This window comes from Gordonia hongkongensis (assembly GCF_023078355.1).
In the GTDB taxonomy this organism is placed as follows: Bacteria; Actinomycetota; Actinomycetes; order Mycobacteriales; family Mycobacteriaceae; genus Gordonia; species Gordonia hongkongensis.
On sequence record NZ_CP095552.1, the window covers coordinates 3,739,550 to 3,854,892 of the forward strand.

Here is a 115,343-nt window from a genome sequence, read left to right on the forward strand (position 1 = left end):
GGCAACATCGTGTCGAGTTGACGCCCCGACAGCAGCGGCGCCGGGATCTGGAAGTGAAGATTCTGGCGCACTGGCAGGCCTCGCGACGCATCTACGGTTCACCGCGCATTACCGCCGATCTGCACGCTGAGGGGGTGGCGGTCTCGGAGAACACCGTCGCCAAGATCATGGCCGAGATGGGCATCGAGGGCATCAGTCCGCGCACGTTCAAGGTCAGGACCACCCAGGTCGATCCGGCCGCGTCGTTCCCGCCGGACCGGGTCGGCCGCGATTTCGATCGCGGCGGCATCAACCTGGTCTGGACCTCCGATATCACCTATCTGACCTGCGGCGAAGGGGACGCCTACCTGTGCGCGATCCGAGACGAGCACTCGCGTCGAGTGCTGGGCTGGTCGCTGGCAGATCACATGCGCACCGAGCTCGTCGAGGACGCGGTGGATGCTGCAGTGCTCACTCGTGGCGGTTCGGTGGCCGGCACCATTCTGCACAGCGACCGAGGCGGTCAGTACACCAGCTACGACATGGCTTCAGCGTGCCGTCGACATGGTTTGCAACGCTCGATGGGCGCGACCGGCATCTGCTGGGACAACGCCGGCGCCGAGTCGTTGTGGTCAACGGTCAAACACGAGAACTACAAGCGCCACGCGTACGGCAGCTACGCGAATCTTGCTGCCGGACTTGACAATTACATCCGATTCTACAACCATGACAGAAGGCATAGCTCGCTAGGGATGGTCTCACCTATCGACTTCGAAATCAGATCACACACAAGTCAGCAAACAAGCTAACCGTGTCCACTTTTTCAGGGGAACCTCACGGAGCCCAACACCTCATCACCGATATCGAGGGCCGCCGCTACACCGTGTTCGCCACCAACACCCGCGGCCGCGGCTGGACCCTACCGACCCTGGAACTACGACACCGTCAACGCGCCCGCGCCGAGGACCGTATCCGCTGCCTCAAAGACACCGGCATGGCCAACCTGCCCTTCGAGGAATTCGCCAAAAACCAACTGTGGCTCGACATTGTCGCCCTAGCCTCCGACCTACTCGCCTGGACTCAAACCCTCGGCTACACCCGCCACGACCCCATCCGCCGCTGGGAACCCAAACGCCTACGCCACCGCCTACTCACCGTCGCCGGCAAAATCATCACCCACGCCCGCACCACCACCCTGCGACTACCCACCGACTGGCCCTACAACCACCACATACACCACGGCTGGCAACGCCTCACCGCCTAACCAGCCCCCTGTCACACGCACCCGGTCACCGCAGCCCCCACCCCCACCAGGAACTGAGAACAACCAGCGAACCGAACGCTGGCGACCCACCCTGCCCACACACCAACACCAACCCCACACCGACCGTTGATCGACGAAAACCCAGCCACCCATGAAAGATTCAGGCTGAAGAGAGAGCGTCAGAACATGACCCACTTCGTGTACAAACTGGTTCCGCCGCGTCCCACCTTCGGTCCCGGCGACATGTCCGACGACGAGGCCGCCATCATGGGCCGCCACGGCACGTACTGGTCGGGGCTCCTCGCCGACGGCACCGCGCTGATCTTCGGTCCCGTCGTCGACCCGACCGGCAACTGGGGCCTGGGCGTGGTGCGCGCCGACTCCGAGGACGATGTCCGGGCCATCAGCGCCGCCGACCCGGCCGTCACCTCGGGCCTCGCCCGCGTCGAGATCCTCCCCATGCCCGTGGGCATCGGGCGCGACTGACCGGACCGGCCAGCGACGAAGCCCGTCCCGACATCGGTCGGAACGGGCTTCGTTCGGTGGAGCCAAGGGGACTCGAACCCCTGACCCCCACACTGCCAATACAGCCACCAAAGGATTGCGGATATTTCGATTAGTCGGCAAACTTGTCAGATGAGCCCGACTACCGCACCGCGCAGAACAGGAACGTTCTTCCCCCCGACCGACGCCACCGACCTCGACGCCCTCATGGATTTGTCGCGGTTCCTCGATCACCACCACGAGCCCGCCGCGCTCGTCGGGCCCGACGGTGAAGAAGCCCCTCTCCCACTCGAGGTCTATCGGACGCTGACACAGATCGTGGATGCGATGCGCGCGCACCGCGCGGTCGTTGTCGCTCCGGTCGACCAGAAACTCTCGACGCAGGAGTCGGCCGACTACCTCGGCATCAGCCGCCCTACTCTCATCAAACTGCTGGAGAGCGGCAGAATCCCCTTCGAGACCGTAGAAGGCAGCCGACACCGGCGCGTGAAGTTGGACGATCTACTCGAGTATCAGTCACAGCGCGCAATCGAGCGGCGCGGGGCGCTGCAAGCTCTCGTCGATGACGCCGAAGACAGCGGCCTGTACGACGTGCCCGCCGAGGACTACCGGGAAGCCATGCGCACATCTCGCCGCGAGATTGCCGAGGAGCGCAAGCGGTAGTGGCGGGGTTTCGCGTGATGCTCGACGCGTGTGTCCTGGTGCCGATCCACAAGGCCGATCTGCTGCTCACCTTCGCCGAGCACCGGGCGTTCTACCCTCTGTGGAGCAACCGCATCATGGACGAGACGGTGCGCGGTATCAATCGGGCGACAAAAGGACGAGTCTCAGAGGCGACCGCACGCCTGCGGGTCGACGCATGAACGATGCCTTCGAGGACGCGTGCGTTGAAGGCTGGGAACCACTTGAAGAGGCAATCTCAGGAATGCCCGATCCTGACGACCGACACGTTGTCGCAGCCGCCGTGAGAGGCCACGCGGCCGCGATCGTCACCGACAACACCCAGCATTTTCCCAATGCAGTTGTGGAGCCGCTGGGGCTGCACATACGCAGCTCCGACCAATTCCTGCTGGACCTACTCCACCGCAATCCGGCGCGTGCGGTGGCCTCTGTAGCCCAAACCGCCGACAAGCGTCGTCGCCCACCGGTGACCACCGAACAGTTCCTCGATGCTCTCGCAGCCTCTGGCACAACCGATTTCGTCAGGGATATCGCACCCTACTTCGAATCCGGTAGCTAGAACACGTCGCCGCCTCCGTAGAGCGCCTAGCTGTCACTACGCAACTCGGTTCGACAGGCTCTATCCCACCAACGACGAAGCCCGTTCCGACATCAGTCGGAACGGGCTTCGTTCGGTGGAGCTAAGGGGACTCGAACCCCTGACCCCCACACTGCCAGTGTGGTGCGCTACCAGCTGCGCCATAGCCCCGTATTTTGTTGTTCCGCCCTGTTCAAGGGCACTGGCGAAGTTACACCATCTCGGCGATACCAGCCAAATCGCCAGGACGCCGACCCGATCGGTGTCGAGTCGGCGTCACGCGACTCAGGAGTTGCCACCACCCAGGATGCTGTCGAGCCAACCGGTGCCCTCGAGGACGCCGTTGACGGGCTCGCCGTCGTGCAGCACGGTCGGGGTGCCGACCTGGCCGCCGGTCGCCTTCGACAGTTCGTCGGTCGACTTCTGCGCGTTCTCCTCGGCCTGGGCGACCTTCGCGTTGTCGGTGATGCACGTGGCGGTGGCCGGCGTCGCGCCCTGCTCGGTGGCGAGACGCGCGAGCTCGGGGCTGGTGATGTTGCCGGTGCCGTCTTCGGGCGGCTGGGCGGCGAACAGCGCGCTGTGGAACCGCAGGAACAGATCGGTGTTCTGCTCGTCGGCCACGCAGGTCAGCGCACCGGCAGCGCGCGAGCTGTAGTCACCGGTCGCCGACCGCGAGTTCAGGAAGTGCAGTGTGTGGTAGCGCACGCGGAGTTTGCCCTCGGTGACGGCCTTGGTGATGGCCGGTCCGGACTGCTGCTCGAACACCTTGCACACCGGACACATCGGGTCTTCGAAGACGTCGATGAGCGGAGCGGTCTCGGGACCGACGATCATCGTCGAACTCGACGCCAGCGCGGCTTGATCGGTGTCACCCTGATCGCGTCCGCTCCACCAGATCCCGCCGATCACGAGGCCCGCGATCACCAGGACCGCGATGCCGCCGAGCACGTAGGTCATCGTGTTCGACGGCGCGCTCGGCTGATACTTCGAGTTGGTGGTGCGGGGCACCGATGCTCCCGGCTTGCGCTTCTTGCTCACATTCCGACAATAACGGCGTCGCGCTGAAAATTGTCTGAGGGAACGTCCGGCCGGAACGGGGCGGTGACCGCCACCGCCGGCCCGCTACTCGCTCACGCCCCCAGCGCCGCGTCGACGACCTGCTGCGCCTCGCTCTGCACCTGCGCGAGATGGTCTGCGCCCTTGAATGATTCGGCGTAGATCTTGTAGACGTCCTCGGTGCCCGAGGGGCGAGCCGCGAACCAGGCGTTCTCCGTCGTGACCTTCAGGCCGCCGATCGGGGCGCCGTTGCCCGGTGCGGTCGTCATGATCGCCGAGATGGGTTCGCCCGCCAGTTCCGTGGCCGTCACCTGCTCCGGTGACAACTTCGACAGCACCGCCTTCTGCTCCCGACTGGCCGGCGCGTCGATCCGCGCGTACGCCGTCGTCCCGTACTCCTCGGCGAGTTCGGCGTAGCGCTGCGACGGCGACTTGCCCGTCACCGCGAGGATCTCCGACGCCAGCAGCGCCATGATGATGCCGTCCTTGTCGGTCGACCACGGGCTGCCGTCGAAGGTCAGGAACGACGCCCCGGCGCTCTCCTCGCCACCGAAGGCGACGCGACCGTTCAACAGGCCGTCGACGAACCACTTGAAGCCGACGGGAACCTCGAGCAGCGGTCGTCCGATCCCGGCGACCACCCGGTCGATCAGCGACGACGACACGAGCGTCTTGCCGACGGCCGCCGACTCGGACCACTGCGGCCGGTGCGTGAACAGGTAGTCGATCGCGACGGCCAGGTAGTGGTTGGGGTTCATCAGACCGGCGTCGGGCGTGACGATGCCGTGCCGATCCGAGTCGGCGTCGTTGCCGGTCGCGATGTCGTAGGAATCACGGGAGGAGATGAGTGAGGCCATCGCGTTGGCCGACGAACAGTCCATCCGGATCTTGCCGTCGGTGTCGAGCGTCATGAACGAGAACGTCGGGTCCACCGTCGGATTCACGACCGTCAGGTGCTCGAGGTTGTATCGGAGGCCCAGCAGCGCCCAGTAGCCGACGGACGCGCCGCCGAGCGGGTCGGCGCCGATGTGGATGCCGGCGTCGCGGATCGCCCGCATGTCGACCACATCGCCGAGTCCGTCGATGTAGTTGAGGAGGAACGAGTAGTCGTGCACGAACTCGCTGCCGCGCGCACGCTCGAACGGGATGCGCGCGACACCGTCGAGCTTCTGCTCGAGCAGTTCGTTCGCCCGCGCCGCGACGACCGAGGTGATCGAGGTATCCGCGGGACCACCGGTCGGCGGGTTGTACTTGAATCCGCCGTCCCGCGGCGGATTGTGTGACGGCGTCACGACGATGCCGTCGGACAGCACCCCCGGGTTGTCCTGGTTGAACATGAGGATGGCGCGGCTGACCGCCGGCGTGGGTGTGAACGAGTCGCTCTCGGCGGTGTAGACGGTGATCTCGTTGGCCGCGAGCACCTCGAGTGCGGTGCGCCAGGCGGGGACCGAGAGAGCGTGGGTGTCGAACCCGATGAACAGCGGACCGGAGATCCCGGCGGAGCGGCGGTAGTCGACGATCGCCTGCGTCGTCGCGAGGATGTGGGCTTCGTTGAACGCGTTGTCGAAGCTCGATCCGCGATGCCCCGACGTCCCGAACACGACCTGCTGCAACGGGTCCGACGGGTCGGGTGTGTTGTCGTAATAGGCACGCACCAGGGCGTCCACGTCGACGAGGTCTTCGGGCAGGGCCAAGGTACCAGCGCGAGGATGTGCCATGACCGCGATTGTGCCACTCCACACGCCGTTCGCCCGGTCGACGAACCGATCCGTCCGGACCCGGAGACCGAATCGCTACGGTGAGACGATCGTCGACGTCGCATCGAAGGGGCCTGCACACATGCTGATCGCCGGATTGTCGGGACTGCTGTCCCCCGGACGCCGATCCCCCGGCCTGCTCGTGCTCGTCCTGCCCGGCGGCACGGACAACAGCCACAAACCATTCAGTCCCTGGCAGCCGTCCGCCCTGCGCATGTACCCGTTCACCTGGTCGCTGCGACTGCGATTCGGCCGGTCGGTGCGCGTCCACCAGGTCGGCTACCGCGTGTACGGCTGGAACGGAGACGACAACTCGCCTCTGCTCCCCGCCCGTGCGGCACTCGACGAGATCTGCCGACGGCACCCGGGCGTGCCGGTGGTCGCGATCGGACACTCGATGGGCGGACGCGTGGCCGCCCATCTCGCCGCCGACCGCCGGGTCATCGGCGTCCTCGGGCTGGCGCCGTGGTGGCAGTTCGCCGACTGGCGACACATCCAGCCCGGCGCGCGGGTTGTCGCGGTGCATGGCGACGCCGACACCCGCACGCTCGCGAAGCGGACCCGTAAGGGCATCGACGAGCTGTCGGCACTGGGCGTCGATGCCGAGTTCGTCCCGGTTCCCGGTGGCGGTCACGCCATGCTCGATCACATCGGGCTCTGGCAGCGCAGCGCGCTCGACTTCGTCGGCGAGCGCCTGTCCGCGCTGCGCGGCGCCTGACCTCAGCGCGTCGGCCGGCCGGCCAACTCCTCGACGAACTCCGGATAGTACTCGACGTATTTCTCCCCGACGAGCACGTAGAGCGGATCGTCGCCGGTCTGCCCGTAGGCCTGCTTGCGGAGTTCGGTGCGCATGTTCTTGAACGTCGAGGTGTGTTCCAGCGCCTCGACGATCCGGACGAACAGCGGCACGGCGTACGCGGGCAGACCGTCGCGAACGTGTCGGGCGAGACCGTCGGCGTCGAAGGTCTCGCTGTCGCGCAGGCTCACCGCCGCCATGCCGGCCTTGCCGTCGACCCCCGGAACGGGCACACCGAACACGACCGCCTCCTCGACGGCGGGGTGCGCGTCGAGCACCGCCTCGACCTCGGTGGTGGCCACGTTCTCGCCCTTCCAGCGGAAGGTGTCGCCGATGCGGTCGACGAAGCCGATGTGCGAGAAGCCCTGATCGCGGACGACGTCGCCGCTGTTGAACCACTTGTCGCCCTTGCGCTTCGCGTCGCGGACGATCTTGCGTTCGGTCGCGGCCGGGTCGGTGTAACCGTCGAACGGCACCCGTGAATTGATCTGCGCGAGAAGCAATCCGGTGCCACCCTTCCCGACCGGCCGCACCCGCCCGTCTGGACCGCGCAGCGGCTCGCCGGTCTCCTCGTCGTATTCGACGATCGTGTACGGCAACGGCGAGAACCCGGCCGTCTTGGACAAGCCGAAGACGTTGATGAAACCGATGTTCGCCTCGCTCGCCGCATACAACTCGACGACGCGGTCGATACCGAACCGCTCGGTGAAGGCATCCCAGATGTCCGGGCGCAGACCGTTGCCGACGGCCAGCCGGAGGCGGTGCGCGCGATCGGTCGGCTTCGGCGGCTGCGCGAGCAGATAGCGGCACAGCTCACCGATGTAGGCGAACGCGGTGGCGTTGTTCTCGATGATCTCGTCGATGAACTTCGACGCCGAGAACTGCTTGCCGATGGCAAGGCAGGCGCCCGACGCGAGGACCGACGAGACCGAGATCGTGAGAGCGTTGTTGTGGTAGAAGGGCAACGCCGTGTACATGACGTCGTCGCCGCGCAGACGGATTCCCAGCCCGCCGATGCCGTTCATCGCCACCAGCCAGCGGTAATGACTCATCTTGCTCGCCTTCGGGTAACCCGTTGTGCCCGAGGTGAAGATGTAGATCGCGGTCGACCCGACCTCGATCGAGTCGGTGACCGGCCGGTCGAGCGGTGAGCAGCGCGCAGTCAGTGTGGCGAGTTCGGCGAAGGTGAACTCCTTCTCCGGCCGGCATCCGGTCGGCACCGATTCCAGCGCCTCCAGCAGATCATGCTGATAGAGAACCACTTTCGGCTCGATGAGTCCGAGACTGTGTTCCAGCACCGCGCCGCGCTGGTTGAAGTTGAGCATTCCGCAGATCGCCCCGATCTTGACGATCGCGAACATCGCGATGACGACATCGGGGTGGTTTCGCGAGAGCACCGCGACCACGTCACCGCGCCCGACACCCTCGCGAGTGAGGAAATCCGCGAGCCGGTTGGCCCGAGCATTGGCCTCGCGGTAGGTGATCGACGCACCCTCGAACCGGAGGAAGTCCCGGTCGGGGTACTTCTGCGCACTCTGCTGGAACCGCTTGCCGATGGACATCTTCGTGGTCGGCGGTGTGGGCAGCATCGCCGGTAGGGTCCGCAGGATCGTGCCAGCGTCACGACGCAACGACGCGACTCCCGACACCATGTCGGCCAGCCGGATGTCCGGCAGCAGTCCCGTGCCCGACGCGTGATCAACCATGTTCCCCAGCCCTTCGGTGTGTTCGACGACACACACCCTAGCGTCGGCTCGTCCCCATTGACACATCGGGGGTGTTTTGTTTCAAACGTTCCGAATGCGTCGAGCCAGCAGGCGAGACCGCACCGCGATCCACCGGCCACCCGGGCCGACCCTTGGCGCGCGCCGGGTGACCGGCCACACTGTCTGGATGACCGACACCTCGCCGAGACCGACGAGCGACCGTCCCGCCGGCCCGCTCGACGGCGTCACCGTCCTCGAACTGGGCACGCTCATCGCCGGACCGCACGCGGCACGGCTGTTGGGTGACATGGGCGCGGACGTCATCAAGATCGAACCGCCCGGCAAGCCCGATCCGATCCGCACCTGGGGACAGGCGGAGGTCGACGGTCACCGCTTCTATTGGACGGTGCACGGCCGCAACAAGAAAGCGGTGACCCTCGATCTGCGGGCGGACCGAGGGCGCGAGCTGTTCCTCGATCTCGTCGAACGGGCCGACATCATCGTCGAGAATTTCCGTCCCGGGACGCTCGAGCGGCTCGGTATCGGCCCGGATGTACTGTCCGCTCGCAACCCGGGCATCGTCGTGGTGCGCGTCTCGGGCTACGGCCAGACCGGCCCGGATTCGACACGAGCCGGGTACGCCTCCGTCGCCGAGGCTGCCAGCGGTCTGCGGTATCTCAACGGCTACCCCGGACAGCTCCCGCCCCGGCTGGCGCTGTCACTCGGCGACACCCTGGCCGGCATGTTCGCCGCGCAGGGCGCCCTCGCGGCACTGTACCGGCGTGCGGTGACCGGCAAGGGGCAGGTCGTCGACACCTCGCTCATCGAATCGTGTGTCGCCGTGCAGGAATCGGCCATCGCGGACTACGACGCAGGTGGCGTCGTCCGCGGCCCGTCGGGCACCCGGCTCGACGGCATCGCTCCGTCGAACCTCTACCCGACCAGTGCGGGCACGCACGTCATCATCGCCGCCAACCAGGATTCGGTGTTCGCCCGGCTGTGCGCGGCGATGGGACAACCCGAGCTCGCGACCGACGACCGCTTCGTCGATCACGCCGCGCGCGGACGCAACCAGGACGAGCTCGACGAATTGATCGGCGAATGGTCGCGGCAGTACACACCGGAGAAGCTGACCGAGGTACTCGGTGCCGCGGGAGTCGTTGTCGGACCGGTGAACTCGGTCGCCGAGGTGGTCGCCGATCCGCACCTGCAGGCACGGGGGATGATCGCCGAACACTACGACGAACGTGCGCACCGCACCGTCCTCGGTCCCGGCGTCGTGCCACAGTTCAGCGACACCCCCGGTGGCATCCGCAACGCCGGTCCCCCCGCCCCCGGTTGCGACAACGAGGCCGTCTACGGCGGATTGCTCGGGCTGCCCGAAGACGAGATCGCGGCGTTGCGGGAGGCCGGGGTCATCTGACACTCGGCTACGGTCGAGCCATGTCACTGGCCGCGACCGGGCTCTCGCGCACCTTCGGCCGGCACACAGCCGTCGCCGATGCGAGCCTCGAACTCAAATCCGGCAGGATCACCGGGCTCGTCGGCCCCAACGGGGCGGGCAAGACCACCCTTCTCCTGCTTCTCGCGGGCCTACTCGCCCCCGATACCGGCGCGATCCTGGTCGACGACGCGCCGGTGAAGCCGGCGGACATGCGTCGACTGACGGGGTGGATGCCGGACATCTTCGGCACCTGGGAGAGCCTCACGGCGCACGAGATCCTGACGACGTTCGCCAAGCTCTATGGGATGCCCACCACCCAGGCCCGGCAACGCGCCGCTCAACTGCTCGAGTCGGTCCATCTGACCGACTTCGCGACACGGCCGGCGCACGAGCTGTCGCGCGGCCAGAAACAGCGCCTCGGCTTCGCCCGAGCCCTGGTGCACCGACCCCGGATTCTGCTGCTCGACGAGCCGGCATCCGGAATGGACCCGCGGTCACGGATGGAGTTGCGCGGCCACTTGCGCCGCCTCGCCGACGACGGGTGCGCCATCCTGGTGTCCTCGCACATCCTCTCCGAACTGGAAGAGATGGTCGACGACGTCGTGCTGATGACCGAGGGCCGGACCCGCACACCGCAAGGCGCGGCCGGCGGGGTGTGGCGGATCCGGCTCGTCGGCCAGCCGCCCGGGCAGGCGCGGGAAGTTCGCTTCGACGACGAGTCCGCTGCCGCGCGGCACCTCGCGCAGGTGGTGTCCTCCGGTGCGGCGGTCAGCGAATTCGCTCCCGTGTCCTCCGGCATCGAAGATGCCTACCTCGCACTCGACCCGGAGCGCCGATGACCACCGAGACGCACGAAGCAGATGTCTCGCCGCGAGCCGGATTCTCGTCGTGGTGGCGGATGGTCGGGGTCATCGTCGAACTCGAACTCCGCCAACGGCTACGGACGACGAGATGGAAGGCCACGCTCGTCGCCGCGTTCGTCGTGACCTCCCTCGCCGTCTTCGGATCGATGTACCTGGCCGTCGGAGCATTCGGCGGCACCTACGCCGGGTGGGCGTCGAATCTGTACGGGCTCCTGATCGGATTCCTGTTGCTACTCGGGATCATCGTGGCCCCGACCCTGGCGGCGACCACGATCAACGGTGACCGCAAGGACGCGACCCTGGCCGTGGTGCAGGACACCGCGATCAGCAATTGGCAACTCGCACTCGGCAAGCTCATCGGCAGTTGGGTGGCGGGGATGGCCTTGGTCGCCGTCGCCGCACCGTACGTGATCTGGGGACTGATCGAAGCGCCCCAGTCGATCTGGCGCGGAGTGCTCGGCGCGGTCGTCCTTGCGCTCGTCTTCGCGTGCTACGCGGGGATCGGACTCGGGTTCTCCGCGGTGACGGCGCGACCGGCAGGGTCCGCGGTGCTGACGCAAGCCGCCGTCTTCTTCCTCCTGCTCGGCCTACCGGTGGTGTTCGGCCTGCTGTATCCGACAGTCGCGCAGACGCATTCGGTGGTACGCACCGACACGACGGCGACCGACCCATCGAGCCCGACGCCCATCTGGACGTGTCGCGAGGTCACCCGAGGAGAGGAATTCCACCACCACGACCGCATCTGGTGGCTCCTCGCCCCGAATCCGTTCTTCATCGTGGCCGACGCCGTCTCCTCGCCGCCGCAGCACCCGATGAGGACCTCCGACAGCACGGCAGCCCAGGAGATCGCACGGACCCTGTCGGCAGTCCGGGCGGGTCCGTACATCGGCCCGCGGACATGTGCCGACATCTCCTACGGTTACAGCGACGGGAGCGACCCCACCGGCCATCGCGCCCGTGAAGCAGCACATGAGACGTCCGAGATGGGCCACTCGTGGTACGTCGGCCTGGGGATCTATCTGGCGCTCGGCGGACTCGGATACGTTGCCGCGGCACGTCGTCTGCGGATCCCTGCGGGAAAGCTGCCGCGCGGAGTCCGGATCGCATGAGTGCCGGCGACGACTCTGCCGGGTACCAGCCCGGTTACGACGCCCTCGCCGACCTGTACGCCGCGACATTCCCCTCGCCGTTCTCGAACGCGCTGCAGCGCCGCGTGATCGAGTCCTTCGTCGACCACGTTCGCGGGAGCGGGATCCCCGGGACCGTGCTGGACGTGGGTTGCGGACCGGGCGGTGTGACGGCGGAATTGGCCTCCGCCGGTCTCGATGTCCTCGGCGTCGACCCGAGCGCCGAGATGCTGCGGATCGCGAGATCGTCGCATGCCGACCTTCGCTTCGTTCTCGACGACGCACATTTGACCTCGACGGAGCTCGACGACATGGACGTCGCTGCAATCGTGGCGCGCTTCAGCCTGATCCATGTGGCACCCGCATCCGTTCCCGGCATTCTCGACGGCTGGGCCGCTCGGATGCCCACCGGCGGCGTCGTGCTGGTCGCCGGGCAGACGATCGACACCGACGAGATCGTCGAATTCGATCATCGGGTGGCGCCCGCCTGGCGTTGGCACCCGGATCGGATGGCGGCGGTCCTGGCCGACGCTGGTTTCGACGAGGAGTGGCGCACGGTGAAGCGTGCCGACGACACCCACCGCTTCGCCGAGTTCCATCTCCTCGCGATACGCCGATGACGCCGCTCCCGGGCACATTAGCCCCCGAACTAGAAAGTTCGGTGAACCGAAACTATAGTGTCGGCATGCCCAAGCTCGTGCGTCGCCGGTTCGTCACCGTCGGGGCACTGCTTGCTGCCGTGTGCACGATCCTCGCAGGATGCACGCTGTCGAGTCGGCTGCCCGACGAGAAGGTCGTGCTCACCACGTTCACCGTGCTCGCCGACATCGCCTCGGAGGTCGCCGGCGACCGTCTGCAGGTGGAGTCGATCACCAAGCCGGGAGCCGAGATCCACGGCTACGAGCCGACTCCCGGCGACATCCGCCGGGCCGCGACCGCGTCGCTCGTCCTCGACAACGGTCTCAACCTCGAGGCCTGGTTCGCACAGTTCGTCGACGGCCTAGATGTCCGGCACGTCGTCGTCAGCGAGGGTGTCGAACCGATCGACATCGCGTCGGATGCCTATGCGGGCAAGCCGAATCCGCATGCGTGGATGAGTCCGGTGAATGTGCAGATCTATGTCGACAACATGGTGCGCGCGTTCACCGAGCTCGACCCCGACGGCGCCGCCACCTTCGAATCGAACGCGACCGCGTACAAGCGGCAGCTCCAGCAGGTACAGACCGATCTCACCTCCGCACTCGCCGGACTACCCGCCAACGAGCGGGCCCTCGTCACCTGCGAGGGCGCGTTCTCGTATCTCGCCCGCGACGCCGGACTCGTCGAGCGCTACATCTGGCCGGTCAACGCCGAGCAGCAGGCGACGCCGCAACAGGTCGCCGAGACGATCGACTTCGTCCGGGCGAACCGTGTCCCGGGCGTGTTCTGCGAGTCCACGGTCTCCGACGCCCCGATGCGACAAGTCGTGAACGCGACCGACGCCCGGTTCGGCGGCACCCTGTACGTCGACTCGCTCTCCGAGGCCGACGGCCCCGTACCCACCTATCTCGACCTCATCCGCCACGACGTCGCGACCATCTTGTCGGGCCTGACCGGGAGCAACACGTGAACGTCTCAGCGACAAGCGGCTCCGCCATCGAGGTGACGGACGTGACCGTACGGTACGGCGACATCCTCGCCCTCGACCACGCGTCGGTACGAGTGCCGTCCGGCCAGGTGTGCGGCCTCGTCGGCATGAACGGATCGGGCAAGTCGACGCTGTTCAAGACGATCGTCGGGTCGGTGACGCCGACGACCGGCACGGTCCGGCTCGGCGGCCGGACCCCCACCGCGGCGCGTCGAGCCGGCGCGCTCGGTTACGTACCGCAATCCGAGGACATCGACTGGAGCTTCCCGGTGTCGGTCCGTGACGTCGTGATGACGGGTCGCTACGGGCACCTCGGATTCACGCGCCGCCCGAAACGGGCCGACCACGACGCCGTCGACGAAGCCCTCGCACGCGTCGAGCTCACCGACTTCGCCGACCGCCAGATCGGCCAGTTGTCCGGCGGGCAGCGCAAGCGGGCCTTCGTGGCCCGCGGGATCGCGCAGGAGGCCGAGATCCTGCTGCTCGACGAACCGTTCGCCGGCGTCGACAAACGCACCGAGGGGACCATCACCGCGCTGCTGCGCGAACTCGCCGACGCCGGGACGACGATCCTGGTGTCCACGCACGACCTGCAGGTGCTACCCGAGCTGGCCGACGAGGCGATCCTGCTGATGCGCCGCGTGATCGCGCAGGGCGCGCCGGCCGAGGTGATCACCACCGACAACCTCGTCCGCGCGTTCGGCCTCGACCCGCTCGCCCGACCGACCTCCGAACGCCTCGAGTCCGAACGCCTCACCACCGATCGCCACGAGGAGGTCTCGTGAACATCGTCGACATCCTCCTCGACCCGTTCGCCTACGCGTTCATGACGCGCGCGCTGTGGACGACGCTGATCGCCTCGGTCGTGTGTGCGCTGTTGTCGTGCTGGCTCGTGCTGATCGGCTGGTCGCTGATGGGTGACGCGGTCTCGCACGCGGTGCTGCCGGGCGTGGTCCTCGCCTACATCGTCGGCGTGCCGTTCGCCATCGGCGCGGTGATCTTCGGCTTCCTGGCGGTGGCACTGATCGGCGCTGTCCGCGACGGCGGCCGGGTGAAGGAGGACGCCGCCATCGGCATCGTCTTCACCACCCTCTTCGCCTTCGGCCTGGTGCTGATCTCGGTGACGCCGAGCCAGACCGACCTGAACCACATCATCTTCGGCAATCTACTGGGCGTCTCGACCACGGACCTCGTGCAGATCGCGATCCTGGGCGCGATCGTGGCGACGCTGCTGCTCCTCAAACGACGCGATTTCACCCTCTACGCCTTCGACCGCACGCACGCCTTCGCGATCGGACTCAGCCCGAAACTGCTCGGCGCGGCCCTACTCGCGCTGCTCGCCCTCACCGCGGTCACCGCGCTGCAGGTGGTCGGCATCGTACTCGTGGTCGCGATGCTCATCATCCCCGGCGCGACGGCCCGACTGCTCACCGATCGTTTCGGCCGGATGCTGGTCATCGCGCCCGCGATCTCGGCGATCTGCGGGGTCATCGGCCTCTACGTCTCCTACTACCAGGACACCTCACCCGGCGGGATGGTCGTCCTCGTCCAAGGCATCGCGTTCTTCGGTGTCTACCTGTTCAGCCCGACCCACGGCGTCGTCACCAGGCGACGCAAACATCGCGAGAGCGCGACGCTCGACGCGCTGAGTACCGGGTAGCCGGCCGGCGCGAAACAAAAGGCGCCCCACCGAATCCGGTGGGGCGCCTTTGTGGAGCTGCCGGGAATTGAACCCGGGTCCTCCGTCGTGTTGTTAGGGCTTCTCCGTGTGCAGTCCGCTATGTCTCTACTCGGATCTCTCGGTCACGCGAACAAGCCGAGATGACGATCCCAGTCGCTGTTTGGTGTTCCGACCTCACCCGCGACCGGCGAGGACGGTGAGCTCCCATGGATGATGCCGGCAACCGGGTCTGGGAGCATAACCCGGGCCGACAGACTAGCCGGCGCTACTTAGGCAGCGAGGGCGTAGTCGCGCTGATTGGAATCGGCGCTTAATTGGTTGCTGCGACGCTCACGGTGGTCTCCAGCCTGCACCGACACGCTTCCCCTATCTCGACGCACGAAGTCGAAACCGATCAGCCCCGAGTAGGTTGCCGCCGACGGATGTCAGCGAGCACTTCAGTCTAACAACTCGTTCCGCAGAGTTCATTCCCGTTTCCCCGAAGCCGTCTGACGGCGGTCACTGTCCGCCGCGAAGACCATGGGTGAGAAGGCACTGACAGTTCGGTCCTCCCAGTCGTCGGCGACAAGTCCGGTGCGGGCGCGCTCGGCGACAAGCGCCCCGACGATGCCGTCGACCAGCGTGTCCGGCTCCATCGACGCCGCGAACTGACCTTGCCGCTTCCCCGCGTCGAGGACCTCCCGGAGTTCTGCACGGTGCCGCGCCAGGACCTGCCGGAAGAGCACGCCGAACTCGGGATCGGAATCGGTCAGCAAAGCCGCCATGCCACCGAAACCGATTCCGTCGAGCACCATCGACGCCGCATGGCTCACCACCCAGCGCAGCCGGGCCTCTGCGGGAAGGTCCGCATCAGGCGGCTCGACGACGGCGACGTCGAGCAGGGCTGCGCCGAGCATCTCGTTCCGGTTGCGGTAGCGGCGATAGATCGTCGTACGCGCCACCCCGGAATGCGCTGCCACGCTCTCGATCGTGACCCCGGCCGGTCCGCGGATCCGGAGCAGCTCCAGGGTCGAACGGACGATCTTCGGGCCGCTGCCGCCTGCCACGTCGTGGTCACCTCACGTTTCCCTCGCCGATCCCGATTCCGACCGTTGGCAGGAATACTACCGCGCCACGAAACGCTACACGTAGCGTAGCGATACACTGACTGTAGCGATCTGGGTCGGGACCACCCAGCGAAAGGACTCTTCTATGCGAAACACAACTCGATCGACATCTGTGGCTTTCACCGGATATCTGATCCTGCTTCTCGGATTTCTGTTCCTCGGGTTGTTCGTGATGGCACTGGCCGGCGGCATCGCCGCGCCCGCATGGCCGTTCGGCGCCGCCATGGCCGTCTTCCTGATCACGTCTGTCGCGTGCTTCCGGCATCAATCAAAGCTCAGCCGCCGGTCGCGGATCTCCGGCGGCGACATCGTGTCCGCCGATCCACTGACACCACTCCTCCGACGAACCGACATCGAGCGCTACGAGCACACCTATCGACCCAGAGCCGACGTGTCGACCATGCACCGGACGGAGTGGACCGGTTCAGATCGCGCCGCGTGACCCCGACGACCCGCGCGAACGGCGGAGTCGCCGAGCTGCCAGCTCATTCACAGCCCACCGCCAGGCCTGGCCAAGACACCGCCGGGATCGTGGAGACCTCGTGAGCCGAGGACGGACTCGGCCGACCGACGAGAGCGAGACCGCATGACGCCCCCGACCCCTGGCGGACACGACCCCGACCGCACCTCCCCGGCCCCGCCGGCACCCACGACATCCGACGACGCCGCGACCACGCCCATCGGCCCGGCGCCGACCCCGGGAGCGAACTCCCACGAGTCCATCGGCGCGGGCAACTCACCCGATTCACGCGGCCCGGTCGGCGAACCGAGCCCGGTGGCCCCGAAGACCGCACCGGCCCGGTCGGCCCTGATCGCCGGTGCAGCCGGGCTGGCCATCGTCGCGGGCGCACTCGGCTTCGGCGCCGGCTACATCACCGGGGACAACACGACGCCCGAGCGGCCGTCGCCGGCAGCGGTCTGGCAGCAGAGCGGCAACGGGCCCGGAATGGGCGGTGGTCCTCAGATGGGTGGACCGCAGATGGGTGGGCCCGGGATGGGCGGCCTGCCGGGCCGACAGAACCAGGACGGCGAGAGCGGCTCCGAGTCCGACAACCAAAACGGACCGAACACGTCGCCGGGAACGCCGACTGAGCAACAGGGTCAGGCCGACACCGGCGCGTGAGTCAGCCCATGCCCTTCACGCGGCGGCCGACCTCACGTTCGACCTCACGCTGGGCGGTCCGCTTGGCGATGTCCTGGCGCTTGTCGTGCGCCTGCTTGCCGCGGGCCAGCGCGAGCTCGACCTTCACCTTGCCGTCGTTGAAGTACATCGACAGCGGCACCAGCGTGAGGTTGCCGTCGCGGATCTTGCCGACGAGGTTGTCGATCTCGCGTCGGTGCATCAGCAGTTTGCGCTTGCGGCGGACCGAGTGGTTGGTCCAGGAGCCGTTGCCGTACTCGGCGATGTGCAGGGCATGAAGCCACACCTCGCCGTCGTCGATCGTCGCGAACGCGTCGACCAGCGAGGCCTTGCCCGCCCGCAGGCTTTTCACCTCGGTTCCGACCAGGACGACGCCGGCCTCGTAGACGTCGAGGATGGCGTAGTTGTGCCGCGCCTTGCGGTTGGACGCGATCACATTGCGTCCCTTTTCCTTCGGCATGCACTCACCTCCTCGTAGTGTGGTCGATCGCCCTGTTGGTGACCGACCGGTTGCTGATCGCCGACAATCCGAACCGCCCGGACGGACCGATCATTCCCGGACATAGACACGAAGCGTGACATACGCGGTCGCACCCGCCAACACAATTCCGCCGAGCACCAGCCACGGTGCGACGAACAGTACGTCGGTCAGCTCGATCCGGGCGAAGAAGCTGACCCCGTACAACTCGCGTAACGCGTTGTCGAAGAAGAACTTCTTGGCCAGCAGCAGACCGCCGATGGCCAGCATCGAGCCGACAAAGGCCGACACCACCGCCTCGAGTAGGAACGGTAACTGGGTGTACCAGCGGGTCGCGCCGACGAGGCGCATGATCGACACCTCGGTCCGTCTGGTGAACGCCGCGACCTGAACCGTGTTGATGATCAACAGGATGGCGGCGATCGCCAGGACCGAAGCGATGGCGAAGGTCGCGTTGCGGACGCCGTCGAGGACGCTGAAGATCCGCTGCACGAGCTTACGGTCGTCCTTGAAGGCGTCCACCCCCAGATCTTTCCGCGTCGCGTACTTGGTGAGCACCGCGTCGAACTGGCCGGGATCGGACACCCGCACACGCAGCGAGGCCGGCAACGTGCCCTCGACGATGTTCTCGGCGAGATCGGGGTTGTTCGCGAAGATCTCCTTCGCGCGTTTGAAGGCCTCGTCCTTGTCGAGGTAGGTCACCGAGGTGACGCCGGGTTCGTTATCGAGCCCGCGGCGAAGTTGGGCGCACGGGTCGGACTCGCACTGCGGATCACGTTCGGTCACCTCGGGATTGAGATAGAACTCCATCTCCACCCGGTCGAGGAAGATCTGCTGACTCTTGTCCGCCATCTGGATCACCAGGAGCCCACCGCCGAACATTCCCAGCGTGATCGCGGTGGTGATGATCATCGCGATGGTCATGGTCGCGTTGCGGCGGAGTCCGTGGAGAACCTCGCTGATGATGAAATTCGCTCGCATGTCTGCTCAGACAGTCCTTGGGTCTCGGGGAAGTGTGTCGGGTCGGGCTGCGCGTCAGCCGATTCCGTACACACCCTGCGGGTCGTTGCGGACGAGTTGGCCGCTGTCGAACTCGAGAACCCGTCGTCGCATTGCGTCGACGATGTGGCGGTCGTGGGTGGCCATCACCACCGTGGTGCCGCGGCGGTTGACCCGGTCGAGGACGTCGACGATCTCCTCGCTGGTCTCGGGATCGAGGTTGCCGGTGGGCTCGTCGGCCAGGAGCACCAGCGGACGGTTCACGATGGCGCGGGCGATGGCCACGCGCTGCATCTCGCCGCCGGACAACTCGTTCGGCATGCGATCGTGCTTGCCTTCGAGGCCGACGTACTCGAGCACCTCCGGCACCACCCGCTGGATGGTGGAGCGAGGCCGGCCGATCACCTCGAGCGCGAACGCGACATTCTCGGCCACCGTCTTCTTCTGGAGCAGACGAAAGTCCTGGAACACACACCCGATCGACTGCCGCAGCTTCGGCACGCTGCGCGCCTTCAGTCGGTTGACGTGGAACTCCCCGAGGTACACCTCGCCGCTCGTCGGGCGGTCCTCCTTGAGGAGCAGACGGAAGAACGTCGACTTACCCGATCCCGACGGACCGATCAGGAACGCGAACTCCCCCTTGTCGACCTCGAAGCTCAGATCTCGCAGAGCGGGTCGACTGGACGCCTTGTACTGCATCGTGACGTTCTCCAGCTTGATCACGATGTGCCAGTGTAACGACGACTCCTGAGAGTGCGTTCAGGCGCGACGCCCCAGCTCAGCCACCCGCCTGACCAGGGAGTTCCCCGCCGGGTCAGCGTGTCGGGACCGTGGTGGTCGGCGTCTGTCCGCCGAAATTCGGGAACGGGAGGCCCGGCAGTCCCGGGATGGTGTCGCGGCTGGTGCTCGGGGTCTGCGTCTGTGTCCCGTCCGTCGACGAGCCCTCGGTTCCGTCGACGCCACCGGTGGTGTCGGTGGTCGACGATTCGGTGGTGGTCGTCGTCGACGACGTGGACGGCGGCGCCTCGTACGTCGGCTCCACCGTCTGCGATGTCGTCGGGGCGGGCCGAGCTGGTGCCGGTGCGACGACGCCGTAGCGCTGCGAGGTGTACCCGTAGAGCACGCAGCACGCCAGGAACACGGCGACGAGAATCGCGGTGCTGGTCCGGATCCGGGTCCGCGCCACGTGCCCCCAGTCGAACCGCCGCCGCCTGTCGTCGGAGCGGTCCGGCGACTCCTGCGGTGGCGGGTCCTGCGGGGGGATGCTCTGGGTGGGATCACCCTGAATGGGGTCGCTCTGCGTGGGAGCCCCCTGCGTGGGAGCCCCCTGCGCGGGAATCCCCTGCGTCGGGATGATCTGTGTCGGGTCGTCCGCGCCGGGGACGGGTCGGCCGGAGTGTTTGCCGGGCCCGTCGCGGCCAGGCGTGTTGTGTCCCGGGATGTTCGAGTCCGCCATCAGTCTCCCCCGTCCCGATTGCCCTGGTCGGCGTGCGTGGCGGGTGGTCCGCCCGCGGAACGGACCTCGCGGGCGGGCACGTTGATCCCCTCCCGCGCCAACGCCCGGATGATGTGGACGCGCAGCGCACGCCCGACCTCGAACTGCTTGCCCGGCAGTGTCCGGGTCACCATGCGCACCGTGATCGCGTCGAGCTCGAGGCTGATGACCCCGAGCGACGACGGCGCGTCAAGCAGCAGATCTTGCCATCGCGGCAGCGCGCGTAGAACTCCCGGCCGACCCGGTCGAGGGTGTCGTTGACGAGCCCGATGTCGGCCTCGGACGGGACCGGCACGTCGACGACGGCGCGTGCCCAGTCCTTCGACAGGTTGGTCGCCTTGACGATCTGACCGTTCGGGACGGTGATGACCTCACCTTCCGCGGTACGCAGCTTGGTCACCCGCAGGGTCACGTCTTCCACGGTCCCCTCGGCCGGCGCATTGCCCGTGACGGTCAGGTTGACCACGTCGCCGTAGCCGTACTGCTTCTCGGCGACCACGAAGAACCCGGCGAGGATGTCCTGCACGATGCGCTGCGCGCCGAAGCCGAGGGCAGCCCCGATCACGGCGGTCGGACCGGTCAACCCGCTCAACGGGATTCCGAACACCGACAGCGTGTGGATGATCACGATGATCGCGATCACCACGATCAGCGTCCAGGCGACGACGTCGACCAGCGCCCGACGATGCTTGGCGTCTTCGGTCTGCACGATGAGATCGCTGGTCGAGAACCGCGAATCGACGCGCGAGGCGTACTTGTCGGCGAACCAGCGGATCAGGCGGGCCAGCAGGACCGCGCCCAGAATCCAGATTACGATCTCCAGCCCACTGGTGACCAGCCAGACGTAGACCCGACCGAGGAGCAGCTCGGTCGGGCTCGGCTCAGCGGCCAGCACGAAGGCGGCGGGTGAGGCGATCACGCTTCGGCGGTCGCCATCCGCCAGCGGATCCCGGCCTCGATGAACTTGTCCAGCTCCCCGTCGAGCACCGACGTCGGATTGTTGTCCTCGACGCCGGTCCGCAGGTCCTTCACCATCTGATACGGGTGCAGCACGTAGGAGCGCATCTGGTTGCCCCAGCTCGAACCACCGTCACCCTTCAGTGCGTCGAGTTCGGCGCGCTCCTCCTGCCGCTTGCGGTCGAGCAGCTTGGCCTGCAGCACGCGCATGGCCGACGCCTTGTTCTGCAGCTGACTCTTCTCGTTCTGACAGGTCACGACGATGCCGGTGGGGATGTGGGTCAGCCGGACCGCGGAGTCGGTCGTGTTGACCGACTGCCCGCCGGGGCCCGACGAGCGGTACACGTCGACCTTGATGTCGTTCTCATCGACGTCGATGTGGTCGGTGGTCTCCACCACGGGCAGCACCTCGACCTCGGCGAACGATGTCTGACGGCGGCTCTGGTTGTCGAACGGGCTGATACGCACGAGCCGGTGGGTGCCCTGCTCGACCGACAGCGTGCCGTACATGTACGGGGCCTTCACCGCGAAGGTCGCGCTCTTGAGGCCCGCTTCTTCGGCGTAGGAGGTGTCGTAGACCTCGACGCCGTAGCCCTTCTGCTCGGCCCAGCGAATGTACATGCGCATCAGCATCTGCGCCCAGTCCGCCGCGTCGACGCCGCCCGCGCCGGAGCGGATGTTCACGACGGCGTCGCGCGAGTCGTACTCGCCGGCGAGCATCGTCTTGACCTCCATCGCCTCGATGTCGGTCCGCAGGCTCTCACGTTCGGCGTCGGCGTCGGCCAGCGCAGCCGTCTTGTCGTCACCCTCTTCGGCCTCGGCGAGCTCGTAGAGCACGGGTAGATCCTCGAGGCGCTGGCGCAACTCGGAGACCTTGCGGAACTCCGACTGCGCGTGCGAGAGCTCGCTGGTCACCTTCTGGGCGTGGTCCTGGTCGTTCCACAGGTCCGGGTCCGACGCCTGCATCTCGAGTTCGTCTATACGACGACGCAGCTCCTCGAGATCGAGCACCTTCTCCACGGTGGTCAAGGTGGCGTCGAGGGAGTCGAGGTCTGCGGTCACGTCGGGATGCACGGTTATCCAGAGTACCGACAGTCGGGCGCGTCAGCGGCCGGCGGATCTACAGAGGGCCGGGACCGGCTTCGGGCATCACCCCGAACCGCCACGACGTCGCGGCCTTCTGCGGTTTGTAGAGGACCGGCAGATCGTCGCCGACCTGGGGCCAGGGGTCGCCCGCGCCCAGTACGAGCGTCCCGTACACCTCGGTCGGACTGGTCTCGGGACCGACGATCGTCCCGGAGATGGTGCAGAACCGGTTTCCGTCCTTGTCGGCCGCGCTCTTGGTCGGCTCGTCGTCGCGGTCGGAGACCCCGACGACCGTGAACGTGCCCTGCACGAACTGGGAGGCCTTGGCCGCCGACATCGGCTGCGGGTTGCGGCCGCGCTGCCACTGCACCACCAGCACCACCACGAGAGCCGCGATCAACAGGGTGAACGTCACGGTCAGCAACATGACAGCTACCCTACCGGGCATGTCCGTCCCTCCCGGTCCGACGACGTTCAGCGATGACCTCGAGCTCGCGCTCTCCCTCGCCGACTCCGCCGACGCGCTCACCATGGACCGCTTCGGCGCCGTGGATCTGAAGGTGGACGACAAGCCGGATCTCACACCGGTGTCCGATGCCGACCTGGCGTGCGAAACCCTGATCCGCGAACGCCTTTCGGCCCGTCGCCCTGCCGACACCGTGCTCGGTGAGGAGTTCGGCGGCGACGCCGTGCTCTCCGGGCGGCAGTGGGTCGTCGATCCCATCGACGGGACCAAGAACTTCGTCCGCGGCGTCCCGGTATGGGCCACGCTGATCGCACTCCTCATCGACGGCGTACCCACGGTCGGGGTTGTCTCGGCACCGGCACTTCGCCGACGCTGGTGGGCGGCAACAGGTCTCGGTGCGCACGTGCGTTTCGACGACGAGGACGTCCGACGCCTGTCGGTGTCCGGGGTGGCCGATCTAGGGTCGGCGAGCCTCGCGTTCTCGAGCCTGTCCGGCTGGGCCGATCGCGGCATCCGCGGGAAGTTCATCGACCTCACCGACCGGGTGTGGCGCGTACGCGGCTACGGCGACTTCTTCAACTACTGTCTCGTCGCCGAAGGTGCGGTCGACGTGACCGCCGAACCCGAGGTCTCGCTGTGGGACCTGGCGCCGCTCGACATCCTGGTCCGCGAGGCAGGCGGACGCTTCACCGCCCTCGACGGCACGCCCGGACCCGCCGGCGGCAGTGCGATCGCCAGCAACGGACTGCTGCACGACGAGGTGCTGGGGGCGCTGCGCGTCGACCCTTCGTGACGCTCGCGAGCTCGCTCCTCAGGGACCGGAGGGAGCCAGCTCGCAAGCCCCCCGCTGGTTGAGCCGGTGAGGAGCGCAGCGACGAACCGAGTCGAAGCCACCTCCCGGCCACTCACACTTGTGTGGCGCTCTCCTTCTCCAGCACCGTGAACTCGGTCGCGTTGTCCTTCATGTCCGCGAGTCGCCCGTAGTGGATACCGCTGCCGGCATCGGACAGGACCGCCTGGTGGATGGGGACGGCGACGCGGGGCGCCATCGCCCGCAGGTAGTCGACCGATTCGCTGAGTTTCATCCACGGCGCGGCCGACGGCAGCGCGAGGACATCGACATGCTCGAACGGGATGTAGAACGAGTCCCCCGGATGCATGAATTGCCCCGGCTGGTCGGCGGTCCCGAGGACATAGGCGACGTTGTCGATGACCGGGATCTCGGGATGGATGACGGCATGCCGGCCGCCGGTGAAACGCGCGGTGAGCGAACCGATCTCGATCTGGTCCCCGCTGCGGGCGGCCGTCCACGCGCCGGCCACGTCGTCGTCGTTGAGCTGCTTGGTCGTCTGGGGATCGGCGTAGAGGATCGCGCCGGGGTTCGCGGCGACGAGGTCGGGCAGCTTCGCGACGTCGCAGTGGTCGGGATGCTGGTGGGTGACCAGAATCGCGTCGAGATCGTCGATGCCGTCGAACCCGTGGGAGAAGTTTCCCGGGTCGAACAGCACCTTGGTCCCGTCGATCTCGACGAGCAGACAGGAATGGCCGAAGTGGGTGATCTGCATGACTCCACTCTGCCCGTTCACACGACGACCGGGAAGAACCCCCACCCGAATGCGGCGTCGAGGATGCGCACGAAGCCGTAGGTCAGCCACACGCCCAGCAGTACGGCACCGACGGGTCCGAGCACGCGGTCGCGCCAGCCGGCGAGCGGTGCCCCGCGCCGGCGCACGAGGGTGGCCGCTGCCACGACGACGGTCACCGCGGTCAGCACCAGGAACACCGGTCCGAAGGCGTTGAACGTGAACGCGGACCCGACGTCGCCGTGCATGAACGCAACCCAGCTCCGGGTGAGTCCGCAGCCGGGACACGGAAGGCCGGTCATCACCGCGAACGGACACAGCGGCGGTCCGCTCTCCACACCAGCCGGACTGAACACACACGCGGCGCCGAGCGCGGCGGCACCGACCACCGCGACGGTCGTCGCCCCCACCACCTGGGTGCCCGATAAGCCCTGTTCGCGGCGGTGATCGAGGGTCATGCGGCCAGCGTAGCGGGTGTGCGGAACGGTGGTGTCGGGCAAGTGCGTGACAAACTTCTTACTCCGAAGTAAGGTATGGACTTACTACCGAGTAAGATAGGTCGCATCGACCCTCCACCCACACGTGGATCCACGCACAGACCCCCACCAGGGCGACTGGAAAGAAACGGCTGGTGATCATGACAACCCACACCGAACCGCGCGACACCTCCGCAGTCGGCCGCAACCCGCACCCGCGCAACTTCATCGGCACCGCGATGCGCGTCCTGACCACGGTGACGGGCTCCGAGTTCGCCGAGAAGTACAAGATCCGCGAACCGATCAACCGCATCGCCTACCAGGGCACCAAGACCGGATTCCAGACCCTCGGGGCGGCGAACCGCGCGTTCAAGGCCGCTCAGGGCGGCGGCTCCGGCCAGGCCAAGCGTCTCACCAGCACGCCCAAGGACTACTTCAACCTCACCCCCGACGACGAACAGCAGATGATCGCCGAGACGGTGAAGGAGTTCGCCACCGAGCTCCTGCGTCCGGCCGCACACGACGCCGACGCCGCCGCGGCGGCCCCCGAAGACCTGGTCAAGCGGTCTGCCGAGCTCGGCATCACCATGATCAACGTCCCCGAGGAGTTCGAGGGCGCCGCCTCCGAGCGCGGGGTCGTCACCAACGCGCTCGTCGCCGAGGCGATGGCCTACGGCGACATGGGCCTGGCGCTTCCGCTCCTCGCGCCGAGTGGCGTGGCCACCACCCTGACCAACTTCGGTACCGACGAGCAGCAGCGCACCTACCTGCCCGACTTCGCCGGGGAGAACGTGCCCCAGTCCGCGGTCGTCATCGCCGAGCCGCGTCCGCTGTTCGACGCCTTCTCGTTGAGCACCAAGGCAACTCGCGTGCCGAGCGGGTTCCGTCTCAATGGTGTCAAGTCCTTCGTCCCGGCCGCCGGCTCGTCGGAACTGTTCATCGTCGGCGCCCAGCTCGACGGCAAGCCGGCCCTCTTCATCGTCGAATCCGACACGAAGGGTCTGATCGTCGAGGCCGACCCGGGCATGGGCGTGCGCGCCGCGGGCATGGGTCGTCTGCTGCTGCAGGACGTCGCCGTCCCGGCGACCGCCATCATCGGCGGCGAGGCCGACGCCGCGACGTCGGCGTACCGCGACGTCGTTCGCCTGTCCCGGCTGGGCTGGTCGGCGCTGGCCGCGGGCACCGCACGCGCCGTCCTCGACTACGTCATCCCCTATGTGAACGAGCGCGAGGCGTTCGGCGAGCCGATCTCCAACCGTCAGGCGGTGGCCTTCATGGTCGCCACGATGGCGACCGAGGTCGACTCGATCCGCCTCGTCACGCTGCGCGGTGCCGCGCGCGCCGAGCAGGGTCTGTCCTTTGCCCGCGAAGCCGCACTGGCGCGCAAGCTGACCATCGACAAGGGGCTGCAGATCGGCCTCGACGGCGTCCAGCTGCTCGGCGGCCACGGCTTCACCAAGGAACACCCCGTCGAGCGCTGGTACCGCGATCTCCGCGGTGCCGGCATCGGCGAAGGCATCGTCGTCCTCTGACCGCGTTTTGCGAACGTAGCGAAAGAACCTCTCATGAGCATCAATCTCGAACTCCCGAAGAAGCTGCGCGTCACCGTCGACCAGGCCCATCAGGCGGCCGCGGAGATCTTCCGGCCCATCTCGCGCAAGTACGACCTGCGCGAGCACGACTACCCCGTCGAGCTCGACACCCTCGCCAGCCTGTACGACGGTCTGTCCGAGACCGGACAGGCCGGTGCGGGCGCCGACGGCGGACGTAGCCAACAGAAGAAAGACAAGCCCAAGGCCGAGGGCGCCGTGGTCAACGGCGGCAACATGCAGTCCGTCGTCAACGTGATGGAGACCTCCTGGGGCGATGTCGGCCTCATGCTCTCGATTCCCTATCAGGGACTGGGGAACTCGGCGATCGCCGCGGTGGCGACCGATGAGCAGCTCGAGCGCTTCGGCAAGGTGTGGGCGGCCATGGCCATCACCGAGCCCGGCTTCGGCTCCGATTCGGCCGCCGTGTCGACCACCGCCACCCTCGACGGTGACGAATACGTCATCAACGGCGAGAAGATCTACGTGACAGCGGGATCGCGCGCCACCCACATCGTCGTCTGGGCGACCGTCGACAAGAGCGCCGGCCGCGCCGCCATCAAGAGCTTCGTGGTGCCCCGTACCCATCCGGGTGTCACCGTCGAACGCCTCGAGCACAAGCTCGGTATCAAGGTTTCCGACACCGCGGCGATCCGCTTCGAGAACTGCCGGATCCCGAAGGAGAACCTGCTCGGCTCACCCGAGGTCGACACCAAGAAGGGCTTCGGCGGGGTCATGCAGACCTTCGACAACACCCGCCCGCTGGTGGCCGGCATGGCCGTCGGCGTGACCCGTGCCGCGCTCGAGGAACTGCGCGCGATTCTCGACGAGGCCGGCATCGAGGTCGACTACGATCGGCCTGCCGCCGACCAGCACGCCGCCGCTGCCGAATTCCTGCGCATGGAGGCTGATTTCGAGGCCGCGTACCTGCACACCATGCGGGCCGCCTGGATGGCCGACAACAAACAGCCGAACTCGACCGAGGCGTCGATGTCCAAGGCGAAGGCGGGCCGCACCGCCACCGACGTCACCAACAAGGTCGTCGAACTCACCGGCACCCTCGGCTACTCGGAGCGGTTGCTGGTGGAAAAGTGGGCGCGCGACTCCAAGATCCTCGACATCTTCGAGGGGACGCAGCAGATCCAGAATCTGATCATCGCCCGGCGGGTGCTGAACAAGAGCAGCGCCGAACTCAAGTGATCATCTGACACAACGCCTCTCGGCCCCGCGACGGAGCTTCCGTCGCGGGGCCGAGTCGTTCGTGGGCCGGCGATCAGACGAGCCACACGACCCACACGGCGGCCGCACACGCGAACACCGACGCGACCAGCGTTCCGACGGCGTACGCGGCGGACCGCCACCTGTCCTTCTGCTGCCCCAGCCGCACCGTCTCGAACGCAGCCGTGCTGAAAGTCGTGTAGCCACCGCAGAATCCGGTCCCGAAGACCAGTTGCCAGTCGTGCGGCGCCCCGTGGAAGACGACGAGACCGGCGAGCACACCCAACAGTGCCGACCCGCTGACGTTGATCGCGAAGGTGCCCCAGGGCGTCGTCGACGGCCATCGGCGTCGAATCGCTCCGTCGACGACGAACCGGGTGACGGCACCGAGCGCTCCCGCCACCATCACGGCGAACGCGATCACGACCGTTCCCTCCGCCCGGCGATCGTCGATGCGACTCCGATCCCGCAACCCGCCGCGAGAACCCCCAGCACCACGCTCAGCACCGCATACATGGTTGCGGTCACGACCGCCGAAGCCCGTGTCAGTTCGGTGATCTCCAGCGCGAAGGTGCTGTAGGTGGTCAGCGCCCCACAGATGCCGGTGCCGCCGAAGAGACGGATGCGCTGGCGCCATCCGTCGTCGGGTCCCGAACGCATCAGCAACTCGAGCAACGCTCCCAGCACGAACGCGCCGGCGACGTTCACCCCGAAAGTGGCCCAGGGCCACTGCCCTTCGACGGCCGGGAACGAGTTCTCGGCCCACAGCCGGAGCCCGGTGCCGAGAATCCCGCCGGCGAACACCCAGGCGACGGCCTGCACACGCAGGTGCACAGGGCGTTCGTCCGGATCGACCGGGAGTTCGCGGTGCTCGTCTCGGTGCACGCGCCAAGTCTCCGCTACGTGACCGACACGTACAACACGATCAGGTAGATCGGTACCAGCACGTCGAAGAAGAAGATGGGACCGGCGTTGCCCGCCTTGAAATTACGCCGGGTCACCATCTCCCGTACGTGCCCGACCGCGGCGCCCAGGTAGAACACCGAGAACGCGATGATGGTGGCAAGGGTGAACTCGTCACCGAAACCCGATGCGATCACGCCCAAGACACCCGTCGCCAGGCTGGCGAGCCCGACCTCCCATTGCCACGGCGTCTTCGGGGGCCACCCGATCGACTCGGCGATCGGCTCGCCGAAGAACATGTGGCCGCACCCGGTCATCCATCCCTGGACACCGATCATCCACAACACGGAGTTCTCGAGCAGATCCCGGCCCAGGTCACCACCCGGGGTCGACACGTCGACGATCGTGGTGATGATCGCGCCGACCAGCCCGACGAACGGCACCAGCCGGATCGCGGTGCGAAGCACACCATCGAGCATCGACTCAGCCCTCGAGTTGTGCGGCCAGCGCGGTCAGGACATCGGGGTCCTCGATGGTGGAGGGCACGGTGTACTCCTCGTGGTCGGCGATCTGTCGCATGGTCTTTCGGAGGATCTTGCCCGACCGTGTCTTCGGCAGCGCCGGCACCACCGTCACGTCGCGGAACGTCGCGACGGCCCCGATCTCGTCGCGCACCATGGCCACGAGTTCGGTGCGCAGAGTCTCGGCGTCGATGTCGACGCCGGACTTGAGCACCACGTACCCGCTGGGACGCTGGCCCTTCAGTTCGTCGTGGATGCCGATGACCGCGCACTCGGCCACCGCCGGGTGCGACGCCACCACCGCCTCGATACTGCCCGTCGAGAGCCGGTGTCCGGCAACGTTGATCACGTCGTCGGACCGGCCGAGAACGAACACGTAACCGTCGGCATCGACGTAGCCGGAGTCACCGGTCAGGTAGAAGCCGTCGAACGCCGACAGATACGACTTGCGGTACCGCTCCTCGTCGCGCCACAACCCGGCGAGGGTTCCGGGCGGCAGCGGCAGACCGATGACGATGTTGCCCTCCTCGCCCGGGTCCAGCGAATTGCCCTCGGCGTCGACGACGCCCACGCGGTAGCCGGGAACGGGGACCGTCGGCGAGCCCGCCTTGATCGGCATCGGCTCCAGCCCACGGAGATTCGCCGCGATCGCCCAACCGGTCTCGGTCTGCCACCAGTGGTCCACGACCGGGACACCGAGCACCTCCGAGGCCCACGTGAAAGTGTCCGGGTCGAGTCGCTCGCCCGCCGCGAACAACGTCTCGAGCGAGGACACGTCGTACCTGCTCAGTTCGGTGGCGTCCGGGTCCGCCTTGCGGATGGCGCGGATCGCGGTGGGTGCGGTGAACAACGCCTTCACCCCGTGTTCACCGATGACACGCCAGAACGCGCCCGCGTCCGGGGTACCGACCGGCTTTCCCTCGTACATCACCGATGTCGCTCCGACGAGGAGGGGCCCGTACACGATGTAGGAGTGTCCGACGACCCACCCCACATCCGAGGCGGTCCACCACACGTCGCCGGCAGAGATGTCGTAGATGTTCGCCATCGACCATGTCAGGGCCACCGCATGCCCGCCGTTGTCGCGGACGACGCCCTTGGGCTTCCCGGTGGTCCCCGAGGTGTAGAGGATGTACAGCGGGTCCGTGGCCTCGACCGGAACCGGCTCGACCGGATCGGCACCGGCGAGCACGTCGTCCCAGTCGAGCCAACCCTCGTGATCCGCTGCGACACCGCCGATCTCGGGACGGTCCTTGACGATGACGACGCGCGGGGGCGTCGCCGACAACTCGATGGCCTTGGCCACCATCGGCAGATACTCGACGACCCGGCCCGGTTCCAGACCGCCTGAGGCGGTGAGGACGGCGACGGGCTCGGCGTCGTCGATACGGGTCGCGAGCTCACGAGCGGCGAAACCGCCGAAGACCACCGAGTGCACCGCGCCGATCCGCGCGCACGCCAGCATCGCGACGGCCGCCTCGGGGATCATCGGCATGTAGATCACCACGCGATCGCCGTAACCGATCCCCTGCTCGGTGAGGACACCGGCGAATCGTGAGACCTCGTCGAGCAGTTCGGCGTAGGAGTACCGACGGACCTCGCCCACCATCGCCGAGTCCCAGATCAGCGCGGTCCGGTCGCCGTGTCCCGCCGACACATGGCGATCAAGGGCGTTGGCGCAGGTGTTCAGCGTCGCGTCCGGGAACCAGCGGTAGAGCGGGGCGGCCGAGTCGTCGAGTGCGGAGGTGGGTGGGGTGATCCATTCGACGCCGGTGGCGGCGTCGAGCCAGAACGCCTCCCGATCGTCGGCTGCTCGTGTGAACGCTTCGATGTACCGGCCCATGGCCATCCCTTCGCCGTCGTCGGTGAGGGCACCGGTGTCGTCGGTGCCGCATCGCCCTTCGAGGGTATCGGTGTGACCGTCACCACGAAAATGAGATGCCCGGTCTCGGTCAGCGGCTGCGAGCGTCGGCCACCGCAGTCGTGACCCGATCGAGGAAGGTGCGGATGGCGGCAAGTTCATCGTCGGAGAATCCGTCGGCCACGGCGATGACCTGCTCGATGAGCGGTCCGAAGAACGACCACCCCATCTGCTGAGCCGCGTCGGTGACGTGCAGCGCCACCTTCCGACGGTCGGTGCCGTCCCGCGAGCGCGAAACCAGGCCCTTCGTCTCCAGGCGATCTATCAGGGCCGTCGTCGATGCGCTGTTGAGGCCGAGATGACCGGCCAGCCAACCCGGCGACGCGACGTCGCCTGACCGCTGCCGGTCCAACAGCGCGACGAGGGCTCGGAGATCGGTGGCGTGCAATTCGTTTCGGGCGGCGAAAGCGGAGCCGAACACATCGAGCTCCAAGGTCAACGATCGCAACCGGTGCACGAGGTCGTCGTTGTTCACACGGTTACTGTACTCGTCACCACTCGACAGTCTAGTATCTCGATGATCGAGTAATTTGCCGGAGGGAGTCCGATGTTCGCCAAGGTCCGCCCGACGATCGACACCTTTGCCGCCACGCCCGACGGCGCCACGTTCTTCGCCCACTACGACGCCCTCGTGCAGAGGTCGTCCGCCACACCACTCGACATCGGCAGTCGGTTCGGCACCACGCGAGTCAACAGTTTCGGACCGGCCGGGACCAGACCGGTGATTTTGCTGCCAGGCGGCGGGGCGACCTCGATGGCCTGGGTGAACGTCGCCGGCTCCCTCGCACGAACACGCCGGGTACACGCAGTCGACCTCATCAACGACGTCGGCCGTTCCCACGTGACCCGGCCCCCGGACACCGCAGGCGACCTACTCGACTGGCTGTCGTCCGTCCTCGACGGGCTCGGCGCCGCACGCGTCGACCTCGCCGGCCACTCCTACGGTGCCATGGTCGCGCTGGCCTACGCGGTCGGTCCCGGCAAGGACCGGGTGGACCGGCTCGCGCTCGTCGACCCCACCTCGTCCTTCACCGGCCTGCGCACGACCTATCTCCTGCGGGCTCTGCCAGTCTTGTTGTCTCCCAACCCCGGGCGGCTCCGGCGTTTCCTCCGATGGGAGACCGGTGGGGCCGCGTTGAACCCCGACTGGCGTGACATGTACTGCGCCGGAGCCCGGTTCCCCACCGCGCCGACCGTGGTTCCGAAACGGCCCACCGATGAAGCACTCTCGGCACTGGGAGACGGCGGGTCGGTGACCGTGATAGTCGCCCCCGACAGCCGGGCGCACGATCCGAGGGTCGTCTCACGGCGTGTACGGGCATTGTTGCCCTCGGCGCGGGTGACGATGCTGCACAGCGGCAGTCATCACACTGTTCCCCTCGAACCCGCGGACGAGATCGCTGATGCACTCGTCGGCGCTTTCGACGACACCTCGGCGTAGCTCGCCGCCCTCAGTAGAGGTAGGGACGGAAGCTGTCCTCGGTGAACCGTTCGTTGCCCGCTTCGGGCATCACGCGCCGGGTGATCTCCGCGACCGACGGCAGCGCGTCGGGTCGCCATGAGTCCGGCTTCCACAGGTCTGACCGGAGAAACGCCTTGGGACAGTGATAGAACACCTCGTCGACGGTGATCTCCACCGCGAGGATCGGCCGCTTACCGCTGACCGTGAGGTCGTCGAAGTAGTCGGCGTCGTCGACGATGCGGGCGCGGCCGTTGATCCGCAGCGTGTCCCCGCGACCGGGTACGACGAAGATGGTGCCCGCATTGGGGTTTCGGAGTATGTTCACGTAGCCGTCGACACGACGGTTGCCCGGCCGCTCGGGTATCGCGATGTGCCGGTCGTCGATGACGTGGACGACCTTGCCGGCCGGGTCGCCCTTGAGCGACACGTCGATCCGTCCGAGTTCGTCGGCGGTCGCCAGGAACACCATCGGCGACTCCGCGAGCCATTCCCGGTCGACGTCGGCGAGTGAGTTCCGCGCCTTGTCGCGGATGAGCTCCATCGGATGGCCGACGATCTCCCGCAGCCTCGACTCGTCGGTGATGTGCATCTGCACATCGTGTCACGCGGTCGTCGCTACGCGGGTCGCGGTGCGGGCGCCGGCCAGGGGAAGGTCCAACTGGTGTCGCGGACTTCGTCGACCCGCGCCGCCCGTCGGCGCAGATGGACCGACCCGTCGGTGACGATCAGGGTGACGTCGGCGTCGAGGCGTCCGGCGAGACGTCGGGCGGTCCAGCCCGGTCGTGTCCCACCGGTTCCGAGGACGACGGCGCCGGCTCCCACCCGTCGGGCTGCCCGGTGCAGGACCGACGTCGGGTCGCCGACCTCGCTCATGGTCGACACCGTCCGTGCACCGTGCCACCTCGCGAGTTCGGCGGCGGTCCGCAGGGTCTCGTCGACTCCCGCCTGACCGGAGAGCAGATAGGACTCGTCCTTGAGGGCGTCGTGCAGCGTGGTGCTCGCTTCTTTCCGACGACGCCGCGTGGCGCAGATCAGGATCAGGTCGCCGGAATCGCCGAGCAGTCGAACGGCGACCTTCACCGCACGCAGTGAGGCGTCACTCCCGTCGACTCCGACGACGACCGGACGGCCGAACCCCGCGTGGCTCGGCACCGGTACGCCGCGCACCGCATCGGTCGGCGCGGTCAGGGCGGGATCTGTCGGCCCTGGTCGGGTCTCGAGGCGCTCCCAGCGCCGGGGTCGTGTCCGCAGCGTGCTCATGATGTCCTCCTCGGTCGGCGATTTCGCTGCTCACAACGTTATGGAGGCCATCGTCCCGAGTCGCCATCCCGCGGGTTGACCGGTTCTCCACCCCAGGGTGGACAGCGGAATCCACCGTGAGGCGGACGTTCGGCAGTTCTGCGGAACTATCCTGGAACGGTGACGGTCTTCACAGCGGAGATGGGCGCGGGGCTGCGCCGGCGGATCGAACGGGCGGGCGGCGACTACCCGCCGCTGTACCCCGCGGTGATCCTGTCGTCGAGCGTCGTGGTCACCCTGGTGTCGACGGCACAACGTTTCCCGTTCGATCAGATCGGGTGGGTGATCGCGGCTCTGGTCCTCGCCGTGCTCTCGCTGGTGCTCGACCTGACCCTGCCGCCGACCGCGTACCCGTGCTCTGCGGTGATCACCAGTACGGTCTGCTTCCTCATGGTCCCGACGCCCACCGACGCCGCCCCACTCCAACTCGTCCTGGTGGCGGCGATCGCCGCCGCGATGTATCCCCTTCCCGGCGGACTGATCGTGACGGCGGCCTGCCTCGCCGTCATCGTGTGGTTCGGCGCCGTCGGCGGTCTCGAGTCACCGGCCATCTACGCGCTCGGCGTCGCGTGCGGTTGGCTGATCGGCTACATGATGCTGATCCAGAAGCGTCTGGCCGACAACCGGGCCCGGGTGCTCGCCGAGCGTGCCGACCGCGCCGCGAGCGACGAACGACAGCGGATCGCCCGCGAGATCCACGATGTCATCGCGCATTCCCTGTCGATCACCATGCTCAACGTCACCGGCGCCCGTCGCGTGCTCGAACAGGATCGTGACATCGAGGAGGCACTGGAGGCACTCTCCGACGCCGAACGCCAAGGCCGACAGGCGATGACCGAGATCCGCACCATCGTCCACGTACTGGGGACGACCGAGCCGACGGGAACGACGGCCCCGTCACCGGGCGCCGGAGACCTCGTCCGGCTCGTCGAGGACTACCGCAAGGCCGGCGTCGACATCGACTTCAGCCTCGTCGGCGACCTCACCGAGCTGCCACGTCCGGTCGGTGCGGCGCTGTATCGGATCACCCAGGAGTCCCTGGCCAACGTCGTCAAACACTCGGTGGCCAAGCAGGCCTCGGTCTCGGTGTCGGTGGCCGATGCAGTGGCTCTCACGGTCGAGAACCCGGCGACCGAGGATCGGCCTCGAGAATGCGACGGCACCGGTATCGAGGGAATGACCCAGCGCGCGGCACTGCTCGGCGGCACGCTCCACACATCACATCGCGCAGGCTCCTGGTCGGTACACGCGACGCTGCCGTCGCGACCGATCACCGCGGGGGCGCCCGTATGACGACGACCGCACCCACCGATCCCGCGACCGACCCGATCCGGGTTCTCCTCGTCGACGACCAGGAGCTCATCCGTACGGGCCTGCGTCGCATCCTGCGCCTGCGCGACGGCTTCGACATCGTGGGTGAGTGCGCGGACGGCTCCGGAGTCCTCGCGGGGATCGCCGAAAACCGGCCCGACATCGTCCTGATGGATCTGCGGATGCGCGACGTCGACGGCATCACCGCCACCACGATGGTGCGCACCCTGCGGGTGCCGCCGCCGGTGCTGATCCTGACGACCTTCGACGACGACGCCCTGTTGTCCCGTGCCCTGCGCGCCGGAGCTGCCGGATTCGTCCTCAAGGATTCGCCGGCCGAGGCGCTGATCTGGGCGGTCCGCGCGGTGGTTCGCGACGGCGCGTTCCTCGATCCGGCGGTGACCGAACGCGTTCTCCACGGCTTCCGACGGTCGGGTCGCGAGCAGGTGAGCACCGTACCCGGGCTCACCGATCGCGAGACCGATGTCCTCCGCCTAATCGCGCGGGGCCGCACGAACGCGGAAATCGGTGCGGCGCTCGGCATCTCGCAGGTGACCGTGAAGAGCCACATCAATCACATCTTCACGAAGCTCGACCTCCGCGACCGGGCGGCGGCGATCGTGTACGCCTTCGACCGTGGGCTCGTGGTCGCCGAGTACGACTGAGCCCGTGTAGATCAGTCGTGCACGGTGGTGATCTCGGGGGCGAGCACCTCGACGTCGACCCCGTCGACGAACCGGTACGGGCCCGCCACGAGCAGACCACCGAAGTGCTTGCGCAGCCGGGACATCTCGGCCCGCACTGTGACCGTCCGGTCGTCGACGCCGAACAGGTGCATCGACATCTGGGCCGCGGTGACGCCGCCGGGCCGTCGCGCCAGGAGGGTGAGGATCTCGCCGTGCCGGGGCGAACAGCGATGGGTCCAGGCACCGCTCGCGCCTTCGACAGTGACCTCGACATTTCGGAGACCCGACGCGTCCGGCGGTACCCGCACGATCACCCGTGTGGTGGATGCGTCCGGGGTCTCCGCGACGCGCACCAACCATCCGCCGGGCAACGCCTCGACGTCGCACTCCCCCAGCGCATTCACGAAGATCCGGCCGGGGCCGAGCCGCGGTGGCAGGATCAGTCGCGATCGCGGAGACACGGTGTCCACGGCGGCGACCCACCCGTCGGTGTCGACCGCCAACGCCGGGCCGGGCATGCGGGCGAGGATCGGCGCGGCCACCGCCCGCAACGAATCGAGTCGTCGGTGGTGGCTCTCGCGTAGTTGTGATTCGGCCAGCCGGGCGACCGCATGCACCAGCGCCAAGGTGGTCGGATGGATGGTGGCGGCCGGACCACTCACATCGACCACCCCCAACATCTCACCGGTCCGCGGGTCCTTGATCGGTGCACCGGTACAGGTCCACGAATGATGACTGCGCACGAAGTGCTCGGCCGAGAACACCTGCACCGAACGACCGGACATCAGTGCCGTACCGATCGCGTTGGTCCCCACCGAGCCCTCGGCCCAGTCGGCACCCTCGACGAATCCGAGAGTGTCCGCGCGCGTGAGCACCTTCGACGACCCGCTCCGCCACAGCACGTGCCCGTCGGCATCCGAGACGACCAGGATGTTGTCACCGTCGGCGATCAGCGAGTCGAGGCCACGTGCCAACTCGTCCACGACCTCCGCCAGGCCGGAGCGTCGGCGGCGTTCTTCGAGCTCCTCGAGCTGAAGCGTCCGTTCCCCGGCGCAGTCCACGTCCGGGTCGAGACCGGCACGTCGGAGTCGCTGCCACGAGTCGTCGATGACGCTGCGCGGACGCGCCGGCATGCGCCCGCCCGACATCGCCGCGTCGTGAACCGCGCTGAGAACGGACGCGAACTCGCGCGGATCGTCGCCGGCGTGCACCGCGGGCTCCAGCTCGGAGGCCGACTCGTAAGCGTTCATCTCTTCGATTGTGCGTCACGTCACAGACGACGACAACGTACCCCGCCCCTCGCAACCCCCTGCAACCCTTGCCGCCACCCGGCGCCGGGGCGTCTGCTGTCCACAACCCGCTGTGTTCCACATCACGTTCGCGGGGCACATCTCGAGGAGGCATCATGACTCAGACATTGGAACCGCTGGTCCATCTCGACCGCACCCCGCAGGAGCGGATGGACGCCTGGCTGCGTGAGTTCGAATCCGCACTCGCCGCAGACGACATCGCCCGCGCGACGAACGCGTTTCTGACCGACAGCTACTGGCGCGACCTGACAGCATTCACCTGGAACATCAAGACGGTGGAGGGCCACGAGCAGATCGCCGACATGCTGACCGCGCGTCTCGCGGACACCCGCCCGTCGAACTTCACCACCACTGAACCGGCCACCGACGACGGGGACGGCGTCGTCTCGGCGTTCATCGCGTTCGAGACCGCCGTCGGACGGTGTGAGGGACACCTGCGCATCCGTCGCGACGACGACGGCACCGACGGTGGCGGGCGCGACGCCGGGGAGGACAAGGCCTGGACGCTGCTGACGACGATGCAGGAACTCAAGGGACACGAGGAGTCGGCCGGCCCGAATCGACCGCTCGGGGCGGTGCACGGTTCCGACCCCGACACCCGTTCCTGGGCGGAGAAGAAGGCCGACGAGGAACTGTCGCTCGGACGGTCGGCGCAACCGTACGTGCTGGTGATCGGCGGCGGGCAGGGCGGTATCGCGCTCGGCGCACGACTCCGCCAGCTCGGCGTGCCGTCGGTCGTCGTCGATCGCCATGACCGTCCCGGGGACCAGTGGCGCAAACGCTACAAGTCGCTGTGCCTGCACGACCCGGTTTGGTACGACCATCTCCCGTACCTGCCGTTCCCCGACAACTGGCCGGTCTTCGCACCCAAGGACAAGATCGGCGACTGGCTCGAGTTCTACACCAAGGTCATGGAGGTTCCGTACTGGAGTAAGACGACGTGTCTGTCCGCCGAGTACGACGAGGCCGAGTCACGGTGGGCGGTTGAGGTCGACCGGGACGGTGAGCGCCTCACGCTCCATCCGACGCAGCTGGTCCTCGCGACCGGGATGTCCGGCAAACCTGCCGTCCCTTCGGTCCCCGGGCAGGATGTGTTCGCCGGCGAGCAACACCACTCGAGCGCACATCCCGGACCGGACGGCTACCTCGGCAAGAAGGTCGTCGTCATCGGCTCCAACAACTCCGCGCACGACATCTGCAAGGCGCTGGTGGACAACGGCGTCGACGCCACGATGGTGCAGCGCTCCTCGACCCACATCGTGAAATCCGACTCGCTGCGGTCCATCGCCCTCGGTTCCCTGTACAGCGAGGAGGCGGTCGCCTCCGGGATGACGACCAAGAAGGCCGATCTCACCTTCGCCTCATTGCCCTACCGGATCATGCACCAGTTCCAGATACCCGTGTATGACCAGATCCGCCAACAGGACAAGGAATTCTACGAACGACTCGAGGCGGCCGGCTTCGAGCTCGACTTCGGCGACGACGACTCCGGACTCTTCATGAAGTACCTACGCCGCGGGTCCGGCTACTACATCGACGTGGGCGCGAGCGAACTCATCGCCGACGGAACGATCAAGCTGGTCCACGGTCAACTGGACCACCTCACCGAGAATTCGGTGGTGCTCGCCGACGGGACCGAGATCGACGCCGACGTGGTCGTCTACGCCACGGGGTACGGATCGATGAACGGCTGGGCCGCCGACCTCATGGGACAGGAGGTCGCCGACCGTGTCGGAAAGGTGTGGGGACTCGGTTCCGAGACGACCAAGGACCCGGGCCCCTGGGAGGGCGAACAGCGGAACATGTGGAAGCCCACCCAGCAACCGGGCCTGTGGTTCCACGGCGGAAATCTGCACCAGTCGCGCCACTATTCGCTGTATCTCGCCCTACAGCTGAAGGCGCGATATGAAGGAATCCCCACGCCCGTATACGGCTTGGCGGACGTCCACCACCTGAGCTGATCACCAATGAGAAAGGCCCCGCAACCACGAGGGTTGCGGGGCCTTTCTGAAATTGTGTTCGGCGGTGTCCTACTCTCCCACACTGATTAGGGTGCAGTACCATTGGCGCTGGAGGGCTTAGCTTCCGGGTTCGGAATGGGGCCGGGCGTTTCCCCTCCGCTATAGCCGCCGTAACTTTATGAAACAACTGTCACACAACAGTGTTTATTTGTTTGTTGTGTGTTGTTTCAGAAGTACATAGTGGATGCGAACACACCAAAACCGTGTTTGGTGATGTTGTGGGTGTTGTTGGTAAGTCCTCGGCCGATTAGTACCAGTCACCTGAACACATTGCTGTGCGTACAGTTCTGGCCTATCAACCCCATGGTCTGTGGGGGGCCTTAACCCCGCGAAGGGGGTGAGAAACCTCATCTTGGAACAGGCTTCCCGCTTAGATGCTTTCAGCGGTTATCCCTTCCGAACGTAGCTAACCAGCAGTGCCCCTGGCGGGACAACTGGCACACCAGAGGTTCGTCCGTCCCGGTCCTCTCGTACTAGGGACAGGTTTCCTCAAGTTTCTTACGCGCGCGGCGGATAGAGACCGAACTGTCTCACGACGTTCTAAACCCAGCTCGCGTGCCGCTTTAATGGGCGAACAGCCCAACCCTTGGGACCTACTCCAGCCCCAGGATGCGACGAGCCGACATCGAGGTGCCAAACCATCCCGTCGATATGGACTCTTGGGGAAGATCAGCCTGTTATCCCCGGGGTACCTTTTATCCGTTGAGCGACACCGCTTCCACTTGCCGGTGCCGGATCACTAGTCCCGACTTTCGTCCCTGCTCGACATGTACGTCTCACAGTCAAGCTCCCTTGTGCACTTACACTCAACACCTGATTGCCAACCAGGCTGAGGGAACCTTTGGGCGCCTCCGTTACCTTTTAGGAGGCAACCGCCCCAGTTAAACTACCCACCAGGCACTGTCCCTGAACCCGATCAGGGTCCGAGGTTAGAAGTCCAATACGATCAGAGTGGTATTTCAACAACGACTCCATGAACACTGGCGTGCCCACTTCACAGTCTCCCACCTATCCTACACAAACCGAACCGAACACCAATACCAAGCTATAGTGAAGGTCCCGGGGTCTTTTCGTCCTGCCGCGCGTAACGAGCATCTTTACTCGTACTGCAATTTCGCCGAGTCTGTGGTTGAGACAGCAGAGAAGTCGTTACGCCATTCGTGCAGGTCGGAACTTACCCGACAAGGAATTTCGCTACCTTAGGATGGTTATAGTTACCACCGCCGTTTACTGGGGCTTAAATTCTCAGCTTCACCACCGAAGTGATTAACCGGTCCTCTTAACCTTCCAGCACCGGGCAGGCGTCAGTCCGTATACATCGTCTTACGACTTCGCACGGACCTGTGTTTTTAGTAAACAGTCGCTTCTCTCTGGTCTCTGCGACCCACACCAGCTCCCGAAGTACATTCGTTCACCAGGATGGGTCCCCCTTCTCCCGAAGTTACGGGGGCATTTTGCCGAGTTCCTTAACCACAGTTCTCTCGATCGCCTTAGTATTCTCTACCTGACCACCTGTGTTGGTTTGGGGTACGGGCCGTGTACCAACTCACTAGAGGCTTTTCTCGGCAGCATAGGATCATGGAATTCGCCACAACGGCTACGCATCACCTCTCAGGCTATGTGAGTGACGGATTTGCCTATCACTCGCCCTACAGGCTTACACCAGTACAACCACTGACTGGCCCCACTACCTTCCTGCGTCACCCCATCGCTTGCCTACTACCAGCCAAGGTCCCATGCATCACCCCACTCGGCACCCGAAGGTGCTCCCGGGGGATCAGGATGGTTAGTACAACTGATTCAGCATGGGCGCGGATACACGGGTACGGGAATATCAACCCGTTGTCCATCGACTACGCCTGTCGGCCTCGCCTTAGGTCCCGACTCACCCTGGGCGGATTAGCCTGGCCCAGGAACCCTTGGTCATTCGGCGGCAGAGTTTCTCACTCTGCTTTCGCTACTCATGCCTGCATTCTCACTCCCACACCCTCCACACCTGGATCACTCCGGCGCTTCCACGGATGCAGGACGCTCCCCTACCCACCCACACACCTGGCCGACCCTCCATAGAAGATCGACGGGCTAACGTGTGAGTGCCGCGGCTTCGGCGGTGTACTTGAGCCCCGCTACATTGTCGGCGCAGGATCACTTGACCAGTGAGCTATTACGCACTCTTTCAAGGGTGGCTGCTTCTAAGCCAACCTCCTGGTTGTCTTCGCGACCCCACATCCTTTTCCACTTAGTACACGCTTAGGGGCCTTAGCCGGCGATCTGGGCTGTTTCCCTCTCGACTACGAACCTTATCGCCCGCAGTCTCACTGCCACACTCTCACTTACCGGCATTCGGAGTTTGGCTGACGTCAGTAACCCTGTGGGGCCCATCGGCCATCCAGTAGCTCTACCTCCAGTAAGAAACATGTGACGCTGCACCTAAATGCATTTCGGGGAGAACCAGCTATCACGGAGTTTGATTGGCCTTTCACCCCTACCCACAACTCATCCCCTCCATTTTCAACTGAAGTGGGTTCGGGCCTCCACGACGTCTTACCGACGCTTCACCCTGGCCATGGGTAGATCACTCCGCTTCGGGTCTAGACCCGGCGACTCTCTCGCCCTATTCAGACTCGCTTTCGCTACGGCTACCCCACACGGGTTAACCTCGCCACCGAGCACTAACTCGCAGGCTCATTCTTCAAAAGGCACGCCATCACCCGCCCCGAAGGCACAGGCTTTGACGGATTGTAAGCGTCCGGTTTCAGGTACTATTTCACTCCCCTCCCGGGGTACTTTTCACCTTTCCCTCACGGTACTAGTCCGCTATCGGTCACCAGGAAGTATTCAGGCTTACCGGGTGGTCCCGGCAGATTCACAGCAGATTCCACGAGCCCGCTGCTACTTGGGGACACCGTCACGCAAGACCATGTGTTTTCAGCTACCGGACTCTCACCGACTACGGCAGACCATTCCAGGCCACTTCACCTAACACACGATTTTCTCACTCACGCTTCCACAGGCAGATGGAAGAAGACGAACCCCACAACCCCACACACACAACCCCTACCCGGTATCACATGCGCATGGTTTAGCCTCCTCCGCTTTCGCTCGCCACTACTCACGGAATCACAATTGTTTTCTCTTCCTATGGGTACTGAGATGTTTCACTTCCCCACGTTCCCCCCACACAGCCTATACATTCAGCTGGTGGTAACACGACATCACTCGTGCTGGGTTTCCCCATTCGGACACCCTCGGATCACAGCTCGTTTGACAACTCCCCGAGGACTATCGCGGCCTACCACGTCCTTCATCGGCTCCTGGTACCAAGGCATCCACCGAACGCCCTTACACACTTACAACAACACCTACAAACAACCCCCCACCCACAACCAGCACAAGGCCAGCCATGAACGAGGATCGAATGTAGACACCACACAACACTACAATTTCTGCTAAATCACAGACCAGCACTCCAACAACAGTCGAAGCATTGGTTTGAAATAAAGATGCTCGCATCCACTATGCACTTCTCAAACAACACACACCCACCACCGTGCACGCGCTCCCGCGACCATCACAGTCACGATCACCACCCGCACCCCAGTCATGAGCTAGGTCAGAGACAACACGCGTGTGTTCTCTCAGAACCCCGATAGCGTGACAATGAACCCGCCAGCCCTCACGGACCCGCGGTGACCCCCGATCCCTCTACCGGTGTAGAAGAAGTGAGCCTGTCTGATGTTTCACCCTCGAACACACACCCACCGCACAGACATACGCCGGCAGAAATGGGTGATGTTGTGTGCTCCTTAGAAAGGAGGTGATCCAGCCGCACCTTCCGGTACGGCTACCTTGTTACGACTTCGTCCCAATCGCCGATCCCACCTTCGACAGCTCCCTCCCACAAGGGGTTAGGCCACCGGCTTCGGGTGTTACCGACTTTCATGACGTGACGGGCGGTGTGTACAAGGCCCGGGAACGTATTCACCGCAGCGTTGCTGATCTGCGATTACTAGCGACTCCGACTTCATGGGGTCGAGTTGCAGACCCCAATCCGAACTGAGACTGGCTTTAAGGGATTCGCTCCACCTCACGGTATCGCAGCCCTCTGTACCAGCCATTGTAGCATGTGTGAAGCCCTGGACATAAGGGGCATGATGACTTGACGTCATCCCCACCTTCCTCCGAGTTGACCCCGGCAGTCTCCTGCAAGTCCCCGGCATAACCCGCTGGCAATACAGGACAAGGGTTGCGCTCGTTGCGGGACTTAACCCAACATCTCACGACACGAGCTGACGACAGCCATGCACCACCTGTACACCAACCACAAGGGAACGACCATCTCTAGCCGCGTCTGGTGTATGTCAAACCCAGGTAAGGTTCTTCGCGTTGCATCGAATTAATCCACATGCTCCGCCGCTTGTGCGGGCCCCCGTCAATTCCTTTGAGTTTTAGCCTTGCGGCCGTACTCCCCAGGCGGGGTACTTAATGCGTTAGCTACGGCACGGATCCCGTGAAAAGGAACCCACACCTAGTACCCACCGTTTACGGCGTGGACTACCAGGGTATCTAATCCTGTTCGCTACCCACGCTTTCGCTCCTCAGCGTCAGTTACTACCCAGAGACCCGCCTTCGCCACCGGTGTTCCTCCTGATATCTGCGCATTTCACCGCTACACCAGGAATTCCAGTCTCCCCTGTAGTACTCAAGTCTGCCCGTATCGCCTGCACGCCTGCAATTGAGTTGCAGAATTTCACAGACGACGCGACAAACCGCCTACGAGCTCTTTACGCCCAGTAATTCCGGACAACGCTCGCACCCTACGTATTACCGCGGCTGCTGGCACGTAGTTGGCCGGTGCTTCTTCTCCAGGTACCGTCACTCACGCTTCGTCCCTGGTGAAAGAGGTTTACAACCCGAAGGCCGTCATCCCTCACGCGGCGTCGCTGCATCAGGCTTGCGCCCATTGTGCAATATTCCCCACTGCTGCCTCCCGTAGGAGTCTGGGCCGTGTCTCAGTCCCAGTGTGGCCGATCACCCTCTCAGGTCGGCTACCCGTCGTCGCCTTGGTAGGCCATTACCCCACCAACAAGCTGATAGGCCGCGGGCCCATCCCACACCGCAAAAGCTTTCCACCAACCACCATGCGACAGTTGGTCATATCCGGTATTAGACCCAGTTTCCCAGGCTTATCCCAGAGTGCAGGGCAGATCACCCACGTGTTACTCACCCGTTCGCCACTCGAGTACCCAGCAAGCTGGGCCTTTCCGTTCGACTTGCATGTGTTAAGCACGCCGCCAGCGTTCGTCCTGAGCCAGGATCAAACTCTCCATGAAAAAACAGTGAAACAAAACCAACCCCACAAGGGCCAGCGTTTCAACACAATCAGGAAAGCACAACCTGACCAAAATAAACCTAGCACAATGTGACACCCAGGACGGGACCCGGACGCCACACAAAAAAACAAACATCTACATCCACAAAAGATGCACGATGCCACATTGGCATCAGACAATTCATCATCACACTATCGAGTTCTCAAAGAACACACACCCACCAGCTACCCACCCCAAATCAGGGCTCTCACCAGCAGACTTCGCATTCAACCTTGCCAGCCACCCCGTCTCCGGGGCAACTCTTCCAGCCTACCAGACCCATCCCGCAACCCGCAACCCCGAAGAATTCCGAACCCAGGAGAATCCAGCAACCCCAAACGCTCCACCCAAGCCACAACGACTCAAGCCAAAACATTCAGGGGCGGCCAGCCAAGAAACCCGGTCTCCACTCCCCACCATCAGACCCTTCCAGGCCCTTCCGGGGCGGCGCCGTGGCTCGCTGACTCGACATAAGTTACGCACCGCCGTACCCGTCGTCAAATCGCCTGGTCAGAGTGGGTGCGACGCTCGATGCGACGACCTGGGAGTGCAGATTTCGCAGACTGTTCGGTCGGCAAGCCGGCCGCGACGGTGCCACGGGGACCGACCAGAGCGGATGATCCGCCCGCCGATGCGGCCGCATCCGGGCCTGCCCGGTTGGGTTCCCGAATCGTCGGGCTTGTCCCGCCTCAGACAGGACCGCACATAGCAAGAACCCCCGCCCGGGCGTCCCGGGCGGGGGTTCTTGGTGTTGGTAGCGGGGACAGGATTTGAACCTGCGACCTCTGGGTTATGAGCCCAGCGAGCTACCGAGCTGCTCCACCCCGCGTTGGTGAACACAACGTTACACACCGGTTTGTCAGCGACGCAAATCGATACTCCAACCCCATCCGACCTGGGAAAACGTCAGTGACGGCGGTCACTCGCACCTCGATAACCCCAGGTGACGTGACGACCCGAACGGCCCGCCCGTCGCCGCTGTGCAATGTGATGCCAGTCACATCAGGCGTACACTCGGCTCACGAGACGCCCCGCCGAGGAGGAACCATGAACACCCACCGCTTCCACCACGAAAGCCACGGGAACCATCCGATGAGTTTCGTCGGGTTCGTCTTGGCACTGACCGGATTCGCCATGGCCGCGCTCTGGCTGGTCCACATGGCGGTAGGGAATGTCGGCCCCGCGATCATCTGCGGCCTGCTGATGATCGCGGCTTTCACCACGGCGGTGTCGATCTTCTTCTCGCTGGGCCACCGGCACCACCACAGCCCGGTGCTCCCCGACAACACCCCCAACGAAACCGAGCGCTACCTGCGGAAATACCGCGGATAGCGGTATGACTCGCAGATAGCGCCCGGCGTGGGTCGTCGTTCGACTAGTTGGGAGCCGCCAGCGACTCGTAGCGGGCAACCGCCTGACTCAGCTGGTCGAGTGCCTCGCCGTACGCTGCGAAGTCGCCACTCTGCTGAGCCTGGCGTAGCGCCGTGATCGCGTCACTGATGGCGTTTGCCGCGTCGTCCCGCTCGGGCGAATCACCCTGCTGCGGAGGTTGATTCGGCGTCGGCGTGGCCGGTGCCGGCGTTCCGGCCTGGTCCGGCGCGGGCGGTGCCTGCTGATCTCCGGGGACCACTCCGGCAGCCGGCGTGATGCCGACCTGCCGCAGAGCCTCGCGGGTCGTGGGTGCATAACCGATCCCGGATACCCGGTCTGCCGATTCGAACCTCGTGATCACACGGAACAGACGGGGGAAGGCCTCTTCGCCCTGGGCCTGTGCGTACAACGGGACGACGTACAGGATGCCGTTGTCGCCCACCGGAAGCGTGAGGAGATTACCGAAGGTCACCGTCGCCGTGTTCTCGAGCGACTTCAGTGATTCCGCCACCGTTCGGTCGGTGCGCATCGGGTTGAACGCCTGCTGCGGACCGGACCGTTGGGAGTTGCTGGGCAACTGCTTGACCGTCATCTGACCGTAGTTCTCGGGATTCGACGACACGGTCACATAGGCGCCCAGGATCGGTCGGTTGAGTCGCGTCAGCACCGAGGTCAGCTGGAACGTCGGCTCACCGCTCTCCGGATCCGAGGCCACGAAGTAGTACGGGGGCTGGTCCAGTCCGCGCTGCTCGGCGTCCGGGTCCGTCGGATCGGAGGGCACCGACCAGAAGTCGCTCGCCTGGAAGAACGTCTGGGGCGAATCGACGTGGTAGCGGGTCAGCAGCGACCGCTGGATCTTGAAGATGTCCTCGGGGTAGCGGACGTGATCCCGCAGGGAGGTCTGCGCGTCGAAGTCGGCGCGGGACTTGACCGTGTCGGGGAAGACCTCCATCCACGTCTTCAGCACCGGGTCATCGGTGTCGAACTGATACAGCTCGACCTCGCCGGTGTAGGCATCGACGGTCGCCTTCACCGAGTTGCGCACGTAGGACACGGTCTTGTTGATCTGCGTCCGACCGGTCTGCCCCGGGTTGAGGTCCTGGGCGTCGGCGGTCGCGCTCTGCAACGACGTGGGCTGCGAGTAAGGGTAGTCGTCGAGGGTGGTGTAACCGTCGACGATCCACTTGATCGAGCCGTCCTCCATCACCGCGGGGTACGTCTTCGAATCGACCGTCAGCCACGGTGCAACCTGCTCGACGCGGTCCCGTGGGTCGCGGTTGTAGATGATCTTCGACGCCGAGTTGATCTCGCCCGAGAGCAGGAAGTTCCGCTCGGCGTACTTGCCGGCATAGAGGGCGCGGGCGAACCAATTGCCGAGCGAGACTCCCGCCGGCCCCTGGTAGGTGTACTTGTCGTCCCCGATGTCGTGCTCACGAGCCTGCCCGTCGTCGGAACCGACGATCGCGTAATCCGGGTCGATCTTCGCGAGCAGTTCGCCGAAGTAGATGCGCGGCTGTGACACCTTGATCGGGGCGTCCCGCTTGTACTCCTCGGTCTGGTAGTTCGAGGTGTCGCTGACGTAGTAGAACGGATCGCCGCCACCGTCGACGTTGTTGACGTCCGTCGACTCCTTCACCCGGTTGGCCGGGGCGGCGACGAACCCGTCTCCGTGGGTGTACACCAGGTGCTTGTTCAGCCAGTTCTGCTGGTTTTCGAGATAGCGACTCGGATCGAGCTCGCGCACCGACACCACGAAATCACGGAGCTCGCCGTCGATGCGATAGCGGTCGACCGCCAGCTGCGTCGGGAATCCGTAGAAGTTCTGCCGCTGCTGCTGCTGGATGAACGTCGGGGACACCACATTCGGGTCCAGGATCCGGACGTTCGACAGCGTCGGTTCATCGCTGTTCACCAGCGCCGGGTTTGCCGGCCCGGCGGTCCAGCCCGGCTGGGTGATGACCTTGTCCGGCCCGATGCCGTACGCCTCGCGGGTCGAGGTGATCGCGCGTTCTATGTACTCGGCTTCCTTCTGCGCGGCATTCGGCTTGACCGAGAACTGCTCCATCGTCAGCGGCCAGCCGACCCCGATGAGCAACGCGGAGAACAACATCAAGACGGTGGCCAGTGCCGGCACCCGCAGGTCGCGGAGCACGATCCCGGCGAAGAACGCCACCGCACAGATGATCGCGATCGCCATCAGGATGAGCTTCGACGGCAGCACCGCGTTGATGTCCGTGTAACTCGCCCCCGGGAAGATCTCGGCCTTCCGCTGACTGGACAGCAGAGTGTACCGGTCGAGCCAATAAGCGGCCGCTTTCAGCAGCAGGAAGGTGCCCGCCAGCACCGCGAGCTGAATGCGTGCCGCGGTCGTGACCGAACCACCGCCTTGCCCCAGGCGGATACCTCCGAACAGGTAGTGCGTGACCAGGTTCGCCAGGAACGCCACCACGACCACGACGAACAGCAGGTTGAGCACGAAGCGGAAGAACGGCAGGTCGAAGGCATAGAACCCGATGTCGAGATTGAACTGAGGGTCTGTCCGACCGAACGACTGACCATGCAGGAACATCTGGACGGTCGCCCAGGACCCTTGCGCGACCAGGCCGGCCAGGGCGCCGATGATCACCGCCGGGACGATGGCGAACCAGCGGACCTTGCCCATGATGGCCGTGCGGTACCGGGCGAGCGGATCGTTCGGGCCCGCGGTCGGTACGAACACCGGGCGACTGCGGTACGCCAGGGAGACCGCCCCGAAGATGATGAGTCCGACGACGATCGTCGTGATCAGGAAGAGGATCACGCGCGTCCAGATCACCTTGGTGAAGACGCTCGAATACCCGACGTCGGAGAACCAGAGCCAGTCGGTCGCGAGACCGATCAGGCGTGGCCCGACGAGCAACAGCACCAGGACGGCCACGCCGAGCCCGATGATGATCTTGCTCCTGCGTGACAGTGTCGGCATTCCCGCCGGCCCTCGGACGCCCACCAGACCCACTCTCCAAAGCTCTCAATCCGGACACCACCCGCGCACACGTGCCTGCTGGGCGTGGTGCCCACTGTACTGGCACCACCCGGGTGACCAACTCACTCGGGGCGCCCGCTCAACGATCGCCACACCTCAGCGGTTCCCTGGCGGCGTCGCAGACTCGCGGTCGCACCGCGATCCGGGGCAGGATGAGCACGTGCCCGACCTCCCGACGACCCCACGCGCCTTCTCCACCGACGATCTCGGCAGCGCGTTGAACGAGATCATGGAACACCTCGACTCCCGTGGCTGGGGTCAGTCACCGTCCGTGTTCGCGCTGGCGCCGACCGCCCTCCTCCACGCACAGCTTCCCGAGGTGATCGCCGACGACGGTTCGGTGTTCACCCCGGTGGAGGAAGACGTCGACGACCTCGACGAGTTCCTCGCCTCGGCGGTCTGGCCAGAGGAGGTCGCCGGGGCGGCGGTGAGTATGGAGATCGTCATCGCCGATCCCGAAGACGACGACGACCGGACGCCCCGCTTCGAGGTCACCGACACCGGCGATCACCATCCGGGCGAGGAGGTTGCGCGGCTGGTGGTCGGGGTGCTGCGCACCGGCGCCGATCTCGCGCTGATGCGTCTTCGACCCGAACCCGACGGGGAACCCGAACTGCTGACCCACCCGCAACTGGCACTCGAACTGCGGGCCGCGCTGCGCGACACCTTCGCTCCCGATCTACCGGAGTCGTCCGACCGGGGCTGACGCGGCAGTCCTGGCAAGCCTCAGCAGCTCGGCGCCGGACGGCCCGCGCCGACCGCGTTCAGCGCGTCGACAGCGCCCTCGAGGGTGTCGACCTTCACCAGCTCCAATCCGTCCGGTCGCTCCGAGACCGCCTCGGCACAGTTGCGGGCCGGGACCAGGAAGACCGTCGCGCCGGCGTCGCGGGCGGCCCGGGTCTTGTGCGTGATCCCGCCGATGGGACCGACAACCCCCTCATCGGTGATCGTGCCGGTGCCCGCGATGAACTTGCCGGAGGTCAGCTCGCCGGGACTCAGCTGGTCGATGACCGCGAGTGCCAGCATCATCCCCGCCGACGGTCCCCCGATGTCCCCCACGTTGTAGGTGACCTCGAGGCGCGGATCGGCATCGACCACCTCCGGAACGACGCCCAGATACCCGGCCTCGGAGTCGGCCGGATGCGTGCCGAGGGTCACCGACACGGTCTGCCGGGCACCGGCGCGGACGATCTCGATGGGCAGGACGGTCCCCGGCGGATTGTCGCCGACGACCTTCCGCAGCTGTTCACCCGTTTCCACAGGCACGCCGCCGGCCGCCACGACCTCGTCGCCGGCGCGCAGCACGTCGACCGCGGGCCCGTCGGGTGCGACGCTCGCGATGCGCAACGCGGTGGGACGATCGAGGTAACGGAGCGCGGCGACCGTCGCGTTCTCCTCGGACCCCGTCATCTGCTGCGCGTTCTCCTCCTGAACCTGCTCGGTGGTGCGGTCGGGCGGATAGACCTGGTCGCGCGGCGTGAGCGAGTAGGTGCCCGACACCCACATGCCCAGGGCGTCGAACAGCGAGATCCCGTCCCGCACCGAGACGGTGGTGAGGTTGAGGTGGCCGGTCGTCGGATCGGTCGGCGCACCGTCGATCTGCACGACCTTGCGCTCCACCACCGCCCCGTCGTCCTCCACCTTTGTCGTACCGAGGGTGTTGAGCGTGGGTCCGGGCCCGAGCGCGGCGTAGGGCACCTGCACCTGCGTGCCGAGCACCAGCAACGCCAGCAGGACCACGGTGGAGACCGCGGCCGCGGCGATTCTCCGGAATCGGGGGCTCGAACTCATTCCGCACACGATAGTGCCCCGCAGCGACCACGAGTCGGCTGCGCCGGCGACCATGAGCCGGCTACGCGCAGGGCGAACAGTCGTCGCCGTTTGCGGGCCTCACCGGGCGGTACGGTGGAACCCATGAGTGATCTGCCCTTCGGCTTCTCGTCGTCCGGTGACGGCGATGACGACCGCGACAAGAACAGCGGTGACAAGAACAAGCCGGGCGACAATCCCGGTGGCAACCCGTTCGGCGGGGCCAACCCGTTCGGATTCGGGGGCGGGCAGGGGTTCGGCGGCGGTCCCGGCGGCGACTTCGACCCCTCGAAGTTCGATCCCAACATGATCGGCCAGATGTTCTCGCAACTGGGCAACATGTTCAGCGGTATGGGCGCGGGCATGGCGGGTGGCGGAAACGGTCCGGTGAACTACTCGGTCGCGACCAATCTCGCCCGCCAGCAGATCGGTTCGTTCACCCCGATCCTCGAGAAGGAGATCTCGGCCTCGGCCGACGCGGTCCGGCTCGCCGACGTCTGGCTCGACGACGCGACGAATTTCCCCAGCGGCGTCACCCAGACGGTGGCGTGGACACCGGTCCAATGGCTCGAGGAGTCGATGGACACGTGGAAGGGTTTGTGCGACCCGGTCGCCGAGCAGCTGGCCCGGACCTGGCAGGACAACCTCCCCGCCGAGGCGGCCCAGTTCGCCGGCCCGATGATCGGGATGCTGACCCAGATGAGCGGCATGGCGTTCGGCACCCAGCTCGGACAGGGGCTCGGTCAGCTCGCCAAGGAGGTGCTGACGTCGACCGACGTCGGGCTGCCGCTGGCGCCCGAGGGGATCGCCGTCCTGCTCCCCGAGGCGATCGCCAAGTTCGCCGAGGGTCTGGAGCAGCCGGCGCAGGAGATCATCGTCTTCCTCGCCGCGCGCGAGGCCGCCCATGTGCGCCTGTTCACCCACGTCGGCTGGCTGCGTCAGCGGTTGCTGACCACCGTCGAGGAATACGCCCGCGGCATCAGTATCGATTTCAGCGGTATCACCGACGCCACCGCCGGGATCGACCCGACCCAATTGCTCTCCGACCCTTCGAAACTCGAGGAGATCATCAGTTCGTCGACGTCGTTCGAGCCGACCACGACACCTGAGCAGAAAGCGGCCCTCGGCCGTCTCGAGACCCTCCTCGCCCTGATCGAGGGCTGGGTGGAGCAGGTCGTGACCCGAGCGCTCGGCGACCGGATCCCGAGTACCGGGGCACTCACCGAGACCATGCGGCGTCGGCGCGCGTCGGGCGGGCCGGCCGAGCAGACATTCGCAACCCTCGTCGGTCTCGAGCTTCGGCCCCGCAAGGTCCGCGAGGCGTCGGAGCTGTGGCGCCGCGCGCTGGAGGCCACCGACGTCGCGACCAGGGACGGCGTGTGGGCACACCCTGATCTGCTGCCGGATGCCGACGACCTCGACAACCCTGCGGGTTTCATCGACCGGCTCCTGGGCGGCGACGACCTCGACGACCCGATCGCACAGCTCGAGAAGACCATCGCCGAGGAGAAGGCGCGCGACGCCACCGACGAGTCCCGTAACGATGACGGCGGCGAATCGGCACGAGGCGGATCGTAGGAATCCACACCACCGGTGGAACACGCCATGCTGTGGATAACCTGCTCGCCGAGCGCCCGCGACGGCGTTCGGCTGGCAGAGTTGCCGCATGTCGCCAGCCCGGACGAGTTCCAGCGCCATCTCGGTGTCCCCCTGCGCTGTTCCGCCCGCGGTCCCGCGGCTGCTCCCGGGGACGCCCGTCATCGTCCAGCCGGGCAACTCGGTCCGCGTGGGCATCGATCCGGCCGACAGCCTGCTCCTCGACTTCGACGCCTCGGTGTCGGCGTATTCCGTCGCCGGGCTGCTTCGATCGTTGGAGGATCCGTGCACGGCGGACACCTTCGCTCGCCGCGCCCGACGGGCCGGCCTCCACGACGACGACCTCGATCTGGTCCTGAGCAGTCTGGTGTCGGCCGGCCGAGCGGTTGTCGACCGCCCGCCCACGGCCGCGGAGTTCCACATCCTGATCCATGGCCAGGGGCCGATCAGCGAACAGCTGTCGAATTCGTTGCGCAGCATGGGTTTGTCAGCTCGACGGACGATGCGGCGGCTACCCGACGGGACGCTCGATGCCGTCGACACCGACCTGGTGATCCTGACCGACTTCGTCGTCCACGATCCGCGGGTGGTGTTCGCACTGACCCGGGCCCGGATACCCCATCTGCTGGTCCGGGTCCGCGACGGGGTGGGCATCGTCGGCCCGCTGGTGCTCCCCGGACTGTCGAGTTGCCTCATGTGCGCGGACCGTCACCGGTCCGACGCGGACCCGGACTGGCCGGCCCTGGCCGTCCAGCTGATCCGGACGTCGGGTCAGGCGAGCCCGGCCGTGGTGGCGATGACCGCCGCGATGGCCCACTCGCAGATCGAGCAATTGGTGGAGGCCGTACGCGACCGGCCGCATGTGGAGCCACGACCCGATCCGCAGCTGCTCGACCATGTGTTGGAATTCCGAGATGACCCGACGCGGCTGGACATCAGACAATGGTCGCCGCACCCGGCCTGCGATTGTCGTCCCGCACCGGATCAGCAAGCCAGGTCGTCTATTGTGTGACGCGGAAAGGATGCTATGACCGACATCACCAAAGGACAGGGTCGCCGCAACGCGAAACTGGCCTCTCTTCCGATCGGTATGGCCGGGCGGGCTGCTGCCGGTTTCGGCAAGCGCATGGTCGGAAGGGACAAGGACGAGGTCAACCAGGAGCTCCTGGAGAAGTCCGCCGAACAACTGTTCGCCGTTCTCGGCGAACTCAAGGGCGGCGCCATGAAGGTCGGGCAGGCGCTCTCGATCATGGAAGCCGCGATCCCCGACGAGTTCGGCGAGCCGTTCCGCGAAGCGCTCACCAAGTTGCAGGCCGACGCCCCGCCCATGCCGGCCGCGAAGGTCCACAAGGTGCTCGACCAGCAGCTCGGCACCCGGTGGCGCGAGCGTTTCCGGGAATTCTCCGACGAGCCCGCGGCATCGGCGTCGATCGGACAAGTACACAAAGGAATCTGGTCGGACGGCCGTGAGGTCGCGGTCAAGGTCCAGTACCCCGGGGCCGACCACGCACTGAAGGCCGATCTGAAGACCCTGTCCCGCATGTCCGGACTCCTGCAGCGCCTGTCCCCCGGCACCGACGTCAAGGCGATGATGGACGAACTCATCGACCGGACCGAGGCCGAGCTCGATTACCTCGGCGAGGCCGACAATCAGCGCGCCTTCGCCAAGGCCTACGACGGCCATCCCGACTTCCTCATCCCCAAGGTCGTCGCGAGTGCACCCAAGGTCGTCGTCTCGGAGTGGGTCGACGGCGTCCCGCTGTCGAAGATCATCACCACCGGGGACCAGCAGACCCGCGACGACGCCGCCGCGAAGATGGCCGAATTCGAGGTCGGCTCGCCGTACCGGGTCGGACTCCTCCACGGCGATCCGCATCCGGGCAACTTCTTCCGGGCCACCGACGGGCGGTTCGGCGTACTCGACTTCGGTGCGGTCGGCCACTATCCGGAAGGCCTCCCGCCCGAGACCGGACCGATTCTCCGTCTGGCGCGGGACAAGAAGTACGACGAACTCAAAGAACTCATGATCTCCGCCGAGTTCATCCGCCCGTCCCACGCGAACAAGGTGACGAGTGCCGACCTCGAGGCCTACCTGCGTCCCTACGTCGATCCGCTCTACAGCGAGTCGTTCCACTTCACCCGGAAGTGGATGCAGCGGGCCGCGGGCAAGGCCACCGATGTTCGCGGCGAGGTGTACAAGACGTCACGAAACCTGAACGTGCCCAAGCGTTTCGTGATGGTCTTCCGCGTACTCGGGGGCTGCGTCGGCATCGCCTCGCAGCTCGAGGCGCATGCCCCGTACCGGGCCATCATGGAGGAGTGGGTCCCCGGCCTGGGCGACTGACACCACCTCGCAGACACGACACCGACGCCGCGAGCATTTCTGCTCGCGGCGTCGGTTTTGTTGTCATGCAACGTTCTTACGCGGGCGACCGCGGGGACGCTTGCGTGCGATGACGGCTCCGCGCTCGAAGATCTCGCCTCCCCAGACCCCCCAGGGCTCGGATCGATCGAGTGCGGCCTGCAGGCACTGGGCCCGCAACGGGCATTCGGCGCACATGGCCTTGGCACGCTCGAGGTCACGGGGGTCTTCGGCGAACCACAGATCTGCGTCGGCGATCTGGCAGGGCAGGTCGAGCCGGGCGGTCGCTGCGCGGTCCGCCGACATACAGGACTCGAGGACGCATTCGACAGTCATTGGTTTCTCCACATCTGCTCGTTTGGGGTGTTGAACCCGAGTCCTCGATGTGGCTCTGTGTCCGAGACCCCTGGATCGGGGTGGAGATTCGGTGACAGAAAAAAGAGGGCCACGGGTGTCGCCTCTGCGATTCGCCCGTGGCCCGGAATGTCTCGGAGATCTAACTCCGGGAACTTCGGAACAGAACGGGGAACCGACGCGGCGCGGGTGCTACTGCTGCTGCGGGCGGTGCGATTCGCGCGACGCGCGCTTCGGCTGCCAGGTGCAGGGCCGCCGCCGGGACGGCGACCGGGCGTGCAAAGCTCGTGCACGCTCGGGCGACCGGCATCCAGGAGCGGGTGCGACCGGTACGCGCGATGGCGGGCTGATTCGGCTTCAGCGCATGCAATTTCGGCGCATACGTGTCGGCTGCTCTCAGGTTCGCCGCAGACTGGCAGATGCCGGCCTGGCTCACGGTGATTCCGTTCACTGATCCACTCCCTTCTGGTCTCGTGGCTTTCCGCGTTCGTGTCGGTCGTCGGTGACTGTGGCGGGCCGGTGTGACGGACGCACACAACCCATCCCCGTACTGACGGGACTCAGAGTAGACGCTGGGCCGAAACCCGCACAACCTATTTTTGACCTGCGGTTTCGACGAGTTCGATGATCTCGGCGCCGTACTCGTCGACCTTCTTCGCCCCGATTCCCGAGATCGCCACCAGCGCAGCGGTATCGGTCGGTCGTTGCTCGGCGATCGCGGTGAGGGTCTTGTCGGAGAAGACGACGAAGGCCGGCACCTTTTTCTCCTGGGCCCGCTCGCGACGCCACTCCTTGAGCGAGACCAGCAGTCCTTCGTCCAGATCCGACGGGCACCCGGCGCAGCGACCGAGCAGCGTCGCGGTCGAATCCATCAACCGGGAACCGCAGACCCGGCAGGTCGGTCCGCGGCGGGGCGCGCGCTCCTTCGCGATCGGCGACGCGGGCGAGTCGTCGGGCACGAGGTCGGCGAGGAACCGCGAGCGACGCCGGGCACGGCCGCCCTCGTTGCGGGCCAGGGCCCACGACAGGTGCAGGTGCTCGCGGGCACGCGTCACTCCGACATAGAACAGTCGCCGCTCTTCCTCGACCTCTTCCCAGGACCCCTTGATCGCCTGGCTGATGGGCAGCGACCCGTCGGTGAGTCCGACGAGGAACACCGCATCCCACTCGAGTCCCTTGGCCGCGTGCAGCGACGACAACGTCACGCCCTGCACCGTCGGGGGATGGCGCGCCTCGGCGCGGGCGGCGAGTTCGGCCGACAGTTGCGGCAGCGTCAGTTCCGGGTTCTCGGCGACCATGTCCTCGGTCAGCTGGACCAGCGCTTTCAGTGATTCCCACCGGCTGCGCGCCTGCGCACCGGACGGCTGCTCCTCGCTGAGACCCAGCTCGCCCAGCACCGCGCGTACGACGTCGAGGAGCTCCACGTCGGGTCTGACCTCGCGGCCAGCGACCGTCGCGAGCTGCCGCATGGCCTGCCGGACCTCGGTGCGCGCGAAGAACGCCTCGCCGCCGCGCACCTGGTACGGGATGCCCACCTCGGTCAGGGCCTGCTCGTAGTTCTCGGACTGTGCGTTGACGCGGTACAGGATCGCGATCTCGGCGGGCGCGACCCCCGATCTGATGAGGTGTTTGATCTCGATGGCGATCGCCGTCGCGGCGGCGGGCTCGTCGTCGTACTCGGCGAACTGCGGCGCCGGCCCGGGCGGGCGCTGTCCGATGAGCTGCAGGCGGGTTCCCGCGATGCGCCCCCGGGCGGCGCCGATGACGCGGTTCGCCAGATCGACGACCTGCGGGGTGGACCGGTAGTCGCGCTCGAGACGGACGACCGTGGCCTCCGGGAACCGGCGACTGAAATCCAAGAGATGGTTCGGCGAGGCACCGGTGAACGTGTAGATCGTCTGGTTGGCGTCACCGACGACCGTCAGGTCGTCGCGTTCCCCGAGCCAGGCGTCCAGCAGACCCTGCTGCACCGGCGTCACGTCCTGGTACTCGTCGACGACGAAACACCGGTACCGCGAACGGAATTCGTCCGCGGCGCCCGGTTCGACGGTGAGGATCTGGGTCATGTAGATGAGCATGTCGTCGAAATCGAGCAACCGGTCCCCGTCGGGCGAGACCTTGGCGTCCTCGTAGTGCCCGTACACGGCCGCGACCTTCGGCGGCGGTGCCGGGGACTCGCGGCCGAGCCGGCCGACCGCCTCGACGTAGTTCTCCGGTGAGATCAGCGAGGCCTTGGCCCACTCGATCTCCGACGACAGGTCTCGCAGCGTGTCGGTCGAGGTGTCGAGGCCGGAGCGGCGAGCCGCCCGCGAGATGAGCGGGAACTTGTTGTCCAGGAGCTCCCACCGGGCGTCACCGAAGGCACGCGGCCAGAAGTACCGCAGCTGACGCATGGCGGCCGCGTGGAAGGTCTGGGCCGCGACGCTGCCCCCCGTACCGCCGACACCGAGACTGCGCAGGCGGGTGCGCATCTCGCCGGCGGCGCGGGCGGTGAAGGTGACCGCCAGGACCTGGCCGGGATTGACCTGGCCGGTGTCGACGAGGTGGGCGATGCGCCTGGTGACGGTCCGGGTCTTGCCCGTGCCCGCCCCGGCCAGCACGCACACCGGTCCGCGCGGCGCCAGGACTGCGGCGCTCTGCTCGGGGTCGAGTCCCTCGACCGCGCCACCACTCGCCGACACCGCAGCACGACGCGGGGACTCGGGTTTCGCGGCAGAAGTCGGATGAGGCACGGCGTCCACTATGTCACCAACCACCGACGCCGCCGGCAGGCGAACAACGCGGACGGGAACAGCAGGCCCGGACATGGTGTTATGGGACCCATGAGCAACGTGATCGACGACGAGGCCGGCGCCCGCACCTCCGACTCCGGTGAGCTGACCATGTACACCACGTCGTGGTGCGGCTTCTGCGCGCGCCTCAAGCGCGGCCTCAAGAGCAGCGGTATCAGCTGGCAGGAGATCGACATCGAGCTGAACCCGGACGCCGCCGAATTCGTGGGCAGCGTGAACGGCGGCAACCATGTCGTCCCGACCGTCCTCTACGCCGACGGCACCACCGCCACCAACCCGTCGATCGCCGACGTGAAGGCGAAGCTGGGCGTCTGAGTCCGTTTCCGGGTCAGCTCGCCGGGCCCTTCGTGGCTCGTCGACCTCGACGCGCTCCTTCCTCGCTTGCTCGGCCCGGCGGCTTGCGCTCCTCGCACCTTAGGGGGCGGGGAGCCGTCGTCGCTTTGCTCCTCGCACCTCAGTAGCTGCGGCCTGACGGCCGTTGTGGACTGCGAGAGAACTCGTTGTGGCTCGGAGCGGGCCCCAACCACTGCTCCCTGAGGAGGCCGGAGCTTGCGGAGGCCGTCACGAAGGGTCCTGGTGAGATGCGTCGCCAACCCTTCGAGGCTCGTCGCTAACGCTCCTCGCACCTAGTAATAGCTGGAAGGGCTTTGGTAACTGGGACATCCTCCTGATGTGGTCATAAGGGGCTTGGTTATCCCAACCACAAAAGGAGGATGTCAATGTCTAAGGCTAGTCGTTTGAGTCGAGGTGACAAGCGTCGGAACGATCGGTTGACCCGGTTCCGGGGGATCGTGCGCCGCGACCACGCGGTCGCAGCGATCGATCTGGCATCGAACAAACAGGTCGTCGCGGTGGTCGATCACGACTCCCGCATCGTGGCGCGCCGCACGTTTCACTGCGCGCCACCACAGTTGGCCACCGCGATCGAGTGGAGCCGTACCGCCGCTGCTGCTGCGGGGTTTGCCGGCATCGTCATCGCGTGTGAACCGACCGGGCATCGCTGGAAAACCGTCCGAGACCTCACCGCTGCGGTCGGGGTGCAGATGGTGTGCGTGCAACCGATCGCCGTCTCTCGCGCCCGGGAGACCGAAGACTTCACCCACGACAAATCCGACGACAAAGACGCCCTGCTGATCGCACGGTTGACCACCCAACTCCACCTCTACCTACCCGAACACGCCGACGAGCAATGGAGCAGGCTACGCCACCTCGGTGTGCGCCGATCCCAGCAACTCACCCGCCGTAGCGCAGCCCAACAACAAGCCCGCGATCTGCTCGAGAGCAGCTGGCCAGAAGCGCTCGACTGCGCCGGGCAGCCGTTCAAATCGGTGACCTGGCTGGCCGCGATGGCCGTCATCGGCGCTGACCCGACACCCCTGACCGCCCAGAGCAGCCGCGACCAGGCGGTGGCGTGGCTACGGGAGCAGGTGCGCGCCGAGCTGCCCCGCTGGGGTGGGCGTCGGGTCACCACCCGCATCCTGGTCGCACTCGTCGACGCCGCCTTCGCGACCGAGACCACGATCACCGGCGAGGCTGGTGCGTTGGAACGGGCCCGCTACGCTCTCGACGATTTCGGGCACGCCCGCACCGCCTGCGAGCAGGTCGAACACCTCATGATCGAGGTCCTCACCGGGCTGGGTGTCGTCTGCCATGAGCATGGGACCACTGTGAGCTGATTTTTGCCAGGGTGATGGGACCACCTGGATTGCCAGTTATGGGACCACCGGCGCGCCTTGTCGGTGGTCTCGTCGTTTGCTCGTTCGATCGTCTGTGACAGCTCAATCGAGGTCGCGGAGGTCGACGGCATGGCTTTTCGGGAGATCAGTGTGAACGAGATCAGAGAAGTATTGCGACTGTGGCTCGGGACGGCCGCTCTGCCGTCGCCTGGGTTACGCACGATCGCAGAGCACGCCGGCGTGGACCGCAAGACCGTCCGACGCTACGTCGTTGCCGCTCAGTCGGCCGGCTTGAACCGAGGCGACACCGCAGCCGACATCGACGACGAGTTGATCGCAGCGGTCGTCGACATCGTCCGTCCTGACCGACCCCACGGGCTCGGCACAGCGTGGGAACGGTTGCTCCCACATGAGGAGCAGATCACCAGGTGGGTGGCAGGGGACGGTGAACAGAAGCCGTTGACGATTACGAAAATCGAGGTGCTGCTTGCCCGTCAGGGCTGCACGGTGCCGTACAGGACACTGCACCGGTTCGCCACCGAACGGTGTGGGTTTGGTCGCACGGACCTCACCGTCCGGGTCGTCGACGGCGAACCGGGTATCGAGTGCCAGGTCGATTTCGGGTATCTGGGGATGCTCACCGATCCCGAGGATGGTCGGACCCGCAAGGTCCACGCCCTGATCTTCACCGCCGTCTACAGCCGACACATGTTCGTGTGGCTGACGTACTCGCAGACACTCGTCGCGGTGATCGCCGGATGCGAGGCGGCATGGAAGTTCTTCGGCGGAGTGTTTGCTGTCCTGATCCCGGACAATCTCAAACCTGTAGTGATTACCGCAGATCCGATCAATCCGCGTTTCAGCGATGGCTGGCTCGACTACAGCGGCCACGTCGGTTTCATCACCGACCCCGCGCGGGTCCGGTCACCGAAAGACAAGCCCCGTGTAGAACGGGTCGTGCAGTATGTGCGCAACAACTTCTGGGCCGGTGAACATTTCACCAACCTCACCCAAGCGCAAGAAGCCGTTGTGCATTGGTGCACGAACACGGCGGGAAAGAGGATTCACGGCACCACGTGCGCGCGGCCGCTGGAGGTCTTCGACGACACCGAATTGTCGGTGCTGTTGCCGGTGCCGGCGGTCTACGATGTACCGGTCTTCAAAGAAGTCAAAGTTCATCGCGACTTCCACGCAGAGGTCGGTAGGGCACTGTATTCGCTGCCACAGCAGTGGATCGGCTCGACGCTGTCGGTGCGCGCAGACACCGAACTGGTGAAGTTCTACCACCGCGGCATATTGGTGAAGGTTCACCCACGCAGACCACCGGGTGGCCGAAGCACCGACCGCAGCGACCTGCCCGAACACAAGTCAGACTACGCACTCCGCGATGTCACCTCCCTGATCGCCAAGTGCACCGCCCACGGACCAAACATCGGTATCTACGCCGAACGAATCCTCGATGATCCGCTGCCGTGGACGCGGATCCGCAGCGTCTACCGGCTGCAGGGGCTCATCCGCCGCTACGGAGCCGAGCGGGTCGAGCGCGCCTGCTCACTGTCACTGGATCTCGACGTCGTCTCGGTCACCAAGATTTCCTCCATGCTCGAACGCGCCACCGAGACGACCTCGCCGGAACTACCGAAAGCAGTTGGACACAACACATCACGGTTTATGCGTGACCCGTCCGAATTCAACACTGCCACAAACACACCCGCACTATCCGTCGTCGTGGACACCGACGGATACGAGAACACGGAGACCCCTTGATGAACGCCGCTACCCGCAACAACGCCACCGAACCGGTCGGCGCCGACATGATCCGACTACTGAAAGCCCTCAAACTCGGGGCGTTGGCCGACACACTGCCCGAACGCGCAGCCCTGGCCCGCCAACACAAACTCAGCCACCTCGGATTCCTCGAAGTACTTCTCGCCGACGAAGTGAACCGACGTGAATCCCGTTCTGCCACCTTGCGTGCCACCAAGGCAGGACTAGATCCGGTAATGGCGTTCGATACCTGGAACGCGCTCGACGATCTGCACTACGACCGCACCCTGCTCGGGGACCTGACGTCGCTGCGGTTTCTCGACAACCAACAGTCCGCGATCATTCTGGGTCCAGTTGGAGTGGGCAAGACGCATCTAGCAACAGCACTGGGGCACATGGCAATCCGCCGTCGACACAGTGTCCTGTTCGCACGGTCCGACAAGCTGTTCACGCGATTACGAGCGGCCAGATTGGACAACACTGTCGAGGCGGAGATTCGCCGGCTGACCGCGATCGACGTGCTCATCATCGATGACTTCGCGCTACGGCCGCTCGATGCTACCGAGACCAACGACTTCTACGAACTGGTCGTCGAGAGGCACAAAAAGAAGACCACGATTGTCACTTCGAACAGAGAGCCATCGGAGTGGCTGACGATGACCGCCGACACCCTACTCGCCCAATCAGCGATCGACCGACTGACCTCCAACGCCCACACCCTCGTCGTCGAAGGACCCTCCTACCGACAACGCACCCGACCCGGAACAGTTGACGCCGACACCGACAGCACGCATCCTCAATAACGCGCCACGGTGGTCCCTACCCTCTGGCAACCAGGTGGTCCCATGAACCTGGCAAGCGACAGGCTGGGCCTACGCGCCCTCGCCGAGTCCATCCCGGGGGTTTCGGTGGTCTCGGTCGCGGCGATCCTCGCCGAAACCGGGGACCTGACCCGTTTCGATTCCGCCCGCGCGGTGGTCAAACACGCCGGGCTGTGCCCGCGGGAGAACTCCTCCGGCAGCTACCGCGGCACCACCCGCATCAGCGGGCGTGGCCGGCCGCTGTTGCGGGTCGCGGCGTGGCGGGCGGCGTTCGCCGCGCTCACCCACAACGAGGTGTACGCCGCCCGTTACCGGCACCTGACCAGCCGAGAGGCCAACCAGCTCAACCCCAACCAGGCCCGAGTAGCGATCGCTGCCGCCCTGCTGCGGCAACTGTTCGTCGTCATCACCACCGCCACGCCGTGGAACCCCGACATCGCTGCCGGCCGTACCCGCCCCGCCGAAAGGACCGCCGCCTGACCCCTCACTGAACCGTCCTGGGTCTGGTGGAGACCGTGATCTCACCAGGAGAATGCCGGTATGGGTGCACTGAGGAAGTTTGATCCAGAGACGCGTGAGCGGGCTGTGAGGATGTATCACGACCACCTCGCCGAGCATGGCGGCGGAAAGCTCGCCGCCCGGAAACACGTGGGCGCATTGCTCGATATCAACCAGGCGACGTTGCGGAACTGGATCGAGAAGGACCGGCCGATCGTGACTGCGCGGGGAACGATGACGGTGGGCGAGCAGGACGCCGAGTTGGCGGCGCTTCGCAAGGAGAACGCTGAATTGCGAAGGGCCAATGAGATTTTGAAGACAGCGTCGGCGTTTTTCGCCGCGGCGGAGGTCGACCGCCGACTGCGGTGATCGTTGATTACATCGACGCTCACAAGGGTCGGTTCGGGGTCGCCCCGATCTGCCGAGTGCTCACTGAGCACGGCGTGCAGATCGCCCCGTCCACCTACTACGCCCGCACGCAAGCGGGTCCGGTCTCGGTGACACGATTGGCCGAGGCGTACGACGCTCACGCGGTCTACCAGGCGTTTCATCGCAATCGTGGCGTGTACGGCGTCCGCAAAATCTGGCACACGATGCGCCGCGAGGGCCGTGAGATGGGCCGTGATCAGGTGGGCCGACTGATGGGGATCTGCGGGATCGCCGGAGTCACCCGCGGAAAACATCGCACGATCACGACCCAGCGCGATGATCGCGCGCCGCGGCATCCTGATCTGGTGGAGCGCAAGTGGTCATTGCCGGCCAGGCCAGATCAGTGGTGGGTGGCTGATTTCACCTACTGCTGGACCCTGGCAGGGTTCGTTTACACCGCGTTTCTCGTCGATGTGTACTCGCGTCGAATCCTCGGGTGGCGGGTGATGACGAGCAAGTCGACACCGTTGGTGACCAGCGTTCTCGAACAGGCCTTGTTCACCCGACGTAGAACCGACTTCTCGTTCACTGCAACAGGTTTGATTCATCACAGCGATGCCGGAAGTCAGTACACAGCGCTGGCGTTCACCGAAGCATTACGCGACTCCGGCTTGGCCGGATCGATCGGGTCGGTCGGCGATGCACTCGACAATGCGTTGATGGAATCAGCCATCGGGTTGTACAAGACCGAACTGATCGAGCGCCAGCGATCGTGGACCGGGCGCGCAGAAGTCGAGCGCGAGACCGCCGCCTGGGTGCACTGGTACAACACCGAGCGGCTGCACTCATCGATCGGCTACTGCCCGCCCATTGAGTACGAGAGGCGCTACCGTGAGACAGCCACCTCCGAGATGGCGGTGGCCTAAACGAGGTCTCCATCCGATCCAGGACGGTTCACACACCCTCCGGCCGGGACAAGCTCGCTGCACCTTGGGCACACAAGCCCGACCCTGAGCCTGAGCAGTCCCCACCCCCGGCGCGAACCAAGCTCGAATGAAGGCTGTTGGGTACCAACCCGTTTGAACGCTAGGTAGAGCCCGCGCCAGGCACGACCCCGGCCAACCCGAACCCCCCACCACGCACCCATCCCGACACGCCAACCGGCCGCCGGGCCGAACACCCACGCCCACACCCACCACAGGACCCTGTTGACACAAACCCTCATAGGCTGCTCAGGGAGCAGAGGGAAGGCATCGCTTGCACCCCACGCAGCAGGGTTTTGTGGTTCTTTCGGATCAGGGACCAGAGGCCGCCCAGGCCTCGATCATCGAACGAGCGATGGAGATCGATCCGGGGAGGCGCAGACGGTCGGCGTCGTCGGAACCCGGCGCCTCGGCGCGGGACCAGCCGTCGCCCCGGGCCAGCGCCGCCCGGACCTCGTCGCGGTGGAACCACTGCGCATCGCCGATCTCGCCGTCGAGGAACGCCAACTCGTCGGCCGGGTCGCCGAGTGCGGCGAATCCCAGCATCAGCGACCGCGGGAACGGCCACGGCTGACTGCCGAGGTAGCGCGGTTCCCGCACCACGATCCCGACCTCTTCGTACACCTCGCGCAGGACGCACTGTTCGAGCGACTCCCCCGGCTCGACGAAGCCGGCCAGCGTCGAATACCAACCCTGCGGCCACACCGACTGGCGGCCGAGCAGGATGCGATCGGCGCCGTCGTGGACGACGGTGATGATCGCCGGGTCGGTCCGCGGGAACTCGTCGCGGCCGGAATCCACACTGCGCCGGACCCAACCACCGCGGGCCGGCCGGGTGACGGAACCGTCGACCGGTGAATGACTCGCGGTCGCATGCCAGTTCAGGATTCCCAGGGCGGTCGCGAGGAGCCCCGCCTCGTCGGCGGACAGTCGCGTCGCACCGCGTCGGGCGTCATCGGTCGGTCCGTCGATGTGGTCCACCCGGCGCGTCCACAGGTCGGCTCCACCGGCGCCGCCCGACCCGTCGAAGCCGAGGATCACCGCATCCCCCGGCGGCGCCTCGGCCACGGTCGGAGCCGCAACCCAGTGCAGCGCACCGGAATCGGTGACCGGGTAGCGGCCGGCCGCGTCGATCAACAGCACCTTGGCCGTCGGCCAGCCGGCGGCCATCCGCTCGGCGTCGTCGCGGATCGCGTCCGCCCGGTCGAACACCGCCCGCGACAGCAGCGGCGGCTGGGGCATGTCGAAATGCACGGTGACACGGCCTTTCTCGATGACGGAACGATCAGTCGTCGTTGGGGTTGGTGCGGACGTACAGCAGCCGGTCACCGACTTCGATCTGTTCGACCTCGCTGTCGTCGACGCGGTGCAGCACACCGTTCCGCACAACACCCAGGACGATGTCGCGGGTGTGGGCGGGCGATCCGCCGGTCTCGGTCGGGTCGACCTCGCGCTCGGCGATGGCGTAGCCGGCATCCGGGGTCAGGAGGTCCTCGATCACCTCGACCACCGACGGGGTCATCGTCGCGATCCCGAGGAGGCGGCCGGCGGTCTCCGACGACACCACCACCGAGTTGGCGCCGGACTGGCGCATCAGGTGGGTGTTCTCCGACTCCCGGATCGACGCGACGATCTTCGCCCGCGGATTGAGTTCGCGGGCGGTGAGCGTGGCGAGGACCGCGGTGTCGTCGCGGCTGGTGGCGACGACGATGCTGGCGGCGTGCGCGACACCGGCGAGGCGGAGCACATCCGACTTGGTGGCGTCGCCGCGCACGGTGACCAGCCCGTCGGAGGCGGCCGCCTCGAGCACGGTGGCGTCCGCGTCGACGACGACGATCTCGGAGGGCTTGATGCCGTCGCCCCGCATGGCGTCCACCGCGGTGCGGCCCTTGGTGCCGTAGCCGATGACCACGGTGTGATTGCGCACGGTATTCCTCCAACGCTGGATCTTGAGCGCCTGGCGCGACCGTTCGGTGAGCACCTCGAGGGTGGTACCGATCAGCACGATCAGGAACAGCACGCGCAACGGCGTGATGATGACGAGGTTGATGAAACGGGCGAACGGGGTGATCGGTGTGATGTCGCCGTAGCCGGTCGTGGAGAGGGTCACCGCGGAGTAGTAGAGCGCGTCCAGGTACGACAGCTCGTTGTCCTGGGCATCGCGATAGCCGGCGCGATCCAGCCAGACCACGACCGAGGTGAACAGCAGCGCCAGGGTCGCCCAGAAGACGCGCCGACCGATCGCCCGGCTCGGGCTCTGCTGGAGTTCGGGGATGCGGACGACGCCGACCAGTGCGTGGTCGGGCCGGTTGGCCAGCTCGGTACCGCCGAAGCGTCGGCGCAGACGGTTAGCCACCGGCACGCACGCGCACGTCGAGTTCGCTCACACGCTGCAATGTAGCCCACCTCGGGGCATCACAAGGCATGTGGCGGGAGCTGTCCCGGGGCACCGGCGCGCTCAGCGGGCCAGCTTCGCGGCGAGGGTCGCCTCGTCGGGCAGGTCGTCGGCCTCCAGGGTGTGCCCGTCGCGCACATAGTGGAACGCGGCGCGGACCTTGGTCGGCTCCACCCCGGCCAGCTGCGCCCACGCCAGGCGGTACGCGGCGAGCTGGATGAAGAGTGATTCCCGGCGGGCGGGTTCGGGGATCACACCGGTCTTCCAGTCCACGACCGTCCACGAACCGTCCTTCTCGGCGAAGACCGCGTCGATCCGTCCGCGCACGACGATCCCGCCGATGACGGTCTCGAAGGGCACCTCCACCTCGGTCGGGCTGCGATTCGCCCAGGGCGAGGAGAGGAACGCGGCCCGCAATTCCTCGAGATCGGCGTCGGGACTCGCGGTCGCGTCGGCGGCGCCGGGCAGTTCGTCGATGTCGAGGAGCCGTGTCGCCCCGAACCAGCGTTCCACCCAGGCGTGGAACGCGGTGCCGCGCCGGGCCATCGGGTTGGGCCGGAACGGGGTGGGCCGGCGGAGCCGACGAGCGAACTCGGCCTCGTCGGCGTCCAGTTCGACCAGCTGACTGACGGACAGATGGGTCGGCAACGACACCTCGACGAGCGCCTGGTTGGCCTGATGATGCTCGGCGAGCAGGGCCGACACCTCGGCCTCCCACGCCCCGATCTCGTCCGCGGGGTCGGCCGGTGGCGTTGCGGGGGTCTCGGCGTCGGCGGGGCCGGACTGGGCAGCAGGTGTGTCGAACAGCGCGGGCGCCGCGCGGCCGGCGATGGCGTCGGCGACCAGGTCGGCCGCCCGCTGTACCGAGTCGCGGCGGCCCGCGAGCGGATCACGCGGCCACGGCGCCGCGATCGCGCGTTCGGCCAACGGATTCGGGCTGTCCGGTTCGGGCGGTGGCGTCCGCACCGCGATCGACAGACCGGTCGAGTCGACGCTCGGGTCGGCGATCGCCTCATCGATGCCGGTCATCAACTCGTCGAAGAAATCCGAACCGCCGCGGGGTTTGTCGCCGGTCTCCGACCAGTGGTGCGCCGAGATCAGCAGGTCGTGCCGGGCGCGGGTGAGCGCCACATAGAGCAACCGGCGATCCTCCTCGAGTCGCCGTTCGCCGATCGCGGCCTTGTGGTCGGTCAGGGCGTCCTCGAGCTGCTTGCGGTCGGCCACGGTGTCGATCTTCAGGATCGGGAACCCCTCCGGCGCACCGTCGGCCGCCTCGGCCGGGATCGCCAGATCGCCGCGCAGGTCCGCCGGGAGTTCGCGCGCACTGCCCAACCATGTGGTGTCGGCCTTGGCGCTGGGGAAGATCCCCTTCGCCAGGTGCGGGATCGCGACGACATCCCATTCCAGGCCCTTGGCCGCATGCACGGTGAGGATCTGCACCCGCTGTTCGGCCACCTCGATGCGGCCCGGTTCGAGACCCTTCTCGATGGTCTCGGCAGCATCCAGGAAGGCGAGCAGTCCAGGCAGATTCGCTCCCGGACGATCAGCGTAATGACTGACGTAGTCGGCGAAGGCGTCGAGGTGTTCGCGTCCGGTGATCGCACCCCGCATGCGCCGCGCCCGGATCTGCGCCTCGACGCCGACCCCGATCGTGTTCTCCACGTCGGCGACGAGTTCGGGCAGCGGTTGTCCGATGCGCCGACGCAGTGACTCCAACTGCGCACCGAACGCCCGGATGCGGGCGTAACCCTCCGGGCTGTAGTCGGTGGGTTCGCCGGGGTCGACGACGGCGTCGGCGATGCCCGCCCGGTCGACGATCTCGGTGGGCAGCACCGCATCGAGTGCGGCGTCGAGCGCTTCCCTGCTGGTGACCACCCCGCCCGCCTCGGCGAAGCTCTCCGCCGCCAGGTTGGTGGCCCGACGCCAGAGCGCGGCGAGGTCCTTGGCGCCGAGCCGCCAGCGGGCCCCGGTGAGCAGACGCATGACCGCGGTCCCGGCCATCGGGTCGGCCATCACGCGCAGGGTCGCGACGATGTCCTCGATCTCCGGGACGTGCAGCAGCCCGCCGATGCCGACCACCTCGGTGGGGATGCCCCGACTCTCGAGCTCGGCGGCCAGCGGCGCCGAATCCTCGTTGCGGCGCACCAGGATCGCGGTGGTCGGCGGCGCGACGTCTGCGGCCTCGGCCGCCTGGTAGCGTTCCTCGATGGCGTCGGCGATCCAGTTCCGTTCGTCCAGAACCGTTTCGGTCAGGGCGATCGACGCCGTTCCGTCCGGGGCATCGGGACGCGGCCGGAGCACACTGACCGGGATACCGCGGCGTCGGAGCTCCGCGGAGATCTGATTCGCCAACCGCAAGCCCTGGGCCGAGTTGCGCCAGCTGGTGAGCAGTTCGAGGCGCCGGGCCGGGGTCCCGTCGGGTCGTGGGAAGTCGCGCGCGAACCGCGGCAGGTTGGCCGCCGAGGCGCCACGCCACCCGTAGATGGACTGGATGGGGTCGCCGACCGAGGTGACCGCGACCGGCGCGCGGCCGTGCCCGCCGAACAGGGTCGACAGCAACACCCGTTGCGAGTGGCCGGTGTCCTGGTACTCGTCGAGGAGAACCGCGCGGAAGGCGGTGCGCTCGGCGGTCACGACCTCGGAATTGGACACCACCAGCCGTGCCGCCAGCGACATCTGGCTGCCGAAGTCGAGCGCGGACTGGGCGCGCATCGTCTCGCCCAGCGCTATGACCATCGGGATCAGCTCGCGACGTTCGTCGATGACCTCCTGGACCTTCAGCAGCGCCTGGGTCGGTTTGTCACGCTGCTTGGGGCCCTTCGGGAGGGTGTCGACGAGTTCGTACAGCGTCGAACCCGCCTGCGCGAGGTCGGCGATGTCGACGAGGTGCTCGGACATCTCGCCGTACAGCTTGAGCACCGCCTCGGTGACACTCGCCGGCACCTTCTTGGTGTTCAGCTCGCCCGGCCACGCGGAGACGAGGGAGAACGCGAGCTGCCAGAGCTCGGTCTCGGTGAGCAGCGTCGACGACGGTTCCACCGGCAGCAGCAGCCCGTAGTCGGCGATCAACCGGCCGGCGTAGGCGTGATAGGTGCTCACCTCGGGGTCGGCGCCGCGCAGGCGGGCGGCCAACGCGCCGTCGGGATCCCAGTTCCGCAGCGCCGGCGACCCGGCAAGCATCGAGAGCCGACGCCGGATGCGGGCGCCGAGTTCGCTCGCGGCCTTGCGCGTGAAGGTGAGTCCGAGGATCTCGTCGGGGGCCACGAGCTGGTTGGCCACCAGCCACACCACGCGTGAGGCCATCGTCTCGGTCTTGCCGGCCCCGGCTCCGGCGACGACGAGCATCGGCTCCATGGGTGCCTCGATCACGGCCACCTGCTCGGGCGTGGGATCGGGCAGACCCAGCGCCGCGGCCAGCGACTTCGCCCCGACCATCGGCCGTTCGGTCCGATCCTGCAGGTCAGTCATCGGTGACCGCCTTCCCCGGGATCTGGGCCGGACAGCTGGTGGTGAGGTTGCAGTGCACACAGCCCGGGTTGGGCGTCGCGCTGTACGTCGGACCGATACTCGCCCGGGCCGCGCGACGCACCACCCCGATCCACTCGTCTAGCAACTCCGGCGTGAGCGGCGACTGAACACGCTCGGCCGCACCGGAATTGCGGTTCGCGGTCGACACGTAGACCAGTCGGGCGCCGCCCGGCGCGGCGTCGCCGAACTGGGGCACGCCGCCGTGCGCCAACGCCACCTGATAGGCCGCCATCTGCGCGTGCTCGTCGGCGTCGGCCTTGGTGATGGGGTTCTTCGAGGTCTTCACGTCGACGACGACCGGGCGGCCGGCGCCATCGGTCTCGAGGCGGTCGACACGCCCGCGCAGACGGACCGCGGGCTCGTCGGAATCCGGCCCCGACGCCGCGGGAATGGTTGCGTCGATCGGCAATTCGACGCCCACCTCCTCGAGATCGGCACGCGAGATGCGCAGCCACTCCCGGAAGTGCCCCAGCATGCCCTCGGCCCGTTCGAGTTCGCGAGCCGAGTACCAGCCCGCCCCGGTGTCGACCCGTTCCCAGATGCCGCGCAGCGCCGCCGTCACCTCAGCCGGGTCGAGCTGGCCTGCCACCGCCTGGACGAGCGTGTGCACGAGACTGCCGGTCAGCGCGGGGGTGCCGTCGCCGTCGCGGCCGCCGTTGCGTTCGAGCACCCACCGCAGCGAACAGCGGGTCAGTGCATCGACATTCGACGGTGAGAGCGTCAGCGCCCCCGACTCCGGCGTCCACAGCGGATCGTCGGTGCTGGGTGCGGCGAGCCCGAACCAGTCGCGCGGGTGCGCACCCGGGATGTCGGAGTCGGCGAGCTCGGCCAGCAGACGCGCCGCGGCCTTCGTCCGGGGTGCATCGGGTTCGTCGACGCCGGCGATCACCGCCGACCGAAGTGTCGCGACGAGGGACGGCAACGAGAGCACCCGGTCGACGCCTGGATCGAGCCGTACCTCGGCGCGGGCCGACTCGGCCGGATCGTCGTTGTCCCCCACCAGATCTGCGAGCTCGGTGATGAACCGCGACGGCGAGGCGTCCCCGCTGCCGTCCTCGACCGCGGTCACGAGCAGCCGGCTTCGCGCCCTGGTGCAGGCGACGAGGAAGAGCCGGCGCTCGTCGGCGAGTGCCGTCGCCCCACGGGCGACGGTGTCCACGGCGTCGGCGGCCATACCGTCGAGGAGGTCGACGAGTTGCCCGGTGGCGAGAACGCCACCCCGGCTGCGCAGCGACGGCCACAGTCCGTCCTGGACCCCGGCGACGGCGACGACCTCCCATTCCCGCCCCACCGCGGCGTGCGCGGACAGCACGGTCACCGACTCGGTTGCGGCGGTGGCTGTTCGGCTGTCGCGCGGGATCTGCAACTGGGACAGGTAGTGCACGAATCCGGCGGGCCCGGCCGCGGGCAGCGTGTCGGTGAAATCCGCGGCGGATTCGAACATCGCCATGACCGCGTCGAGGTCGCGGTCGGCCTGTTCACCGGCCGGGCCGCCGCGGACCGCCGATGCCGCCCACCGCCGCTCGAGTCCCGTGGCCTGCCACGCCGCCCACAGGGTCTCCTCGATCCCGCGGCGCGCGTCATGGACCCGCTGGGCCGCACCGACGACGTCCAGCACGCGGGCCAGCGGCGCCGCCTCGGTCTCGGTGAGCCGTCGGCGATAGCGCGCGCCGACCTCGGGGTCGAGGATGGCGCGGGTCAGCGACGTGAGCGAATCCGGTTGTCCTGCTGGGTCATCGGCATCGTCGAGACGCCGCACACCGCGTCGGAGACGGCGCATCGAGCCCGGGTCGGCCGCCCCGATCGGACCGGACAGCAACGTGAGCGTGTCCTCGGTGCTGAAGAGCTCGCTGGTGAACAGGTCGGTGGTCTCCGGGTCGGTGGTGTCGGGCAGGTCGGCATCTGCTCCCGCGGCCGCCCGCGCGGCGACGGCGCGCAGCACCAGCATCAGTCCGATGACGGCTCGTTGCCGATGCAGGGGCAGGTCGCTCGCGGGCGTCGTCAGGGGTACGCCCGCGGACCGGAAGGCGCGTCGGAGCGGCGGCAGGGCCAGTGACACCGACCGGACGACGACCGCCATCTGCGACCACGGGACCCCGTCGAACAGATGCGCACGCCGCAGGAGGTCGGCGATGGCGGTGGCCTCTTTCGCGGCAGACCCGTACACGCGCACCGCGGCCGCGCCTCCCCCATCGGCCGCGCCCGGGTCGGCGTCGGCCGAATCCGTCACCGGGTCGGGATACGGGTGCGGGCGAGCGCCGGGCAGCCGGGCGGCGATCGCGCGCCCGAGGCGGGACAGCTCGGGCCGGGCGCGGTGATCGTGTTCCAGCAGGATGTCGAGCGGGCTGCCCGGTTCGGCCAGCCCGTCCGCGAATCGCGGACTCGCACCCCGGAATCCGAACACGGACTGGTCGGTGTCGGCGGCGATGATCGTCGAGAGGGTTCCGGTGCCGACCAGCGTGATGAGCTGCGCCGCCTGCGGGTCGAGATGCTGCGCGTCATCGACCAGCAGATGCCGGATACGACGACGCTCGCCGCTCAGCAGGTCGGGATCGGTGGCGAAGGCCGACAGGGCCGACCCGATCAATTCGGCCGCGTCGACCGCGGGCGCCGAGGCCCCCGGGGTCTCGAGCCCGACCGCCCCGCGCAGCAGCATGTTCTGCTCGTACTGCGCGTAGGCCCGGGCGGCCGCGGCCCACTCCGGTCGTTTGTGCGTACGCCCCAGCGCGGCAAGCTCTTCCGGACCCACCCCGCGTTCGGCGGCGCGCATCATCAGGTCGCGCAACGCCTGGGCGAACCCGTCGGTGCCCAGCGCGGGCCGTAGGTGGGCAGGCCAGTACCCGGCGCCGTCCTCGATGTCACCGGCGAGCAGTTCACGCAGGACGACGTCCTGTTCGGACCCCGTGATGAGGCGCGGCGGCGGATTGTTGTGGGCCTGCGCCTGTAAGCGGAGGATCGCGAAGGCGTAGGAGTGCACGGTCCGCACCAGCGGCTCGCGCAGCGCACCGCCGAGCACCCGGCGACCGCTCGAGCCCGCGGACAGGACGCGCCGGGTGATCTCCTCCCGGAGCGCGACGGCGGCGCGTCGGCTCGACGCCAGGACGAGGACCGACTCCGGATCGGTGGCGGGGTCGAGCAGGCGGGCGACCGCGGCGTCGACGATCAGTGCGGTCTTCCCGCTCCCGGGGCCGCCGTGCACCCGCACCGGGCGCCACGCCTGCTCCTCGTCCGCCGGCCGACTCGTGGGCGGGTCGATCACCTGCGCCACGGACGGTGGCCAGTGCCGGGGCCGGTCCGTCGGGTCGGGGGCCGCGACGAGTCGCGCACGCAGCGCGCTCCGCGGGGTCTGGGCACCCGGTTTCCGACTCATGCATCCATCGAATCACGGCCCACCGACGGCCTCGTCGGCCGTGCCCGCGACCTGTGTCCCCGCGACCTGTGTCAGAGTCCGCCGCGCGGCGTACGGCAGGATGGACGGGTGACAGCTCTCAACACGCATGTCTTCGGCAGCGGTCCTGCGGTTCTCGCGATCCACGGACTCACCGGGCACGGCCGCCGCTGGGCAGCGCTGACCGATCACCTCCCCGGCGTGCGCCTCGTCGCGCCGGATCTGATCGGTCACGGCCGGTCCCCGTGGCGACCGCCATGGAGCATCGAGCACCAGGTGCGGGCGTTGTCCGCGGTGATCGACGAACACATCCCCGCCGATGAGCATCCGGTGGTCGTCGTGGGTCACTCGTTCGGTGGCGCGCTGGCGTTGCACCTGGCCAACCGCCGCCCGGATGCGGTGAAGGGGCTGGTGCTGCTCGACCCCGCGCAGGGCCTCGACCCCGAATTCGCGCTCGACGTGGCCACCGACAGTCTCGACAACTGGGACTACGCGGATGCCGACACCGCCCGCGCCGCGAAACGTGCGGAGGGCTGGGCCGCCGTTCCCGACCAGCTCATGGAGGCCGAACTCGCCGAACACCTCGTCCCCCGGCCGCGCGGCCGGGTCGGCTGGCGGGTGAGCGCACCCGCCGCAGCGGCGTCGTGGAGCGAGATGGCTAGGCCCGCAGTGCTTCCGCCGCCAGGTGTGCCCACCCACGTGGTGGTCGCCGACCAGGTCCAGCCCCCGTTCGTGCGGCCGGCCTTCCTCGATGCGTGCGCGAGCGAGCGCGGCGACGAGGTCACCGTCCACCATGCCGACTGCGGCCACATGGTGCCGTTCCTCGAGCCCGGGCTCGCGGCCGCGCTGGTCCGATCGCTGCTGTAGCGACGACATCTGTCGAGGCGACGATGGCAGCCATCACCGAGGAGCAGGTCGAACGGGTCCGTGCACTCGTGTCGGCCATTCCGGCCGGCCAGGTGAGCACCTACGGCGACCTGGCCGCCGCGGCCGGGTTGTCGAGCCCGCGGATCGTCGGCTGGATCATGCGGACCGATTCGGCCGACCTGCCCTGGCACCGTGTGGTGCCCGCCGGCGGCCGGCCGGCGCCGCATCTCGCGACTCGTCAGCTGGAACGGCTGCGGGCGGAGGGTGTTCCGGTCACCGACGGGCGAATCCGACTGCGCGAGTGCCGGTGGGACCCCGCCACGTGACCGACCCGCAAACCCACCTGTTCTCGGCATACCCACCCCCTTGGAGGGTGCTGAATATGCCGAAAAAGGGTGGGTTTGCGGGGCAGCTCAGACGTGGCGCGGGACCGGCACACGTCGGTACGGACTGATGGCCGCACGCATCCGCGTGACGATCAGGTCGACGATCCTGGGGTCCGGCCCCAGGGGTGCGGCGACCGCGTCCGCGCCGTAGGTGCTCAGGCGCTGATGGAACAGGCCCGGGGCGAGGAGGTGGCTGGCGATCACGACCCGCCGTCCCGTGCGCCGGGCCCGCTCGACCGCCTCGGGCACAGTGGGGGTCGCGGTCGTGATGAACCCGACCTCGACCCGTCCGCCGATCAGCGATTCCAGCTGCCGGGCGGCCAGATGAACCTGCCCGCAGGCACTCTCGTCCGATGACCCGGCGGCGGCGAGCACGACCGCGTCGCCCGGTTCCCAGCCCGCTTCGGCCAGCCGGAGTCGGGCGACCGAGGCGATGGCCGGATCGGGACCCAGCGCCCGGGTGACGACGGTGTCCGCCCGGCCGGCGGCCGCGACGTGTTCGGGCAGGTCCTTGCGGACGTGGTAGCCCGAGGCGAGGAACGCGGGCACCAGCACCGCCGGACGTTCCAGGTCGGCGATGACCTCGCTCGGCGTCGGTCCGAGGACGTCGACGAATGCGGTGCGGGTGAGCCCGATGCGGGCGCTGACGGCCTCGGCGATCTGGGCGATCACGTTGACCCCGTGCGGGTTGCGGGTCCCGTGCGCGACCAGGACGGGGCTGTACCCCTGCAACCGGTCACCGTGCGGAAGCCGTACATGGTTGTCGTGCATGTGTTCTCGCTTCCTTCTCACTCGTCTTCGGCGTCGTACTCGAGGTCGACCGCGAGCCGGTAACCACGCTTGACGACGGTCTGCACCATCTTCGAATCCCCGAGTGCGGCACGGAGTCGAGCAACGGCGACCTCGACCGCATGGGTGTCGGAGCTGTCACCGGGCAGACCGGCGAGCAACTCCTGCCGCGAGACCACGCGACCGGGGTTGCGGGCCAACAGTTTGAGCAGGAGCAGACTCGTCGCCGACATCTCACGGAGCTCACCGTCGACCACGACGGCCTGGCCGCGGATGGCGGTGTCGTGCCCGGCGACCCGCAGCAGGTGGCTCCGCCGCGGCAGTTCGTCGGTGATCAGGCGCGCGAGCGCGCCGAGACGGAACCGGCGCGGGTAGATCGTCGGGATCTGCAGCGCCTCCAGCGGACTGGCGGTCACCGAGCCCACGCACATGACCGGTACCGCGGTCCGCAGTGCGTGGATGAACTGCTGCAGCTTGCCGAGTTCTTTGGCACGGGTCAGGATCGACGCCGCCGCCGGGGCGCTGGTGAAGGTGATCGCGTCGAGATCGCCGCGGAGCACCGCGCCGATCATCTTGTCGATGCGCGCCACGTCGGGGTGCATATGCCAGCGGTACACCGGGATCGCAACCACCTCGGCACCGGCGGCGCGCAGCACCGTGCAGAAGTCCGGCAGCGGTTCCCACTCGCTGGTGGCACCGTGCAACTGCACCGCGATCCGGACGCCGTCGACGCCCTCTTCCAGCAGCCGGTCGAGGACCTCCGAGGAGGACTCGCTCTCCGGCGACCACTCCTCGCGCAGCCCCGCCGCCCGGATCGCGCCCTTGGCCTTCGGGCCGCGTGCGATCAGCCGGCTATCGGACAGCGCCCGTAGGACGGCCTCGGCGTTGCCCCACCCGTCGGCGGCCTCGACCCACCCGCGGAAGCCGATACCGGTCGTGGCGACCATCACCTCGGGCGGGTGGGCGATGAGTTCCTCGGTCACCCGCTCGAGTTCGGTGTCGTCGACCAGCGGCAGGATGCGGATGGTCGGGGCCTGCATCACCTCGGCACCGCGTCGTTCCAGCAGTACCGCGAACTCCTCGGCGCGACGCGCGGCGGTGATCCCGATCGTGAAACCGGCGAGCGGCAACGGGTCGGGGTCCGGTGAGGTTGCGCCGGCAGGGTCTGCACCGGCGGGGGTCATGGTGTTCACGCCGGGAAGAACACCTCGACGATGCGGTTGACCACCCGCACACCGTAGCTGGGGACCGACACCGTCTCGTCGTCCAGGCAGATCCCGGTGCGCAGCGCGAAGACCTGTTTACCCAGCGGCGAGGCGACGGTGGGTTCGCCCCCGCGGTCGCCGGTGAGTCCCCGGGAGAGGACCGCGGCGCGACCGAACGGATCGATGTTGCCGATCGCGTACAGGCGGGAGCGCCCGGGCGCCGCCTCGCGATCGGACTCGGCGGCGGGCAGACGGAACAGCGCGGCCTGCACACCCTCGGGACCCAGCACGGCGACGCCGCGACCGACGATCAGATCGTCGATCGAACACGCGCGCACCCAGCTCCCCTCACACTCCGTGGCGGCGCCGGTGGGCGTCGTCTCTGCGGACATGGTGTCGGCCTCCCCTGGCGCGATGGTCATGTGGGCACTCCTTCTCTCACCGGTCGCTCGCTCACTCCATCGGGGCCCGACGGAGCGGTCGCACCCGGACGGACCGCCGGCATGTCGAGCAGCACCGGCGCCTTGCGCTCGTACTCGGAGAACCGGATCGTCGGGTCGACGACATCGGGCGCATTCACGAACGAGACGAACCGCTTCAGCTTGTCCTCGTCCGCGAGCACCGCGGCCCACTCGTCCTGGTAACCGCCGACGTGGCGGGCCATCGCCTCCTCGAGTTCGGCGGCGAGCCCCAGGCTGTCCTCACACACCACGTCCTTCAGATGGTCGAGACCACCTTCGAGCGACTCCAGCCACGGCGCCGTGCGCTGCAGTCGATCGGCGGTTCGGATGTAGAACATGAGGTACCGATCAATGTAGGCGACGAGGGTCTCGTCATCCACTCCGCTGGCGAGCAGCACCGCATGCTTCGGGCTCTGGCCGCCGTTGCCGCCGACGTAGAGGTTCCAGCCGTGCTCGGTGGCGATGACGCCGACGTCCTTGCCCCTCGCCTCGGCGCACTCGCGGGCACATCCCGAGACCCCGAACTTGATCTTGTGGGGTGAGCGCAGTCCGCGGTACCGCTTCTCCAGGAGCACGGCCATGCCGACCGAGTCCTGCACGCCGTACCGGCACCACGTCGAACCGACGCAACTCTTCACCGTCCGCAGGCTCTTGCCGTACGCCTGCCCCGACTCCATCCCGGCGTCGACGAGGCGCCGCCAGATCTCGGGCAACTGATCGACGCGCGCACCGAACAGGTCGATCCGCTGCCCACCGGTCACCTTGGTGTACAGCCCGAAGTCGCGCGCGATCTCACCGATCACGATCAGCTGCTCGGGCGTGACCTCGCCACCGGGCATCCGCGGCACGACCGAGTACGAGCCGTTCTTCTGCATGTTCGCCAGGAAGTGGTCGTTGGTGTCCTGCAGCGCGGCCTGCTCGCCCTCGAGGATGTGGTCGCTGGAGGTCGACGCGAGGATCGACGCGACCGTCGGCTTGCAGATCTCGCAACCCTGCCCGCTGCCGTACCGGTCGACGAGTTCGGAGAACGTGCGGATACCGGTCACCGCGACGATCTCGAACAGCTCGGCGCGCGACTGGGTGAAGTGGTCGCACAGCGACTTGCTCAGTTCGACCCCGGACGCGGCGAGCAGCTGCTTGATGCTGGGCAGGCAGCCACCGCAGGTGGTGCCGGCCGAGGTGCAGCCCTTGACCGCGGCGATGTCGCACGCGCCGTCGGCGATCGCCGAGCAGATGGCACCCTTCGAGACGCCGTTGCACGAGCAGATCTCCGCGTCGTCGGGCAGTGCGTCCATACCCACCGCAGCGCCGCCCTCGGGTGCGATGAGGGCCGCCGGGTCGCCCGGGATCTCCCGGCCGACCATCGGCTTGAGCATCGCGTAGGCCGATGCGTCGCCGACCAGGATTCCGCCGAGCAGCGTCTTCGCGTCGTCGCTGACGACGATCTTCGCGTACCGGCCGGCGACCGCGTCGTGGTAGGTGATCTCCAGCGCGTTCTCGGTGGTGCCGAACGCGTCGCCGAAGCTGGCCACGTCGACGCCGAGGAGCTTCAACTTCGTGGACAGGTCGGCACCGGGGAACTCCGACGTCCCGCCGAGCAGACGGTCGGCGACCACCTCGGCGGTCGAGTAACCGGGGGCGACGAGGCCGTAGCAGCGGCCTTCGACGGCGGCGACCTCGCCGATGGCGTAGACGTTCTCGTCGTCGGTTCCACAACCGGCGTCGACGAGCACGCCGCCGCGCTCGCCGACGGCCAGTCCCGCGTCCCGAGCGAGCTGATCGCGCGGTCGGACGCCGGCGGAGAACACCACGAGCGAGGCGTCGATCGTCGACTCGTCGGACAGCGTGACCCGCAGGCCGCCGTCCTCGGCGTCGGCGATCTCCGACGTCCCGACCCCGGTGTGGACCTCGAGTCCGAGCTCGGTCACCAGGTTCTTCAGGATCGCGCCGCCACCCTCGTCGACCTGCATCGGCATCAGACGCGGGGCGAACTCCACCACGTGCGGGGTCATCCCCATGAGCTTGAGTGCGTTGGCGGCCTCGAGTCCGAGCAGGCCGCCGCCGACGACCACACCCGTCGCACCCGGACCGGCGGCCTCGGCCGCGGCCCGGATGTCGTCGAGGTCGTCGAGGGTGCGGTAGACGAAGCACCGGTCGTTGTCGTGGCCGGGAACCGGCGGGACGAAAGCGTAGGAACCGGTGGCCAGAACGACTGCGTCGTAGTCGATCTCGCGACCGCTCGAGGTGACGACCCGGCGGGCGTCTCGATCGATGCCGGTGACGGTCTCGCCCAGATGCGTGACGACCCGATCGTCCCCGGCGTACGTGTTCCCCTCGAGTGCGAGAGAATCCCGAAGCCAGGCACCGACATACGAGGACAGCCCCACCCGGTCGTAGGCCGGGTCGATCTCCTCGCTGACGATCTCGATACGCCACAGGTCGGTCGCGTCACGCTCGCGGAGCGCCTGGACGAAGCGGTGACCGACCATGCCATGGCCCACCACCACAACTGTCTTGGTTGTGCGCGTTGCGGTTTCGCTGTTCACTGCTCTTTGCTCCCTTGCCTCGCCGGTCCCGTGAGGATCAGGCCAGCGCTTCCTTGGTTGCCTGCTTGTCGGTGCCCTCGGCGGCAGCACCGGTCGATGCGGTCCCGTCGACAGTCGGTGCCGTTTCGTCATGGGCACCGGTGACCGCGAGATCGGTGGTCTCCGCGATGACGATCGGGCGCCGGGCGTAGAACCACCAGGTCACGACCGCTGCCAGGACGTAGAAGAGCATGAACACCCAGAAGGCCATCGTCGCCGACTTGTTGGACTGGTAGCTGGCGCGCAGCACCAGGTTGATACCCACACCGCCGAGACCGCCTGCGGCACCGGCGATCCCGATGAGCGCGCCGGACATGCTCCGCGACCACTTCGTCTTCCCGAGCGAATTCAGTCCGCTCTGCGCCTGCGCCTTGTGCTCCCAGATGGTCGGGATGATCTTGTAGACCGACCCGTTGGCCAGGCCCGAGAGCAGGAACAGCAGGATGAAGCCGATGATGAAGGCCGTCAACGTGGCGCCGGTGATCGTCTTGCCGTTGTTGTCGGCGATCGTGCCGGCGACCACGAGGATCGCCGCGGAGAAGACCATCGCGATGAAGGTGTACAGCGTCACCTTGCCGCCGCCGACGCGATCGGCCAGTTTTCCGCCGTAAGGACGGATGACCGACCCCAGCAGCGGACCGATCCAGACGATCTGCGCTGCTGCCAGCGCCGGCTTCGCGACTCCGGCCTCGGTGAAGCTGATGTTGAGGACCTGGCCGAACGCGAACCCGAAGCCGATGAAGGAACCGAACGTACCGATGTAGAGCAGGCAGATCAGCCACGTGTCGCGGTACTTGAGGCAGTCGAGCATCGCCCGGCCGCTGGCCGTCTGGTGGTCCAGGTTGTCCATGTAGAGGGCGGCACCGATACCGGCGACGGCCAGGGCGACCAGGTAGATGGCGCACACGATCTCGGGTTGGTCGGCGGCGAGCCAGATGACCAGCAGACCGATGACCTGCACGACCGGCACGCCGATGTTGCCGCCGCCGGCGTTGAGTCCGAGCGCCCAGCCCTTCAGCCGTTGCGGGTAGAACGCGTTGATGTTGGTCATCGACGACGCGAAGTTGCCGCCACCGAAACCGGTGATGGCCGCGACGGCGAGGAACCAGCCGAACCCGAACTCGCCCGGGTTCATCATCAGCATCATCGTCAGCCCGGTCGGGATGAGCAGCACGACGGCGGAGAAGATCGCCCAGTTGCGGCCGCCGAACTTGGCGGTGGCCTGCGTGTACGGGATACGCAGGCAAGAACCGACCAGCGTCGCGGTGGCGGCGATGACGAACTTCTGGTCCATGCTGATGCCGTACTCAGGGCCCATGAACAGGGCCATCACCGAGAACAGGGACCAGATCGAGAATCCGACATGCTCACAGATGACCGACCAGATCAGATTGCGCTTGGCGATCGCGGCATTGCCGTTGTCCCAGGCGACCCGGTCCTCCGGGTCCCAGTCGGTGATCGTGTGGTCCCGTGTCAGTTGTGCTCTGAGATCTGCGAATGCCAAGGCTCCGCCTCCGATGGTTGCTGGTCTACGTGGTGTCACTGCCGTGCACAGGGCTGCGTGCAGTGGTGGCTGTCGTGGAAGACGCCGACACCGGTGTCGTGCGACTCGAGACCAAGTGTGGAGGGGGCGTGTTGCGCGGATTTTCCGCGAGGTGACCGCATCGTCACGTTGTCCTCACTCCGTCACACGGGCGTTGTGAGAACCCTGTCAGCGGTCAGTCAGGGCTGTGAGCTGCGGTTATACGAGTAAACGTACATGTTCGACGACTCGCTGCAACCCGGGCAGTGCGCCCGAGGTCGACCGCGGGTGCAGCGCGTGGACGGCCAACCGGAACATCGTCGCCCGCAGCATCATCTGCGGCCACTCGGGCTGATCCGACCATCGCTGGATGAGTTCGGTGTCGGCACCACCCCACGCCAGGGCGTCGACCACCGCGACCGCCGCCGCCCACGGGGCGGGCCGCCAGTACGGGACGATGTCGGTGATCCCCGGGGCCGCGGCACCGGCGAACAGCACCGTGCCGAAGAGGTCACCGTGCACGACCTGAGACGGCAGGTCCACCGGCTTACGAAGCTTCGCAAGGGTTTTCAGCATGTCGACGCTCTGCACACCGTCGGGTGCGGTCGGCTCGGCCATACCGGCGGCCCGGGCCGAGCGCAGCGGGACGTCCTCCCAGGCGGCACGATCGGCCGCGGTGAACACGTCGACGTCGGTGTGCGGCGGAGCAGGCGGCTGCAGCAGGAACCGGGGCCGTTCGAGCGAGGCGGTCGCCTCGTGCAGCCGGTCGGCGACCAGGACGACCTCGTCGTGCCGCGGTTCGGGCGTCCCGGCGATGTAGGTGTCGGCCCGCCAGCCCGACACCACATACCGGCCGTCGGTGGCGCGGAACGGACGCGCGATGCGCATCCCCTCCACGAACAGGGATTCGCGCACCGACGCCGACCACGCGGCGCGCGCGTGGTCGGGAACCAGTGAGAGCACGACTTCGCCGACACGCCACCCGCCGACCCACGATTCCCCCATCGCGATGGGCGGGTGGGCGGTGAGCCCGAACGTGTTCAACACGTGTCCGGGCGGCTCGACGGTGTTCACGTCGGCCAGATTACCGAGCGCGGTAGTCCGTTTCCGGAAGGCACGCGGCAACCACCCGCACCGACGTGCGGATCGATGACCGGGCTCAGTAGACCGGCAACGTCTTGTCGACCTGGTTCGCCCACGCGGTCACGCCGCCCTGCAGGTGCGTGGCGTCGGCGAAACCGGCTCGCTTCAGCGCAGCGAGCGCCTCGGCGGACCGGATGCCGGTCTTGCAGTAGAGCACGGTGGGCCGGTCCTGCGGCACCTTGGCGAGACCCTCGCCGGAGAGGATGTCGCCCTTCGGGACGAGGGTCGCGCCGTCGATGCGGACGATGTCCCATTCGACGGGCTCCCGGACGTCGATGATCGCCAGCTTCTCGCCCGCGTCGATCTTCTGCTTGAGTTCGACGGCGGTCAGCGTCGACCCCGCGGCGGCGTCGGACGCCTCCGAGGAGACGACACCGCAGAAGTCGTCGTAGTCGATGAGACCGGCGATCCGCTCACCCTCCGGATCCTTGCGGATCTTGATGGTCCGGTAGGTCATGTCGAGGGCGTCGTACACCATGAGACGACCGAGGAGGGGCTCGCCGATCCCACAGATCAGCTTGATGGCCTCGGTGCCCATGATCGATCCGATCGAGGCGCAGAGGATGCCGAGTACACCGCCTTCGGCGCAGGACGGCACCATCCCGGGCGGCGGTGCCTGCGGGTAGAGGTCGCGGTAGTTGAGACCGCGGCCGTCGGGGGCGTCCTCCCAGAAGACCGATGCCTGACCCTCGAAGCGGTAGATCGACCCCCACACGTAGGGCTTGTGCGCGAGGACCGCGGCGTCGTTGACCAGGTACCGGGTCGCGAAGTTGTCGGTGCCGTCGAGGATGAGGTCGTACTGCGAGAACAGTTCGATCGCACCCTCGGGCTCGAGCCGCTGGTCATGCAGGTTGACGGTGACGAAGGGGTTGATCTCCAGGATGGAGTCCCGCGCGCTCTCGGCCTTGGGCCGGCCGATGTCGGACTGGCCGTGGATGACCTGGCGCTGCAGGTTGGATTCGTCGACGATGTCGAACTCGACGATGCCGATCGTCCCGACGCCCGCCGCAGCGAGGTACAGCAGTGTCGGCGAACCCAGTCCGCCGGCGCCGATCACCAGCACCTTGGCGTTCTTCAGACGCTTCTGACCGTCCATCCCCACGTCCGGGATGATCAGGTGACGGCTGTAGCGGGCCACCTCTTCGTTGCTCAGTTCCGCGGCCGGTTCCACCAGCGGCGGCAGCGACCCTGTGGGCGACCCTTGCGATGACACGAACGCCTCCATTGTTCGGGCTGACTACGTACCCCCGGCACAACGGATGAGTCCGCGGCGGCATTCCCGGTCAGCGGGTGGGGAACGGCCAGGGATTGGGACGGCACACGAAGGTCCGGTTGGCCTTCATCTGTGGGTCGAGAGCCATGATCTCGGAGTTCGCGACGCCGAAGGACTGCTGCATCATGATCGGCGCGAGCGCGCCGTCCTCGCGGCACGCCTCGTGCGCCTCGTAGCCGATGCCGTGACCGACCTCGTGGTTGATGAGGTACTGCCGGTAGGCGACGTCGTCACCCTGATAGGACAGCGCACCGCGCACCCATCGGGCCTCATTCAGCGTGACCCGCGCCTGCGGCGGGTAATAGCACGAGGTCTCCAGGCGGATCTGGTAGCCGCACAACTCGCGGGTGGTGCCGGTCGAGGTGAGCGAGATGCGGAGGTCGGGTTCGCCGCGATCGACACGGCGGAAGGACACGCGGCCGTCGCCGATCCAGCTGCGCGGGTTGGCCAGCGTCGTGTCCACCATCTTCGCGAAGGTCGGGTCACCGCCGTAGTCCTGCGGGTTGAGGCCGTTCTCCACCTCCACCGTGTAGGTGTACACCTGCCCGCCGGTGCCGACGGGCGGACCGCCGCCGCGCAGGACCCGGAACGTCTTGCGGGCCCGGTCGGTGAACGGGCCGCCCTGGGGCAGCGTCCCGGCGGGCAGCGCGGCCGCCTGGATGTCGCCGGTGGGGGCACCGATCGGGCGGGTCTCCTTGCTGATGTCGGTGTTGCGCGCGGCGGAGTCGGGGCTGGCGGCCGCCGCCGGCTCGAGCGCATCGGTCCGGCCGTCCCGGATGGTGACGACGATCAGCGCGATCGTCAGGATCGTGAGCACCGGGATCGCATAGGCACGCCACCCATAGGTCGAGACGAACCGCCCGAGCGCCGACTGCTTCTTGTATTCCGGCTGGGCATCGCGGTCGACGCGGGGACGTCCGCTGTCGTCGGTCGGGTCCCAGCGCGCTCGTAGCGGCTGGTCCGGTCTGGGGCGTCCCGACGATCTCGGGCCGACATCCTTGGCACGCACCCGGCCACGCTCGGACCCGGGGCCACCGTCCTCTGTGCGGCTCACCGGTCAACTTTCTCACAGCAGACCACCGATACTGCGCAGGAAGCTCCGCCGAGTACTCTCTTGGGCATGTCGACCGCAACCAACGCGTCCGCCGTGCCCGGCCGCAGCACTCGCCTGCCGCGCAGCGCACGACGTATGCAGTTGCTCGACGCGGCCAGTGAGATCTTCGTCGAACGCGGCTACCACGCGGCCGGCATGGATGAGATCGCGGTGCACGCGGGAGTGAGCAAACCCGTTCTGTATCAACACTTCCCGTCGAAGCTCGACCTCTACATCGCGGTCGTGGACAGCCACGCCGAGAAGCTGGTCAGCGACGTCAACACCGCCCTGCGGACGACCACCGACAACCGCAAGCGCGTCCGTGCCGCGGTCCAGGCCTTCTTCGACTTCATCGACCAGGACAACTCGGGCTACCGGTTGATCTTCTCCTCCGACGCCTCCGATCCCGCCGTCATCCGCCGGGTGGAAGGCGCGACCGAGGCGTGCGTCGACGCCGTGTACGGCCTGGTCATGCACGATTCCGGTCTCGATCCGTACCGTTCGCGGATGCTCGCGTCGGGGCTCGTCGGCGCCAGCCAGGTGAACGCCCGCTACTGGCTCGAGGCCAAGCGCCCGGTCGACAAGCAGACCGCCGTGGACACCACGGTCGCCCTCCTCTGGGGCGGCCTGTCGCACTTCCCGCGACAGACGGCGTCGGCTGACGCGCAGCCGGTTGTCGAGCCGAGTGTGGCCGACGCGCAGCCGGATGCGACCGGCGCCGGGAGCGAGCCGAGCGGGCCGACTGTCAACGGCACCGCCTGAACCACTTGCGGCACGAGAAGGGGCCTGCACGCCATCCGGCGTACAGGCCCCTTCTCGTCGATCTGGTTGTGCGGCCGGTCAGGAACCGAATCCGACGCGGCGGTTCTCCGACGCGCCCACCTCGACATAGGCGATCTTGGTGACCGGGATGAGGTAGCGGGCGCCCTTGTCGTCCACGAGGGACAACAGCTGCTGCTCGCCACCCAGTGCCGCCTCGACCTCGGCGAAGGCCTTGTCGCTGGTCAGGGTCGACGCGATGGTCAGCTCCCGCGGGCTGTCGGTGATGCCGATCTTCACTTCCACGGCCATGTGCCGCCCTCCTCGGTGTCTGTCAACGCTTGCCGCACAAGGCTAGTGCAGCCGGGGTACGGCGGGACAGCCACTCCGCTCAGAGCGAAACACCGTCGGCCGAGACCGCCGTGGTCAGGTCCGGGTCAGGCGAGGCCGAGGTCGGCCATCCGCTCGGCGTGTTTGCCGGCGACGACGTCGAAGAACCCGGCGACGCCGGTCAGCGAACTGGCCCCGGCGAAGAGCAGATCGGTGACCTCTTCCTCGGCGGCGAGAACCCACTGCGCATGGGTGATGGCCTCGCCGAGTAGCCGGCGGCCCCACAGCACCAGGGCCGATTTGATCGACGGGTCGGCCTCGACGGCCGCCCGGACCTGGTCACGGGCGAACTGGGAGTTGGCGGTTTCCGACATCACCTCGGCCATCACGGCCTGCGAGTCCGGCGGCAGCATGTCGGAGAGCTCGGCGTAGAAGTCGGCCGCGAGTCCGTCGCCGACATACGCCTTGACCAGCGCCTCGTACCAGGTCTTCGGCGTCGTCGCGCGGTGATACTGATCGAACACCGAACGGTAGCGCTCGACGGCTTCCGCGGCGCCGAGGCCGGTCATCGCCTCCACCCGCTCGGCGAGCCGGTCGAAGTGGCCGACCTCGGAGGCCGCCATCCGGGCGATCGCGATGCGGCTGGGCACATCCGGCGCCATCGCCGACTCCTCGATGAGCCGGTGGAACGCGGCGAACTCGCCGGCGAGCAGCACGGCGAACAGCTTCCCGATCGCCGAATCCCGCATCTCGGCCGACGCCACCGAGGTGGACGTCGCAGGTGACGGGGTCGACTCGGACGGGTCGGATGCAGGCGCCATGAGGTGATGGTAGCGGGCCGCCGCGGGGCACCAAGTACACTCGACGGCGGTGCACTCCGACGGGACCCCCGTCGCTTGCCCGCTGAGCTGCGCGTCGAGCGCGTGCTCGCCGGCGCGAGCGTGTGGATGTGACGACGGCGTTGCTCGCCGAACTGCGAGTTCCTCGCGATACCCGGTCACATCCCCGGTGCCACTACGACATATGCGCGTGCACTTTCGAGCCTTCTCCGTGCGCGCACCGAAACACATCGCGCGCAGACCGGCCCAGAAAGGCACACAACCGCACATGAGCGATTCCGCCGTGCAGACGACCATCGTCGACGACACCCACACCGCCCCCACCTTCGCCGAGCTCGGCGTCGACGACCGTATCGTCTCGGCCCTCGCCGCAGACGGCAAGACCCACACCTTCGCGATCCAGGAACTGACCCTGCCGCTGGCGCTCGAAGGCCACGACCTCATCGGCCAGGCCCGCACCGGCATGGGCAAGACCTTCGGTTTCGGCATCCCGCTGCTGCACCGGCTCGCCCATGCCGAGGAGTCCGGGGTCCGTCCGCTGGACACCACGCCCCGCGCGCTGATCATCGTGCCCACGCGCGAGCTGTGCGTGCAGGTGACCGGCGATCTCCAGGTGGCGGCGCCGTCGCTCGAGGTCACCCTGGCCGATGGCACGAAGCGTCCCCTGAAGGTCACTTCGATCTATGGTGGCCGTCCGTACGAGTCGCAGATCGCCGAGCTGCAGTCCGGCGTCGACGTCGTGGTCGGCACCCCGGGCCGGCTCCTCGACCTCGCCCAGCAGGGCCACCTCGTCCTCGGCAAGGTGTCGATCCTGGTCCTCGACGAGGCCGACGAGATGCTCGACCTCGGCTTCCTGCCCGACATCGAGCGCATCATGTCCGCATTGCCGACGCCTCGTCAGACGATGCTGTTCTCGGCGACCATGCCCGGTCCGATCGTCACCCTGGCCCGCACGTTCCTGAACCGGCCGACCCACATCCGGGCCGAGAACGCCAACGACTCCGCGGTCCACGACCGCACCAAGCAGTACGCCTACCGGGCGCACGCGCTGGACAAGGCCGAGCTCGTCGCCCGCATCCTGCAGGCCGAGGGTCGCGGCGCCACGATGATCTTCACCCGCACCAAGCGCACCGCGCAGAAGGTCGCCGACGATCTCGCCGAGCGCGGCTTCAAGGTCGGCGCGGTCCACGGCGATCTCGGCCAGGTCGCCCGCGAGAAGGCGCTCAAGCGGTTCCGCGACGGCACCATCGACGTGCTGGTCGCCACCGACGTGGCCGCCCGCGGCATCGACATCGACGACGTCACCCATGTCATCAACTACCAGTGCCCCGAAGACGACAAGACCTACGTGCACCGCATCGGCCGTACCGGTCGCGCCGGGCGCACGGGCATCGCGGTGACCCTCGTCGACTGGGATGAGCTGCACCGCTGGGAGCTCATCGACAAGGCGCTGAATCTCGGTATCCCCGATCCGCCGGAGACCTACTCGACGTCGGAACACCTCCGGTCGGACCTGTCGATCGACGAGTCGAAGACGGGGCGGATCGCCGCCGCCAAGCCGCCGCGCGACCCCGACGAGACGCGGGAGACGCGCGCGGACCGCGAGCCGCGCAAGCGCTCGACCCGCACTCGCCGTCGCACCCGGGGCGGGCAGACGGACGCCAATGGGACGTCCACCGAATCGGCCGCCGAGACCACGACAAGCGAGACCACGACGACCGAGTCCGGCGCCGACGCCGGAACGCCTGCCGCTGACGGCACCGCGAAGCCGCGCCGCCGTCGTCGCCGTCGAGGTGGCGCCAACCGCAAGCCCGCCGGCGAGCAGACCGCCGCGTCCGACGCCGGCGCGTCGGAGTCCACGGCAGCTGTCGCCGACTGACCACCGGCTGACCCGCGTGGCACGAGTCAGGCCCGAACGGCGCCGCCCGATCGATCTCGCGGTCACCGCGGCCATCGTGGTCGTCGTCGCGGCCCTGTGCGTCACCGCCTGGGCCCTCAGCCCGGTTCGCCACACCGCGAGCGTGCCGGCCGCGGCCGAACCCGCCGCGGTGCAGCCGGCACAGTCCGTGTCCGCGAGTTTCGTCGCGCGCTGGCGGGCCGACTCCGACGCCACCCGCGCCCCGGCGATCGGCACCTCCGCCGTCGTCACCGGGAACGGCGGACGGGTGGTCGGGCACGACCCGGCCACCGGTCGCGAACTCTGGTCGTACAGCCGCGATCTCGACCTGTGTGCGGTCGGCACCGCCTGGACCGGGAGCGCCGATCTGGCGCTGGCCGTGTACCGCAACAGCCGCGGCTGCTCGGAGGTGACCGCGCTCGATGCGGGCACCGGCAGCCGGAAGGGCGCCCGCACCAGCGACGCCGACCCGGAGGTCCGGCTCGCGACCGACTCGGGGTACGTCGTCGCGCAGGGCCCCCGCCGGATGGAGACCTGGGGTTCCAATCTCGTTCGCGGAATCGAATACGGCCGGGTCGAGGCGCCGGTCCGACCGGAGGACGCGCCCGATCGCGTCGACTGCGAGCTGTTCTCGTCGGTGGTGTCGGGAGATCGCGTGGCCGTCGTCGAACGCTGCGCCGACGACCCCGGGTATCGGCTCACGGTCCTCGGCGCGGTACTCGGCGACGACGAGAAGGTCGAACAGTACGGGTCGACCCTCATCACCGGCGACGTGAGCGGACCGCCGCCCGTGGTCATCGCGATGTCGTCGTCGGGGATCGCCGTGTACGACGGTGGCGCCGCACCGGCCGAACCGCCCACGTTCGACGCCGAGAGCGGGCCGGCGATCCGCCGGTTCGACACCGACGCGAACGCGGCGGGGACCAACACCGTCGCCGGCGACTCGACGCCACCCGCCGGCAGCGCCCCGATCTCCTCCGACGGGATCGTCACCTACTGGACCGGGAAGGCGACCGTCGTCCTGAATGCCCAGACGCTGAATCCGATCTACCAGGTCCCCGGCACATTGGGACCCGGCCAGATGATGGCGGGACAGCTCCTGCTGCCGAGTACCACCGGGATCAGCGTCCGCGACGTCGCGACCGGCCGGGAGGTCCGGTCCATCCCGCTCGCCCGGAGCGAACCGGCCGCGCCCGTGGTGAGTCTGCGTGTCCTCGGCGACATCGTCGTCGAACAGCACGGACCCCGGATCGAGGCCTTCGGCCCGGGCTGACCCCCACGGCCCCCGACCGCAGACCCGACTGTCAGACCTCGAAGGTGCCGACCTCGGCGCCCGCCTCCCAGTGCTTCCACAGATTCTCGGCGAGCGCGCGATATGCCGTCGCGCCCTTGTTCTTTCGGCCCCGCATGACCGACGTCCCGGAGGCGGAGGCCTCGGCGAAACGCACTGTGCGCGGGATGGGCGGGTCGAGCACCGGCAGGTCGTACCGATCGGCGACGTCGGCGAGAACGTCGCGGCTGTGCGTGGTCCGGGCGTCGAAGAGGGTGGCCACCGCACCCAGCATCGTGAGGTTCGGGTTGGTGATCTGCTGGACCTCCCGGACGGTGCGCAACAACTGTCCGACGCCGCGATGGGCGAGCGTCTCGCACTGCAGCGGCACGATCACCTCGTCGGCCGCGGTGAGACCGTTCAGCGTGAGGACGCCGAGCGACGGCGGGCAGTCGACGATCACGACGTCGAAGTCCTCGCTCACCTCCGCGAGTGCACGCTTGAGGGCATACTCCCGCCCCGGGCGCATCAACAGCAGCGCCTCGGCGCCGGCCAGGTCGATGGTCGCCGGCAGCAAGGTGACCTTGTCCTCGGTGTCGAGCAGGACATCGGCGATCTCCTCGTCACCGAGCAACACGTCGTGGACCGAGGAGGTGAGCTGATCGGGATCGTGCCCGAGCGAGAAGGTGAGACACCCTTGCGGGTCGAGATCGACGACGAGGACCGAGACGTCGAGATCGGCGAGGGCGGCACCGAGGGACTCCACCGTGGTGGTCTTGGCGACCCCACCCTTCTGATTGGCAATCGCGAGGATGCGCGTCATGCGCCCTACTGTACGACCGCCCGGGCGTGGATCGTCGGATGAGAGTCCACCTCGGCTGCGCGGCGTACCCGGACGGAGGAGAACCGGCCGGAGGAGGATGTCAGCGCTCGGGTTCGAGCTCGTCGGCGAGCCACCTCATGGACGCCGGACTGAACAGCATCACCAGGACCGCGAGCGCCGCGAGCGCCAGCGGCACGCCGAACACCGGCCATCCGCTCGTGAACAGGTAATACGCCACCGGCAGCAGCAGGATCTGCGCCACCATGGCGATCGAGCGTCCCCACCGCCGCCCCGAGAGCAGCGCCAGACCGCCGACCAGTACTCCCCCGCCGATGATGCCGAACCAGGCCGCGGTGCCGTAGCCGCTGATGGTGGTCTCCTCGTGCCCGGCCAGGCCGCGCACGACCAGGATCACCGCGACCGCAACACCGGCCAGACCCTGCAGCGTGGTCACCGCACCCGCGATCTTGATCTGGCGCGGGGTCACCAACGGATCGGTGTCGGACTCCGGACGGCCGTTCTCGGTGCTCACCGTCCCAGGATATTTGGTCCTCTCGCGCGGACCTCCGCGGGTGTGCGCACCGGAGCGATGGCGCCGTACACATCCGCGCGATTACGCGCGGGCGGCGACGACCCCATATCCTCGGGTGTCGTGCGTGTCATGCTCATCGTCAACCCGTTCGCCACCGCGACCAGTCCGGCCGGCCGCGACGCGCTGGCGCACACCCTGAGCGCGCATTTCCACCTCGACGTCGAACTCACCACGCACCGCGGGCATGCGTTCGAGCTCGCCGCGCGCGCCGCGGCCGAGGACTTCGACACCGTCATCGTGCACGGCGGCGACGGATCGGTGAACGAGGCCGCCAACGGACTGCTCGACCCGCCGTCGAGCAGCGATCCCGACCGGCGGCGGCCCGCCCTGGCCGTGATCCCCGGCGGTAGCGCCAACGTCTTCGCGCGCACGCTGGGGATCGATCCCGACCCGCTGCTCGCGACACAGCAGATCATCACCCTCCTCGACGCGGGACGCAGTCGCCGGATCGGACTCGGCCACACCGACGACCGCTGGTTCCTGTTCAACACGGGCATGGGCATGGACGCGGTTGTCATCCACGCGATGGAGGACAAGCGGCACGCGGGCAAGACCGCGACGCCGGCCCGATACCTGTGGACCACGATCACCAGCTTCCTGAAGCAGTCCGGTTCGTCGGCCACGTTCGACGTCGAGATCCCCGGCCGGGACCGGATCGTCGGCGCGCGTTACGGTTTCGTGTCCAACACCAGCCCGTGGACCTATCTGGGACCGCGTGAGATCCGAACCAACCCCGGCACCGGTTTCCACACCGGCCTGGGGGTGTTCGTGGCGACCTCCACCGGCGTGTTCCGTAACCTCCCACTGGCGACGCGACTCCTGTCACAGGCAGATCCCAAGGCACGCCACCTCTTTCGGGATGACGACGTCGACGAGGTGTGCTTCCGCGCGGAGGCCCCCATCGACGTCCAGATGGACGGCGACTACATCGGGGCCTTCCGCGACATACGTTTTCGTCATCGCCGCGACGCCCTCACGGTCATCGCACCGCCGATCAGCACCGCCGACATCACGACGTAGGGCAGCGCCGCCGCCACGAAGAGCCCGGCCGGACCCAGCCATGTCGACCCCAACGCCCAGCCGGCGAAGGCCAGGATCGCGACCACCTCCTCGCCCATCCCGGCCAGCGAGGTGACGGTGGCCCGCGATGCCGAACTCAGATGGTCCTGCAGCTCGGCGTCGGCCACGACACGCGCCCACCCCAGGATCCCGAACGCCGTCGCGACGCCCGCGGCCCCCACCGGGTGCCCCCACAGCGCTGACCCGATGAACACGACCGCGCCCACCCCCACCGCCGGCCCGATCGCGTCGACCGACCGGAACCGCCCCGCCGCGAGCGCGCCGCCGATGTCACCGGCCGACACCACGATCATGAGCAGCGCGACCGCCGCCGGATCGGGCTCGGCGGCGGCGTCGACCACGAACGACGCGATCAGCAACGGGAGATACTCGTCGAGCGCCGCGACCCAGGTCAGCGCCACGCCCAGCAGCAACATGCGCCGTGCGACCGGCTGCGTCCGCACCGAGCCCCAGCCGTGGCGGACGATCTCCCGCCAACCGAGGTCGGGGTCCGCGTCCTCGGGTTCCGGTGGATCGGCGGCCTCCCGAGCCTTCTCGGGCAGCATCGCCGACATCACCGAACACAACACGCAGGCGACGACGCTGGCGGCGCCCACGGCGTCGTAACCGCCCCACGCGAACAACGGTGCGGCCGCCGCGGTGCCGCCGATCACTCCGACGGCCCCGGCCGCCCGCATGAGCCCGGTCAGTCGGGCGTAGTCCTGCGAGCGCCCCAGCCGGTTCAGCTCGTCGTAGACCAGCGCCTGTGTCGTGCCGGACCGCAACGCTCCACCGAGGGCCCACAGGACGAATCCGGCGGCGAAGGCGACGAACGACGCCACCGTCCACAGCGCGAAACCCGACGCGGTGATCAGCGGACCGGCGACCAGCAGCTTGCGTCGGGACACGCGGTCGGCCAGCACACCGGTGGGGACCTCGACGATCACCGACGACACCGACCAGATGACGAACAGCGCCGAGATCTCGGCGGGTCCGAGCCCGGCGCCCGGAATCCCGGGGTCGGCGAACAGGACGGCGTACAGCGGGTAGAGCGGGATGAGGTCTTCGAGGAGGGCGGAGCCCACCGCCGCGGCGGTCAGCCTGCGGTGGGGCCGCCGGGGCGGTGTGGATCAACATCGTCGGCGCATGTGGTGAACAATACCCTCGGCGTCCGGCCACGTCACGAGCGTTTTTCACCGGCGACGGGGTCCCGACCTGCAGAAAGTCGTCGACAGCACCGCCGCGAGACGCGTAGGGTACAACAAGGCCGTGAGACAAAGTGCCCGGACCCCCCTTCGGGAGTCCGCGACCGGAGTGCTAGGCGGGCGACGTGATGTTGCCCACGTGTGAAGCAAACCCATTGACTTCGGCCCGATTCGTGAAAGTATTCACAAGCAACAACGCGGAAACATTTGGTGCGCCGCGTGAACTGAGAGTTACAGCCGACAATCACCAGCAAGACGATCGAGTGGTGCGAACGCGCCCGAAGGAGTAGTGGAATGGACTGGCGTCACAAGGCCATCTGTCGCGACGAGGATCCGGAACTGTTCTTCCCCGTGGGGACCAGCGGCCCGGCCATCGCACAGGTCGCCGACGCGAAGCTCGTCTGCGCGCGGTGCCCCGTCACCGCCGACTGCCTGTCGTGGGCCCTCGAGTCCGGCCAGGATGCCGGAGTGTGGGGCGGCATGAGCGAGGACGAGCGACGCGCACTCAAGCGCCGTACCGCACGTACGCGTACCCGGAGCAGCGTCTAGGCCTCGACGGCCGGCGTCGTCCCGGACTCGAAGAAACCCGGCCACGGCCGGGTTTTTTCGTGCACTCGTCCCCACTGTCCGGCGGAAACCGCGGTCAGACAATGCGGTCCGCGACCACGGCTCACGAGCGTAGCGGAATGTAGACACCCACTTCGGTTCCCGGGCCACCCGGATTGGACCGGACATCGAGTTCACCGCCCAGTTCGATGGACACCAAGGTCTTGACGATCTGCAGGCCGAGATGGTCGGACGTGGCCAGATCGAAATGCTCCGGAAGACCGGAACCGTTGTCGCGGACCGCTATTCGAAGGCCGCGCACATCCCGTTCGGCGACGACCGCGATCTCGGCGTCATCGTGCGGCGCGCCGTCGAAGCCGTGTTCGATCGCGTTCTGGATGAGTTCGGTGAGGACCATCACCAGCGGCATCGCGAGTTCGGCGGTCAGCACGCCGAGCCGATCGCGATGGCGCACAGCCACCCTCGCCTCCCCCGACGCGACATCGACCAGGATCGGGACCAGACGATCGACGACCTCGTCGAGGTCGACCTCCTCGTCCACGCTGCCCGACAACAACTCGTGGACGAGCGCGATGGAGGCCACTCGGCGCACCGCCTCGTTGAGCGCCTCGCGGGCATCGGAGTTCGACGTGCGCCGCGCCTGTAGTCGCAACAGCGCCGAGACCGACTGCAGGTTGTTCTTCACCCGGTGGTGGATCTCGCGGATGGTGGCGTCTTTGCTGATGAGTGCGCGGTCGCGTCGCTTGACCTCGGTGACGTCCCGGATCAGGACGACGGTTCCGGTCGTCTCGCCCCGCGGACGGAGCGGCACGGCGCGGATCAGGGCCGTCGCGCGGCGGGCGTCTGCCTCCACGCGCATCCCGATGTCGCGGTAGGGGCCGGTCGGGATCTCGGCGACGCCGGCCGCGATGTCGAGCATCAGTGCGACGTCGTCGGCCTCGAACGGTTCGGTGATGAGTTGCTTGACGACGTCGGACAAGCGCGTGTGATTGAGTTCGGCGGTCCACCCCATCCGGTGGAAGGCCGACAGCGCGTTCGGGCTGGTGTAGGTGACGAGGCCCTGTCCATCGAGACGGACGAAGCCGTCGCCGGCGCGGGGCGTCGACAGCCCGCGCGGATTCCCCTCCTCGTGCGGAAACGTGCCGTCGGCGACCATCTGGCACAGATCGTCGGCCGAGTCCTGATAGGCGAGTTCGAGCGGCGACGGCAGGCGCGGGTGGGTGAGGTCGACAGCTCGGGTCGCCACGGCGATCACCTCGCCGTCGAAGCCGACCGGAACCGCTTCCTGCCGCATGGCCGTCGCGCCGAACCAGGTGGGGTCCTCGTCGCGCAGGATGCGGGCGGAGGTGAAGGCGCGCAACACCTGTGGATGTGCTTCGGTGTCGATGACGCGGCCGACCTCGTCCGTCGGGAAGACCGTCGAGGCCGTGTTGGGACGGCATTGCGCGACCGTGACGACCGCGCCCGCCTCCGTGCGCACCGACAACAGGAGGTCGGCGAACGAGAGGTCGGCGAGCAGTTGCCATTCGGCGACGAGTCGCTGCAGATGCGCGGCTGCCGAGTCGGACAGCGTGGTGTGTTCGGCGAGCAGGTCGGAGAGGGTGGACATCTCAGGACACGGGGGCGACGACGGGCCGGGGCCGGTTCACTACTACTCGTAGACGGCGATCACATCGCCGGCCTGGATGACGTCGCCGACCTCGACCTTGACCTCGGCGAGCGTGCCCGGCTCCTCGGCCAGCACGGGGATCTCCATCTTCATCGACTCCAGCAGGACCAGGGTGTCGCCGACCTCGATCTGCTCCCCTGCGGCGACGCGCACCTCGAGGACACTCGCGACGATCTCTGCCACAACGTCTTCTGCCATGCACCCAAATTAGCCCACGGCGTCGTACCCGGAGGTCCCGGTGCCGGGGGCGTCAGCAGAGGTGTTTTTGGTACGTGGGAGAATCCCTGAGACACTGTGATGTCCCGATCACCAGGGATGTCTTCCCCGGATGACACCAGGGATGTCCTCCCCGGCCGATGCCAGGGTTGTCTCAGCACAGCTGAACCAGTACACGGCGGGCCCGGTCCCACGGCGCCCGCCCCGCAATGAAGGAGATGCGTCATGGGAAAGCGCGGACGCAAGAAGCGTGCTCGTAAGAAGAACGCTGCCAACCACGGCAAGCGCCCCAACGCCTGATCACCGCACCACGCGGTCTCGGCGAGCGAGCAAGCCAAAAAGCCCGGGTACGGCCTTCACAGGCCGCCCGGGCTTTTTCGTGGGTTGTGGTTGTTGTGCTCGAGCTCGACGCGATCAGCGATCGGATTCGGAGACCTCATGCACGATCACGGTCTTGCGGATCTCGATGCGCAGACGGTCGCGCAGGCTCTGCGGCGCCTGGTCGCCGCCGCACTTCCGGTTGACGAGCGCCTTGAGCTGCTGTTCGATGCCGTAGTGCGCCAGGCACGACGGGCAGGAGTCGAGATGGCCCTGGAGTCGTTCCCGGGCGTTCTGGTCACACTCGTTGTCCAGCAGGAGCCAGACATCGGCGATGACGGCCGAGCAGTCGAGCTGGGTCAGCTCCGGATCGACGTCGCTCATCGCGCCACCTCCGCATCCGCCGCCGCACGTGCGGAACGATTGAACCCGCGCTCACGCGCGACGTCGGCCAGCAGCTCGCGCAGCTGACGGCGACCGCGGTGCAGTCGGGACATGACGGTACCGATCGGGGTGTCCATGATCTCGGCGATCTCCTTGTACGGCAGGCCTTCCACATCGGCGTAGTAGACGGCCATCCGGAAGTCTTCCGGCAATTCCTGCAGCGCGGCCTTGATCTCGTCGTCGGGGAGGGCGTCGAGCGCCTCGATCTCCGCCGACCGCAGCCCCTGCGAGGTGTGCTCGGCGGTCGCCGCGATCTGCCAGTCGGTGATCTCGTCGGTCGGGTACTGCGCGGGCTGACGCTGCTTCTTGCGGTAGCCGTTGATGTAGGTGTTGGTGAGAATCCGGTAGAGCCAGGCCTTGAGGTTGGTGCCCTCCCGGAACGACGCGAACGCGGTGAACGCCTTGATGTAGGTCTCCTGGACCAGGTCCTCGGCGTCGGCGGGGTTGCGGGTCATCCGCAGCGCGGCACCGTACATCTGGTCGAGCAGCGGCAGCGCGTCACGCTCGAACCGCTCGGTCAGCTGTTCCGGCGACTCGTTCGGATCGGCCCGGCGAGGCGCCTTGGCGCTCCCGGTACGGCCGGAATCGGGTGACTCTGTGTCGGATGCTTCTGTGTCGGACACTACGATCCCTTCGATGGGAGGCATCACGGAGATGTTGTCGATCAAGCTTACCGACCCGTCCCCCACCGAGAGAGGCCTCGGTTCGACGCGCTGCGGGAGCTCCATCACGGCCGCTGTGCTCATATGCCTCTGACCTCCTTCGTGTCCGTCTTCATACGTCCGTTGTCCGATCAGTCCCAACAGAGCGCACCGCGCGGTTTGTTCCCGGCCCGCCCCCGCGATCGTCTCGGCGCGGATCACCGCGGCCTCGTGCGCACGCGCTCAGCCGCGACCCCGCTCACGACCAGGAGGTAACCGACCATGGCGTCCACCCCGGCGATCGCCGCGCTCGAACGCGCCCGGATCGACCACTCGGTGCACCGGTACGCGCACGACCCCCGATCGGAGGCCTACGGCGCGGAGGCGGTCGCCGCTCTCGCCGAAACCCTCGGTGTCCGTGCCGAGCAGATCTTCAAGACGCTGGTCATCGAACTCTCCGGCGGGGACCGGCCCGGCCTGGCGGTGGCGGTGGTCCCGGTGCCGGCCAAGCTGTCGCTCAAATCGGCGGCCGCCGCACTCGGCGCGTCGAAGGCGAAGATGGCCGACGCCAAGGCGGTCACCCGGACCACCGGCTACGTTCTCGGCGGCGTGTCCCCGGTCGGCCAGCGGACCCTGTTGCCAACCGTCGTCGACTCCTCGGCCACGCATTTCGACCGGGTGCTGTGCAGCGCCGGCAAGCGCGGGCTCGAGATCGAGCTGGCCCCGGCCGATCTGGTGTCCGTCACCGAGGCCGTCGTCGCCGACATCGCCGTCGGCTGATCGTCGGCTGTCGGAACGGCCACTCATCCCGGTGGCGGGGCACCCACTAGGGCAGCATGGACACCATGTGCGGACGCTATGCGGTGACCACCGACCCGGCGAAGCTGGCAGCGGAGATCGATGCGGTCAACGAGGTACCCGAGCCGGCGGGTGCGGACTCCACCGATCTCGATGTGGCGCCCCGGTCACCGGGCGTGAACTACAACGTCGCGCCGACGACGACCGTGATGACAGTCGTGAAGCGACACTCGCCCGACGATCCCGACGACGATCCGCTGCTCCGCGTCCGCGCGATGCGCTGGGGGCTGGTGCCGCCGTGGGCCAAGGAGGTCGGGAAGGGGCCGCTGCTGTTCAACGCGCGCGCCGAGAGCGCCGCGGAGAAGAGTTCGTTCCGTTCGTCGGTCAAGTCGCGGCGTTGCCTCGTGCCGATGGACGGCTGGTACGAGTGGAAGAAGGGTCCGGCCGACAGCAAGGGCAAACCCACCAAGATCCCGTTCTTCATGTCGCCGCAGGACGGGACCCGGCTCTTCATGGCCGGGTTGTGGTCGGTCTGGCACCCCAAGACCGACCCCGAGTCGTCCGAGAAGGCCGCCCAGCCGCTGCTCAGTTGCTCCATCCTCACCACCGACGCGGTCGGGGAGCTGCGCGACGTCCACGACCGGATGCCGCTGATCATGCCGTACGAGCACTGGGATGCCTGGCTCGACCCGGACGGCCGGGCACCCGATGAGCTGTTCGCCCCACCCGCCGAGTCGCTGGTCGATGCGATCGCGATCCGCGAGGTCGCCCCGCTGGTCAACCGCGTCGCCAACAACGGGCCGGAGTTGCTGAACCCTTCGTGACGCGCCCTCCGCAAGCTCCGGGCGCTCCTCAGGGAGCAAGGGGTGAGGGCGCGCCCTCCGCAAGCTCCGGGCGCTCCTCAGGGAGCAAGGCGTGAGGGCGGGCCCTCCGCAAGCTCCGGGCGCTCCTCAGGCAGCTGTCGGAGAGGAGCGCTCAGCTGAACTCGTAGTCGCGCAACGGGAACGAGTCCATCTCGCGGAGAGTTCGCAGCGTCGAGGCCGGGCGGAGCAGCGTCGCCTCGCCGTGCTGGTTGAAGTAGTAACTGCGTGACGTCGCGCAGTCCCCGTTGTAGAACACCGAGGACTGCAGACGATCGGTCACCTCGTCGAGGAAGGCGTCGTTGGCCTCCTCGGTCACCTCGAACGTCCGTTGCCCGCGGCGGCGCAGTTCTCCGAAGAGGCGGGCGATGTGCTTCATCTGCCCTTCGATGGTCGTGAAGTACGACAGGCCGCTGTAGGAGTAAGGACTGTTGAGGGACAACAGGTTCGGGAACTTCGGGACGGTGACGCCCTCGTAGGCCTGGAAGCGGTTCTCGCGCCAGAACTCGCCGAGGTTGCGCCCGTCCCGGCCGACGATGTCGAAGGCCGGGAAGTTGGTGTCCCAGAGGTTGAACCCGGTGGCGAGAACGAGGGTGTCGATCTCGGTCCGGGTGCCGTCCGCGGCGAGGATCGCACCGGCTTCGAGGCGGGCGATGCCACTGGTCTGCAGGGTCACGTTCGGCTGGGCGAAGCTGGCGAAGTAGGTGTTGGAGAAGGTGGGGCGTTTGCAGCCGAAGTCGTAGTCCGGGGTGAGCTTCCGCCGTAGTTCCGGGTCGGCGATCTGGCGCCGCAGGTGCGCCTGGGCCAGTCGGGCGGCGAGTTTGTTGCCGGGCTTCACCTGCTTGTAGTGCAGGACGCCGAACACCATCAGCAGTTCGAGAAGCGACGAGTTCACCAGTCGCGCAGCACGCTGGGTGAGCGGGAACCGGCCGAACAGTTGCTGGACGAGCGGCGGGATCGCGAAGTCGATCTTGGGCACCACCCAGATCGCGGTGCGCTGGAAGACGGTCAGGGCCTCGGCGCGGGCGGCGATCTCGGGGATGAGCTGCACCGCGGTCGCACCGGTACCGATCACGGCGACCTTCTTACCGGTGAAGTCGAACCCGTCCTGCCAGTCCGCGGTGTGCAGGATCGTGCCCGCGAAGTTCTTGATGCCCGGGAACTCCGGGACGTGCGGCTGGGACAGGAACCCGGTCGCGGTCACCAGATAACGCGCCGTGCGTTCGGTGCCGGACGCGGTGCGGACGCGCCACAGCTGCTCGTCGGGGTCCCAGGTCGCGGACTCGACGACCGTTCCGAATTCCATGTGCCGCTTGAGGTCGTACTTGTCGGCGACGTGGTGGGCGTAACGCTTCAGCTCTGCTCCGGGGGCGAACAGCCGGGACCAGTACGGGTTGGGCTCGAAGGAATAGGAGTAGGTGACCGACGCGATGTCGACGGCGAGTCCCGGGTAGTGGTTCACGTGCCACGTCCCGCCCAGGTCGTCCTCCCGCTCGAGGATCGCGATGTTGTCCAAGCCCTGTCGCTTCAGTTCGATCGCGGCACCCATCCCGCCGAAGCCGGCACCCACGATCACGACGTCGAGTTCTGGTTGCATCCGACACCCCCCTCTTCGCTCACCCTGAATTACCGTTACCGACAGTTACCGTAACCCAGCACACAGCCGGGAGACCAGGGCCGAACCCTCCCGGACGCGGCGGTAGCGTGTCAGCTGCCATGTCTGACCGTTCGCATACCCCCGCCTCCCCTGCGCCGACCGGCGCATCCTTCGCCGCGGCGGTCTACGCCTTCGCCGTGATCATGCTGGGCACCACGCTGCCCACACCGCTCTACGCGATCTACGGCGAGGAACTCGGTTTCGGCGTGACCACCACGACCGTGATCTTCGCCGTGTACGCGGCCGGCGTCATCGCCGCGCTGATCGGCTTCGGACGCTGGTCCGACGTCATCGGCCGGCGCAAGATGCTCATCGCCGGCGCGATCCTGTCGGCGGTCAGCGCCGTCGTCTTCCTCACGGCGGGCCCGGTCTGGCAGTTGCTGCTGGGCCGGGTGCTGTCGGGTCTGTCCGCGGGTATCTACGCCGGCGCCGCCACCACCGCGGTCATCGAACTGGCCCCCGCGTCGTGGCGGGGACGCGCTCCGGCCGTGGCGACCGCGGCCAACATCGGCGGCCTGGGGCTCGGACCGCTGATCGCCGGGCTTCTCGCGGAGTACGCCCCGTCCCCGCTGCACACCCCGTTCGTATTCGATCTGGCGCTACTGGTGCTGGTCTTCATCGGCATCTGGCGGCTGCCCGAGACGGTCGAGGTCGTCCCCGGCGCCCGGTTGAGCATCCAGCGACTGTCGGTCCCCGCCGACATCCGCGGCGTGTTCGTCCGGGCGTCGATCGCGGCCTTCGCGGGGTTCGCGGTGATGGGCACCTTCACCGGCGTGATGCCGTCTTTCGTCACGAACATCCTCGGCATCGACGACCACGCATTCACCGGTTTCCTGGTGTTCGTACTGTTCGCGTCCTCGGCGGTCACCCAGATCGTCGTGCGCCGGATGCCGACCGAACCGGCCCTGATCGCCGGCTGCGCCATCCTCATCCTCGGGACCGGCCTGTCGATCCTGGGACTGGTCGCCGCATCGACCCCGGCGTTGCTCGGCGGAGCGGTGATCTGCGGTGTGGGGCAGGGCATGTCGTTCAGCAAGGGACTGGCGTCGGTGGTGGCGGCGACCCCGGCGGGACGCAAGGCCGAGGTCACCTCGACCTACTTCGTCGTCGCCTACGTCGCGATCTCGATCCCGATCGTCGGCCAGGGAATCACCGCGCAGCACTGGGGTCTCCGGCCCGCCGGGATCGCCTTCAACATCGGGGTCGCCGTGCTGGCCCTCATCGCACTCGTACTGACCATCGTCTCGGTCAGGAACCTGGCACGCCCGACTCGTTGAGCACCGAGATGAGGCGGCGGAAGCGCACGCTGCTGACGAGGTCCTCGACGAGCACGACGTCGCCCTCCGAATTGGCCAGCGGGACACACCAGTTCGGGTACTGACTGCTGTCGGTACCCGGCTGGTTCTGGATTCGCCGCTCCCCCACCGCATCCACGAGGGCCACGCTCAGCAGTACCGACGGGCTGCGGGCGATCACCGCATACAACGCATCGACGACCTTCGGGTCGGTCAGCGGGGTATCCCGGGACAGCAGGCCGCGTTCGTAGGCGAGTTCGAGGACGGCGTCGCGTTCACGCGCATCGCGCGCCCGCTCCGCGTCCTCCCCGGAGGCGAGCAGTCCCAGCCGCGATCGCAGCGTGATGTGGTCGCCCGCCAGATATCCCACGGTCGGGGGCAGATCGTGGGTTGTCACCGAGGTCAGACACAGCTCGCGGTAGTCCTCGGGCGGGGTCGCGGCGTCGGGCCCCTGTTCGAACCACAGGATCGACGTGCCAAGGATTCCGCGTTCGCGGAGTGAGTCCTGCACCGACGGTTCGAACACCCCGAGATCCTCGCCGACGACCACCGCGTCGGCGCGCTGCGCCTCGAGCGCCAGGATGCCGATCAGCGCCTCGCTGTCGTAGTGCACGTAGGTGCCCTGGGCCGGGCTGCTGCCGTCGGGTATCCACCAGAGCCGGAACAATCCCAGGATGTGATCGACGCGCACACCGCCCGCGTGTCGGAGGACGGTGCGGATCATGTCGCGGTAGGGCTCGTAACCGGCCTCGGCGAGGCGTCGTGGATGCCACGGCGGTTGGTCCCAGTCCTGACCCTGCTGGTTGAAACCGTCGGGCGGCGCCCCCACCGTCGCGCCTGTGGCGAGCACGTCACCGAGGGCCCACGCATCGGCGCTGTGCCGTGCGACCCCGACCGCGAGATCGGCCATCACACCGATCTCCATGCCGGCCGATCGCGCCGCGTGCGCGGCGGTGGCCAGTTGTTCGTCGCAGATCCACTGCAGCCACATGTGGAAGTCGATGCGTCGGGCCATCTTCCGACGCTTCTTCTTCATGTACGCGGGGTCTGCGAACTTGCCCTGCCAGCGCGGGTCGTCGGCGTCGTACCGCTCGGCCAGCGCGCACCACGTCGCGAAACGCTTGAGGCCCTTCCCCTCCCGGCGCCGGAATGCGCGGTAGGCGTGCGCACGAGCCGGGGCGAGCGGGACGCCGTAGATGAGTTCGAGCGCTTCCAGCTTGGCTCGGAATGCCTTGTTGCGCCGGATCTTGTCGGTCGCGGTGTTCTCGTCGAGGAAGCTGCGCTTCAACGCCTTGACCCACTTGCGCTGCGACTTCGACAGCCCGTCCAGCTCGGGGATGTCGGTGATCCGGATGTAGAGCGGATTGACGAATCGTCTCGTCACCGGCAGGTACGGCGACGCCTCGATCGGCGCCTTCGGCTGGGCGGCGTGAAGTGGATTGACCTGGACGAAGTCGGCGCCGTACGCGCTGGCGGCCACCTCGCAGATCCCGGCGAGATCGGCGAAGTCGCCCACGCCCCACGAGTCAGCCGATCGGATCGAGTACAGCTGCGCGGCGAGTCCCCATCGCTTCCGGCCGATCAGCCGGTCGGCGGTGTGCAGTCGGCGCGGCGTCACGATCAGGGGCGCGCTCGAGGCCGATGAATCGTCGAGATCGATCGCCTTGATCTGGTGATATCCGGTGGGGAGGTCGTCGGGCACGGCGAACGTCGCACGGCCGATCAGCACGCCGTCGACCTCGCGCGGCTCGACCCAGACATCGAGTTGGGGGGCCGCGACGTCGTCACCGGTTTCGCTGACCACCCACACCTTCACCAGGTGCCCGTGCGGAACATGCACGGCGAACGTGGCTCCCGAGCCCTCGGTCACGACGGTCACGGCGGGGACGAACTCACGCCACGGTTGTTCGTCGATCTCGCGAATCGAGTTCTCGATCTCCTCGGGCGAACCTGCGGGGACGTCGAGCGCCCGGAGCACCGCGACCAATGTGTCCTGGTCCACCTCGTGCCGCTCGTCACCCCAGCCGACATAGCTGGAAGCGACGCCGTAGCGATCCGCCAGTGCGGTCAACCCATCGAGGTTCACATCAGCCACCCGTGCATGATCGCAGGATTTCCGTGCGCCCGCCGCCCGCGCCGCCGGGTTCGGTCCACCGGTTCGGTCCTCACGGAAAGATCACCCCCGGGTTCAGGGTTCCCCGCGGGTCCAGCGCGTCCTTGATCGCGCGCATGGTCGCAAGGTCGGTGGCGTCGCGGCCGAGGTGCGTCCACGCCGACTTCGCGCGGCCGATACCGTGCTCGGCACTGATGCTCCCGCCGTTGGCGGCCACGATCCCGAACACGTGGTCGGTGACCGCGCCGGCCTGCGCAGGCGGGACGTCGAGCAGGTTGACGTGGATGTTGCCGTCACCGACGTGTCCGAAAAGAATTGGCCGACAGGAAAATTCGTTTTCGACACCCACACGGGACAGTTCGGCGAATGCCTCGGGCAGTGCCCGGATCGGAACCGAGATGTCGAGCTTGACGACCGGCGTCGCGCTCGACCGGGCGATGGCCTCGGTGTGGCCCTCGCGACCGGACCACAGGGCGCGAGCCGGCGCCCGTGCGAGCACGGCGTCGATGATCCCGGTCGCATCGCCGAGCAGCTCGGCGGTCGCGGTCTCGATGTCCCCGGTCCCCGACACCTCGAGAAGGACGTAGAACGGTCCCGGCGTCGCCGTCGGGCGCCGGTGCCCGTAGTCGGCGACGAGCGCGACCCCGGCCTCGGTCATCAATTCGGCGGCCTCGACGGTCAGTCCCGCCGCCGATGCGGCGCCGATCAGCCCGACGGCGTCCTCGACGCGCTCGATCGAGGCGACCGCGACGGTGGCGGCCGAGGGCGGCGCGACGAGCCGGAACAGGACCCGGGTGATCACCGCGAGGGTTCCCTCGCTGCCGGCCAGGAGAGCTGGAAGGTCGTATCCCACATTGTCTTTGACGAGGGATGTCCACCGGCGGAGGACCCGGCCGTCGGCCAGGACGGCCTCGATCCCCGCGATCTGCGACCTCGCGTTGCCCCGCCGGATCATCCGCGTCCCACCGGCATTGGTCGACACGACCCCGCCCGCGGTCGCGCTCTGGCGGGAGGCGAGGTCGATACCGAACGACAGGCCGTGCGCCGCGGCGCGGAGGTCGATGGATTCGACGGTCGCGCCGGCCTGGGCGCCGACACAACGACCGACGGTGTCCACCTCGTCGATGTCGGTCATCCGCACCGTCGACAGCACGATCCAGCGCTCGCCGACGGCGGCGGCCGGTGGCACCGAGCCGCCGACGAGTCCGGTGTTGCCGCCCTGCGCGCAGACCCGGATGCCCGACCGGTCGCATTCGGTGAGCACGCGCGAGACCTCGTCGGTGGTGCGGGGCCGGACCACCGCCTCCGCCGCTCCGCGATACCGCCCGGTCCAGTCCGTCAGGAACCCTGCCGTGGCGTCCGGGTCGGTGAGGACATGCGCGTCGCCGACGATCGCGCGACAAGCCGCGATAACGGCGGCAAGAGGGGAATCCGGCTCCTCAGGACCGTGGGAAGGCATCGAGGATCGGGGTGTCGCCGTCGTTGAACTCGATCACCTCGTGCACCGACGCCGGATGGTCGAGAACGGCCGCCGCGACCTGGGCGACGTTGTCCCGGCTGACCTGGTCACCCTCGACCCGGTCGCCGCCGAGCGTGATGCTGCCGGTGCCGTTCTCGTCGGTCAGCTTGCTGGGTCCGAGGATCGTCCAGTCGAGTTCCGTGGACTTCAGGTACGTGTCCGCAGCCGCCTTGGCCTCGGCGTAGGCGTGGAAAGAGTTGTCCTCGGGCACACCGTGATCGGGTCCGGCGCCGAAGTAGGACACCATCACGTACCTGCGGACTCCGGCCCGCACGGCGGCGTCCATGGACCGGATCGCGGCATCGCGGTCCACGGCGTACGTCCGCTTCGGATCGCCGCCGCCGGCCCCCGCGGTCCACACCACCGCGTCGTGGCCGGAGATCGCGGTGGCGATGCCGGTGGTGTCGAGGGTCTCGACGTCGGCGACCACGGGAACGGCCCCGGTGTCCGCGACGTCTTCGGCGTGTTCGGGATTGCGGATGATCGAGGTCACCTCGTCGCCGCGTTCCGACAGAATCCGCGCCAGCCGCAGCGCTATCTTGCCGTGTCCGCCGATGATCGCCACTCGAGTCACTGGATGCTCACTTTCGGTTGCTCACTTGTGCGGTCGCCACTCTCGTACCCAATCCAACGTACGCACATGCGCGCACCGGACACGGCCGAGACACGACTCCGCCCCGGCCCGACGTTCGATGCGAACGTCGAGCCGGGGCGGAGTTGAGTCGGACGAATCCGGTGGACCTCAGACGCGGGTACGACCGCGGCCGGTCACCAGCTTCACGAGGAACAGCAGGATGCACGCGCCCGCGACACAGGTGATGAAGCTGAGGATCAGCCCAAAGCCTTCAGGATTTGTGACCAGCGAGAGCAGCCAGCCACCGATGAGGCCGCCGATCACTCCGACCACGATGTTGAGGATGATGCCCTGCTGCGCATCTGTCTTCATGATCTTGCTGGCGATCCAGCCGGCCAGGCCGCCGATGATGATCCACGCGATGATGCCAATTCCCAGCATGTCTGCCTCCTATGGTCGTCGTGATCCGTTGTGCAAATCGTTAGAGATCGCGAAGACCTCTCGAATCGCTACGAATCGGAACGCACCCAGACCGACAGAGCGTCAAACAGTGTCCGCGGAAAATGTGTACACATCGAGACCGGACCGGTCACCGGACCGAGACCAAGCGGGGAAACGGGATCAGGGGCAGGTCACCTTGATCTCGTAGGACTTGGTCACGGGCTCGGTCGGATTGGCGGGATCGATCCCGGATGCGTCACCGGTGACCGTGTAGGTGTCCCCGTCCTTGGTGACCTCGCCGCTGCCGCCGCCGGCACCCTTCTGATAGGCCAGCACCACACCGTCGAGCGAGCCCAGCCCCACGGACTCCACCTCGGGCGAGTCACCCGACGTCAGGACGACGCCGATACCCGAGCCCCCACCCGATCCGATCCCGATGGTCACCTTGCCCGCGGCGTCGGTGCACCCGACCGTCTTGTCCGCCAGTTCCAGTTCCTGACCGTCGACGGTCACGGTGGCCTCCGCGTCGGTGCCACCCGACGCCGAGTCATCGGAACCGCACGCCGTGAGGGCGACGGCCAGTGCTGCGGCGCCGAGAACCGAGGTGATGTGCACTTTGCGCATGATGGGAGCTCCTGAGGAGTCGAACGAGGCGCCACCGGTCGGCGGCTGAGACGAACTTAGACGCCTGAGCTGCGGTTCGGCGTCGGTCGATCGAATGGGCCGCGGGAACTCGGAACCGCCCCCGAGAGTTCGGCCCGAGCGAGTTCGGCCCGAGCGAGTTCGGCGTCGGCCTCGACCATCACGGCGCGGGTCAGATCGCGGAACTGTTCGTAGTGGCCGTGGTAGCCGTACTTCGCATGCAGGCTCGGCCAGGTTGCGAAGTCGGCGGCGACACCGATCGCGTTGCCCTCGTGCAGGTAGGTCGGCAGGACGTTCTGGATCGAGGTGTCCCGTCTCAGTCGCCGCACCGTGTCCTGATGGAGCGTCGACGCCGCCCGGTACTTGGTGATCACGACCCCCAATTCGACGATTTCCCGCCCCAATTCGGTGCCGAAATCGGCGACCTGACGCTGGATGTGCGGAATCGCATATGTGGACAGGACATCCGGGATGGTCGGGATCAGATATGCGGCGGCCATCGCCAGCCCGTTGAGGCTGAACGGTCCGACGTTGGGCGGGCAGTCGACGAGGATGTAGTCGTATTGCCCGGCGATCGGGGCCAACGCGTTCGTCAGTACCTCGACGGCCGCCAGATGGTCGTCCGCAGCAACCCGGTGAGCACTGAGCTCCTCGGCCAGTTCGATGAGGTCCAGGGACGACGGCAGCAGGTCGATCCCGGTGAGCCCGGCCACGGTCGAGACATCGCGCTGCACGCTGCCCTCGAGGTCGAACGATTCCGTACCGTCGAGCAGGTCGGTGAAGAGTGTCGCGACGGTGTGCCGCCGGGCGTTGCACGTCAGCCAGTGTTCCTGCCCGATCATCATCGTCGTCAGGTTGGTCTGGGCGTCCAGGTCGACGAGCAGCACCTTCTTGCCGAAGACGCCGGCGAGGAAGTCGGCGAGGCCTCCCGTGAGCGTGGTTTTCCCGACCCCGCCCTTGAGACTGATGGTCACGATCACCGTCGGCATGGCGTCCCCGGTCTGTTCGGTCGCCCTGCTGTTCGGGCGTCCTGCGTCGCGAGTAGATTACCGAGCCGACGCGTAGGCCACCGGGTGTTCGGTGGCGCCGCGACGGCCGCCCGGCCTCTCGAACCTGCGAATCCGACGCCGAATGTCTTTTCCACCCTCATTCTGCGGGCATTACCCATATCTGTAAGAATGACCGAGTCGAGCATTGACCGGATATTTCTGTCGATTCGGTCGTGTGATTCAGAGTCAGGTGAGAACGACTTGACAATCGTTGACGAGAATCGAACGGGATGCGAAATCCCGCATATTTTCGACGACCGTGCGACTTGCTTTTTCCTGGTCGGTACTGAAAACCCATGTGGAAGGACACCCGTATGAGCAACCGAGTCCGGACGGCCACCGTCGGCCTGGCGGTGTGCGCCGCAGCGGCGTTCGGAGCCGCCCTCGCGCCCGTCGCCACCGCCGCGCCGAGCGATGTGACCGCGACACCCTCGGTGTCCGGCAACACCGTCACCCTGACGGTGACGAACAACGCCGCGAAGCGCATCGGCTGCGAGATCGTCGGCGTCCCGGCCGGCGGAGCCCCGACCAATGTCGTCTTCGGATACCAGACACCGGAGGAGCTCGGTGCGCTCATCTCCCCCGGCTCGTCGAAGTCGTTGCCGCTGCGGATCTCTCAGGGCACGCCGCCGACACCCAGTGGGACGACGACGATCCCGGACGGCACGTACGACATCTACTGGGGATGCACCACGATCACGCTGCCACCGGGCACCGGAGCAGCCGAAGAGTTCTGGGGCACCAACCCGCCGGTGACAGGGACGACCCCGACGGTCGCCGCACCGCTGCGGGTAACCGTGCCGGGCGGAGCGGCAACGGCACCGGCCCCGGAATCGGAGACCCCGGCGGCGCCCGGATTGCCGAGCATCCCGGGCCTGCCCGACATCCCCGGACTCCCGGGGATCGAGCTGCCGGAGGAGATCTGCACGACGTCGTCGTGCGTCCCCGTCGGATGAGCTGAGCGGGCCGTTCACCGCGCGTGATCGCCGTTTTGCCCAATGCACTCCCGGGACCCGGGTGCGGTTGTGCATACTTCGACCATGTCAACAAGCGATGTCACGCGCGTCCATCTCGCCGCCGAGGGTGGTGGAGCGGCACTCGACCAGGTCTTCCTGATGTCGGCGGTGGCGGCCGTCGTGTCGGTCGGACTGCTCTGGATCGGTTATCTGCATCGCACGCGCAAGATCACGTGGCTGACCACGCTGTCCGAATGGGCCGCGCGCCGGGTGAACCGCCCACCGTGGGCGGCGCTGCCGATCTTCCTGTTCACCAGCACGATCATCTGCGCGCTGTTCGGCTTCCTCTGGGACGTGAGCCTGCACATCGGCGACGGTCGCGACGAGGGGCCGCTGGCGAACCCGGCGCACTACTTCATCCTGGTAGGCCTGTTCCTGCTGTTCATCTCCGGCATGCTGTCGGTGTTCCTCCCCTTCGACAAGCCCGGCCGCTCGGCGATCCGGATCACGCGTCACTGGTACGCACCGGTGGGCGGAATCCTGTTGGCAGGCTGCGGTTTCTACGCACTGCTGGGGTTCCCGCTCGACGACGTCTGGCATCGGATCTTCGGCCAGGACGTCACCCTCTGGGGCCCGACCCACCTGATGCTCATCGGCGGCGCGGGCCTGTCGCTCATCGCCGTCGTGATCCTCGATCGTGAGGGCCGGGCCGCGATGGGTCCCGACGCCCCGGACGACGGCCGAAGCCAGTGGCTCGTGCGCTGCCTGGCCTTCGGCGGGCTCGTGATCGGCATGTCGGTGTTCCAGATCGAGTACGACTTCGGCGTCGAGCAGTTCCGGCTCGTGCTGCAGCCGATGATGATCGCCGGGGCCGGGGCGTTCGCCCTCGTCGCCGCGCGGATCTGTCTCGGGCCGGGCGCCGCGCTCGTCGCGGCCGTCTTCGCGATCCTGCTGCGTGGTGTCGTCGCGGTCGTCGTCGGGCCGGCGCTGGGCGCGCCGATCAACGTCTTCCCGCTCTACCTGGGCGCGGCCGTGGTCATCGAACTGCTCGCGCTGACCCCGCTGCTCAAGCGCCGCGTGCTCTTCGGCGCGGTGGCCGGGCTCGGAGTCGCGACCCTCGGTCTCTGGATCGAGTCCTGGTGGATCGCCGCGGCCTACCCGTTCCCGTGGGTCACCGGCATGTGGGGTGAGGCGTTGGCGATGGCGATCCCCGTGGGCATCGCGGCCGGTGTGTGCGGCGGGCTGCTGGGTCTCGTCAGCGTCGGCGAGCGGCTCCCGACCCGTTGGGTCAGCATCACCGCGGTCGTGCTCTCCGTCCTGGTGATCGGCGGGGCCGTCGCCAACGGCCTGCGGGTCTCGGTCCCCGCGGATGTCACGGCGCGCGTCGTCCTCACCCCGGCCGGGCCGAACGAGGCTGCCGACGAGAACGTGACGGCCGAGGTCTTCCTCGACCCGGCCGACGCGCTCAGCGACGACCCCGAGTGGGTCACGCTGATGTCGTGGCAGGGCGGGATCGACAATGACCGCGGCATCGTCATCGACCGGCTGGAGCGCGTCGGCCCCAACCACTTCCGGTCCACCGAACCGATGCCGGTGTCGGGATCATGGAAGACCATCCTGCGCGTACAGGACGGCACCACGATGGCGGGCGTGCCGGTGTATCTGCCGGCCGACCCGGCGATCGGCGCGGAGGGCGAGCCGGCTCAGCTGACGTCGACGAAACCGTTCGTCGCGGAGATATCGATCCTGCAGCGCGAGCGGACGTTCGACTACCCGTCGTGGCTGTTCGGCGCCGCCTCCCTGGTGGTGCTCGTGTGTTCGCTGCTGCTCATCGCGGCGCTGTCGTGGGGAGCCGGCCGGGTGAACGCCCGGGAGGCGACATCGGGCGCGCGGGAGCCCGAACTCCAGCCGCAGCCGTGATCGCTCTCGCTGCCGACCCCGGCGTTCACCACCTGGCGACGCACCCGCTGGTGCTGGCGCTGCCGGCCGTGATCCCCGCGTTCCTGGTGGTGGGCGTCATCGTCGCGATCGCGATCATCGACCGTCGACGCGGGGACGACGAGGACGACGCGGACGACGTCGCAGGCCGCCCGGGCGAGGCCGGCCGCACTGCCGCCGAGCCGGCAGGCGGCGACCCCGATTCCACCGCTCCCCCGACCAGAGACGAGGCCGATGACCCCGCCCGCGAGGCCGACTGACGTTCTGCTCGCCCACGGACTGGGTGGTTCGGAGTACCTGCCCGTCCCGCTGACCGCGGTGTTGATCGGCGGCGCCTGGGCGCTTACCATCTCGTTCGCGGTCATCGCGTTCGCTTGGCGCACACCACGATTCGGTCGGCCGGACGCCGGCCGAGAACTCCCGGCATGGGTGACGGCGACCGTCGACAACCGTTGGGTGCGCGACGTGATCAGCGGCGCCGCAGTGGTTCTCACCGCATGGCTGATCGTGGCCGCCGTCGGCCCCGACGACGAGAACCCCCTACCGGGCGCGTTCTATGTGCTGCTCTGGGTCGGCATGACCGTGCTGTCGGTACTCCTCGGACCGGTGTGGCGACTGCTGTCCCCGGTCCGCACCCTGCTGCGGGCCGCCCGAGGTGTCGGCGGCCCGCGGGTCGTCGGCCTGCGGGAGTATCCGCGTCGGCTGGGCTGGTGGCCCGCGGCGTTGGGCCTGTTCGCTTTCGTCTGGCTCGAATTGGCGTCGCCCGACCCGAGTTCGGTGGCGTCGGTGCGGATCTGGCTTCTCTGCTACCTGGTCATCACCCTCGTCGGTGGCGTGGTCTTCGGGTTGCGGTGGACCGTGGACGCCGACCCGTTCGCGGTGTACAGCACCGTGGCCTCGCGCCTGTCCCCGTTCGCGCGCAACAGCGCCGGCCGGGTGATCCTCCGCAGTCCGATGAACTCGCTGCCCACGCTCCCGGTGCTCCCGGGTACCGTCACCGTTCTCGCGATCCTGCTCGGCTCCACCGCTTTCGACAGCTTTTCGGCGATCGCGTTCTGGCAGGACCTCGTCGCCGACGGTGCCGGTGACAGCCGGGCGGCCGCCACCGTGTACTCGACCGCCGGCCTGTTGGTGTTCATCGGCGTCGTCGTGGTGACCTTCTGGACGGCCGCCCGCGCGGTCGGCGGTGTGCAACCCGACCTTCGGCGCCGCCTCCCCGGCCTGATGGCGCACTCGCTGGTCCCGATCGTGATCGGTTACATCCTCGCCCACTACCTGCAGTCACTCGTCGAACAGGGACAAGAAGCCGTCCTCGCGCTCGGCGATCCGCTGGGGAGGGGATGGAATGTGCTGTGGCTCAGCGATGCTCATCCGGTGTACGTGATGAGTGACCACCCGACGGTCACGGTGACCCTGAAGGTGGCGTTCGTACTCGGCGGCCATCTGTTGGGGGTGGCCGCGGCGCACGACGCATCGTTGCGTCTCCTGCCCCGCCGGCACCAGCTGACCGGGCAGCTCACCATGATGGTGCTGATGGTCTTCTACACGTTCCTCGGGCTCTGGATGCTGTTCGGCGGGTGATGCCCGGTCAGTAGGTGGTCGGGGGCGTGTTCTTCTTGTTCGAACGGAACAGCATGTAGCCGCCGTAGAGGGCGAGTGCGACGAGGGCGATCCAGAAGAGTCCCTCGAGTAGCGGGCCGAGGATGGCCAGTGCGATCAGCGCGACCGCGATGATGCCCAGAACCTTCCAGAAGGTCATGCCGGTGGTGTTGTTCGTCGATGTGGTCATGAGCCCAGTCTGCGCCCGCCGAAGCCGGAAAGCGATGCTCGGCGGCACTTCTGGGGCGAACTTCAGGGACTTCCCTGAGGGACCCCCTACCGCTGGAACCCCTACCGTCGGAACCACGCCTCGGCGTTGCCGGCCAGCGCCTTCTCGATCCGCAGTGCCGACGTGTCGGTCAGGTCGGACGGCAATGCGTCGGGCGCGAACCACGCGACGTCGGAGTTCTCGTCGTCGGCGGCCCGGGGATCGCCGTCGACGTGGCGCGCGAGGAAGCAGACGTCGAGATAGCGGGTCCGGTCGCCGTTCGGGTAGGTGATCAGCGGCGTGACGTCGATGCTGGTCAGTCGGATGATTTCGGCGCTGACATCGGTTTCTTCGCGGACCTCGCGCAGGGCCGCCCGCGCCGGCTCCTCTCCCGGTTCGAGGACGCCGGACACGACGGCCCACTGTCCGTTGTCGACGCGGCGCGTGAGGAGCACCCGCCCGGCGTCGTCGCAGACGACGACGCTGACGCCGGACAACCAGAGTTCGCGGGTACCGACCTGGGCACGCAGATCGCGGATGAATTCGGGAATGGGCACCCCCACATCCTGCCTGCCGGTGCGCGTCGCCGCCGGAGAGGTGGGGTCGGGTGCCAGATATCCCGACGCGCACAATGTCACCCATGAGGATCTCCCGACGTGCCGAAGGGATCGCCCCGTTCCAGGCGATGGAGTTCGCGAAGCGCGCCGCCGAACTCGAGGCGGCTGGTCATTCCGTCGTCAAGCTGAACATCGGCGAACCCGATTTCGGGGCACCGCCGGCGGTCCTCGCCGCCGCCCGCGAGGCGACCGGCCGTCCCCTCGCCTACACCGGTGCCCTCGGCCTCCCGGAGTTGCGCGAGGCGATCGCAGACTTCTACGGCCACCATTTCGGGGCGTCGGTGGATCCCGCGCGGGTGGCGGTCACCGCCGGCGCGTCGGCGGCCCTCCTGATGGCCTGCGCGGCGTTGATCGACCCGGGCGACGAGGTCCTCATCGGCGACCCGTCCTATCCGTGCAACCGCCAGTTCGCGCACGCCTTCGGCGCACAGGTCCGGCTCCTGCCGACCAGCCCCGCCAACCGGTTCCAGCTCACCGCCGCCGAAGTCGACGACGCGTGGACGGACGCGACCCGCGGCGTCATCGTGGCGACCCCGTCGAACCCGACCGGCACCTCGATGCCGTATGAGGAACTCGTGACCATGTGCGAGCGCGGCGGCCCGGGACGGCTGGTCGATCGTCGACGAGATCTACCTCGGGCTGTCCGACCCCGGACCGGACGGTCGGCCGCCGCGCAGCATCCTGGCCGCCGACTCGCCGGGCGTCGCGGAGACGGTCGTGATCAACAGCTTCTCCAAGTACTTCGGGATGACGGGTTGGCGGCTGGGATGGTGCATCGTGCCCGCGGAACTCGTGGGGGTGCTGGAGCGGCTGGCGCAGAACTTCTACGTGTGCCCGCCCACGCCGTCGCAATACGCGGCGCTGGCCTGCTTCACGCCGGATTCCCTGGCGGTGGCCGAACAGAACCGTCGTGAGTTCGCGCGACGCCGGCAACTCGTCGTGGACGGGCTCGCGGACATCGGACTCGACGTGCCGGTCATCCCCGACGGCGCGTTCTACGTCTACCTCGACGTCGGCTCCACGGGCCTGACGTCGGCCGAGTTCTGCGACCGGGCGCTCGCCGAAGCCCATGTCGCCCTGACCCCGGGCCACGACTTCGGGGTCGCGGGCGCGGACCGGTACGTCCGTCTGTCCTACGCCGCATCCACCGACGACCTCACCCTCGCCATCGACCGACTCCGGACGTTCGTCGGGGCCGGTCACGTTCCACTTCGATGAGGAGAGACCATTCCATGACCTCTGCGGGACCAGTCCGATCCGAACGCCTCGCCAAGGAGGTGACCCCGATCCTGACCGCCCGGACCGAGGGCGCGCCGCGGGTGCCGGGGGTGGTCGCGGGCGTCACGACCGACGAGGAGACGGTCTTCCTCGGTGCCGCGGGGGTGCGTGCGCTCGACGACGAGCAGCCGATGACCGTCGACTCCGTCTTCGCTCTGTTCTCGGCGACGAAGGCGGTGACCGCGACGGTCGCGTTGCAGCTCGTCGAGGAGGGCGCCTTGGACCTGCACGCACCGGCCCGCACTTACGTCCCGGCGCTCGGCGAGCTGCAGGTGATCGAGGGCTTCGACGACGACGGGCGGCCGCGCCTGCGGCCACCCGCCTCCGATGTCACGACCCACCAATTGCTCACGCACACCGCCGGTTTCGGTTACGACTTCTTCAACGAGACCTACCGTCGACTGACCGCGGACCACGGTGTGCCCGCCGTCGCCACGGCCACGAGGGCCTCGTTGCGAACCCCGCTGCTGTTCGATCCCGGCACGGAGTGGGAGTACGGCTCCGGGGTGGACTGGGCCGGCCAGGTCATCGAGGCCGTCACCGGACGCCGTCTCCGCGAGGTGATGGACGAGCGGGTCCTCGACCCACTCGGCATGTCCGACACCGGATTTGCGCTGTCCGACGGCGCCCGGCGTCGGCGAGCGGTCCTGCAC

At 67.5% G+C, this 115,343-nt stretch carries 103 protein-coding genes, 2 tRNA genes, 3 rRNA genes, 1 other RNA gene, 3 pseudogenes and 1 other annotated feature (2 of these 113 running past the window's edge); of the genes and pseudogenes, 51 read left to right on the forward strand and 61 right to left on the reverse strand.

Annotated features, from left to right (window positions below; translation table 11 throughout):
* From MVF96_RS17050 to MVF96_RS17075, 6 genes and pseudogenes are all read left to right on the forward strand, one after another.
* Nucleotides 1-788, forward strand: the 3' portion of a protein-coding gene (locus tag MVF96_RS17050; protein WP_165630008.1) for an IS3 family transposase. Its footprint begins 106 nt before the window's first position; 788 of the gene's 894 nt are visible here — the last part of the coding sequence; its start codon lies off the left edge, out of view; its stop codon occupies nt 786-788.
* 23 nt (nt 789-811) lie between these two features.
* A pseudogene (locus MVF96_RS17055) lies at nt 812-1,243 on the forward strand (transposase); the annotation flags it as partial.
* Nucleotides 1,244-1,429: 186 nt separating this feature from the next.
* Nucleotides 1,430-1,729: a YciI family protein gene (locus tag MVF96_RS17060; RefSeq protein WP_247449803.1), complete on the forward strand. Its 300-nt coding sequence runs from the start codon at nt 1,430-1,432 to the stop codon at nt 1,727-1,729.
* 150 nt (nt 1,730-1,879) lie between these two features.
* Nucleotides 1,880-2,410 carry an excisionase family DNA-binding protein gene (locus MVF96_RS17065; protein ID WP_247449804.1) on the forward strand — a complete coding sequence of 177 codons (531 nt, stop codon included), beginning with the start codon at nt 1,880-1,882 and terminating at the stop codon, nt 2,408-2,410.
* A complete protein-coding gene (locus MVF96_RS17070) occupies nt 2,410-2,610 on the forward strand; it encodes a PIN domain-containing protein (protein ID WP_247449805.1) in 201 nt (66 codons plus the stop codon). Before MVF96_RS17065 ends, MVF96_RS17070 begins: the two co-directional genes overlap by 1 nt.
* Nucleotides 2,607-2,987 (forward strand): VapC50 family PIN domain-containing toxin, encoded by a 381-nt coding sequence (locus tag MVF96_RS17075; RefSeq protein ID WP_247449806.1) that lies wholly within the window; start codon nt 2,607-2,609, stop codon nt 2,985-2,987. Before MVF96_RS17070 ends, MVF96_RS17075 begins: the two co-directional genes overlap by 4 nt.
* Nucleotides 2,988-3,103: 116 nt before the next feature.
* Here the strand turns inward: MVF96_RS17075 and MVF96_RS17080 are convergent.
* The 3 genes from MVF96_RS17080 to pgm all read right to left on the reverse strand — a co-directional run bounded on the left by MVF96_RS17080 (nt 3,104) and on the right by pgm (nt 5,779).
* Nucleotides 3,104-3,176, reverse strand: a tRNA-Ala gene (locus MVF96_RS17080).
* 114 nt (nt 3,177-3,290) lie between these two features.
* Complete coding sequence (locus tag MVF96_RS17085; protein ID WP_065631552.1) at nt 3,291-4,043, reverse strand: DsbA family protein; 753 nt, start codon at nt 4,041-4,043, stop codon at nt 3,291-3,293.
* Nucleotides 4,044-4,135: 92 nt separating this feature from the next.
* Entirely contained in the window at nt 4,136-5,779 is a 1,644-nt protein-coding gene (gene pgm / locus MVF96_RS17090; protein ID WP_065631553.1) for a phosphoglucomutase (alpha-D-glucose-1,6-bisphosphate-dependent), read from the reverse strand.
* Here pgm and MVF96_RS17095 point away from each other — a divergent pair.
* The gene (locus MVF96_RS17095; protein WP_418930396.1) at nt 5,778-6,536 is read left to right on the forward strand and encodes an alpha/beta hydrolase; all 759 of its coding nucleotides are present in this window, start codon (nt 5,778-5,780) and stop codon (nt 6,534-6,536) included. The genes pgm and MVF96_RS17095 overlap by 2 nt on opposite strands.
* A 2-nt stretch (nt 6,537-6,538) precedes the next feature.
* On the opposite strand, the gene MVF96_RS17100 is transcribed toward MVF96_RS17095, so the two are convergent.
* Nucleotides 6,539-8,320, reverse strand: coding sequence for a long-chain-acyl-CoA synthetase (locus MVF96_RS17100; RefSeq protein WP_247449807.1), 1,782 nt, complete (start codon nt 8,318-8,320; stop codon nt 6,539-6,541).
* 187 nt (nt 8,321-8,507) lie between these two features.
* On the opposite strand from MVF96_RS17100, the gene MVF96_RS17105 reads away from it, so the two are divergent.
* The 7 genes from MVF96_RS17105 to MVF96_RS17135 all read left to right on the forward strand — a co-directional run bounded on the left by MVF96_RS17105 (nt 8,508) and on the right by MVF96_RS17135 (nt 15,041).
* The gene (locus MVF96_RS17105) at nt 8,508-9,743 is read left to right on the forward strand and encodes a CaiB/BaiF CoA transferase family protein (RefSeq protein ID WP_247449808.1); all 1,236 of its coding nucleotides are present in this window, start codon (nt 8,508-8,510) and stop codon (nt 9,741-9,743) included.
* A gap of 20 nt (nt 9,744-9,763) precedes the next feature.
* The gene (locus MVF96_RS17110; protein ID WP_247449810.1) at nt 9,764-10,603 is read left to right on the forward strand and encodes an ABC transporter ATP-binding protein; all 840 of its coding nucleotides are present in this window, start codon (nt 9,764-9,766) and stop codon (nt 10,601-10,603) included.
* Nucleotides 10,600-11,736: an ABC transporter permease gene (locus MVF96_RS17115; RefSeq protein WP_247449811.1), complete on the forward strand. Its 1,137-nt coding sequence runs from the start codon at nt 10,600-10,602 to the stop codon at nt 11,734-11,736. Before MVF96_RS17110 ends, MVF96_RS17115 begins: the two co-directional genes overlap by 4 nt.
* The gene (locus tag MVF96_RS17120) at nt 11,733-12,374 is read left to right on the forward strand and encodes a class I SAM-dependent DNA methyltransferase (protein WP_247449813.1); all 642 of its coding nucleotides are present in this window, start codon (nt 11,733-11,735) and stop codon (nt 12,372-12,374) included. Before MVF96_RS17115 ends, MVF96_RS17120 begins: the two co-directional genes overlap by 4 nt.
* Nucleotides 12,375-12,439: 65 nt before the next feature.
* Nucleotides 12,440-13,363 carry a metal ABC transporter substrate-binding protein gene (locus tag MVF96_RS17125; RefSeq protein ID WP_247449814.1) on the forward strand — a complete coding sequence of 308 codons (924 nt, stop codon included), beginning with the start codon at nt 12,440-12,442 and terminating at the stop codon, nt 13,361-13,363.
* Nucleotides 13,360-14,166: a metal ABC transporter ATP-binding protein gene (locus MVF96_RS17130; RefSeq protein WP_247449815.1), complete on the forward strand. Its 807-nt coding sequence runs from the start codon at nt 13,360-13,362 to the stop codon at nt 14,164-14,166. The genes MVF96_RS17125 and MVF96_RS17130 overlap by 4 nt, the downstream gene beginning before the upstream one ends.
* Nucleotides 14,163-15,041: a metal ABC transporter permease gene (locus MVF96_RS17135; protein ID WP_247449816.1), complete on the forward strand. Its 879-nt coding sequence runs from the start codon at nt 14,163-14,165 to the stop codon at nt 15,039-15,041. Before MVF96_RS17130 ends, MVF96_RS17135 begins: the two co-directional genes overlap by 4 nt.
* A 49-nt stretch (nt 15,042-15,090) precedes the next feature.
* On the opposite strand, the gene ssrA is transcribed toward MVF96_RS17135, so the two are convergent.
* Nucleotides 15,091-15,464: a transfer-messenger RNA gene (ssrA, locus tag MVF96_RS17140) on the reverse strand.
* 62 nt (nt 15,465-15,526) lie between these two features.
* A complete protein-coding gene (locus MVF96_RS17145) occupies nt 15,527-16,108 on the reverse strand; it encodes a TetR/AcrR family transcriptional regulator (protein ID WP_247449817.1) in 582 nt (193 codons plus the stop codon).
* A 145-nt stretch (nt 16,109-16,253) separates the two neighbouring features.
* Here MVF96_RS17145 and MVF96_RS17150 point away from each other — a divergent pair, with 145 nt between their 5' ends.
* A complete protein-coding gene (locus MVF96_RS17150; RefSeq protein ID WP_247449819.1) occupies nt 16,254-16,610 on the forward strand; it encodes a hypothetical protein in 357 nt (118 codons plus the stop codon).
* A gap of 144 nt (nt 16,611-16,754) precedes the next feature.
* Nucleotides 16,755-17,291 carry a hypothetical protein gene (locus MVF96_RS17155; protein ID WP_247449820.1) on the forward strand — a complete coding sequence of 179 codons (537 nt, stop codon included), beginning with the start codon at nt 16,755-16,757 and terminating at the stop codon, nt 17,289-17,291.
* Between the two features lies 1 nt (nt 17,292).
* On the opposite strand, the gene smpB is transcribed toward MVF96_RS17155, so the two are convergent.
* The 7 genes and pseudogenes from smpB to MVF96_RS17190 form a co-directional block, all read right to left on the reverse strand.
* Nucleotides 17,293-17,769 carry an SsrA-binding protein SmpB gene (gene smpB, locus MVF96_RS17160; RefSeq protein ID WP_058253665.1) on the reverse strand — a complete coding sequence of 159 codons (477 nt, stop codon included), beginning with the start codon at nt 17,767-17,769 and terminating at the stop codon, nt 17,293-17,295.
* Nucleotides 17,770-17,859: 90 nt separating this feature from the next.
* Nucleotides 17,860-18,768, reverse strand: coding sequence for a permease-like cell division protein FtsX (gene ftsX / locus MVF96_RS17165; RefSeq protein WP_247449821.1), 909 nt, complete (start codon nt 18,766-18,768; stop codon nt 17,860-17,862).
* Between the two features lie 54 nt (nt 18,769-18,822).
* On the reverse strand, nt 18,823-19,509 hold the full coding sequence (ftsE, locus tag MVF96_RS17170; protein WP_058253667.1) for a cell division ATP-binding protein FtsE: 687 nt from the start codon (nt 19,507-19,509) through the stop codon (nt 18,823-18,825).
* A gap of 91 nt (nt 19,510-19,600) precedes the next feature.
* Nucleotides 19,601-20,242, reverse strand: a complete 642-nt coding sequence (locus MVF96_RS17175; RefSeq protein WP_247449822.1) for an Rv3103c transmembrane domain-containing protein — start codon at nt 20,240-20,242, stop codon at nt 19,601-19,603.
* A pseudogene (locus MVF96_RS17180) lies at nt 20,242-21,200 on the reverse strand (mechanosensitive ion channel family protein). The gene MVF96_RS17175 and the pseudogene MVF96_RS17180 overlap by 1 nt, the downstream one beginning before the upstream one ends.
* A complete protein-coding gene (prfB, locus tag MVF96_RS17185; RefSeq protein WP_068971868.1) occupies nt 21,197-22,312 on the reverse strand; it encodes a peptide chain release factor 2 in 1,116 nt (371 codons plus the stop codon). Before prfB ends, MVF96_RS17180 begins: the two are co-directional and overlap by 4 nt.
* 46 nt (nt 22,313-22,358) lie before the next feature.
* Nucleotides 22,359-22,751 (reverse strand): hypothetical protein, encoded by a 393-nt coding sequence (locus tag MVF96_RS17190; RefSeq protein WP_159371254.1) that lies wholly within the window; start codon nt 22,749-22,751, stop codon nt 22,359-22,361.
* Between the two features lie 19 nt (nt 22,752-22,770).
* Between MVF96_RS17190 and hisN the strand changes: the two genes are divergently transcribed.
* On the forward strand, nt 22,771-23,583 hold the full coding sequence (gene hisN, locus MVF96_RS17195; protein WP_247449823.1) for a histidinol-phosphatase: 813 nt from the start codon (nt 22,771-22,773) through the stop codon (nt 23,581-23,583).
* 112 nt (nt 23,584-23,695) lie between these two features.
* Here hisN and MVF96_RS17200 read toward each other — a convergent pair whose 3' ends face one another.
* A complete protein-coding gene (locus tag MVF96_RS17200; protein WP_247449825.1) occupies nt 23,696-24,355 on the reverse strand; it encodes an MBL fold metallo-hydrolase in 660 nt (219 codons plus the stop codon).
* A 17-nt stretch (nt 24,356-24,372) separates the two neighbouring features.
* A complete protein-coding gene (locus MVF96_RS17205) occupies nt 24,373-24,831 on the reverse strand; it encodes a DUF2752 domain-containing protein (protein WP_247449826.1) in 459 nt (152 codons plus the stop codon).
* Nucleotides 24,832-25,010: 179 nt separating this feature from the next.
* Here MVF96_RS17205 and MVF96_RS17210 point away from each other — a divergent pair, with 179 nt between their 5' ends.
* Entirely contained in the window at nt 25,011-26,381 is a 1,371-nt protein-coding gene (locus MVF96_RS17210; protein ID WP_247449827.1) for an acyl-CoA dehydrogenase family protein, read from the forward strand.
* A gap of 33 nt (nt 26,382-26,414) precedes the next feature.
* A complete protein-coding gene (locus MVF96_RS17215; RefSeq protein WP_068971866.1) occupies nt 26,415-27,638 on the forward strand; it encodes an acyl-CoA dehydrogenase family protein in 1,224 nt (407 codons plus the stop codon).
* Nucleotides 27,639-27,711: 73 nt separating this feature from the next.
* Here MVF96_RS17215 and crcB read toward each other — a convergent pair whose 3' ends face one another.
* The 5 genes from crcB to MVF96_RS17240 form a co-directional block, all read right to left on the reverse strand.
* Nucleotides 27,712-28,080, reverse strand: coding sequence for a fluoride efflux transporter CrcB (crcB, locus tag MVF96_RS17220; RefSeq protein WP_247449828.1), 369 nt, complete (start codon nt 28,078-28,080; stop codon nt 27,712-27,714).
* Complete coding sequence (locus MVF96_RS17225; RefSeq protein WP_247449829.1) at nt 28,077-28,541, reverse strand: fluoride efflux transporter FluC; 465 nt, start codon at nt 28,539-28,541, stop codon at nt 28,077-28,079. The genes crcB and MVF96_RS17225 overlap by 4 nt, the downstream gene beginning before the upstream one ends.
* A 14-nt stretch (nt 28,542-28,555) precedes the next feature.
* Nucleotides 28,556-29,038: a DUF6790 family protein gene (locus tag MVF96_RS17230; RefSeq protein WP_247449830.1), complete on the reverse strand. Its 483-nt coding sequence runs from the start codon at nt 29,036-29,038 to the stop codon at nt 28,556-28,558.
* A 4-nt stretch (nt 29,039-29,042) separates the two neighbouring features.
* Entirely contained in the window at nt 29,043-30,923 is a 1,881-nt protein-coding gene (locus MVF96_RS17235; protein WP_247449832.1) for a propionyl-CoA synthetase, read from the reverse strand.
* A gap of 109 nt (nt 30,924-31,032) precedes the next feature.
* Nucleotides 31,033-31,476 carry a MarR family winged helix-turn-helix transcriptional regulator gene (locus tag MVF96_RS17240; protein WP_065631567.1) on the reverse strand — a complete coding sequence of 148 codons (444 nt, stop codon included), beginning with the start codon at nt 31,474-31,476 and terminating at the stop codon, nt 31,033-31,035.
* A 72-nt stretch (nt 31,477-31,548) separates the two neighbouring features.
* Here MVF96_RS17240 and MVF96_RS17245 point away from each other — a divergent pair, with 72 nt between their 5' ends.
* Nucleotides 31,549-32,442, forward strand: coding sequence for an alpha/beta fold hydrolase (locus MVF96_RS17245; RefSeq protein ID WP_137810743.1), 894 nt, complete (start codon nt 31,549-31,551; stop codon nt 32,440-32,442).
* Between the two features lie 10 nt (nt 32,443-32,452).
* Here the strand turns inward: MVF96_RS17245 and MVF96_RS17250 are convergent, their stop codons facing one another.
* Nucleotides 32,453-33,052: an MSMEG_1061 family FMN-dependent PPOX-type flavoprotein gene (locus tag MVF96_RS17250; RefSeq protein ID WP_247449833.1), complete on the reverse strand. Its 600-nt coding sequence runs from the start codon at nt 33,050-33,052 to the stop codon at nt 32,453-32,455.
* Between the two features lie 26 nt (nt 33,053-33,078).
* On the reverse strand, nt 33,079-33,723 hold the full coding sequence (locus MVF96_RS17255) for a universal stress protein (protein WP_247449834.1): 645 nt from the start codon (nt 33,721-33,723) through the stop codon (nt 33,079-33,081).
* Between the two features lie 159 nt (nt 33,724-33,882).
* Between MVF96_RS17255 and MVF96_RS17260 the strand changes: the two genes are divergently transcribed.
* Together MVF96_RS17260 and MVF96_RS17265 are read left to right on the forward strand one after the other, a co-directional pair.
* Complete coding sequence (locus MVF96_RS17260) at nt 33,883-35,055, forward strand: sensor histidine kinase (protein WP_065631570.1); 1,173 nt, start codon at nt 33,883-33,885, stop codon at nt 35,053-35,055.
* Entirely contained in the window at nt 35,052-35,738 is a 687-nt protein-coding gene (locus MVF96_RS17265) for a response regulator (RefSeq protein WP_065631571.1), read from the forward strand. The genes MVF96_RS17260 and MVF96_RS17265 overlap by 4 nt, the downstream gene beginning before the upstream one ends.
* Nucleotides 35,739-35,749: 11 nt before the next feature.
* Here MVF96_RS17265 and MVF96_RS17270 read toward each other — a convergent pair whose 3' ends face one another.
* Complete coding sequence (locus MVF96_RS17270; RefSeq protein WP_247449835.1) at nt 35,750-37,009, reverse strand: helix-turn-helix domain-containing protein; 1,260 nt, start codon at nt 37,007-37,009, stop codon at nt 35,750-35,752.
* A gap of 155 nt (nt 37,010-37,164) precedes the next feature.
* On the opposite strand from MVF96_RS17270, the gene MVF96_RS17275 reads away from it, so the two are divergent.
* A complete protein-coding gene (locus tag MVF96_RS17275; RefSeq protein ID WP_247449836.1) occupies nt 37,165-39,030 on the forward strand; it encodes a flavin-containing monooxygenase in 1,866 nt (621 codons plus the stop codon).
* Between the two features lie 56 nt (nt 39,031-39,086).
* On the opposite strand, the gene rrf is transcribed toward MVF96_RS17275, so the two are convergent.
* The 4 genes from rrf to MVF96_RS17295 all read right to left on the reverse strand — a co-directional run bounded on the left by rrf (nt 39,087) and on the right by MVF96_RS17295 (nt 45,291).
* Nucleotides 39,087-39,203, reverse strand: a 5S ribosomal RNA gene (gene rrf / locus MVF96_RS17280).
* Between the two features lie 114 nt (nt 39,204-39,317).
* Nucleotides 39,318-42,446, reverse strand: a 23S ribosomal RNA gene (locus MVF96_RS17285).
* Nucleotides 42,447-42,900: 454 nt separating this feature from the next.
* Nucleotides 42,901-44,423, reverse strand: a 16S ribosomal RNA gene (locus MVF96_RS17290).
* The 16S, 23S and 5S rRNA genes sit together here, the layout of an rRNA operon.
* Nucleotides 44,424-45,214: 791 nt before the next feature.
* Nucleotides 45,215-45,291, reverse strand: a tRNA-Met gene (locus MVF96_RS17295).
* A 218-nt stretch (nt 45,292-45,509) separates the two neighbouring features.
* On the opposite strand from MVF96_RS17295, the gene MVF96_RS17300 reads away from it, so the two are divergent.
* Entirely contained in the window at nt 45,510-45,794 is a 285-nt protein-coding gene (locus MVF96_RS17300) for a hypothetical protein (protein ID WP_247449838.1), read from the forward strand.
* A 43-nt stretch (nt 45,795-45,837) separates the two neighbouring features.
* On the opposite strand, the gene MVF96_RS17305 is transcribed toward MVF96_RS17300, so the two are convergent.
* On the reverse strand, nt 45,838-48,795 hold the full coding sequence (locus MVF96_RS17305) for a UPF0182 family protein (RefSeq protein ID WP_247449840.1): 2,958 nt from the start codon (nt 48,793-48,795) through the stop codon (nt 45,838-45,840).
* 220 nt (nt 48,796-49,015) lie between these two features.
* Between MVF96_RS17305 and MVF96_RS17310 the strand changes: the two genes are divergently transcribed.
* Nucleotides 49,016-49,561 carry a PPA1309 family protein gene (locus MVF96_RS17310; RefSeq protein ID WP_065631883.1) on the forward strand — a complete coding sequence of 182 codons (546 nt, stop codon included), beginning with the start codon at nt 49,016-49,018 and terminating at the stop codon, nt 49,559-49,561.
* A gap of 20 nt (nt 49,562-49,581) precedes the next feature.
* On the opposite strand, the gene MVF96_RS17315 is transcribed toward MVF96_RS17310, so the two are convergent.
* Nucleotides 49,582-50,646, reverse strand: coding sequence for a YlbL family protein (locus MVF96_RS17315; RefSeq protein ID WP_068970015.1), 1,065 nt, complete (start codon nt 50,644-50,646; stop codon nt 49,582-49,584).
* Between the two features lie 123 nt (nt 50,647-50,769).
* Between MVF96_RS17315 and MVF96_RS17320 the strand changes: the two genes are divergently transcribed.
* The 3 genes from MVF96_RS17320 (at nt 50,770) to MVF96_RS17330 (ending at nt 54,604) form a co-directional block, all read left to right on the forward strand.
* Nucleotides 50,770-52,242 carry a zinc-dependent metalloprotease gene (locus MVF96_RS17320; RefSeq protein ID WP_058251886.1) on the forward strand — a complete coding sequence of 491 codons (1,473 nt, stop codon included), beginning with the start codon at nt 50,770-50,772 and terminating at the stop codon, nt 52,240-52,242.
* 88 nt (nt 52,243-52,330) lie between these two features.
* Nucleotides 52,331-53,272, forward strand: a complete 942-nt coding sequence (locus MVF96_RS17325; RefSeq protein ID WP_091344360.1) for a hypothetical protein — start codon at nt 52,331-52,333, stop codon at nt 53,270-53,272.
* Nucleotides 53,273-53,287: 15 nt separating this feature from the next.
* Nucleotides 53,288-54,604: an ABC1 kinase family protein gene (locus MVF96_RS17330; RefSeq protein WP_068970010.1), complete on the forward strand. Its 1,317-nt coding sequence runs from the start codon at nt 53,288-53,290 to the stop codon at nt 54,602-54,604.
* Between the two features lie 63 nt (nt 54,605-54,667).
* On the opposite strand, the gene MVF96_RS17335 is transcribed toward MVF96_RS17330, so the two are convergent.
* Together MVF96_RS17335 and MVF96_RS17340 are read right to left on the reverse strand one after the other, a co-directional pair.
* Nucleotides 54,668-54,958 carry a WhiB family transcriptional regulator gene (locus MVF96_RS17335; protein WP_068970011.1) on the reverse strand — a complete coding sequence of 97 codons (291 nt, stop codon included), beginning with the start codon at nt 54,956-54,958 and terminating at the stop codon, nt 54,668-54,670.
* 611 nt (nt 54,959-55,569) lie between these two features.
* Entirely contained in the window at nt 55,570-57,717 is a 2,148-nt protein-coding gene (locus tag MVF96_RS17340) for an ATP-dependent helicase (RefSeq protein WP_137810993.1), read from the reverse strand.
* An 81-nt stretch (nt 57,718-57,798) separates the two neighbouring features.
* Here MVF96_RS17340 and MVF96_RS17345 point away from each other — a divergent pair, with 81 nt between their 5' ends.
* The 6 genes from MVF96_RS17345 (at nt 57,799) to MVF96_RS17370 (ending at nt 63,825) form a co-directional block, all read left to right on the forward strand.
* The gene (locus tag MVF96_RS17345; RefSeq protein ID WP_058251890.1) at nt 57,799-58,083 is read left to right on the forward strand and encodes a mycoredoxin; all 285 of its coding nucleotides are present in this window, start codon (nt 57,799-57,801) and stop codon (nt 58,081-58,083) included.
* Nucleotides 58,084-58,538: 455 nt separating this feature from the next.
* The gene (locus tag MVF96_RS17350; protein ID WP_247449842.1) at nt 58,539-59,444 is read left to right on the forward strand and encodes an IS110 family transposase; all 906 of its coding nucleotides are present in this window, start codon (nt 58,539-58,541) and stop codon (nt 59,442-59,444) included.
* Nucleotides 59,445-59,573: 129 nt separating this feature from the next.
* Nucleotides 59,574-61,211, forward strand: a complete 1,638-nt coding sequence (gene istA / locus MVF96_RS17355) for an IS21 family transposase (protein WP_137811077.1) — start codon at nt 59,574-59,576, stop codon at nt 61,209-61,211.
* Nucleotides 61,211-62,014, forward strand: a complete 804-nt coding sequence (gene istB, locus MVF96_RS17360; protein ID WP_137811076.1) for an IS21-like element helper ATPase IstB — start codon at nt 61,211-61,213, stop codon at nt 62,012-62,014. Before istA ends, istB begins: the two co-directional genes overlap by 1 nt.
* A 42-nt stretch (nt 62,015-62,056) precedes the next feature.
* Nucleotides 62,057-62,512 (forward strand): transposase, encoded by a 456-nt coding sequence (locus MVF96_RS17365; protein WP_137811075.1) that lies wholly within the window; start codon nt 62,057-62,059, stop codon nt 62,510-62,512.
* Nucleotides 62,513-62,572: 60 nt separating this feature from the next.
* Nucleotides 62,573-63,825 (forward strand): IS3 family transposase gene (locus MVF96_RS17370; RefSeq protein WP_137811086.1). Its coding sequence is split into 2 segments (ribosomal slippage): nt 62,573-62,867 and nt 62,867-63,825, totalling 1,254 coding nucleotides; the frame shifts between segments, so codons are not numbered across the junction.
* Nucleotides 62,857-62,988: a sequence feature (AL1L pseudoknot), on the forward strand. It overlaps the preceding gene by 132 nt.
* A gap of 369 nt (nt 63,826-64,194) precedes the next feature.
* On the opposite strand, the gene nudC is transcribed toward MVF96_RS17370, so the two are convergent.
* The 4 genes from nudC to MVF96_RS17390 all read right to left on the reverse strand — a co-directional run bounded on the left by nudC (nt 64,195) and on the right by MVF96_RS17390 (nt 73,175).
* Nucleotides 64,195-65,124 (reverse strand): NAD(+) diphosphatase, encoded by a 930-nt coding sequence (nudC, locus tag MVF96_RS17375; protein WP_390275131.1) that lies wholly within the window; start codon nt 65,122-65,124, stop codon nt 64,195-64,197.
* Nucleotides 65,125-65,167: 43 nt separating this feature from the next.
* Nucleotides 65,168-66,238, reverse strand: a complete 1,071-nt coding sequence (locus MVF96_RS17380; protein ID WP_058252009.1) for a potassium channel family protein — start codon at nt 66,236-66,238, stop codon at nt 65,168-65,170.
* A 102-nt stretch (nt 66,239-66,340) separates the two neighbouring features.
* Nucleotides 66,341-69,745, reverse strand: coding sequence for an ATP-dependent helicase (locus MVF96_RS17385; protein ID WP_137810424.1), 3,405 nt, complete (start codon nt 69,743-69,745; stop codon nt 66,341-66,343).
* Complete coding sequence (locus MVF96_RS17390) at nt 69,738-73,175, reverse strand: ATP-dependent helicase (protein ID WP_137810423.1); 3,438 nt, start codon at nt 73,173-73,175, stop codon at nt 69,738-69,740. Before MVF96_RS17390 ends, MVF96_RS17385 begins: the two co-directional genes overlap by 8 nt.
* A 108-nt stretch (nt 73,176-73,283) precedes the next feature.
* On the opposite strand from MVF96_RS17390, the gene MVF96_RS17395 reads away from it, so the two are divergent.
* Together MVF96_RS17395 and MVF96_RS17400 are read left to right on the forward strand one after the other, a co-directional pair.
* The gene (locus tag MVF96_RS17395; RefSeq protein ID WP_137810422.1) at nt 73,284-74,060 is read left to right on the forward strand and encodes an alpha/beta fold hydrolase; all 777 of its coding nucleotides are present in this window, start codon (nt 73,284-73,286) and stop codon (nt 74,058-74,060) included.
* A gap of 23 nt (nt 74,061-74,083) precedes the next feature.
* Nucleotides 74,084-74,386, forward strand: coding sequence for an MGMT family protein (locus tag MVF96_RS17400; RefSeq protein ID WP_137810421.1), 303 nt, complete (start codon nt 74,084-74,086; stop codon nt 74,384-74,386).
* Between the two features lie 87 nt (nt 74,387-74,473).
* Here MVF96_RS17400 and MVF96_RS17405 read toward each other — a convergent pair whose 3' ends face one another.
* The 8 genes from MVF96_RS17405 to MVF96_RS17440 form a co-directional block, all read right to left on the reverse strand.
* A complete protein-coding gene (locus MVF96_RS17405; protein ID WP_137810420.1) occupies nt 74,474-75,217 on the reverse strand; it encodes a sirohydrochlorin chelatase in 744 nt (247 codons plus the stop codon).
* A 17-nt stretch (nt 75,218-75,234) separates the two neighbouring features.
* Nucleotides 75,235-76,419 carry a uroporphyrinogen-III synthase gene (locus tag MVF96_RS17410; RefSeq protein ID WP_055475606.1) on the reverse strand — a complete coding sequence of 395 codons (1,185 nt, stop codon included), beginning with the start codon at nt 76,417-76,419 and terminating at the stop codon, nt 75,235-75,237.
* Between the two features lie 5 nt (nt 76,420-76,424).
* Complete coding sequence (locus MVF96_RS17415) at nt 76,425-76,862, reverse strand: nitrite reductase small subunit NirD (RefSeq protein ID WP_396266609.1); 438 nt, start codon at nt 76,860-76,862, stop codon at nt 76,425-76,427.
* On the reverse strand, nt 76,859-79,447 hold the full coding sequence (gene nirB, locus MVF96_RS17420; RefSeq protein WP_165629755.1) for a nitrite reductase large subunit NirB: 2,589 nt from the start codon (nt 79,445-79,447) through the stop codon (nt 76,859-76,861). The genes MVF96_RS17415 and nirB overlap by 4 nt, the downstream gene beginning before the upstream one ends.
* Nucleotides 79,448-79,484: 37 nt before the next feature.
* Nucleotides 79,485-80,990 (reverse strand): nitrate/nitrite transporter, encoded by a 1,506-nt coding sequence (locus MVF96_RS17425; RefSeq protein ID WP_055475545.1) that lies wholly within the window; start codon nt 80,988-80,990, stop codon nt 79,485-79,487.
* A gap of 237 nt (nt 80,991-81,227) precedes the next feature.
* The gene (locus MVF96_RS17430; RefSeq protein WP_055475607.1) at nt 81,228-82,082 is read right to left on the reverse strand and encodes a TIGR02569 family protein; all 855 of its coding nucleotides are present in this window, start codon (nt 82,080-82,082) and stop codon (nt 81,228-81,230) included.
* A gap of 85 nt (nt 82,083-82,167) precedes the next feature.
* Nucleotides 82,168-83,376: an adenylyltransferase/sulfurtransferase MoeZ gene (moeZ, locus tag MVF96_RS17435; protein ID WP_247449845.1), complete on the reverse strand. Its 1,209-nt coding sequence runs from the start codon at nt 83,374-83,376 to the stop codon at nt 82,168-82,170.
* Between the two features lie 58 nt (nt 83,377-83,434).
* Nucleotides 83,435-84,478, reverse strand: coding sequence for a DUF3152 domain-containing protein (locus MVF96_RS17440; protein ID WP_055475547.1), 1,044 nt, complete (start codon nt 84,476-84,478; stop codon nt 83,435-83,437).
* A gap of 66 nt (nt 84,479-84,544) precedes the next feature.
* Here MVF96_RS17440 and MVF96_RS17445 point away from each other — a divergent pair, with 66 nt between their 5' ends.
* Nucleotides 84,545-85,279 (forward strand): HTH-type transcriptional activator FasR, encoded by a 735-nt coding sequence (locus MVF96_RS17445; RefSeq protein WP_247449847.1) that lies wholly within the window; start codon nt 84,545-84,547, stop codon nt 85,277-85,279.
* A gap of 78 nt (nt 85,280-85,357) precedes the next feature.
* Here the strand turns inward: MVF96_RS17445 and MVF96_RS17450 are convergent, their stop codons facing one another.
* Together MVF96_RS17450 and MVF96_RS17455 are read right to left on the reverse strand one after the other, a co-directional pair.
* Nucleotides 85,358-85,588, reverse strand: a complete 231-nt coding sequence (locus MVF96_RS17450; RefSeq protein ID WP_247449849.1) for a DUF3107 domain-containing protein — start codon at nt 85,586-85,588, stop codon at nt 85,358-85,360.
* 125 nt (nt 85,589-85,713) lie between these two features.
* Entirely contained in the window at nt 85,714-86,427 is a 714-nt protein-coding gene (locus tag MVF96_RS17455; protein ID WP_083207443.1) for a ferritin-like fold-containing protein, read from the reverse strand.
* A 286-nt stretch (nt 86,428-86,713) separates the two neighbouring features.
* Here MVF96_RS17455 and MVF96_RS17460 point away from each other — a divergent pair, with 286 nt between their 5' ends.
* Complete coding sequence (locus MVF96_RS17460) at nt 86,714-88,324, forward strand: DEAD/DEAH box helicase (RefSeq protein ID WP_058252014.1); 1,611 nt, start codon at nt 86,714-86,716, stop codon at nt 88,322-88,324.
* Nucleotides 88,325-88,340: 16 nt separating this feature from the next.
* A complete protein-coding gene (locus MVF96_RS17465; RefSeq protein ID WP_247449850.1) occupies nt 88,341-89,615 on the forward strand; it encodes an Rv3212 family protein in 1,275 nt (424 codons plus the stop codon).
* Between the two features lie 31 nt (nt 89,616-89,646).
* Here MVF96_RS17465 and MVF96_RS17470 read toward each other — a convergent pair whose 3' ends face one another.
* Nucleotides 89,647-90,435 (reverse strand): ParA family protein, encoded by a 789-nt coding sequence (locus MVF96_RS17470; protein ID WP_055475550.1) that lies wholly within the window; start codon nt 90,433-90,435, stop codon nt 89,647-89,649.
* 100 nt (nt 90,436-90,535) lie between these two features.
* Nucleotides 90,536-90,967: a hypothetical protein gene (locus MVF96_RS17475; protein WP_058251900.1), complete on the reverse strand. Its 432-nt coding sequence runs from the start codon at nt 90,965-90,967 to the stop codon at nt 90,536-90,538.
* A 129-nt stretch (nt 90,968-91,096) separates the two neighbouring features.
* Here MVF96_RS17475 and MVF96_RS17480 point away from each other — a divergent pair, with 129 nt between their 5' ends.
* Complete coding sequence (locus MVF96_RS17480; RefSeq protein WP_175401173.1) at nt 91,097-92,047, forward strand: diacylglycerol/lipid kinase family protein; 951 nt, start codon at nt 91,097-91,099, stop codon at nt 92,045-92,047.
* Here MVF96_RS17480 and MVF96_RS17485 read toward each other — a convergent pair.
* On the reverse strand, nt 91,984-93,171 hold the full coding sequence (locus MVF96_RS17485; protein WP_247449853.1) for an MFS transporter: 1,188 nt from the start codon (nt 93,169-93,171) through the stop codon (nt 91,984-91,986). The two genes, MVF96_RS17480 and MVF96_RS17485, sit on opposite strands and share 64 nt — an antisense overlap.
* Before the next feature lie 414 nt (nt 93,172-93,585).
* Here MVF96_RS17485 and MVF96_RS17490 point away from each other — a divergent pair, with 414 nt between their 5' ends.
* On the forward strand, nt 93,586-93,840 hold the full coding sequence (locus MVF96_RS17490; RefSeq protein ID WP_004023450.1) for a WhiB family transcriptional regulator: 255 nt from the start codon (nt 93,586-93,588) through the stop codon (nt 93,838-93,840).
* Nucleotides 93,841-93,961: 121 nt separating this feature from the next.
* Here the strand turns inward: MVF96_RS17490 and MVF96_RS17495 are convergent, their stop codons facing one another.
* Together MVF96_RS17495 and MVF96_RS17500 are read right to left on the reverse strand one after the other, a co-directional pair.
* Nucleotides 93,962-95,467, reverse strand: coding sequence for a sensor histidine kinase (locus MVF96_RS17495; protein WP_065631872.1), 1,506 nt, complete (start codon nt 95,465-95,467; stop codon nt 93,962-93,964).
* A 42-nt stretch (nt 95,468-95,509) separates the two neighbouring features.
* Nucleotides 95,510-95,725 carry a biotin/lipoyl-binding carrier protein gene (locus MVF96_RS17500; RefSeq protein WP_055475555.1) on the reverse strand — a complete coding sequence of 72 codons (216 nt, stop codon included), beginning with the start codon at nt 95,723-95,725 and terminating at the stop codon, nt 95,510-95,512.
* A 243-nt stretch (nt 95,726-95,968) separates the two neighbouring features.
* Here MVF96_RS17500 and MVF96_RS24685 point away from each other — a divergent pair, with 243 nt between their 5' ends.
* A complete protein-coding gene (locus tag MVF96_RS24685) occupies nt 95,969-96,043 on the forward strand; it encodes a 50S ribosomal protein bL37 (protein ID WP_369758845.1) in 75 nt (24 codons plus the stop codon).
* A gap of 114 nt (nt 96,044-96,157) precedes the next feature.
* On the opposite strand, the gene rsrA is transcribed toward MVF96_RS24685, so the two are convergent.
* Nucleotides 96,158-96,445 (reverse strand): mycothiol system anti-sigma-R factor, encoded by a 288-nt coding sequence (gene rsrA, locus MVF96_RS17505; RefSeq protein WP_055475556.1) that lies wholly within the window; start codon nt 96,443-96,445, stop codon nt 96,158-96,160.
* Nucleotides 96,442-97,251 carry a sigma-70 family RNA polymerase sigma factor gene (locus MVF96_RS17510; protein WP_058251904.1) on the reverse strand — a complete coding sequence of 270 codons (810 nt, stop codon included), beginning with the start codon at nt 97,249-97,251 and terminating at the stop codon, nt 96,442-96,444. Before MVF96_RS17510 ends, rsrA begins: the two co-directional genes overlap by 4 nt.
* 177 nt (nt 97,252-97,428) lie before the next feature.
* Here MVF96_RS17510 and ybaK point away from each other — a divergent pair, with 177 nt between their 5' ends.
* Nucleotides 97,429-97,926, forward strand: a complete 498-nt coding sequence (gene ybaK, locus MVF96_RS17515) for a Cys-tRNA(Pro) deacylase (protein ID WP_068971504.1) — start codon at nt 97,429-97,431, stop codon at nt 97,924-97,926.
* 65 nt (nt 97,927-97,991) lie between these two features.
* Entirely contained in the window at nt 97,992-98,768 is a 777-nt protein-coding gene (locus MVF96_RS17520) for an SOS response-associated peptidase (RefSeq protein ID WP_247449855.1), read from the forward strand.
* A 151-nt stretch (nt 98,769-98,919) separates the two neighbouring features.
* Here MVF96_RS17520 and MVF96_RS17525 read toward each other — a convergent pair whose 3' ends face one another.
* Nucleotides 98,920-100,401 (reverse strand): flavin-containing monooxygenase, encoded by a 1,482-nt coding sequence (locus MVF96_RS17525; RefSeq protein WP_078113360.1) that lies wholly within the window; start codon nt 100,399-100,401, stop codon nt 98,920-98,922.
* A gap of 119 nt (nt 100,402-100,520) precedes the next feature.
* Here MVF96_RS17525 and MVF96_RS17530 point away from each other — a divergent pair, with 119 nt between their 5' ends.
* Entirely contained in the window at nt 100,521-101,738 is a 1,218-nt protein-coding gene (locus MVF96_RS17530) for an MFS transporter (protein WP_247449857.1), read from the forward strand.
* On the opposite strand, the gene malQ is transcribed toward MVF96_RS17530, so the two are convergent.
* From malQ to MVF96_RS17560, 6 genes are all read right to left on the reverse strand, one after another.
* Nucleotides 101,710-103,842 carry a 4-alpha-glucanotransferase gene (malQ, locus tag MVF96_RS17535; RefSeq protein ID WP_247452130.1) on the reverse strand — a complete coding sequence of 711 codons (2,133 nt, stop codon included), beginning with the start codon at nt 103,840-103,842 and terminating at the stop codon, nt 101,710-101,712. The genes MVF96_RS17530 and malQ overlap by 29 nt on opposite strands.
* 79 nt (nt 103,843-103,921) lie before the next feature.
* On the reverse strand, nt 103,922-105,328 hold the full coding sequence (locus tag MVF96_RS17540; RefSeq protein WP_247449859.1) for an FAD-binding oxidoreductase: 1,407 nt from the start codon (nt 105,326-105,328) through the stop codon (nt 103,922-103,924).
* Nucleotides 105,309-105,962 carry an SDR family oxidoreductase gene (locus MVF96_RS17545; protein ID WP_247449861.1) on the reverse strand — a complete coding sequence of 218 codons (654 nt, stop codon included), beginning with the start codon at nt 105,960-105,962 and terminating at the stop codon, nt 105,309-105,311. The genes MVF96_RS17540 and MVF96_RS17545 overlap by 20 nt, the downstream gene beginning before the upstream one ends.
* Nucleotides 105,963-106,130: 168 nt before the next feature.
* A complete protein-coding gene (locus MVF96_RS17550; RefSeq protein ID WP_247449863.1) occupies nt 106,131-106,403 on the reverse strand; it encodes a GlsB/YeaQ/YmgE family stress response membrane protein in 273 nt (90 codons plus the stop codon).
* A 180-nt stretch (nt 106,404-106,583) separates the two neighbouring features.
* Complete coding sequence (locus tag MVF96_RS17555; protein WP_058251911.1) at nt 106,584-107,027, reverse strand: lipoprotein LpqH; 444 nt, start codon at nt 107,025-107,027, stop codon at nt 106,584-106,586.
* A gap of 56 nt (nt 107,028-107,083) precedes the next feature.
* On the reverse strand, nt 107,084-108,034 hold the full coding sequence (locus MVF96_RS17560; protein ID WP_247449866.1) for a ParA family protein: 951 nt from the start codon (nt 108,032-108,034) through the stop codon (nt 107,084-107,086).
* A 374-nt stretch (nt 108,035-108,408) separates the two neighbouring features.
* On the opposite strand from MVF96_RS17560, the gene MVF96_RS17565 reads away from it, so the two are divergent.
* From MVF96_RS17565 to MVF96_RS17580, 4 genes are all read left to right on the forward strand, one after another.
* Nucleotides 108,409-109,050 (forward strand): hypothetical protein, encoded by a 642-nt coding sequence (locus tag MVF96_RS17565; protein WP_159371284.1) that lies wholly within the window; start codon nt 108,409-108,411, stop codon nt 109,048-109,050.
* 84 nt (nt 109,051-109,134) lie between these two features.
* Nucleotides 109,135-110,970 (forward strand): hypothetical protein, encoded by a 1,836-nt coding sequence (locus tag MVF96_RS17570; protein ID WP_065631870.1) that lies wholly within the window; start codon nt 109,135-109,137, stop codon nt 110,968-110,970.
* A complete protein-coding gene (locus MVF96_RS17575) occupies nt 110,967-111,248 on the forward strand; it encodes a hypothetical protein (protein WP_058251914.1) in 282 nt (93 codons plus the stop codon). The genes MVF96_RS17570 and MVF96_RS17575 overlap by 4 nt, the downstream gene beginning before the upstream one ends.
* Entirely contained in the window at nt 111,223-112,569 is a 1,347-nt protein-coding gene (locus MVF96_RS17580) for a hypothetical protein (RefSeq protein WP_058251915.1), read from the forward strand. The genes MVF96_RS17575 and MVF96_RS17580 overlap by 26 nt, the downstream gene beginning before the upstream one ends.
* Nucleotides 112,570-112,576: 7 nt before the next feature.
* On the opposite strand, the gene MVF96_RS17585 is transcribed toward MVF96_RS17580, so the two are convergent.
* The gene (locus tag MVF96_RS17585) at nt 112,577-112,777 is read right to left on the reverse strand and encodes a hypothetical protein (RefSeq protein ID WP_137810411.1); all 201 of its coding nucleotides are present in this window, start codon (nt 112,775-112,777) and stop codon (nt 112,577-112,579) included.
* Nucleotides 112,778-112,878: 101 nt separating this feature from the next.
* Nucleotides 112,879-113,352: an NUDIX hydrolase gene (locus tag MVF96_RS17590; protein WP_058251917.1), complete on the reverse strand. Its 474-nt coding sequence runs from the start codon at nt 113,350-113,352 to the stop codon at nt 112,879-112,881.
* A gap of 83 nt (nt 113,353-113,435) precedes the next feature.
* Here MVF96_RS17590 and MVF96_RS17595 point away from each other — a divergent pair.
* Nucleotides 113,436-114,630: pseudogene (locus tag MVF96_RS17595) on the forward strand (pyridoxal phosphate-dependent aminotransferase).
* A 14-nt stretch (nt 114,631-114,644) separates the two neighbouring features.
* Nucleotides 114,645-115,343, forward strand: partial view of a methyl acetate hydrolase AcmB gene (gene acmB, locus MVF96_RS17600; RefSeq protein WP_137810409.1) — the 5' portion only. Its footprint extends 507 nt past the window's final position; 699 of the gene's 1,206 nt are visible here — the first part of the coding sequence; it begins with the start codon at nt 114,645-114,647; its stop codon lies beyond the right edge, outside the window.

Coding starts and splice junctions, on each gene's coding strand:
- MVF96_RS17550 (WP_247449863.1), bottom strand. CDS start 106,403: ATGCTGGGAATTGGCATCATCGCGTGGATCATCATCGGCGGCCTGGCC.
- MVF96_RS17530 (WP_247449857.1), top strand. CDS start 100,521: ATGTCTGACCGTTCGCATACCCCCGCCTCCCCTGCGCCGACCGGCGCA.
- MVF96_RS17155 (WP_247449820.1), top strand. CDS start 16,755: ATGACGCCCCCGACCCCTGGCGGACACGACCCCGACCGCACCTCCCCG.
- MVF96_RS17520 (WP_247449855.1), top strand. CDS start 97,992: ATGTGCGGACGCTATGCGGTGACCACCGACCCGGCGAAGCTGGCAGCG.
- rsrA (WP_055475556.1), bottom strand. CDS start 96,445: ATGAGCGACGTCGATCCGGAGCTGACCCAGCTCGACTGCTCGGCCGTC.
- MVF96_RS17190 (WP_159371254.1), bottom strand. CDS start 22,751: ATGTTGCTGACCGTGACGTTCACCCTGTTGATCGCGGCTCTCGTGGTG.
- MVF96_RS17110 (WP_247449810.1), top strand. CDS start 9,764: ATGTCACTGGCCGCGACCGGGCTCTCGCGCACCTTCGGCCGGCACACA.
- MVF96_RS17405 (WP_137810420.1), bottom strand. CDS start 75,217: ATGCACGACAACCATGTACGGCTTCCGCACGGTGACCGGTTGCAGGGG.
- MVF96_RS17105 (WP_247449808.1), top strand. CDS start 8,508: ATGACCGACACCTCGCCGAGACCGACGAGCGACCGTCCCGCCGGCCCG.
- MVF96_RS17235 (WP_247449832.1), bottom strand. CDS start 30,923: ATGGGCCGGTACATCGAAGCGTTCACACGAGCAGCCGACGATCGGGAG.
- MVF96_RS17270 (WP_247449835.1), bottom strand. CDS start 37,009: ATGAACGCTTACGAGTCGGCCTCCGAGCTGGAGCCCGCGGTGCACGCC.
- ftsX (WP_247449821.1), bottom strand. CDS start 18,768: ATGCGAGCGAATTTCATCATCAGCGAGGTTCTCCACGGACTCCGCCGC.
- MVF96_RS17480 (WP_175401173.1), top strand. CDS start 91,097: ATGCTCATCGTCAACCCGTTCGCCACCGCGACCAGTCCGGCCGGCCGC.
- MVF96_RS17540 (WP_247449859.1), bottom strand. CDS start 105,328: ATGCCTTCCCACGGTCCTGAGGAGCCGGATTCCCCTCTTGCCGCCGTT.
- MVF96_RS17210 (WP_247449827.1), top strand. CDS start 25,011: ATGACAACCCACACCGAACCGCGCGACACCTCCGCAGTCGGCCGCAAC.
- MVF96_RS17410 (WP_055475606.1), bottom strand. CDS start 76,419: ATGACCCCCGCCGGTGCAGACCCTGCCGGCGCAACCTCACCGGACCCC.
- MVF96_RS17065 (WP_247449804.1), top strand. CDS start 1,880: ATGAGCCCGACTACCGCACCGCGCAGAACAGGAACGTTCTTCCCCCCG.
- MVF96_RS17205 (WP_247449826.1), bottom strand. CDS start 24,831: ATGACCCTCGATCACCGCCGCGAACAGGGCTTATCGGGCACCCAGGTG.
- istA (WP_137811077.1), top strand. CDS start 59,574: ATGGCTTTTCGGGAGATCAGTGTGAACGAGATCAGAGAAGTATTGCGA.
- MVF96_RS17215 (WP_068971866.1), top strand. CDS start 26,415: ATGAGCATCAATCTCGAACTCCCGAAGAAGCTGCGCGTCACCGTCGAC.
- MVF96_RS17275 (WP_247449836.1), top strand. CDS start 37,165: ATGACTCAGACATTGGAACCGCTGGTCCATCTCGACCGCACCCCGCAG.
- hisN (WP_247449823.1), top strand. CDS start 22,771: ATGTCCGTCCCTCCCGGTCCGACGACGTTCAGCGATGACCTCGAGCTC.
- ybaK (WP_068971504.1), top strand. CDS start 97,429: ATGGCGTCCACCCCGGCGATCGCCGCGCTCGAACGCGCCCGGATCGAC.
- MVF96_RS17200 (WP_247449825.1), bottom strand. CDS start 24,355: ATGCAGATCACCCACTTCGGCCATTCCTGTCTGCTCGTCGAGATCGAC.
- MVF96_RS17330 (WP_068970010.1), top strand. CDS start 53,288: ATGACCGACATCACCAAAGGACAGGGTCGCCGCAACGCGAAACTGGCC.
- MVF96_RS17490 (WP_004023450.1), top strand. CDS start 93,586: ATGGACTGGCGTCACAAGGCCATCTGTCGCGACGAGGATCCGGAACTG.
- MVF96_RS17250 (WP_247449833.1), bottom strand. CDS start 33,052: ATGCACATCACCGACGAGTCGAGGCTGCGGGAGATCGTCGGCCATCCG.
- MVF96_RS17265 (WP_065631571.1), top strand. CDS start 35,052: ATGACGACGACCGCACCCACCGATCCCGCGACCGACCCGATCCGGGTT.
- MVF96_RS17365 (WP_137811075.1), top strand. CDS start 62,057: ATGAACCTGGCAAGCGACAGGCTGGGCCTACGCGCCCTCGCCGAGTCC.
- MVF96_RS17325 (WP_091344360.1), top strand. CDS start 52,331: ATGTCGCCAGCCCGGACGAGTTCCAGCGCCATCTCGGTGTCCCCCTGC.
- MVF96_RS17125 (WP_247449814.1), top strand. CDS start 12,440: ATGCCCAAGCTCGTGCGTCGCCGGTTCGTCACCGTCGGGGCACTGCTT.
- MVF96_RS17585 (WP_137810411.1), bottom strand. CDS start 112,777: ATGACCACATCGACGAACAACACCACCGGCATGACCTTCTGGAAGGTT.
- MVF96_RS17255 (WP_247449834.1), bottom strand. CDS start 33,723: ATGAGCACGCTGCGGACACGACCCCGGCGCTGGGAGCGCCTCGAGACC.
- MVF96_RS17315 (WP_068970015.1), bottom strand. CDS start 50,646: ATGAGTTCGAGCCCCCGATTCCGGAGAATCGCCGCGGCCGCGGTCTCC.
- istB (WP_137811076.1), top strand. CDS start 61,211: ATGAACGCCGCTACCCGCAACAACGCCACCGAACCGGTCGGCGCCGAC.
- MVF96_RS17115 (WP_247449811.1), top strand. CDS start 10,600: ATGACCACCGAGACGCACGAAGCAGATGTCTCGCCGCGAGCCGGATTC.
- MVF96_RS17320 (WP_058251886.1), top strand. CDS start 50,770: ATGAGTGATCTGCCCTTCGGCTTCTCGTCGTCCGGTGACGGCGATGAC.
- smpB (WP_058253665.1), bottom strand. CDS start 17,769: ATGCCGAAGGAAAAGGGACGCAATGTGATCGCGTCCAACCGCAAGGCG.
- MVF96_RS17455 (WP_083207443.1), bottom strand. CDS start 86,427: ATGGCGCCTGCATCCGACCCGTCCGAGTCGACCCCGTCACCTGCGACG.
- MVF96_RS17525 (WP_078113360.1), bottom strand. CDS start 100,401: ATGCAACCAGAACTCGACGTCGTGATCGTGGGTGCCGGCTTCGGCGGG.
- pgm (WP_065631553.1), bottom strand. CDS start 5,779: ATGGCACATCCTCGCGCTGGTACCTTGGCCCTGCCCGAAGACCTCGTC.
- MVF96_RS17150 (WP_247449819.1), top strand. CDS start 16,254: ATGCGAAACACAACTCGATCGACATCTGTGGCTTTCACCGGATATCTG.
- MVF96_RS17470 (WP_055475550.1), bottom strand. CDS start 90,435: ATGACGCGCATCCTCGCGATTGCCAATCAGAAGGGTGGGGTCGCCAAG.
- nudC (WP_390275131.1), bottom strand. CDS start 65,124: ATGCCCCAGCCGCCGCTGCTGTCGCGGGCGGTGTTCGACCGGGCGGAC.
- MVF96_RS17230 (WP_247449830.1), bottom strand. CDS start 29,038: ATGCTCGATGGTGTGCTTCGCACCGCGATCCGGCTGGTGCCGTTCGTC.
- MVF96_RS17400 (WP_137810421.1), top strand. CDS start 74,084: ATGGCAGCCATCACCGAGGAGCAGGTCGAACGGGTCCGTGCACTCGTG.
- MVF96_RS17560 (WP_247449866.1), bottom strand. CDS start 108,034: ATGCCGACGGTGATCGTGACCATCAGTCTCAAGGGCGGGGTCGGGAAA.
- MVF96_RS17175 (WP_247449822.1), bottom strand. CDS start 20,242: ATGGCGGACTCGAACATCCCGGGACACAACACGCCTGGCCGCGACGGG.
- MVF96_RS17555 (WP_058251911.1), bottom strand. CDS start 107,027: ATGCGCAAAGTGCACATCACCTCGGTTCTCGGCGCCGCAGCACTGGCC.
- MVF96_RS17580 (WP_058251915.1), top strand. CDS start 111,223: ATGACCCCGCCCGCGAGGCCGACTGACGTTCTGCTCGCCCACGGACTG.
- MVF96_RS17445 (WP_247449847.1), top strand. CDS start 84,545: ATGTCGACCGCAACCAACGCGTCCGCCGTGCCCGGCCGCAGCACTCGC.
- MVF96_RS17510 (WP_058251904.1), bottom strand. CDS start 97,251: ATGAGCACAGCGGCCGTGATGGAGCTCCCGCAGCGCGTCGAACCGAGG.
- MVF96_RS17460 (WP_058252014.1), top strand. CDS start 86,714: ATGAGCGATTCCGCCGTGCAGACGACCATCGTCGACGACACCCACACC.
- MVF96_RS17570 (WP_065631870.1), top strand. CDS start 109,135: ATGTCAACAAGCGATGTCACGCGCGTCCATCTCGCCGCCGAGGGTGGT.
- MVF96_RS17500 (WP_055475555.1), bottom strand. CDS start 95,725: ATGGCAGAAGACGTTGTGGCAGAGATCGTCGCGAGTGTCCTCGAGGTG.
- MVF96_RS17450 (WP_247449849.1), bottom strand. CDS start 85,588: ATGGCCGTGGAAGTGAAGATCGGCATCACCGACAGCCCGCGGGAGCTG.
- MVF96_RS17495 (WP_065631872.1), bottom strand. CDS start 95,467: ATGTCCACCCTCTCCGACCTGCTCGCCGAACACACCACGCTGTCCGAC.
- MVF96_RS17565 (WP_159371284.1), top strand. CDS start 108,409: ATGAGCAACCGAGTCCGGACGGCCACCGTCGGCCTGGCGGTGTGCGCC.
- MVF96_RS17390 (WP_137810423.1), bottom strand. CDS start 73,175: ATGAGTCGGAAACCGGGTGCCCAGACCCCGCGGAGCGCGCTGCGTGCG.
- MVF96_RS17075 (WP_247449806.1), top strand. CDS start 2,607: ATGAACGATGCCTTCGAGGACGCGTGCGTTGAAGGCTGGGAACCACTT.
- MVF96_RS17060 (WP_247449803.1), top strand. CDS start 1,430: ATGACCCACTTCGTGTACAAACTGGTTCCGCCGCGTCCCACCTTCGGT.
- MVF96_RS17385 (WP_137810424.1), bottom strand. CDS start 69,745: ATGACTGACCTGCAGGATCGGACCGAACGGCCGATGGTCGGGGCGAAG.
- MVF96_RS17415 (WP_396266609.1), bottom strand. CDS start 76,862: ATGACCATCGCGCCAGGGGAGGCCGACACCATGTCCGCAGAGACGACG.
- MVF96_RS17300 (WP_247449838.1), top strand. CDS start 45,510: ATGAACACCCACCGCTTCCACCACGAAAGCCACGGGAACCATCCGATG.
- MVF96_RS17345 (WP_058251890.1), top strand. CDS start 57,799: ATGAGCAACGTGATCGACGACGAGGCCGGCGCCCGCACCTCCGACTCC.
- MVF96_RS17095 (WP_418930396.1), top strand. CDS start 5,778: ATGACCGCGATTGTGCCACTCCACACGCCGTTCGCCCGGTCGACGAAC.
- MVF96_RS17335 (WP_068970011.1), bottom strand. CDS start 54,958: ATGACTGTCGAATGCGTCCTCGAGTCCTGTATGTCGGCGGACCGCGCA.
- moeZ (WP_247449845.1), bottom strand. CDS start 83,376: ATGGAGGCGTTCGTGTCATCGCAAGGGTCGCCCACAGGGTCGCTGCCG.
- MVF96_RS17100 (WP_247449807.1), bottom strand. CDS start 8,320: ATGGTTGATCACGCGTCGGGCACGGGACTGCTGCCGGACATCCGGCTG.
- MVF96_RS17305 (WP_247449840.1), bottom strand. CDS start 48,795: ATGCCGACACTGTCACGCAGGAGCAAGATCATCATCGGGCTCGGCGTG.
- MVF96_RS17245 (WP_137810743.1), top strand. CDS start 31,549: ATGTTCGCCAAGGTCCGCCCGACGATCGACACCTTTGCCGCCACGCCC.
- MVF96_RS17120 (WP_247449813.1), top strand. CDS start 11,733: ATGAGTGCCGGCGACGACTCTGCCGGGTACCAGCCCGGTTACGACGCC.